At 66.2% G+C, this 110,538-nt stretch carries 90 protein-coding genes, 4 tRNA genes and 2 pseudogenes; 48 read left to right on the forward strand and 48 right to left on the reverse strand.

Annotated features, from left to right (window positions below):
- From A8G08_RS08335 to A8G08_RS08345, 3 genes are all read right to left on the reverse strand, one after another.
- The coding region (locus tag A8G08_RS08335; protein WP_157108467.1) for an SDR family NAD(P)-dependent oxidoreductase at positions 1 to 321 on the reverse strand (321 nt) is incomplete at its 3' end.
- Positions 322 to 360: 39 nt separating this feature from the next.
- Positions 361 to 1,239: an oxidoreductase gene (locus A8G08_RS08340; RefSeq protein ID WP_068272647.1), complete on the reverse strand. Its 879-nt coding sequence runs from the start codon at positions 1,237 to 1,239 to the stop codon at positions 361 to 363.
- Positions 1,240 to 1,303: 64 nt separating this feature from the next.
- Positions 1,304 to 1,966 (reverse strand): MTB12 C-terminal domain-containing protein, encoded by a 663-nt coding sequence (locus tag A8G08_RS08345; protein WP_157108468.1) that lies wholly within the window; start codon positions 1,964 to 1,966, stop codon positions 1,304 to 1,306.
- Positions 1,967 to 2,165: 199 nt separating this feature from the next.
- Between A8G08_RS08345 and A8G08_RS08350 the strand changes: the two genes are divergently transcribed.
- From A8G08_RS08350 to A8G08_RS08365, 4 genes are all read left to right on the forward strand, one after another.
- Positions 2,166 to 3,161, forward strand: coding sequence for an ABC transporter substrate-binding protein (locus A8G08_RS08350; protein WP_245672735.1), 996 nt, complete (start codon positions 2,166 to 2,168; stop codon positions 3,159 to 3,161).
- Positions 3,162 to 3,243: 82 nt separating this feature from the next.
- The gene (locus tag A8G08_RS08355) at positions 3,244 to 4,221 is read left to right on the forward strand and encodes a daunorubicin/doxorubicin resistance ABC transporter ATP-binding protein DrrA (protein ID WP_068272658.1); all 978 of its coding nucleotides are present in this window, start codon (positions 3,244 to 3,246) and stop codon (positions 4,219 to 4,221) included.
- Positions 4,218 to 4,997, forward strand: coding sequence for an ABC transporter permease (locus A8G08_RS08360; protein WP_084436043.1), 780 nt, complete (start codon positions 4,218 to 4,220; stop codon positions 4,995 to 4,997). The genes A8G08_RS08355 and A8G08_RS08360 overlap by 4 nt, the downstream gene beginning before the upstream one ends.
- 4 nt (positions 4,998 to 5,001) lie before the next feature.
- Positions 5,002 to 5,814: an ABC transporter permease gene (locus A8G08_RS08365; RefSeq protein WP_068272664.1), complete on the forward strand. Its 813-nt coding sequence runs from the start codon at positions 5,002 to 5,004 to the stop codon at positions 5,812 to 5,814.
- A gap of 73 nt (positions 5,815 to 5,887) precedes the next feature.
- On the opposite strand, the gene A8G08_RS08370 is transcribed toward A8G08_RS08365, so the two are convergent.
- The 3 genes from A8G08_RS08370 to A8G08_RS08380 form a co-directional block, all read right to left on the reverse strand.
- Complete coding sequence (locus A8G08_RS08370) at positions 5,888 to 10,423, reverse strand: non-ribosomal peptide synthetase (protein WP_068272667.1); 4,536 nt, start codon at positions 10,421 to 10,423, stop codon at positions 5,888 to 5,890.
- Positions 10,420 to 17,037, reverse strand: coding sequence for a non-ribosomal peptide synthetase (locus A8G08_RS08375; RefSeq protein ID WP_068272670.1), 6,618 nt, complete (start codon positions 17,035 to 17,037; stop codon positions 10,420 to 10,422). Before A8G08_RS08375 ends, A8G08_RS08370 begins: the two co-directional genes overlap by 4 nt.
- A 329-nt stretch (positions 17,038 to 17,366) precedes the next feature.
- Positions 17,367 to 20,906, reverse strand: a complete 3,540-nt coding sequence (locus A8G08_RS08380) for a non-ribosomal peptide synthetase (protein ID WP_068272672.1) — start codon at positions 20,904 to 20,906, stop codon at positions 17,367 to 17,369.
- A 124-nt stretch (positions 20,907 to 21,030) separates the two neighbouring features.
- Here A8G08_RS08380 and A8G08_RS08385 point away from each other — a divergent pair, with 124 nt between their 5' ends.
- Positions 21,031 to 22,671: a (2,3-dihydroxybenzoyl)adenylate synthase gene (locus tag A8G08_RS08385; protein ID WP_068272674.1), complete on the forward strand. Its 1,641-nt coding sequence runs from the start codon at positions 21,031 to 21,033 to the stop codon at positions 22,669 to 22,671.
- 145 nt (positions 22,672 to 22,816) lie between these two features.
- On the opposite strand, the gene A8G08_RS08390 is transcribed toward A8G08_RS08385, so the two are convergent.
- Positions 22,817 to 24,145, reverse strand: a complete 1,329-nt coding sequence (locus tag A8G08_RS08390; protein ID WP_068272678.1) for a salicylate synthase — start codon at positions 24,143 to 24,145, stop codon at positions 22,817 to 22,819.
- A gap of 176 nt (positions 24,146 to 24,321) precedes the next feature.
- Between A8G08_RS08390 and A8G08_RS08395 the strand changes: the two genes are divergently transcribed.
- From A8G08_RS08395 to A8G08_RS08420, 6 genes are all read left to right on the forward strand, one after another.
- Positions 24,322 to 26,718, forward strand: a complete 2,397-nt coding sequence (locus A8G08_RS08395; RefSeq protein ID WP_068272680.1) for a glycerol-3-phosphate 1-O-acyltransferase — start codon at positions 24,322 to 24,324, stop codon at positions 26,716 to 26,718.
- Positions 26,705 to 28,132 carry an HAD-IB family hydrolase gene (locus A8G08_RS08400; protein ID WP_068272682.1) on the forward strand — a complete coding sequence of 476 codons (1,428 nt, stop codon included), beginning with the start codon at positions 26,705 to 26,707 and terminating at the stop codon, positions 28,130 to 28,132. The genes A8G08_RS08395 and A8G08_RS08400 overlap by 14 nt, the downstream gene beginning before the upstream one ends.
- A 1-nt stretch (position 28,133) precedes the next feature.
- Positions 28,134 to 29,018 (forward strand): pseudouridine synthase, encoded by an 885-nt coding sequence (locus A8G08_RS08405; RefSeq protein WP_068272683.1) that lies wholly within the window; start codon positions 28,134 to 28,136, stop codon positions 29,016 to 29,018.
- 184 nt (positions 29,019 to 29,202) lie between these two features.
- On the forward strand, positions 29,203 to 29,802 hold the full coding sequence (locus A8G08_RS08410) for an ArsR/SmtB family transcription factor (RefSeq protein WP_068272687.1): 600 nt from the start codon (positions 29,203 to 29,205) through the stop codon (positions 29,800 to 29,802).
- 1 nt (position 29,803) lies between these two features.
- Positions 29,804 to 30,505: an SRPBCC family protein gene (locus A8G08_RS08415; protein ID WP_068272693.1), complete on the forward strand. Its 702-nt coding sequence runs from the start codon at positions 29,804 to 29,806 to the stop codon at positions 30,503 to 30,505.
- An 11-nt stretch (positions 30,506 to 30,516) separates the two neighbouring features.
- Entirely contained in the window at positions 30,517 to 31,227 is a 711-nt protein-coding gene (locus A8G08_RS08420) for an SRPBCC family protein (RefSeq protein WP_068272698.1), read from the forward strand.
- Here A8G08_RS08420 and A8G08_RS08425 read toward each other — a convergent pair.
- Positions 31,218 to 32,162 carry an alpha/beta fold hydrolase gene (locus A8G08_RS08425; RefSeq protein ID WP_084436049.1) on the reverse strand — a complete coding sequence of 315 codons (945 nt, stop codon included), beginning with the start codon at positions 32,160 to 32,162 and terminating at the stop codon, positions 31,218 to 31,220. The genes A8G08_RS08420 and A8G08_RS08425 overlap by 10 nt on opposite strands.
- Positions 32,163 to 32,232: 70 nt before the next feature.
- Positions 32,233 to 32,853, reverse strand: coding sequence for a TetR/AcrR family transcriptional regulator (locus A8G08_RS08430; protein ID WP_068272703.1), 621 nt, complete (start codon positions 32,851 to 32,853; stop codon positions 32,233 to 32,235).
- 195 nt (positions 32,854 to 33,048) lie between these two features.
- Between A8G08_RS08430 and A8G08_RS08435 the strand changes: the two genes are divergently transcribed.
- From A8G08_RS08435 to A8G08_RS08455, 5 genes are all read left to right on the forward strand, one after another.
- Positions 33,049 to 34,269 (forward strand): cytochrome P450, encoded by a 1,221-nt coding sequence (locus A8G08_RS08435; RefSeq protein ID WP_068272890.1) that lies wholly within the window; start codon positions 33,049 to 33,051, stop codon positions 34,267 to 34,269.
- Positions 34,270 to 34,397: 128 nt separating this feature from the next.
- Complete coding sequence (locus A8G08_RS08440; protein WP_068272705.1) at positions 34,398 to 36,041, forward strand: MFS transporter; 1,644 nt, start codon at positions 34,398 to 34,400, stop codon at positions 36,039 to 36,041.
- A 69-nt stretch (positions 36,042 to 36,110) separates the two neighbouring features.
- On the forward strand, positions 36,111 to 37,571 hold the full coding sequence (locus A8G08_RS08445; RefSeq protein WP_068272707.1) for an FAD-dependent oxidoreductase: 1,461 nt from the start codon (positions 36,111 to 36,113) through the stop codon (positions 37,569 to 37,571).
- Positions 37,572 to 37,864: 293 nt separating this feature from the next.
- Complete coding sequence (locus A8G08_RS08450) at positions 37,865 to 38,125, forward strand: cupin domain-containing protein (RefSeq protein WP_222844250.1); 261 nt, start codon at positions 37,865 to 37,867, stop codon at positions 38,123 to 38,125.
- Between the two features lie 484 nt (positions 38,126 to 38,609).
- On the forward strand, positions 38,610 to 39,410 hold the full coding sequence (locus A8G08_RS08455) for a DUF2182 domain-containing protein (RefSeq protein ID WP_222844251.1): 801 nt from the start codon (positions 38,610 to 38,612) through the stop codon (positions 39,408 to 39,410).
- 43 nt (positions 39,411 to 39,453) lie between these two features.
- Here the strand turns inward: A8G08_RS08455 and A8G08_RS08460 are convergent, their stop codons facing one another.
- Positions 39,454 to 40,062 (reverse strand): DUF1326 domain-containing protein, encoded by a 609-nt coding sequence (locus A8G08_RS08460; protein WP_068272708.1) that lies wholly within the window; start codon positions 40,060 to 40,062, stop codon positions 39,454 to 39,456.
- 173 nt (positions 40,063 to 40,235) lie between these two features.
- Here A8G08_RS08460 and A8G08_RS08465 point away from each other — a divergent pair, with 173 nt between their 5' ends.
- Complete coding sequence (locus tag A8G08_RS08465; protein ID WP_068272709.1) at positions 40,236 to 41,150, forward strand: amidohydrolase family protein; 915 nt, start codon at positions 40,236 to 40,238, stop codon at positions 41,148 to 41,150.
- Positions 41,151 to 41,277: 127 nt separating this feature from the next.
- Here A8G08_RS08465 and A8G08_RS08470 read toward each other — a convergent pair whose 3' ends face one another.
- Positions 41,278 to 41,832 carry an anthrone oxygenase family protein gene (locus tag A8G08_RS08470; RefSeq protein ID WP_068272710.1) on the reverse strand — a complete coding sequence of 185 codons (555 nt, stop codon included), beginning with the start codon at positions 41,830 to 41,832 and terminating at the stop codon, positions 41,278 to 41,280.
- 127 nt (positions 41,833 to 41,959) lie between these two features.
- Here A8G08_RS08470 and A8G08_RS08475 point away from each other — a divergent pair, with 127 nt between their 5' ends.
- Positions 41,960 to 42,895: an AraC family transcriptional regulator gene (locus tag A8G08_RS08475; protein WP_068272713.1), complete on the forward strand. Its 936-nt coding sequence runs from the start codon at positions 41,960 to 41,962 to the stop codon at positions 42,893 to 42,895.
- A 135-nt stretch (positions 42,896 to 43,030) separates the two neighbouring features.
- On the opposite strand, the gene A8G08_RS08480 is transcribed toward A8G08_RS08475, so the two are convergent.
- Complete coding sequence (locus tag A8G08_RS08480) at positions 43,031 to 43,888, reverse strand: alpha/beta hydrolase (protein WP_068272714.1); 858 nt, start codon at positions 43,886 to 43,888, stop codon at positions 43,031 to 43,033.
- A 28-nt stretch (positions 43,889 to 43,916) separates the two neighbouring features.
- On the reverse strand, positions 43,917 to 44,744 hold the full coding sequence (locus tag A8G08_RS08485) for an alpha/beta fold hydrolase (protein WP_068272717.1): 828 nt from the start codon (positions 44,742 to 44,744) through the stop codon (positions 43,917 to 43,919).
- 170 nt (positions 44,745 to 44,914) lie between these two features.
- Here A8G08_RS08485 and A8G08_RS08490 point away from each other — a divergent pair, with 170 nt between their 5' ends.
- Positions 44,915 to 47,644, forward strand: a complete 2,730-nt coding sequence (locus tag A8G08_RS08490) for a helix-turn-helix transcriptional regulator (protein ID WP_068272720.1) — start codon at positions 44,915 to 44,917, stop codon at positions 47,642 to 47,644.
- Positions 47,645 to 47,822: 178 nt separating this feature from the next.
- On the opposite strand, the gene A8G08_RS08495 is transcribed toward A8G08_RS08490, so the two are convergent.
- The 7 genes from A8G08_RS08495 to A8G08_RS08525 all read right to left on the reverse strand — a co-directional run bounded on the left by A8G08_RS08495 (position 47,823) and on the right by A8G08_RS08525 (position 52,192).
- A complete protein-coding gene (locus tag A8G08_RS08495) occupies positions 47,823 to 49,412 on the reverse strand; it encodes an MFS transporter (protein ID WP_068272722.1) in 1,590 nt (529 codons plus the stop codon).
- 101 nt (positions 49,413 to 49,513) lie between these two features.
- Positions 49,514 to 49,762: a hypothetical protein gene (locus A8G08_RS08500; RefSeq protein ID WP_068272723.1), complete on the reverse strand. Its 249-nt coding sequence runs from the start codon at positions 49,760 to 49,762 to the stop codon at positions 49,514 to 49,516.
- Between the two features lie 73 nt (positions 49,763 to 49,835).
- Positions 49,836 to 49,912, reverse strand: a tRNA-Phe gene (locus tag A8G08_RS08505).
- A gap of 67 nt (positions 49,913 to 49,979) precedes the next feature.
- Positions 49,980 to 50,053 (reverse strand) — tRNA-Asp (locus A8G08_RS08510).
- A 30-nt stretch (positions 50,054 to 50,083) separates the two neighbouring features.
- A tRNA-Glu gene (locus tag A8G08_RS08515) sits at positions 50,084 to 50,156 on the reverse strand.
- A gap of 114 nt (positions 50,157 to 50,270) precedes the next feature.
- Positions 50,271 to 50,927 (reverse strand): TetR/AcrR family transcriptional regulator, encoded by a 657-nt coding sequence (locus tag A8G08_RS08520; RefSeq protein ID WP_068272725.1) that lies wholly within the window; start codon positions 50,925 to 50,927, stop codon positions 50,271 to 50,273.
- Between the two features lie 224 nt (positions 50,928 to 51,151).
- Positions 51,152 to 52,192, reverse strand: coding sequence for a magnesium transporter CorA family protein (locus tag A8G08_RS08525; protein WP_245672736.1), 1,041 nt, complete (start codon positions 52,190 to 52,192; stop codon positions 51,152 to 51,154).
- A gap of 165 nt (positions 52,193 to 52,357) precedes the next feature.
- Between A8G08_RS08525 and A8G08_RS08530 the strand changes: the two genes are divergently transcribed.
- A tRNA-Lys gene (locus tag A8G08_RS08530) sits at positions 52,358 to 52,433 on the forward strand.
- Between the two features lie 4 nt (positions 52,434 to 52,437).
- On the opposite strand, the gene A8G08_RS08535 is transcribed toward A8G08_RS08530, so the two are convergent.
- Both A8G08_RS08535 and A8G08_RS08540 read right to left on the reverse strand, forming a co-directional pair.
- Positions 52,438 to 53,454 (reverse strand): DUF3089 domain-containing protein, encoded by a 1,017-nt coding sequence (locus A8G08_RS08535; protein WP_068272728.1) that lies wholly within the window; start codon positions 53,452 to 53,454, stop codon positions 52,438 to 52,440.
- 48 nt (positions 53,455 to 53,502) lie between these two features.
- On the reverse strand, positions 53,503 to 53,877 hold the full coding sequence (locus A8G08_RS08540; protein WP_068272732.1) for an MmcQ/YjbR family DNA-binding protein: 375 nt from the start codon (positions 53,875 to 53,877) through the stop codon (positions 53,503 to 53,505).
- Positions 53,878 to 54,110: 233 nt separating this feature from the next.
- On the opposite strand from A8G08_RS08540, the gene A8G08_RS08545 reads away from it, so the two are divergent.
- The 4 genes from A8G08_RS08545 (at position 54,111) to phoU (ending at position 59,284) form a co-directional block, all read left to right on the forward strand.
- The gene (locus tag A8G08_RS08545; protein WP_068272734.1) at positions 54,111 to 55,067 is read left to right on the forward strand and encodes an acyl-ACP desaturase; all 957 of its coding nucleotides are present in this window, start codon (positions 54,111 to 54,113) and stop codon (positions 55,065 to 55,067) included.
- Between the two features lie 106 nt (positions 55,068 to 55,173).
- Positions 55,174 to 56,313, forward strand: coding sequence for a tRNA dihydrouridine synthase DusB (gene dusB, locus A8G08_RS08550; RefSeq protein WP_068272736.1), 1,140 nt, complete (start codon positions 55,174 to 55,176; stop codon positions 56,311 to 56,313).
- A gap of 140 nt (positions 56,314 to 56,453) precedes the next feature.
- Positions 56,454 to 58,496: an LCP family protein gene (locus A8G08_RS08555; protein WP_068272742.1), complete on the forward strand. Its 2,043-nt coding sequence runs from the start codon at positions 56,454 to 56,456 to the stop codon at positions 58,494 to 58,496.
- Between the two features lie 110 nt (positions 58,497 to 58,606).
- The gene (gene phoU, locus A8G08_RS08560) at positions 58,607 to 59,284 is read left to right on the forward strand and encodes a phosphate signaling complex protein PhoU (RefSeq protein WP_068272744.1); all 678 of its coding nucleotides are present in this window, start codon (positions 58,607 to 58,609) and stop codon (positions 59,282 to 59,284) included.
- Between the two features lie 158 nt (positions 59,285 to 59,442).
- Here the strand turns inward: phoU and pstB are convergent, their stop codons facing one another.
- From pstB to A8G08_RS08590, 6 genes are all read right to left on the reverse strand, one after another.
- Positions 59,443 to 60,219 (reverse strand): phosphate ABC transporter ATP-binding protein PstB, encoded by a 777-nt coding sequence (gene pstB, locus A8G08_RS08565; protein WP_068272747.1) that lies wholly within the window; start codon positions 60,217 to 60,219, stop codon positions 59,443 to 59,445.
- A 43-nt stretch (positions 60,220 to 60,262) separates the two neighbouring features.
- The gene (pstA, locus tag A8G08_RS08570) at positions 60,263 to 61,174 is read right to left on the reverse strand and encodes a phosphate ABC transporter permease PstA (protein WP_068272750.1); all 912 of its coding nucleotides are present in this window, start codon (positions 61,172 to 61,174) and stop codon (positions 60,263 to 60,265) included.
- Positions 61,171 to 62,226 carry a phosphate ABC transporter permease subunit PstC gene (pstC, locus tag A8G08_RS08575; protein WP_068272753.1) on the reverse strand — a complete coding sequence of 352 codons (1,056 nt, stop codon included), beginning with the start codon at positions 62,224 to 62,226 and terminating at the stop codon, positions 61,171 to 61,173. Before pstC ends, pstA begins: the two co-directional genes overlap by 4 nt.
- A gap of 88 nt (positions 62,227 to 62,314) precedes the next feature.
- Positions 62,315 to 63,436: a phosphate ABC transporter substrate-binding protein PstS gene (pstS, locus tag A8G08_RS08580; protein ID WP_068272756.1), complete on the reverse strand. Its 1,122-nt coding sequence runs from the start codon at positions 63,434 to 63,436 to the stop codon at positions 62,315 to 62,317.
- Positions 63,437 to 63,622: 186 nt separating this feature from the next.
- Positions 63,623 to 64,633, reverse strand: a complete 1,011-nt coding sequence (mshD, locus tag A8G08_RS08585; RefSeq protein ID WP_068272759.1) for a mycothiol synthase — start codon at positions 64,631 to 64,633, stop codon at positions 63,623 to 63,625.
- A 2-nt stretch (positions 64,634 to 64,635) separates the two neighbouring features.
- Entirely contained in the window at positions 64,636 to 65,421 is a 786-nt protein-coding gene (locus A8G08_RS08590) for a winged helix-turn-helix transcriptional regulator (protein ID WP_068272765.1), read from the reverse strand.
- A 180-nt stretch (positions 65,422 to 65,601) separates the two neighbouring features.
- On the opposite strand from A8G08_RS08590, the gene A8G08_RS08595 reads away from it, so the two are divergent.
- From A8G08_RS08595 to A8G08_RS08615, 5 genes are all read left to right on the forward strand, one after another.
- Positions 65,602 to 66,384 carry an LmeA family phospholipid-binding protein gene (locus A8G08_RS08595; RefSeq protein WP_187344447.1) on the forward strand — a complete coding sequence of 261 codons (783 nt, stop codon included), beginning with the start codon at positions 65,602 to 65,604 and terminating at the stop codon, positions 66,382 to 66,384.
- On the forward strand, positions 66,381 to 66,818 hold the full coding sequence (locus A8G08_RS08600; protein WP_068272776.1) for a thioredoxin family protein: 438 nt from the start codon (positions 66,381 to 66,383) through the stop codon (positions 66,816 to 66,818). Before A8G08_RS08595 ends, A8G08_RS08600 begins: the two co-directional genes overlap by 4 nt.
- 343 nt (positions 66,819 to 67,161) lie before the next feature.
- Positions 67,162 to 67,614 carry a DUF4395 domain-containing protein gene (locus A8G08_RS08605; protein WP_245672737.1) on the forward strand — a complete coding sequence of 151 codons (453 nt, stop codon included), beginning with the start codon at positions 67,162 to 67,164 and terminating at the stop codon, positions 67,612 to 67,614.
- Positions 67,615 to 67,694: 80 nt separating this feature from the next.
- Entirely contained in the window at positions 67,695 to 68,528 is an 834-nt protein-coding gene (locus A8G08_RS08610; RefSeq protein WP_068272787.1) for a sulfurtransferase, read from the forward strand.
- Positions 68,529 to 68,633: 105 nt separating this feature from the next.
- Positions 68,634 to 68,939, forward strand: a complete 306-nt coding sequence (locus A8G08_RS08615; RefSeq protein ID WP_068272791.1) for a DUF1416 domain-containing protein — start codon at positions 68,634 to 68,636, stop codon at positions 68,937 to 68,939.
- 116 nt (positions 68,940 to 69,055) lie between these two features.
- Here A8G08_RS08615 and A8G08_RS08620 read toward each other — a convergent pair whose 3' ends face one another.
- Positions 69,056 to 70,273, reverse strand: coding sequence for a cutinase family protein (locus A8G08_RS08620; protein WP_245672738.1), 1,218 nt, complete (start codon positions 70,271 to 70,273; stop codon positions 69,056 to 69,058).
- A gap of 277 nt (positions 70,274 to 70,550) precedes the next feature.
- On the opposite strand from A8G08_RS08620, the gene A8G08_RS08625 reads away from it, so the two are divergent.
- Entirely contained in the window at positions 70,551 to 71,216 is a 666-nt protein-coding gene (locus A8G08_RS08625) for a heme-binding beta-barrel domain-containing protein (RefSeq protein ID WP_068272799.1), read from the forward strand.
- A 168-nt stretch (positions 71,217 to 71,384) separates the two neighbouring features.
- Positions 71,385 to 72,299 carry a hypothetical protein gene (locus A8G08_RS08630; RefSeq protein WP_068272802.1) on the forward strand — a complete coding sequence of 305 codons (915 nt, stop codon included), beginning with the start codon at positions 71,385 to 71,387 and terminating at the stop codon, positions 72,297 to 72,299.
- Between the two features lie 419 nt (positions 72,300 to 72,718).
- Here A8G08_RS08630 and A8G08_RS08635 read toward each other — a convergent pair whose 3' ends face one another.
- The 8 genes from A8G08_RS08635 to A8G08_RS08670 all read right to left on the reverse strand — a co-directional run bounded on the left by A8G08_RS08635 (position 72,719) and on the right by A8G08_RS08670 (position 81,791).
- Positions 72,719 to 73,402, reverse strand: coding sequence for a hypothetical protein (locus A8G08_RS08635; protein ID WP_157108470.1), 684 nt, complete (start codon positions 73,400 to 73,402; stop codon positions 72,719 to 72,721).
- 264 nt (positions 73,403 to 73,666) lie between these two features.
- Positions 73,667 to 73,906 carry a hypothetical protein gene (locus A8G08_RS08640; protein WP_068272807.1) on the reverse strand — a complete coding sequence of 80 codons (240 nt, stop codon included), beginning with the start codon at positions 73,904 to 73,906 and terminating at the stop codon, positions 73,667 to 73,669.
- A 40-nt stretch (positions 73,907 to 73,946) separates the two neighbouring features.
- Positions 73,947 to 74,648 carry a hypothetical protein gene (locus tag A8G08_RS08645; protein WP_068272814.1) on the reverse strand — a complete coding sequence of 234 codons (702 nt, stop codon included), beginning with the start codon at positions 74,646 to 74,648 and terminating at the stop codon, positions 73,947 to 73,949.
- 226 nt (positions 74,649 to 74,874) lie between these two features.
- The gene (gene cydC, locus A8G08_RS08650; protein ID WP_068272816.1) at positions 74,875 to 76,596 is read right to left on the reverse strand and encodes a thiol reductant ABC exporter subunit CydC; all 1,722 of its coding nucleotides are present in this window, start codon (positions 76,594 to 76,596) and stop codon (positions 74,875 to 74,877) included.
- The gene (gene cydD, locus A8G08_RS08655; RefSeq protein ID WP_084436052.1) at positions 76,586 to 78,226 is read right to left on the reverse strand and encodes a thiol reductant ABC exporter subunit CydD; all 1,641 of its coding nucleotides are present in this window, start codon (positions 78,224 to 78,226) and stop codon (positions 76,586 to 76,588) included. The genes cydC and cydD overlap by 11 nt, the downstream gene beginning before the upstream one ends.
- An 86-nt stretch (positions 78,227 to 78,312) precedes the next feature.
- A complete protein-coding gene (cydB, locus tag A8G08_RS08660; protein WP_068272818.1) occupies positions 78,313 to 79,350 on the reverse strand; it encodes a cytochrome d ubiquinol oxidase subunit II in 1,038 nt (345 codons plus the stop codon).
- A gap of 13 nt (positions 79,351 to 79,363) precedes the next feature.
- On the reverse strand, positions 79,364 to 80,854 hold the full coding sequence (locus A8G08_RS08665; protein WP_068272820.1) for a cytochrome ubiquinol oxidase subunit I: 1,491 nt from the start codon (positions 80,852 to 80,854) through the stop codon (positions 79,364 to 79,366).
- A gap of 82 nt (positions 80,855 to 80,936) precedes the next feature.
- Positions 80,937 to 81,791 (reverse strand): aminodeoxychorismate lyase, encoded by an 855-nt coding sequence (locus tag A8G08_RS08670; protein WP_068272823.1) that lies wholly within the window; start codon positions 81,789 to 81,791, stop codon positions 80,937 to 80,939.
- A gap of 33 nt (positions 81,792 to 81,824) precedes the next feature.
- Between A8G08_RS08670 and ygfZ the strand changes: the two genes are divergently transcribed.
- The 4 genes from ygfZ to A8G08_RS08690 all read left to right on the forward strand — a co-directional run bounded on the left by ygfZ (position 81,825) and on the right by A8G08_RS08690 (position 84,875).
- Complete coding sequence (ygfZ, locus tag A8G08_RS08675; RefSeq protein ID WP_068272826.1) at positions 81,825 to 82,940, forward strand: CAF17-like 4Fe-4S cluster assembly/insertion protein YgfZ; 1,116 nt, start codon at positions 81,825 to 81,827, stop codon at positions 82,938 to 82,940.
- Positions 82,937 to 83,569, forward strand: coding sequence for an MOSC domain-containing protein (locus A8G08_RS08680; RefSeq protein ID WP_068272829.1), 633 nt, complete (start codon positions 82,937 to 82,939; stop codon positions 83,567 to 83,569). Before ygfZ ends, A8G08_RS08680 begins: the two co-directional genes overlap by 4 nt.
- Positions 83,566 to 84,528: an asparaginase gene (locus tag A8G08_RS08685; protein WP_068272831.1), complete on the forward strand. Its 963-nt coding sequence runs from the start codon at positions 83,566 to 83,568 to the stop codon at positions 84,526 to 84,528. The genes A8G08_RS08680 and A8G08_RS08685 overlap by 4 nt, the downstream gene beginning before the upstream one ends.
- Before the next feature lie 140 nt (positions 84,529 to 84,668).
- A complete protein-coding gene (locus tag A8G08_RS08690; protein ID WP_068272832.1) occupies positions 84,669 to 84,875 on the forward strand; it encodes a DUF3073 domain-containing protein in 207 nt (68 codons plus the stop codon).
- Positions 84,876 to 84,956: 81 nt separating this feature from the next.
- On the opposite strand, the gene purM is transcribed toward A8G08_RS08690, so the two are convergent.
- Positions 84,957 to 86,030 (reverse strand): phosphoribosylformylglycinamidine cyclo-ligase, encoded by a 1,074-nt coding sequence (gene purM / locus A8G08_RS08695; RefSeq protein ID WP_068272834.1) that lies wholly within the window; start codon positions 86,028 to 86,030, stop codon positions 84,957 to 84,959.
- Positions 86,031 to 86,182: 152 nt separating this feature from the next.
- Between purM and A8G08_RS08700 the strand changes: the two genes are divergently transcribed.
- From A8G08_RS08700 to A8G08_RS08710, 3 genes are all read left to right on the forward strand, one after another.
- Positions 86,183 to 87,049: an alpha/beta fold hydrolase gene (locus A8G08_RS08700; RefSeq protein WP_068272835.1), complete on the forward strand. Its 867-nt coding sequence runs from the start codon at positions 86,183 to 86,185 to the stop codon at positions 87,047 to 87,049.
- Positions 87,036 to 87,656 carry a TetR/AcrR family transcriptional regulator gene (locus A8G08_RS08705; protein WP_068272838.1) on the forward strand — a complete coding sequence of 207 codons (621 nt, stop codon included), beginning with the start codon at positions 87,036 to 87,038 and terminating at the stop codon, positions 87,654 to 87,656. Before A8G08_RS08700 ends, A8G08_RS08705 begins: the two co-directional genes overlap by 14 nt.
- A gap of 90 nt (positions 87,657 to 87,746) precedes the next feature.
- Complete coding sequence (locus A8G08_RS08710; protein WP_068272840.1) at positions 87,747 to 88,688, forward strand: esterase/lipase family protein; 942 nt, start codon at positions 87,747 to 87,749, stop codon at positions 88,686 to 88,688.
- Between the two features lie 95 nt (positions 88,689 to 88,783).
- Here the strand turns inward: A8G08_RS08710 and purF are convergent, their stop codons facing one another.
- Positions 88,784 to 90,343 (reverse strand): amidophosphoribosyltransferase, encoded by a 1,560-nt coding sequence (gene purF, locus A8G08_RS08715; RefSeq protein WP_068272843.1) that lies wholly within the window; start codon positions 90,341 to 90,343, stop codon positions 88,784 to 88,786.
- A gap of 163 nt (positions 90,344 to 90,506) precedes the next feature.
- On the opposite strand from purF, the gene A8G08_RS08720 reads away from it, so the two are divergent.
- The gene (locus tag A8G08_RS08720) at positions 90,507 to 91,829 is read left to right on the forward strand and encodes a YhgE/Pip domain-containing protein (protein ID WP_425394540.1); all 1,323 of its coding nucleotides are present in this window, start codon (positions 90,507 to 90,509) and stop codon (positions 91,827 to 91,829) included.
- Positions 91,830 to 91,967: 138 nt separating this feature from the next.
- Here the strand turns inward: A8G08_RS08720 and A8G08_RS08725 are convergent, their stop codons facing one another.
- The 3 genes from A8G08_RS08725 to purL are packed head-to-tail and all read right to left on the reverse strand — an operon-like array spanning position 91,968 to position 95,255.
- Positions 91,968 to 92,564: a GNAT family N-acetyltransferase gene (locus A8G08_RS08725; protein WP_068272847.1), complete on the reverse strand. Its 597-nt coding sequence runs from the start codon at positions 92,562 to 92,564 to the stop codon at positions 91,968 to 91,970.
- Positions 92,565 to 92,585: 21 nt separating this feature from the next.
- Positions 92,586 to 92,960, reverse strand: a complete 375-nt coding sequence (locus A8G08_RS08730) for a sterol carrier family protein (protein ID WP_068272848.1) — start codon at positions 92,958 to 92,960, stop codon at positions 92,586 to 92,588.
- Positions 92,961 to 92,963: 3 nt separating this feature from the next.
- A complete protein-coding gene (gene purL / locus A8G08_RS08735; RefSeq protein WP_068272851.1) occupies positions 92,964 to 95,255 on the reverse strand; it encodes a phosphoribosylformylglycinamidine synthase subunit PurL in 2,292 nt (763 codons plus the stop codon).
- 219 nt (positions 95,256 to 95,474) lie between these two features.
- Here purL and A8G08_RS08740 point away from each other — a divergent pair, with 219 nt between their 5' ends.
- Entirely contained in the window at positions 95,475 to 96,497 is a 1,023-nt protein-coding gene (locus A8G08_RS08740; RefSeq protein WP_068272854.1) for an alpha/beta hydrolase, read from the forward strand.
- 57 nt (positions 96,498 to 96,554) lie between these two features.
- On the opposite strand, the pseudogene A8G08_RS27975 reads toward A8G08_RS08740, so the two are convergent.
- A pseudogene (locus tag A8G08_RS27975) lies at positions 96,555 to 96,832 on the reverse strand (sterol carrier family protein); the annotation flags it as partial.
- A 2,152-nt stretch (positions 96,833 to 98,984) separates the two neighbouring features.
- Between A8G08_RS27975 and A8G08_RS08750 the strand changes: the two are divergent.
- The 3 genes from A8G08_RS08750 to A8G08_RS27055 all read left to right on the forward strand — a co-directional run bounded on the left by A8G08_RS08750 (position 98,985) and on the right by A8G08_RS27055 (position 101,770).
- Positions 98,985 to 100,235, forward strand: a complete 1,251-nt coding sequence (locus tag A8G08_RS08750) for an ion channel protein (RefSeq protein WP_245672739.1) — start codon at positions 98,985 to 98,987, stop codon at positions 100,233 to 100,235.
- A 644-nt stretch (positions 100,236 to 100,879) separates the two neighbouring features.
- Complete coding sequence (locus A8G08_RS08755) at positions 100,880 to 101,110, forward strand: DinB family protein (RefSeq protein WP_068272863.1); 231 nt, start codon at positions 100,880 to 100,882, stop codon at positions 101,108 to 101,110.
- Between the two features lie 456 nt (positions 101,111 to 101,566).
- On the forward strand, positions 101,567 to 101,770 hold the full coding sequence (locus tag A8G08_RS27055) for a hypothetical protein (protein ID WP_157108471.1): 204 nt from the start codon (positions 101,567 to 101,569) through the stop codon (positions 101,768 to 101,770).
- Between the two features lie 78 nt (positions 101,771 to 101,848).
- On the opposite strand, the gene A8G08_RS08765 is transcribed toward A8G08_RS27055, so the two are convergent.
- Both A8G08_RS08765 and A8G08_RS27420 read right to left on the reverse strand, forming a co-directional pair.
- Positions 101,849 to 103,132, reverse strand: a complete 1,284-nt coding sequence (locus A8G08_RS08765; RefSeq protein WP_068272867.1) for a M18 family aminopeptidase — start codon at positions 103,130 to 103,132, stop codon at positions 101,849 to 101,851.
- A 45-nt stretch (positions 103,133 to 103,177) separates the two neighbouring features.
- Positions 103,178 to 103,546, reverse strand: a complete 369-nt coding sequence (locus A8G08_RS27420) for a MarR family winged helix-turn-helix transcriptional regulator (protein WP_169823286.1) — start codon at positions 103,544 to 103,546, stop codon at positions 103,178 to 103,180.
- A gap of 297 nt (positions 103,547 to 103,843) precedes the next feature.
- On the opposite strand from A8G08_RS27420, the gene A8G08_RS08775 reads away from it, so the two are divergent.
- Positions 103,844 to 104,821 (forward strand): R2-like ligand-binding oxidase, encoded by a 978-nt coding sequence (locus A8G08_RS08775; protein ID WP_068272869.1) that lies wholly within the window; start codon positions 103,844 to 103,846, stop codon positions 104,819 to 104,821.
- A 51-nt stretch (positions 104,822 to 104,872) separates the two neighbouring features.
- On the opposite strand, the gene purQ is transcribed toward A8G08_RS08775, so the two are convergent.
- Positions 104,873 to 105,562, reverse strand: coding sequence for a phosphoribosylformylglycinamidine synthase subunit PurQ (purQ, locus tag A8G08_RS08780; protein WP_068272872.1), 690 nt, complete (start codon positions 105,560 to 105,562; stop codon positions 104,873 to 104,875).
- Positions 105,559 to 105,792, reverse strand: coding sequence for a phosphoribosylformylglycinamidine synthase subunit PurS (purS, locus tag A8G08_RS08785; RefSeq protein WP_068272875.1), 234 nt, complete (start codon positions 105,790 to 105,792; stop codon positions 105,559 to 105,561). The genes purQ and purS overlap by 4 nt, the downstream gene beginning before the upstream one ends.
- A gap of 145 nt (positions 105,793 to 105,937) precedes the next feature.
- On the opposite strand from purS, the gene A8G08_RS08790 reads away from it, so the two are divergent.
- The gene (locus tag A8G08_RS08790; RefSeq protein WP_068272906.1) at positions 105,938 to 106,585 is read left to right on the forward strand and encodes an MBL fold metallo-hydrolase; all 648 of its coding nucleotides are present in this window, start codon (positions 105,938 to 105,940) and stop codon (positions 106,583 to 106,585) included.
- Positions 106,586 to 106,747: 162 nt separating this feature from the next.
- On the opposite strand, the gene A8G08_RS08795 is transcribed toward A8G08_RS08790, so the two are convergent.
- Positions 106,748 to 108,403, reverse strand: coding sequence for an FAD-binding dehydrogenase (locus A8G08_RS08795; protein WP_068272878.1), 1,656 nt, complete (start codon positions 108,401 to 108,403; stop codon positions 106,748 to 106,750).
- A gap of 99 nt (positions 108,404 to 108,502) precedes the next feature.
- On the opposite strand from A8G08_RS08795, the gene A8G08_RS08800 reads away from it, so the two are divergent.
- The 3 genes and pseudogenes from A8G08_RS08800 to A8G08_RS08810 all read left to right on the forward strand — a co-directional run.
- On the forward strand, positions 108,503 to 109,114 hold the full coding sequence (locus A8G08_RS08800) for an IS607 family transposase (RefSeq protein ID WP_068272881.1): 612 nt from the start codon (positions 108,503 to 108,505) through the stop codon (positions 109,112 to 109,114).
- Between the two features lie 10 nt (positions 109,115 to 109,124).
- Positions 109,125 to 109,181 (forward strand): annotated as a pseudogene (locus A8G08_RS27980) (hypothetical protein); the annotation flags it as partial.
- A gap of 185 nt (positions 109,182 to 109,366) precedes the next feature.
- The coding region (locus tag A8G08_RS08810; RefSeq protein ID WP_245672740.1) for a transposase at positions 109,367 to 110,538 on the forward strand (1,172 nt) is incomplete at its 3' end.

A 110,538-nucleotide genomic window follows, 5' to 3' on the forward strand; every position in this document is an offset into this window, starting at 1 on the left:
CTCGAAGCCGTCAGCGGTCTTGTACTGCGGCAGCGCCATCACGCCGGCGTTGTTGACGAGCACGTCGGCGCGGTCGACCGACTCGGCGAAGCTACGCACCGAGGCAAGGTCCGCCAAGTCCAGTTTTGCGACCGTGGCATTGGGTCCGATCGATTCCGCTACGGCATTGGCGGTGTCGGTATTTCGGCATGCAAGCACCACTGCGGCACCGGCCTTGGCCAGGGCGCGAGCGGTCACCTCACCGAGGCCGCTGTTCGCGCCGGTCACAATGAATTTCCGGCCATCTTGCGGGGGAATGTCGCTGGCGGTCCATTTCGTCACGCGCAGAGTGTGCCACCGACATGCCCCGCCGGGAAGGGCTCAGGTGAGCTGGTAGGTCACCCCGGTGAGCCGCTCGGAGAGTTCCCATAACTGCGCGGCCATCGCGGTGTCCTTCGACCGTCCGGACGATGCCGATTTCGCCGGATAGCCACGCGTCCCGAAAAAGTTCTTGGGGCCGTAGAACTCGCCGCCCTCGGCGTCCGGTGAGGTAGCCGCGAAAAGCTGAGACAGCGCCCCCATCTCGGCACTCTGGCCGAAGATCTTGTTACCGACCGCCATCAGCGGGTCGAAGATCGACTCCGTATGCGACTGCAGATTCGTCGCCGCGTACCCGGGGTGGGCCGAGTACGAGGTCACCTTCGAGCCTGCGCGGCTCAGTCGCCGCTGCAATTCGCGGGCGAACATGAGGTTCGCCAGCTTCGACTGGCCATAGGCCGACCAGCGCTCATACTTGCGCTTCTCCCAGTTCGGGTCGTCGATAGAGATATTGCCGGCCCGGTGCGCACCGCTGGACACCGTGACCACTCGGTCGGTGACCTTGGGCAGCAGCAGACCCGTCAGCGCGAAGTGCCCGAGATGATTTGTGCCGAACTGCATCTCGAAGCCGTCGGCGGTCTTGCGCTGAGGCACCGCCATGAGGCCGGCGTTGTTGACGAGAACGTCGACACGATCGACAGACTCGGCGAAGCTACGCACCGACGCGAGGTCAGCGAGATCGAGCTGCGCCACGGTGGCGTTGGGGCCAATCGACTCGGCCACCGCGGCGGCCTTGTCGGTATTTCGGCAAGCAAGCACCACGGCGGCGCCGGCTTTGGCGAGTTCGCGGGCGGTTACCTCACCGAGGCCGCTGTTCGCGCCGGTCACAATGAAAGTCCGGCCATTTTGCGGGGGAATGTCGCTGGCGGTCCATTTCGTCACGCGCAGAGTTTGCCACCGACATGCCCCCGCCGGGAAGGCCGTTCCCGTCAGATCTTGTAGTGCCTCAGATGTTGCAGGGCACCATCGCGTATCCGGCGATATCGCACGAACTCTTGTTGGACAACTTCCAAGTACCGTCGACCCACGTCCACGACAGCGGGAGGAAGCGGTCACCCATGCCGACGACCGACATCTTCAGCTGCGCATCCATCCGGTCGCCGTTGACGGTGACCGGACCGGCGACCGTCCAGGTGAAGATCGGGCCCGCCGAGGCGAGCATGTTCGCAATCTGGTTTACCGTCCCCAGCCCTGCGTTGCCGGACTCGAGCTCGGCGGCCCTGGCGTCGGGCGCAGAGCTTGGATTGAGCACGACCCTCAGCTTGTTGATGAGCTCGCCCTCGCTCAGCGCGGCCGGAGCGGCAATCTCCTCGGCGGTGACCGGCGCCGCAACAGGCTCGGCAACCGGCTCTGCCGCGGGCGCCGCAACAGGGGCGGCGGCCGGCGCGGGAGCCGCGGCCGGCGCAGGAGCTGGGGCGGGCGCCGGCGCGGGTGCCGCAGGAGCCGAGGCGGAAACGGCGGCCGGGGCCGGCGCCGCGGGCAGTGCCACCACGGTCTGGGGGCTGCTGTTCCCGTTGTCGTTATCGACCAGCATCATTCCCACGACACCGATCGTCACTACGATCGCCGACACCACTGCGGAAACACCTGCCGAAACGGCTACTGTCACGGCCGAAGTCGAGCCTTCACGTCCACTCATCGCACCCTCGCTGAATTTCGAGTTCCACCCCTGGCCACACGCTCCAGAAAGGCGTCCAATGTCCTACCGCGCAGTGGCTATTTCCGAAACCCCCCGCTGCGGCGGAACTAGCCTAAGCCTAGTCAGGTAAGGCTATGCAAAGATAGCGTTCTATCAGATAGGAGCTGTGTTGACTTCACGCGACCGTGGACGACGAGTTATTTGTCGTCTCGCTTTCACGGCGCTCGCCGCATCCATGACTCTCGGCCTTGCCGCGTGTGGCGGCGATAGCGCCGATGACCAGGCCGGATCCGGTGGCTCGGTGACCATTGACCACGCACTCGGCCAGACCACGATCGAGGGTGTCCCGACGCGCGTCGTCGCGCTCGGCACGCAGTGGGCCGATGCATCGCAAGTGCTGGGCGTCACACCCGTCGGTTATCTGGATCTCCTCGGCATGAGCACCGGTGGCCAGGCCGCGCCGTGGGAACCCGCCGAACTGTCGGAGGCGACGAAGGTCAACCCGCAGGGCGACATCGTCGAGCAGGTCGCGGCGCTGAATCCCGATCTGATCCTCGCGCCGGGCTTCGGCGCAGACAAAACCACGTTCGACAAGCTCAACCAGCTGGCACCGACGATCCCGAGCCTGAGCAAGGCGCAGATCGAGAAGTGGCAGGACCAGGTGAACGTCCTCGGGCGGATCTACCACAAGGAAGATCAGGCGCAGCAGGTCATCGGCGACGTCGAGGGCAAGATCGACGCGATCAAGGAAGCCAACCCGGGCATTGCCGGCAAGACCTTCCTGACCTCCTACCTCGCGTCGCCGACGCAGCTGATGGTGCTCGCCGACCCGAAGGACGGCGCGAGCGCGCTGTTCACCGAGCTCGGCATGGTGCTGCCGCAGAAGCTGGTCGATGAGGCCGGCCCGTCCGGTGGACGAATTCCGTTGTCACCGGAACGAATCGGTGACCTGAACTCGGACATGATGGTCGCGACCGCGGCACCCGGAATAGACGCGACGTTCCAGTCGCTGCCGGGATACAACGACCTGCCGTCGGCCCGCAACGGCACGCTGGTGTACCTCGACATCGTCTCGGGCACCGGGCTGAACATGCCGACGGCCCTTTCGCTGCCCTACGTGCTGAACAAGCTCGAGCCGGCGCTCGAGAAGCTGGGCCAGCAGTAGCAACTCGATCGGGCCCGGCGCGGGTTGACGCCGGGCCCGTTTCGTATTTCGCCTCAACCCGCCGACCGACCGAGGAGGTCCGGTGTCGAACTCGTCAGAACCCGCCGTCGTCGTCGAGGGCCTGCAGAAATCCTTCGGTGATCACGTCGCACTGCGTGGTGTCGATTTCACCGTCCCACGCGGCACCGTCCTCGGTCTGCTCGGCCCCAACGGCGCCGGCAAAACCACGACTGTGAGCATCCTTGCCACGCTGCGCAAACCGGATGCCGGACGGGCGTTCGTCGCCGGGCACGACGTCGTGAGCGAGGCCGCCGCGGTGCGCCGGTCGATCATGCTCACCGGCCAGTTCGCCGCGCTCGACGAGATGCTCACCGGGCGCGAGAATCTCGAGCTCTTCGGCCGGCTGCTCGGCCTGTCCCGATCCTCGGCCGCCGCGCGTGCATCCGAACTGCTCGAACAGTTCGATCTGTCCGAGGACGGCGGGCGCCGCGTGGGCACCTACTCCGGCGGCATGCGCCGACGCATTGACATTGCGTGCGGGCTCGTCACCCGGCCCGAGGTGGTGTTCCTCGACGAGCCGACGACCGGCCTGGATCCCCGCAGCCGCCAGCAGGTCTGGTCGCTGATCGCCGACCTCAAGGCGGACGGCATCACGACCCTGCTGACTACGCAGTACCTCGAGGAGGCCGACGTGCTGTCGGACAACATCGTGGTCATCGATCATGGCGCTGTTGTCGCCGAGGGCACCGCCGCCGAACTCAAGCAGCGCACGGGCGGCACCCATTGCGAGGTTGTTCCTGTTGATCCGCGCCAGGTGCCGCTGGCGCATGAGCTGCTCGCCGATCTGGAGCCGGCCGAACTCGTCGAGGGTTCCGACCGGTTCTCCCTGCCCGCTCCGAACGGCGTGACCACACTCGGCGACGTGATGGGCCGGCTTGATGCGGCCGGAATCGAACTCGCCGATCTCGCGCTGCGCCGCCCCTCGCTCGACGACGTGTTCCTGGCGCTAACCGGTCACCGCACCGAAGCGCCGCAAGACGCACCGACAGCATCGGCATGACGGCCACCCACGAGCGCGAGTCCGCCAGCGGATTCACGCAATGGAGCGCGCTTTCCGTGCGCTCGATCGCCGGTGGAGTCCGCGAAGGCGAACTGATCTTCGCGATCTTCACCCCGGTGATCTTCTTCGTGTGCTTCTACGTGCCGCTGCACGAGATGTTCGAGTTCACCGGCGGCAACTATGCGCAGTACCTGGTCCCGGTGATCGTGCTGCAGTCGATGCTGTTCACCGCCATCGCGGCGGCAGAACGCTCGGCCGCGGATTCGCTGAGCGGTATGGGCACCCGACTGCGCGCTCTGCCGGTGCCGGCGTTGGTGCCGCTGTTCGCCCGGATGAGCGCCACGATGTCGCGCGCGGTGCTGTCACTGATCGGTGCCATCGTGGTCGGCTTGATCGCGGGCTTCCGGTTCAACGGCGATCTCGTCGACACGTTGGGATTCGTCGCCATCTCCCTGCTGTTCGCACTCGCTCTTTCCCTCGGCACCGACGCGCTCGGCTCGGTGTCGAAGAATCGCGAGGCGACCGGGCAGATGCTCATGGTGCCGCAGTTGCTGCTCACCATGGTGTCCACCGGAATCGTTCCCGCCCAATCGTTCCCGGAGTGGATTCAGCCGTTCGCGCGAAACCAGCCGATCTCCCAGATCGCCGCTGCCCTGCGCGGGCTGGCCGAGGGCACTTCGACGGGAGCGCAGATCGGCATCGCGCTGGCGTGGACGATCGGGATGCTGGCCGTATTCGTCGCTCTGACTCTTCGCATCGCGACGAAGGAGCGTTGAGCTGATGAGTACCAATTCTTTCCCCATCACGACACTGCCCGCCGAGACCTCGCTTCGCGCATTCGGCTCGGCGACGATGCTGCAGTCCGGCCGGTTGCTGCGGCGCTGGACGCGCGAGCCCGCGATCCTGGTGCAGTCGCTGATCTTCCCGGCCTTCCTGTTGGTGGTCTTCGACTGGGTGCTGGGCAAGACCGTCACGCTGTTCAGCGGCGAGGACAGCCTTTTCGGCCTGGTGCCGATGTCCGCGCTATTGGCCGGCATGTTCGGCACGATCACCACCGGAATCGCGCTGACAGCCGAACGGGACAGTGGTCTACTCACCCGCTTCTGGGTGCTGCCGGTGCATCGTGCGTCCGGGCTGGCGAGCCGGTTGCTCGCCGAGGCGGTCCGCACGTTGGCGACGACGGTGATCCTCACCGCGGTCGGTTACGCGCTGGGCTTCCGTTTCGAGCAAGGGTTTGTCTCTGCGCTCGGTTTCATCGCTGTCCCGGTGCTTTTCATCATCGGCTTCGCCACGATGATTCTCGCGATAGCGGTGGTGACCTCCGGGCGCTCGGCACTGGAGCTGCTGGCCTCGATCTGCCTGCTGATGCTGTTCTTCAACTCGGGATTGGTCCCGGTGGACAAGTATCCGGACTGGCTCCAGCCGGTCGTGCGCGCGCAGCCGATGAGCCCTGCGATCGAGGCCATGCGTGGCCTGTCTGCCGGCGGTCCCGTGCTCACGCCGCTGCTGCAGTCGCTCGCCTGGACCGTCGGGTTCGTCGTCGTATTCGGCGTGCTCGCGGTCCGTGGCTATCGCCGCGCGGCCTCGGAGTAGTCCCCAGCGCGCACCTTTCGGCGCCGCCGCGCACGCCTGGGCGTGCGCGCTGGCCGCACAAGGTACGCGGCGATCAGAGCTTGGCCAGTTCCGCCACGGCCCGCTGCCAAGCCCCGATGATCGCGTCGATATCCGAGTCGGTGAAAAGCGCCGCCGGCCAGCGCCATCCCGCGGTGACCTGGGGGCCGTCCGCACCGGACACCACCGCGACGGTGACTTCGAGTGCGTATGTCAGCGGCAGATCGGGTTCGGGCGCGACCGGGAGTGCGGCGTTGAGCGCCGGATTGGTGACCATCGACCATGGTCCCCCGGCGAACAGAGCGGCATCGGCGCGATCGAAGCGGCCCAGGTAGTTGAGCAGCACCTGCGGTCGCGGCGCATCCGCCAACTCGTGACGGTTCCGCAGCAGCCCGAAATCGAAGCCACCATTCGGCAGCGCACCCACCCGGGTGAGCACATCGGCGAGTACGGCCGCCGGATCGTGTGGTGTCGCAACGGCACCGGCGCGGATCGGGAAATCGGTGCTGAACCAGCCGACGGTGCGGCTCGTGTCGGTAGCTGCTTCGCCGGCGACATCGTCGGCGCGGCCGTGATGCTCCAGTGCGACGGCTACGCCGATCGCCGGGTCGGCGCCGCGCTCGGACCGCCACGCCGCCACCGTCAATCCCGTTGCGGCGAGCAGGTAGTCGCGCGGTTGCCCGTCGCCGCGCCGCGCCGCCGTATCGAGCAGTTCGGCGGCCGGTACCGTGACACTCCGGGTCCGGACATCGGCGGCCACATCGGCAGTCGGCTCCAGGGGCCGTGCACCGAACGGGCTCTCCTGAACCGCAGATTGCGCCGACCAGAACTCGACCTGTCCGGCGATCTCTGCCGAATCGGCGCGTCGCGCAACGAGCTCCGACCACTGGCGGTATCCGGTGATCTCGCGGTCGAGCCGGATTCGCTCACCGGCCCGGAGCTGTTGCCAGCCGAGGGCGAAATCCCCAAGCAGCACAGGCCAGGTCACCGCATCGGCGGCGAGACGGTGTACCGAAAGCTGCAATAGATCCGCGCCGTCCGTCCGCGCATAGCGGACCGCCTGCACCATCGACCCGCGGGCGGGGTCGATCCGGTCGATTGCAGCACTCGCCTGCTCGGCAAGGATCGGCCCCACCGCACCGGTCACCTCGACCGACCGCAGCACCTGCTCGACAGGTACGGAACCCGGCGGCCGAGTATGCAGCTCGAATTCGTCTCCGATGCTGCGCAATTCGGCACGAAGCAGGTCATGGTTGTCCAGCACCGCCTCGAGCAATGAACCAAGATCGTCATCACCAACACCCTCGGGCAATTCGATCAGCTGGGTCAGGCTGTGTCGCCGGAAACCGCCGCGGCGCAACAGTTCACGTGCCTGCGGTAGGAGCGGGAGCGGACCGTACATGGCGACCGTCTCGGCCTCTTCGACGGCGGAGTCGATCGCCGCGGCGAGATCGCGAACGGTGGTGTTGGTCATCACCATTCGCGGGCTGATCCGCAGTCCCGCCGAGCGAGCCCCGCTCACCAGACCGATCGCGGCGATGCTGTCCATCCCGAGTTCGAAGAAGTCGTCATCGATTCCCGGTGCGGCACCGTCGAGCAGCGCCGCCAGCGCCTTGCACAGCGCGCGCTCGGTGTCGGTGCTCGGAGCGGTCGCTGCACCGCGGCTGGCGAGCGCCTTCGCCGCAACCGCGGCGAGTTCGCGCTGATCCAGCTTGCCGTTCGGCGTCAGCGGCAACTCCGTGAGCGCGATGATCCGGCTCGGAATCAGATAAGCCGGAAGGCGCCCGGCGAGCGCGGAGCGCATCCCGGTGACGTCGGGGGCAGTCCCATCCTGGCCCACCACAAAGCCAATCAGCACCGGCGCATTGGCACGACGCACGACAATCGCAACCGACGTACGGACGCCCGGCAGGTCGGCGAGCGCCAACTCCACCTCGGCCGGTTCGATCCGGAATCCGCGGATCTTCACCTGGTCGTCGGCGCGGCCGTGGTACTCGATCGCACCGTCACCACTGCGCCGGCGCACGAGATCGCCGGTGCGGTAGAGCCGTTCACCGCCACGCTCCTGGCCGGCGACGAATCGAGCGGCAGTCTCCCCCGGCTGATCCACGTAGCCGCGGGTAAGCTGGTCACCCGCAAGGTACAGCTCGCCGATGGTGTCGTCCGGCACCATGCGTAGCCGCGAATCAAGCACGTAGGCGATCATCCCCGCGAGCGGGCGGCCAATGGCGGGCCGGCCAGTGGTCCCCACCGGGGCGCACACCGCGTCCACACTCGTCTCGGTCGGGCCGTAGAAGTTGAAAACCTTGGTGTCGCGCAGGCGACCGAGCTGTGCCCACGTGGCGTCGCCGATCGCCTCGCCGCCGAGTCCGAGAATTGGGAGCCGACAACGGCTCTCACCGTTCTCGTCGCGGTACATCAGCCCCGCGGCGGCGAGCGCGGCGAACATCGACGGGCTGGTCTCGAGCATGTCCACCCCCGTCGAGGTGATCAGCTCGACAAGTTGGTGCGCGTCGCGCTGGGTATCGGCATCGAAAAGTTCGATGCTGTGCCCGGAGAGCAGCGCCAGCGTCGGTTGCCAGGACGCGTCGAAGACCAGTGACCAGGCATGCCCCACCCGCAGCGGCCGACCGAGTTCTGCGGCCACCGGACCGAGAATGTGCTCGGCGTGGTGCGCGAGCAGTTGCACGACGCCCCGGTGGTTGGCCATCACGCCCTTGGGTTCTCCGGTCGATCCGGAGGTGAAGATGATGTAGAGCCGCTGATCGGGGTGGACCGCGATGCCCGGGTTCTCGACCGGCGCCTCGAAGGGCTCGTCGACGCGAAGCGTGGTCAGGCCGGCCACGAGTGCCTGGGACTCGGCGTCGGTGACGGCGTGCCGCGCTCCGGACCGGCGCAGCATCACCTCGATCCGATTCGCCGGGGCGGTGACGTCGAGCGGAACCGACACGGCCCCGGCCTTGGCGATGCCGAGGATCGCGACGACGAACTCAGGTGTGCGCGGAAGTGCCAGGGCGACAGTGTCTTCCGTACCAACACCGAGTGCGCGCAAGCGGTGTGCGATGCGGTTCGCTTCGCGGTTCACCTCCGCGTAGGTCAGGGTGCGCCCGTGGAAGCCGATCGCGACGCGGTCGGGATTCTGCCGGGCATGCCACTCGAACAGGGCGTGCACGGTCCGGGCCGGCGGGGTCTGGCCGAGCGGGGTATGGCTCGTAGCGACGATGCGGTCGCGTTCGCCGGCAAGCAGCACGTCGATCCGGTCCGGGTTCGCATCGGCGAGCGCGGGCAGTTGGCGCAGCACATGCAGAACCCGTTGTCCGACGAGTTCCGGGTCCAGGTCACCGAGCAACTCGCGACGGAACTCGACACCGAGGACCAGGTCGTCATCGAGCAGATACGGGACAACGACGAGCGGGTAATGCGTGAGACTCTGCAGGTGAACCGGGATGAACCGCACCCCATCCGGTGCCTCGACGACTTCGGGGGCACTGGACGCGGAGCCTCCGGAGCGGCCCGTCAAACCACCGCCGCGCGGTGCGTTCTGAAACACCATCAGGGTGTCGAAAAGTTCGCCGAGCCCGGCGTTCTTCTGCACGGCGGACAGGCCGAGATAGCCGTGACCGCGTAGGCGGGAGGACTCGCGCTGCAACTCGGTGCAGTGCTCGAGCACGCTGCGATCGTCCAGGCGGACCCGGAGCGGGATCGTGTTGATGAACAGGCCGACCATCGATTCGATGCCCGCGATCTCGTCGGGTCGACCGGAAATGGTGTTGCCGAACACCAGGTCCCGGCGGTCGGTGAGCCTGCCGAGTACCACTGCCCAGGCGAACTGGGCGAGCGTGTTGGCCGTGAGGTTATTTCGCCGCGCCCAATCCAGCAGCGTCGCAGTGTCTTCCGTGCCGAGCCTGAGCTCGCGCGACTGCGGAAACGGATCGGCGGCGACACTGTCCTGCGCGGAGGTTACCGCCAGCTTCGTCGGCGTCTCGACGCCGTCGAGATGCTGCGCCCAAACTCGTTCGGACTCGGCGTGATCCCGCCCGGCCAACCACACGATGTAGTCGCGGTACAGCCGGGGCGCCGGCCACTCGGCGAGCGAACCACCCGACAGGTAGGCACCGACCAGTTCGCGCACGAACACCGGAACCGACCATCCGTCCATGATCAGGTGGTGCGCAGTGCCGATCAGCCGGCGCCGGCCCTCACCCGTGTCGAGCAGCAGAAATCGCAGCGCGGGCCCCGAGGAAAGGTCGAACGGCCGGCGGCGGTGCTCGTCTGCCGCCGCCTCGAACTCATCGGGCGTCGCTTCTGCGAACTCCCATGGGATCTCGAAAGTGCTCGGCACGATCTGCACTGGCTTCGGGACGTTCTTGTCCCAGAACGACACCCGCAGGTTGGGGTGTCGACGCAGCACCTCGTGAGCACCGCGCTGGAGCCGGTCGATATCGAGCGGTCCCTCGATGTCGGCGACGAACTGGATGACGTACGGATCGCCAAGTCCGTCGGACATCCTCGCCAGCGTGAACAACCCCTGCTGCAGGGGGCTCAGCGCAAGAACGTCCTCGATCGCGGGCGGGGTCGCCGCAGTGGTCATCGCTGTTCCCAGGACGACTGCAGCGCGGCGAGTGCATCCGCGTCCAGGCCGGATCCGCTCATCGGGGCCGCTTCCGTGTCGGCCACAACGGTCTCGGTCGCATCGGCCCGGTCGAGTGCCTCGGCAAGCTCGGCCACGGTCGGGTTCTCGAAGACCAACTGCGGCGTGAGCTCGAGACCCTCGCCGCGGGCACGTGCAGCGAACTGCACGGACACGATACTGTCGCCGCCGAGAGCGAAGAAACCGTCGTGGCGGCCGACGCGCTCGACGCCGAGCAGATCCTCCAGGACCCGGGCCAGTGCTCGTTCGGTATCGGTGGCCGGCGCCTGGTAGTCACGCACCGTGACCACCCGCGGTACGGGCAGCGAAACACGGTTGAGCTTGCCGGATGCGGTCAGCGGCATCGCCTCGAGCAGCGTCACGGACGAGGGAAGCATGTACCCCGGCAGCGACGACGCAAGGTGCGCACGCACTGTCGCGACGAACTCCGATTCGTTGACGTCGGCATCCACTGCGGTGACATAACCGGCGAGACTCTGCCCGTTCTCCGAGTCGTACACCCGGGCCGCGGCAAGCGCGACACCCGGCGTGGACCGCAGCGCGGCCTCGACCTCGCCGAGTTCGATGCGGAAGCCGCGCAGCTTCACCTGGTGATCGGTGCGGCCGGTGAACTCGAGGTCCCCGATAGCGTTCCAGCGGGCGCGGTCGCCCGTGCGATAGATCCGCTCACCCGGGTAGGCCGGGTACGGGTTCGCAATGAACCGAGCTGCGCTGAGCCCAAACCGGTTCCAGTACCCGCGCGCCACCTGGCGACCCGCGACGTACACCTCGCCCACCACGCCGATCGGCGCCGGGGCGAGATTCTCATCGAGCACCAGCACCCGAGCCGCTGGCACGGGTGTACCGACGCGCAGGCGCTCGCCCTGCACACCTCGCACGATGCCGCCCGCGGTTTCCGTTGCGCCGTAGGAGTTCACGACCTCCGAGTCGGGCGCGACCCGACGAAGCCGGTCGAGCAGCAGCTGCGTAAGCGGCTCACCACTGCTCACCCAGCGCCGCACCGAACCCACCGCGTCCGGGTCGATGTCCATCAGCGCCGAAATGGTCGTCGGCACCGCGGTCACCTGAGCGACCGGGTTGTCCCGGATCAGGCGAGCGATGGCCTCCATATCCCGTGCCTCGGCGTCATCGGCGAGCAGCAGCGTGCAACCCGCGGCGAGGCCGGCGATGAACTCCAGGCAGGGATCGAGGAAGCTCAGCGCGCCCTGTGCAAGGCGCACGTCGGGCGCGGCGATCGGGAACCGAACCGGCTGCCAGGCAAGGCGATTCGCCATCGCCTCGTGTGTGCCGAGCACGCCCTTGGGAACACCGGTCGAGCCCGACGTGAACATGAAGAATGCCGGGTTGTCGCCGTGCGGCATGACAAACACCGGGACCTCGATGTTCGCGAGTTCGTCGCGCACCGGCGCATCGTCGAGCAGCAGCGCGCGCTTCACCGCGATCTCCGGCAGCGCGGGCGCAGTCGACGAATCAGCGATCACCACAACCGGATTCGCGTCCTCGACCATGAGGGTGAGGCGCTCGATCGGGTAGCGCATATCGAGCGGGAGGAATCCCGCACCCGATTTCAGCACGGCGACCAGCGCGACGATCATGTCGATCGAACGCGGCAGCGCGATCGACACGAACGTCTCGACGCCCGCGCCGCGCGCCTGCAGTGCCGCCGCGAGCCGGTCCGAACGGCGGTGCAACTCGGGGTAATCGATACTCTCGCCGGCGCACACGATCGCGGTGCCGGTGAACTCCCTACTCGGCTCCAGGAGCTCGGGAATCGAGTTCACATTCAGACCCTCGACCGGGCCACCGTTGGTCCACTCGCCCAGCAAGCGAGTGCGCTCATCGGCGCCGAACACCTCGATCTCGCCGAGGCGCAGATCGGGCTGCTGCGCAAACGCAGCCAGCACTCGTCCGAGACGCTCCGCGAGCAGCTCCACCGTGCCGCGGTCGTAGAGGTCGGTGCGGTAGCTGATACCGCCACCGAAGCCGGAGCCCTCGGCGAAGAAGTCGAACGCGAGATCGAACTTCACCGTGTCGAATTCGGGCACGATCATTTCGAGGTGGCCACCACCTGCGATGTCCTGGCTGTATTCGCCGGACTCGCGCAGATGCACCAGCACCTGGAACAGCGGGTGCAGGGACAGCGAACGCTCCGGGTTGAGCGCGTCCACGAGCCGCTCGAACGGCAACTCCTGGTGGTCGTACGCCTCGAGCGCGGTGTCCTTCGCGCGTAGGACGGAGTCACGCACGCTCGGGTCACCGGCGAGGTCGTTGCGCACGACGAGCGTGTTCACGAAGAAGCCGACGATCTCGGCCAGGTGGCCATCGGTGCGGCCGGCGATCGGCGTACCGAGCGGGATGTCAGCGCCGGCCCCGAGCTTGTGCAGCAGCGCCGCAACCGCGGTCTGCAGCACCATGAAATCGCTTGCACCCGTTTGCCGTCCCAGCTCGGCCAGCCCGGCCCTCACCCCGGGGCTGACCTTGAACGGCACGGTCTCTCCGCGGTTGGACGCCACTTGCGGTCGCTGGCGGTCCTTGACCACCGTGGTGTCCTCCGGGACACCTGCGAGTTTCCCTCGCCAGTACTCGACCTGTCGCGCGCCAACGCTGTTCTCGGCATCGTCCCCACCGGTGAGGCCGAGGAGTTCGCGCTGCCAGACCGCGAAATCGGCGTACTGCACGGGCAGTTCGGTCCAGGCCGGGGCCTGACCGTCGAGTCGAGCCGAGTAAGCGGTGAGCAGGTCACCGAACAGCACGGGGGTCGACCACTCGTCGCCCGCGATGTGGTGGATCACCACCGAGAGCACGTGTTCGCCGTTGCCGCAGTCGAAGATCCGGCCGCGGACAGGGATTTCCGAGTCGAGCTCGAAGCAGTGATTCTTGGCCGCGGTGAGCGCCGCTTCGACCGCCTCGCCCGGGCCGAGCCCGATGATCGGCACCTCGACCGGCGCCGGATCGAGAATCCGCTGGTACGGCGTGCCATCGCGATCCGGGTAGGTGGTGCGCAGGATCTCGTGCCGGCCAACCAGATCCGACAGCGCCGCGGCCATGGCCGGTGCGTCGATGGTGCCGGTCAGGCGTGCCTGGAACGGGATGTTGTAAGTCGGGTTCGCACCCTCGAGCTTGTACAGGAACCACTGGCGCAGCTGGGCATACGACAGCGGAAGCTCTCCGCTGCGGTCCGCGCGGCGCAGCACCGGCCGATCGCTGAACTGCGGGTCGGCCAGCTTATCGTCGACCAAGGCGGCCAGGCCGGCCACCGTCGGCGACGCGAACGCCTCGCGGATGTTCACCTCGACACCTAGCTCGGTGCGCACGCGCGAGATGAGCTTGGTCGCGAGCAGCGAGTGCCCGCCGAGATCGAAGAACGAGTCCTCGGCTCCGACTCGATCCAAACCGAGTGCACCGGCGAATAATTCGGCCAGAAGGATCTCGGTCGGCGTCTCCGGATCGCGTGTGGCCTTGCGCCGAGTGAGGACGGGCTCGGGCAGCGCCTTGCGGTCCAGCTTGCCGTTGGCGGTGATCGGCACCTCGTCGATGACGGTGAACGCCGATGGCACCATGTACTCCGGCAGCGCACCGGACACGTGCGCCCGCACCGCGTCGATATCCAGTTCGACGTCGCGGTTGGGGACGACATATGCGGCAAGGATCTTGCCCACGCTCGGCACGTCGGCAGCAATCACGACGGCCTGCGCGACATCCGAATGCGCGGCCACGGCCGATTCGACCTCGCCGAGCTCGATCCGGAAGCCGCGGACCTTCACCTGCTCATCGGCACGGCCGACGAACTCGAGTTCGCCGGTAGGAGCGGAGCCTGCGGAGCGACCATCGGACACGCTGTTCCAACGCGCGAGGTCACCGGTGCGGTAGAGCCGTCCGCCCGGGGTGAACGGGTCGGCAACGAAACGCTCGGACGAAAGGCCCGCGCGGCCGAGATAGCCACGCGCAAGCTGCGTTCCGCCGATGTAGACCTCGCCGACCGCACCGACGGGCACCAGCTGCAGCGACGTATCGAGCAGGTAGGTCTGGGTGTTCGGCTTGGGCGAACCAATCGGCACGATCCGTACGCCCTGCGGCTCATCGACCTTGTAGCGCGTCGCCGCGAGCGTCGTCTCGGTCGGCCCGTAGAAGTTGTGCAGCATCGCATCGAAGGTCGACTTGAACTTGTCGGCCAGCTCGCCGGGCAGGGCTTCGCCACCGATCGGGATGCGGCGCAACGACTTCCACTCCGAGACGCCCGGCAGCATCAGGAACAGCCCGAGCAGCGACGGCACGAAGTGCATCGAGGTGATGTTGCGGCGCAGCAGCAGTTCGGTGAGGTACGGAATGTCCTCGAGACCGTCGGGCTTCGGGATGACCAGGCGGGCACCGGCGGCGATGGTGCCGAACATCTCGCCGACCGATACGTCGAAACTCGTCGATGCGACCTGCAGCAACGCGTCGTCCGCGCCGACCTCGTACTCCCCGGCCATCCACTCGAGGTACTCGACGATGGCGCGGTGCTCAACCGGAACACCCTTGGGCAGACCCGTGGATCCGGAGGTGTAGATGACGTATGCCAGGTTCGACAGGCGAAGCGGCGCAATGCGATCCGCATCGGTTGGGGCCGTGGACGGATAGTGGCGGGCGGCGTCCTCGGCGTTGTCCGCGGCGCTCAGCGCGACCTTCGGCGCCGAGTCGGACAGCATGTAGGCGATCCGGTCCTCGGGATAGGTCGGGTCCACCGGCACGTACGCGGCGCCGGCCTTCATCACGCCGAGTGCGGTGACGACCATGTCGACGCTACGACCGAACGACAGCGCAACCAGGTCGTCGGGTCCGACACCCTGCGCAATGAACCAGTGCGCCAGCCGGTTTGCTCGCGCATCGAGTTCGGCGAAGGTGATATCGCCATCGTCGGTCATCAGCGCGACGGCGTCCGGGGTGCGGGCCACCTGCGCCTCGACAATGCCGGCGAGGGTGCGTGTTGCGGCCGGCGCATCTTCGCCGGTCGCGTAGCCGAGCAGCTTGGCGCGGTCGGCATCGCCGAGCATGTCGAGCTGCCACAGTTCGGCATCCGGTCGCGCCACCGCATCGGCAAGCAGCCGGACGAAGTGCGCGACAAGGTCGGTCACGATCGCCTCATCGAGCACGTCCGTGAGGTACTCGGCGTCGATCGTGCCGCCGGCGGGAGCGGAGCCTGCGGAGCGACCCGGGTTCACTGTGGAGAGCTCGGCGATGAGGCTGAGCGGCACCTGCGCGACACCGGCATGCAAGTCGGCGCGGTGGGAGCTGAATCCCTTTGCCGCGAAACCGGTTCCGGTGCCGCTGCGAGCAGCGAAGCTGAGCCGGGCCAGGGACGCGACGCCGGCGCTGCGGTCCGGGTTCAGCTCGGCGACCAGCCGGTCGAGGCCGACGCCCTGATGCGCGAAGGCACCGGTGCACTCGGTGACCGTCGCGGCGACAAGCTCGCGGAAGGTCTCACGGCGGCCGATCCGGGCGCGCAGGGCCAGCGTATTGCCGAAGTAGCCGAGCGCCTTTTCGGCTCCCGCACGGCGCTGCACCACCGGGGTGGCGACGAGGAACTCGTCCGCACCGGTGTAGCGGTGCACGACCGCATTGAACGCGGCGAGCAGCACCATGAAGGTGGTGGCTCCCTCGCTGCGGGCAAAGTCACCGACGGCGCCGATCAGTTCGGCCGGCACGTGCGCCTCGACATGAGCCGCAACCGGCGAGGGGTTGGCGGAGACACCGGTCTCCCCCGGCAGTTCGAGCGGCTCGGGCAGTGCACTGATGTGCTCGCGCCAGTAGGCGAGATCGGCAGCGTCCGCGGCCGAGGAATCGGGGCGACCGAGGACCTCGAGGTCGAGGTAGTGAGCGACGCGGGTGCGCAGTTCCGTTTTCGCACCGGCGTCCTCGTCGTAGGCCCCCGCGACGGAGTCCGCGTCGTAGGCAGCCGACAACTCCGCGAAGAACGGGTCCCAGCAGTCGTCGTCCCACGCGATGTGGTGGACGACGAGCACAAGGACATGACGATCGGCAGACTCACGAACCAGCGTCGCGCGCAGCGGCAGGTCCGTGCTCAGGTCGAACGGTCGGCCGAACTCGAGGCGCGCGATGGCCTCGATGCGATGCGGGTGGTCCTCCGCGGCGAGATCGGACAGATCGTGGACGGCGAACTCTGGCGCAGCGTCGTCGGCCACCGACTGGTACGGCTCGCCTGCCTCATCGGCGCGGTACGTCGTGCGCAGCACGTCATGCGTCGCAGCGACGCGGCCGAGCGCACGCTGCAGCCGGTCCGGATCGAGCGGACCTTCGAGGACGAACCCGACGCAGATGTTGAGCGTCGTCCCGGCGGGTTCAATCTGCTGGACGAACCACATCCGGCGCTGACCGTCGGACAGCGGGTAGCGCTGAGCGGCGTCACGCGGCGGTGCCATGGTGACCTGGGTCGATGCGGCGAGGCCCTGCTCGGCGAGGCGGCGGCGGAGCAGCGCCCGCTTGCGATCCTCGAGCGAGCCTGCGCCCTCCGGATTCGAATCGGCGTCTGACCTGGTTTCGGTGTTCGTCACCATGTACCGCGGACCCTTCTCAAACCGATTTTCGCGCGCCCGTACTGCAAATGCGGACGAGCAATTGCACAGCATGAGGGCGAGCCTCACGACCGGTTGGTAAGCCTAGCCTAACCACCGCCGCCCCGCATCGAGGAGGTCCGGGTCTCGGCGTCCCGTAAGCCGTCCCCGGACCGCCGATCCCACATAGTGAGCGAATCCCACACTGTGAATGGAAGAAATGTTGCGTTAGGCGGGGTGAACGATCCGTTCACCCCGCTGAGCGCAACTGAACTTCCGTTCACGGCTTGGGCGGCGTCCCACATAGTGAACGGGACACCCGCGGTCGACCGTCAGGCGTCGGCGAGCAGGTCGGCGTCGTCGAGGTCGGCAATCTCGAGGTAGATCTGCGCGACCTGATCCAGGCGGCCGGGCACGGCATCCTTATCGGCGAGCCTGGTCGCCAGCGCGGCGACCGTGCGGGCGGCGAAGATGTCCGACACGATTGCCTGCGGCGCATCCAGCCAGTCCCGGACCCGTGCGATCACGGTGGTGGCGAGCACGGAATCGCCGCCGAGGGAGAAGAAGTCATCCTCGACACCCACCCGCTGCTCACCCAGAACTTCCCCGACGATCCGGGCCAGCGCGGACTCGAGATCGGTGCGCGGCTCGACGAATCCGCCGTCGGCGTCGCCGATCTCGACCATGGCCTGAATCTTCTTACGGTCGAGCTTGCCGTTCGGGGTCAACGGGAACCGCTCGAGGACCACAATCCGGGTCGGCACCATATAGGTCGGTAGCACCTCGGCAAGTTCGGCGGCGAGTGCTGCGCCGTGGTCGGCGCCGAGCGCCTCCGAAGCCGCGCGCTCCGGATCGACGGTCACCGCCGCTACCAGCTTGGGCGCGCCCGAACCGACGATGGCCGCGACCGCTCCGGTCACGCCCGGCAGCGACCGAAGTCCACCTTCGACCTCGCCGAGTTCCACGCGGTAGCCCCGGATCTGCACCTGATGATCGGCACGGCCCAGGAATTCGATGGTGCCGTCGGGCCAGTAGCGAGCCATGTCGCCGGTGCGGTACCAGCGGATGCCGTCGTGCTCAACGAACCGCTCGGCAGTCCGCTCCGGGTCGTTGCGGTAGCCGGCAGCGACGTTCGCGCCGCCAACCCACAGCTCGCCGGACACCCAGTCGGGGCAGTCGCGACCGATCTGGCTGACCACCCGGCACCGCACATTGCGCAGTGGCACACCGAACGGCACCGCTGCCCAATGCGCCGGCGCGGGCGCGGTGACCTCGCAGATGGTGTTGTGGATGGAGGTCTCCGTGGCGCCGCCGAGGCCGGCGAACCGGGCACCGGGCACCTGGGCGGCCAACCGCGCGACCAGGTCCGCGCCGACCCAATCTCCACCGAGGGTCACCGCACGGAGCGAGTCGCCGAGCTGATCGCCGCCGACCTCGAGGATCATGTCGAGCATGCTCGGCACGCAGTTCAGAATGGTGACGCGGTGCTCGCGCAGCAGTTCCACCCAGGTGGTCGGCTCGGCGCGCTGCTGCGCGTCGAGGGTTACCAGCGATCCACCTGCGGAGAACATGCCGAAGATGTCGTAGACCGACGCATCGAACTCCAGCGCGGAAAGGGCGAGCACCCGGTCACCGCTGTGCACTGCGAACCACTCGTTCACAGCGTCGATGGTGTTCATCGCACCGCGATGTGGGACGTCGACACCCTTCGGGGTGCCGGTGGAGCCGGAAGTGAAGATGACGTACGCGATGCTGTCGGTGGCGGGCATCTCCGGCGCGGTCAGCGGTTCCGCAAAATACCGAGCTGTGTCGATGCCGACGACTGTGACGTTCGGGCCGAGGTCGGCACCCTCGACGGACAGCGCCGCCGCGATGCCGCCGGTGCGCAGGATCTCGGCGCGGCGGCCGGCAGGCTGGTCGAACCCAATCGGTACGTAGGTACCACCTGCGGCGAGGACGCCGAGGACACCGAGGATCTGGTCCGGGCCCTTGGGTAGCTGCACGGCGACGGCGTCGCCGACGGAAACTCCCGCGGCGCGCAGCGCACCGCCGACGGCCAGGGCGCGGGTGGCGAGCTCGCCGTATGTCCAGCCGCCCTGAGTACCGTCGAGGCCCCAGACCACCGCGGGGGCTTCGGGTTTCGCCAGCGCGTTCGCGAAGAAGCCCTCATGCAGTGCACGCCCGCTGACCTGGCCGTCAGTGGCGTTCACCGCCGACCGAACCGCTGCCTGGGCCAGCGGCAGTCGTACGGCGGCTTCGGCAGACCAGCCCGCGTCGCCGTCACACAGGCGGCCGATGGCGGCCGTGTATTGGTCGAACATCGTCGCGATCAGGCCTGCGGGGAAGGCGGATTCGCGTACGTCCCAGTTGAGCAGCAGCCCGCCGCGAACCTCGGTGACCTGCGCGTCGAGCAGCACCTGCGGACCCTGCGAGATGATCCACACCGGCTCACCGAACGCCGCGGTGACGCGCTCGTCGAACAGTTCGCCGAGGTTGAGTGCGCTGGTGTAAACGACCGGCGCGAGCACCTGCTCGCCGCGTCGGCGACCGAGGTCGCGCAGCACCTCGAGACCGGCATATGCAGAATGGGAACCATTGGTGTGCAACGTCTTCTGCAACGCGAGCGCGCGGTCGAGCACGCTCGCGTGCGCCGACACATCGACGTCGAGCATCACCGAGGAGGTGAAATCGCCTACCAGGCGGTCGATCTCGGGATGCACTGGGTTGCGGTGGAACAGGGGGAGGTTCAGCAGGAACTTCGATTCCGACGACCAGCCGCCGATGGTCTCGGCGAACACCGAGGCGAGCGCCATAGCGGGCGTTACACCCCGCTCGTGCGCGCCAGTGAGCAGCCGCTGCTTCGCAACGGGGTCGATCCAGTGGTGCATCCGGACAGTCCGGTGTGACGCGGCGGACGCAGCCGCGGTGCGGGTCCGAAGCCCTGCGTCGGCGATCACCGGAAGCGCGGGAGCTGAGGGAAGGTCGTCGAGCCGGTCCTGCCACCATGCTCGGTCGCGCTCGCGGGCGGCAGCGTCGTCGGTGCCGGACTGCTCGGTGCGGAAGCGCCGGTACGAATAGGTGGCGGGCGGGATTTCCTCACCGGCGTAGAGACGCGCGAGATCGGCCATCGCGACGCGGTAGCTCATCGCGTCGCCGGCGAGCATGTCGACGTCCACGTGCAACCGCGACGCGCCGCCGGGCAATCGGGTCAGCACGATCTCGAGTACCTGACCGTCGGCGACATTCATCCGCTGGTGGGTCTTGTCCTCGCGCAGCTCGGCGAGCCGTACTTCGACCGTTTCCGCGGACTCGTCGCGCAGGTCGACCACACCGAAGACCGGGACCACCGGACGCGCCAGAATCTGCTGAGTGCCGTCGGGCAGGAAGCGCACGCGGAACATCGGGTGCAACTCGACCAGTCGGTCCACTGCCCGCTCGAGCGCCTCGGCGTCGACGTCGGCACCATCGAACTCGACATAGAGATGGGCCGCGACGCCACCTAGTTCCTGGCTGTCTTGGCGACCGATCCAGTACGCGTGCTGCATGGGTGCGAGCGGGAATGGCTCGAACTCGGCGGCCGGGTCGGTTTCGCTCTCGGCACCGACCGGTTCGGGCGTAGGTTCGGCTGCCGCGTCCTCCTCCGCGCCAAGCGCGGCGATCCAGCTTTCAATGTTCGGCTCGGCGGCCAACTGGGCGAAGTTGATATCGAAGCCACGCTTACGCCAGCGTCCGGCCAGCTTCATCATGCGGATGGAGTCGAGCCCGAGCGAGATCAGATCGTCCGCGTCCCCGATATCGTCGACAGGCTGCGCCAACAGCTCGGCGACCTGCTCGCGAATCTCGGTCTTGCTGATCGGGCTCGAGTACGTCAACGCTGCTCCTCAATATGATTCCGCCGAACCGCACGGGCTTGAGGGAAAGCATAACCGCGTGGGTAGGCTTGCCTTACCTTAGTCCAAAGCAGCCGCCAATTCAGTACGCGATCGTGAGGCCACCATGCAATCGGAACCCGTAACCGACGCCGCGACCCCGCGGGGGCACCGAGACGGGTTCATCCCCTTCCGCGACGAGCTTGCTGCGGACTACCGCGCAGCCGGCTACTGGCGGGGCAGCACGCTGGGCTCGCTGCTGCGCGACGCGGCTGGGCGGCGTCCCGAGGCGACGGCCCTGCTCACCGACGAGGAACCCCGCACCTACCGCGCGCTCGACGAGGCCGCCGACGAGATGGCCGCCGGTTTCATCGCGCAGGGCATCGCACCCGGCGACCGCGTGGTAGTGCAACTGCCGAACCGGCCGGAGTTCGCGGTCGTGTTTTTCGGCCTGCTGCGCGCGGGCGCGATTCCGGTGCTGTGCCTGCCGGCGCATCGCAGCGCGGAGATCGGCCACCTCGCCGCGCTGTCCGAGGCCGTCGGCTACGTCATTGCCGACACCTTCGGCGGCTTCGATTACCGAGACCTCGCGCGAACCGTGCGCGAACGGGTGCCGAGCCTGGAGCACGTGTTCGTCCTCGGCGATCCGAGTGAGTTCACTGCCCTGTCCGAGGTTCCACGCCCCGCGCGCGAACTGCCCGAAGCAGACCCGGCCGACATCGCGGTACTCCTGGTGTCGGGCGGCACAACCGGACTGCCGAAGCTCATCGCCCGCACCCACGACGACTACGCCTACAACGCCCGGGCCAGCGCGGAAGTCTGCGCGCTCGGCCCCGAGGACGTGTACCTGGTGACGCTGCCGGCGGCGCACAACTTCCCCCTCGCCTGCCCGGGCATCCTCGGCACCATCGCGACCGGCGGCTCGATCGCGTTCGTCGACGATCCCAGCCCGGAAAACGCGTTCGCCGCGATCGAGCGGCACGGCGTCACGGTGACCGCTGTGGTGCCTCCCCTGGCCCAACTCTGGTGTGCCGCAACCGACTGGGAGGAAGCCGACCTTTCTTCGCTGCGGCTGCTACAGGTCGGCGGCGCCCGACTGGCGGACAGCAATGCCGCCGAGGTCCGCCCCGCGCTCGGCGCGCAGCTGCAGCAGGTGTTCGGCATGGCCGAGGGCCTGCTCAACTACACCCGTCTCGATGATCCGGACGAGCTGGTCTTCCGCACGCAGGGCCGGCCACTTTCTCCGCACGACGAGCTCCGCATCGTCGACGAGAACGGCAACGAGGTCGCCGCGGGCGAGGAAGGCGAACTGCTCACGCGCGGTCCGTACACGATCCGCGGCTACTACCGCGCCGAGGCGCACAACGAACGCGCGATCACCGCCGACGGCTACTACCGCAGCGGCGATCTCGTGCGGCAGTTACCCAGCGGACATCTGATCGTCTCCGGTCGCGTGAAGGACGTCATCAACCGTGGCGGTGAGAACATCTCGTGCGATGAGCTCGAGGACCACCTGCTCGCACATCCGGCCGTGCGCCACGCCGCCGCGGTCGGTATTCCCGACGATTCCCTTGGTGAACGAGTCTGTGCCGCACTGGTTCCCGCGGATACCGCTCTGCCGACGCTCGCGGAGCTGAAGGAATTCCTGCTCGGTCGTGGGCTGGCCACCTACAAGCTGCCGGACCGGATCGCCTCGCTCGACGCGCTGCCCGTCACCGCCGTGGGGAAGATCGACAAGCGAAAGCTCGTCCCGATGATCGACCAATAATCGATCGCTTCTGCGCGTCGCAGCCGCGATCGAGCAAGCCCGGAAGCTGCCCGGAATCGATCCGGACCGCGTGGCCCTGTGGTTCTGATACACGCCAAAGCCCTTGCTCGGCGATCCGAGCAAGGGCTTTCGCGTTGGTGCGTGTCTACCGCGCGACGAGGTACGGGCTTACGCTGCCCAGCTTTTCGCAGGTCTCCTCGAATTCACGCTCGGGGCGCGACTGGCCGATGATGCCGGCGCCGGCACGCAGCCAGGCGCCCTGTGCAGTCTGGTAGACAGCGCGCAGCACTAGCGTCGCCTCGAAGGATCCGTCCGGACCGACCGACAGCACTGCACCCGAGTACAGCCCACGCGGTTCGCCGTCGAGCCGGAAGATGGCATCCACGCAGTCCCGCTTGGGAATTCCCGACGCGGTCACGGACGGGAACAGCACGTCGAGTGCTTCCCAGCCGGTGCGGTCGGCCGCGAGCAGCCCGCGCACGGTGGAGGCGAGGTGCTGCACGCTGCCACGCTCGCGCACGGTCATGTAATCGGAGACGGCCGTGGTGCCCGGCTCGGAAACCGAGGCGATCTCGGCAAACGACGTGCGCACCGAGACCGCGTGCTCGACGATCTCCTTCGGGTCGGACTCGAGGTCGCGGCGTGCCGCACTGTCGGCATCCTCGCCGAGTCCGAATGCCCTTGTACCGGCGAGCGGTTCGGTGGTGACTTCGCCGAGCTCATCGACCGAGGCGACGAGTTCCGGGCTGAAGCCGGCGGCCTCGAGATCGCCGAGGCGGAAGAGGAACGAGCGGGCCGGGCTGTTGTTCGCCCGGCCGAGCCGGTAGGTCGCCGGCATATCGATCGGGAAAGGCACCTCGACGCGGCGCGACAGAATCACCTTCTGGTAGTCGCCGCGGTCGATCTCGGCAACGGCCGCGGCCACACGGTCGCGGTAGTTCGTCGGGTCCTGGCGAATATCGAGTTCGCGGGCCGTCGGTAGTTCGCCGGTGCCTGCCTGCGCGGCGAGTGCCCGGATCGATTCCTGCTCATCGGGAGTGCCGCCGCTGATCTCCAGCGCAGACTCCGTCACCCGGACTTCCACGCGCGGAATCATCAGGTGCGCCAACGGAATCCGCTCGGTCAGGTACCGCTCGGCGCCGAGCGCGTAGGCGCACGATTCGAAGGCGAGCCAGCCGTAGGCGCGGTGATCGCTCGCGGCAGGGTCGATTTCCTGCAGCGCGGCGAGCGCGGCGCCGATGACCTCGGCGGGGCGCCCGGTCCAGGTCGCAGACTCCGTCGTGTCATCCCACGTGGTGCGCACCTGCTCGGTGTCGAGCACGACGCTGCCGCGTGCCTCGCCCGCGAATACCCATTCCCCGAGGCGTTCGTAGACGACGTAGTCGGCAAAGAGCCCCGATGCGGCCAGATTCGCGACCACGGCAGCGGGGTCGAGTGCGACGTCGATGCGCAGGTGTGCGTCCGTGGGCGACAACTATCCTCCAGATAAGGGCGACCTTAGAATTCGTTGATGAGGTTAGCATTACCTTGCCTGCTGTGGGAGCGCACCGATCACAGTGAGCAGAAGAACCTGGCCGGACGGCAAAATCGCTGCGCCGATTCCGCTGACAGCAGGACAATGGAGGACATGGACCGGTACTCGGAGGCGCCATGACCCAGGAACTCACGTCTCGTCCGTCGGCGGGCCCGTCCGGTTCCGATCAGCCTCCCATCGTTGTCCTCATCGACGCGTCCACGACGGTCGAACATGACGTCATCGATCGCTGGCTGGCCACGGAAGGCCTGAACACGGCACTCGGGCTGCCGAAACCGGACTCCCGCCTCGATCTCGATCTCGACGAAGTCGCGACCCACCTGACCCGCCGCGAAGACGACCCTCTGATCGTGCCCGTGCGAGTGCTCTGGCTTCCGCCAGAGCGGGATGGCATCCGGCGAGCGCGGTTCTCCGACCTCGTGTTCTCCAATCCGCGGGATCCGCACCGGCTGATGCAGCGCTGGATCGTCCGCAATGCTCCGGACCGCCATCGCGTACTCACCGGCCGGCCTGCCCGGCTCAGCGAACTGTGCGCCCGCTACGCCGACCGCGAGCCAACCAGGGCCGCGCTGGCCCGGTCCATCATCCGCGCCGCGCGGTTATCGCTGGATCGCTCGGAACGTGCGGTCATCGGCGCCCGCTACAAAGTGCCACAGCACGTGGCCGAGGAAATCCTGGAGTCCATCGAGTTCCGACGACAGCTCGATGGGCTCGCCGACGACCTCGGCATCGAGCATGGCGAGGCGTACCGGCGCGCCGAGAACAACCTGCGGGACATGGTCGCGACCCAGACCGCGCTGGTTTCCGACCTCTTCAACCAGGTAATGCGTCCGTTGCACCGGTCCGCATGGCAGATCGACGCCGACGAATCCAGCCTCGCAAAGCTGCGGCGGCTCAACGAGCGCCAGCCGCTGATCTTCCTTCCGTCTCACCGGTCCTACGTCGACCCGTTCGTCCTCGACGAGGTGCTGGCGCGCAACGATTTCCCACCAAGCCATCTCATCGGCGGCGCAAACCTGAACTTCTGGCCGATCGGCCCGCTCGCTCGTCTGAGCGGCGCGATCTTCATTCGCCGCAGCTTCGGAGACGACGAAATCTATAAGGCGTGCGTTGCCGAGTACCTCGGCTACCTGCTCGCCAAGCGCTTCAACCTGGAGTGGTACTTCGAGGGCGGCCGCACCAGGACCGGCAAGCTGCGCCCACCTCGGTACGGCCTGCTGAACTACCTCGCCGCCTCGGTGCGGACGAACAAGGTGGACGACGTCCTCCTGGTGCCGGTGTCCATCACCTACGAACGGCTCAACGAACTCGGCGCGATTGCTGTCGAGCAACTTGGTGGCGGCAAGAAGTCCGAGGGGATCAGCTGGTTCGTCAATTACATTCGCAGCCAGCAGAAAGCGGCTGGCAAGGTCTACGTGCGCTTCGGCGAGCCGCTGTCGGCCCGCGGTCGCCTCTTTGCGAACGGCGATCCGCTGGTTGCCGCAGGCGGAAATGAAATGCCGGCCTCCGTCATCGAAGGCGCAACTGGGCCGGACGACGACGGCGAAGCGCGGCTCGCGGTGCAGAAGGTCGCCTTCGAACTCGCGGTCGGCATCAATGACGTCACGCCGGTCACGGTCAATGCGGTCGTGACCCTCGCCCTGCTCGGCGTCCAGTCGCGTGCGCTCACCGGCAGCGAGGTGCGCGCCGTCGTCCGGCCGGTGCTCGACTACATCGAGAAGCGCGGCATACCGAAGGGCGACCTCGATCTGCTGCGCAGCAATGCGGGACTGGTCAGCGTGCTGGAAGAACTCTCGGCGGCGAAGGTCGTCACGATCTATGCCGGCGGTGACGAGCCGGTCTATTCGATCGAGCCCGGCCAGCATCTGATTGCGGCCTTCTACCGCAACAGCGCCATGCACTGGTTCGTCAACCGCGCGCTGCTCGAACTCAGTGCGCTCGCCGCATCGGAAAATCCAGCGGCACTCCCGTTCGAGAAGGGGTGGGCGGAGGCCGAGCGACTCCGCGACATGCTGAAGTACGAGTTCTTCTTCCCCGACCGCGAGACGTTCCGTGAGCAAATGAAGATCGAGGTCGACCTCATCGACCCGGACTGGCGAACGCGATCGGTCACCGCACTGGAACTGCTCGACTACCTGACCAAGACCGGTTTCATGATGGTGCACCGCACGCTGCGGTCGTTCTTCGACGCGCAACTCGTTGTCGCCGAGCGGCTATGCCTGCGCGGCCCCGAAGAGGATATCGACCGCAAAACGCTCATCACAGAATGCGTCGGCGTCGGCCAGCAGATGCTTCTGCAGTCCCGGCTGCACAGCCCCGAGTCGGTCTCATCCGAACTGTTCGCCTCCGCGATCCGGCTTGCGAACAACCGCGGGTTGCTCACTGGGGGCGGCGAGGACCTCGCCGCGCGGCGTGACCAGTTCGCCGCCGACCTGCGTGATATTTCCAGCCGAATCACCAAGGCAGCGCTGCTCGACGAGTCGAATCGGAGGCTGACCGGTGGACTTCGATAACGCGCTCGAGCGGGTCCGCAAAGGGCCCGAGGGACCGCACATCGGCGCATTCTTCGACTACGACGGCACCCTGATCCACGGCTTCTCCGCCGCGAACTTCTATCGCGACCTCATCATGTCCCGCAAGGTTTCCCCTCTCCAGCTGGCCGAGACCGTGGTTGCCGGAATCCGCGGAACATCGAATGAGGCGGATTTCGAACGGTTCGTCCGGTCGGCCCTGAAGGCTTACGCGGGTCACACCGAGGATGAGCTCCACGAGCTATCGAATCGAATCTTTACCCGGGAGATCGCTGGGCAGATGTATCCGCAGGCATGGCAGCTATTGCGTGCGCACGAGGCCGCAGGCCACACACTCGTGGTGGCTTCCTCGGCCACCTGGTTCCAAATCGCGCCTGCTGCAGAAGAACTCGGCATTCCCAACATTCTCGCAACACCGGTGGAGATGCGCGATGGCGTCGCGACCGGGCGGATCACCGGCCGCACGCTGTGGGCCGAGGGCAAGGCGGCAGCGGTCACGGACTTCGCGCGGAACAACGACATCGACCTCGACCAGAGCTACGCCTACGGCAACGGCACCGAGGACGTCGCGTTTCTTTCCTCGGTCGGAACCCCGACCGCGCTCAACCCGGACAGGGGACTGACCAGGCACGCCGAGGAGCACGACTGGCCGATCGTTCGGCTGCGCCCGCGCGGCGGTGCCGGTGTCAGCCAGCTCGTGCGCACCGCCGCGGGTTACACCGGCCTGTTCGGCGGAGCGGCCCTCGGGATCGCGACGAATCTTGGCCGCAGCCAACGCAACATGGTGGACGGCATGATCTCGAACGCGTCGACCTTCGCGCTGTTCGGCGCCGGCGTACACATCAACATCGTCGGCAAACGGCACGCGCGGGCGCCGCGCCCGGCGGTGTTCATCTTCAACCATCAGAGCGAGTTCGACCTGCTCGTGATGGGCGAGGTCCTCCACGGCGGCTTCACCGGCATCGTGAAAAAGGAGATGGCCGCCAATCCGCTGTTCGGGCCAATGCTGCGCTTCGGCGGTGCGACCTTCATCGACCGGAAGAACACCGACAAGGCCAAATCGGAGCTCAAGCCCGTCGTCGAGACGTTGAAATCCGGTGTGTCCGTGATTGTCGCGCCCGAGGGCACGCGCTCGCTGAGCCCACGACTCGGCGAGTTCAAGAAGGGCGCCTTCCATATCGCGATACAGGCCGGGGTGCCGATCGTCCCCGTGGTGATCCGCAATGCCGGCGAGATCTACTGGCGCAACGCGAGAGCGATCCGGCAGGGCACCATCGATGTAGCGGTGCTCGAACCGATCGATGTCAGCGAGTGGGATCCCGCGCACCTCGACTCGAACGTCGCAGAGGTACGACAGCTATTCTTCGAGACCCTGCTGGACTGGCCGAAGGGCTGACGTGCTCCCCGTTCGTGACGGTCTCAATCCGAGCCGTCTCCGGTTGCCGCCGGGCGACTGGCCGACGGTTCTGGTTTATCTGCTCGAGCGCTTCCCGTCCGACGCGGTCCGGTTGCGGGAAAAGGTCGCCGCCGACGAGGTAGTGGACGGCCGTGGGGCGCCGATATCGGAACAAACCCCCTACCGCAGTGGCGATTTCGTGTACCTCTATCGCGACCCGCCGGTCGAGACGCCGGTGCCGTTCGATGTCGAGATCCTGCATCGTGACGATGACCTGCTCGTCGTGGACAAACCACATTTCCTGGCCAGCACGCCGCGCGGCGGGTTCATTGTCGAGACTGCGCTGGTGCGACTGCGCCGCAAGCTGGACTTGCCGGAACTCTCGCCCGCGCATCGGCTCGACCGCCTTACCGCCGGCGTACTGCTCTTCACGGTGCATCGAGCCGCGCGCCGGGATTACCAGATGCTGTTCGCGCAGCGGCTCGTTCAGAAGCAGTACGAGGCAATCGCCGGCTTCGACCCCGCAGCACCGCTGCCGTTGCTGGTGCGCAGCCATATCGTCAAACGACCGGGCGTATTGCAGGCCCAGGAGATCCCCGGTCCGGACAACAGCGAGACGCGCATCGAGCTGATCGAATCCCGCGACGCGCTGGCCCGGTACAGCCTGCTGCCCACCACCGGAAAGACGCATCAACTACGCGTGCACCTGAATTCGCTCGGCATTCCCATCGTCGGCGATCCGCTCTACCCGGACGTGCTCGACATTGCCCCGGACGACTACCGCAACCCGCTCCGACTGCTCGCGCGGCGGCTCACCTTCGACGACCCCCGAACCGGCCAATCGCGCACCTTCACCAGCCGCCGCACCCTCGACTGGCCGGACTAGGACCGCCAAACGGGTGCGAATTGTGCAAACGGGGGCGAAACTTCGCACCCACAAACACAATTTGCACCCGGGAAGCAGGCCACACGCGAGCACACTTCCAGACGGGGCCTACCGCATCCCCGCCACGGTTACCGACAGTAAATTTTGTCTTGACAGTTCTTCTTGTCGGTGAGACGCTAAGTTCATGCACGAGATCGCAGCCATTGAGGATCCGGCCGCCGCGGAGGTTTCGCTCGACCCGATTCGCGCCAGCCTCCTTGCCGCCCTCAGCACCCCCGGCTCGGCGTCGAGCCTGGCGCCGCAGCTCGGGCTCACCCGGCAGAAGGCGAATTACCACCTGCGCGCGCTCGAGGAGCACGGACTGGTGGAACTCGTCGCCGAACGCAAGAAGGGCAACGTCGTCGAACGCGTGTTTCAGGCGACCGCAGCCTCGTACGTCATCTCCCCCGCCGCACTGGCCGCCGTCGCCCCGGACCCGGCACGCGCGCCGAACCAGCTGTCTGCACGATGGCTGCTCGCGCTCGGCGCCCGCCTGGTCCGCGAGCTCGGCACCCTCATCGCCGGTGCCGATGCCGCACGAAAACCATTGGCCACCTACGGGATCGACACGGAGATCAACTTTGCCACCGCTGCCGATCGGGCCGCGTTCGCCGAGGAGCTCGGCACGCAGGTGGCGACCTTGGTCGGCAAGTATCACCGCGAGAACGCAGCCGGCGGGCGACGTCATCGACTCGCCGTTGCGCTGCACCCCACCCCGAAAACCACTATCGAGAAGGCGAACTGACATGTGGAAGCCCTTCGAACTCAACCGAACCGTCGAACTCTCCGTTGATCCGCAGACCGTGTTCGAGGCGGTCAGCACCGGAACCGGCGGTTGGATGTTCCCAAGCGAGATCGAACCCGCCGTCGGTGGCGACGATGGTGAGGCCAAGGTCGCGGCATGGGAGCCTGGCCGCCGGTTGACCATCGAGGTCGGCGACGAGGGCGACTGGTACAACAAGCTCGACTACAGCATCGAGCCGAGTGGAACCGGCAGCGTCCTGCACTACCAGCACCGCAGCGTGCTCCCCGACGAACTTTGGGACGTACAGTTCGCCGCCTGCGACAACCACACCGACTTCTATATGCACACCCTCGGTGAGTACGTCGATCACTTCGCCGGCCGCGACGTCGCCTACGTCAACGTCAACGGGCCGGACGGCTCGGCCACGACGGATGGGTTCGAGAAGCTACGCACCAGCCTCGGGGTCGAATCGGTCGGCCAGCGAATCGCTCTCACCATCCCCACTCTCGGCACGCTCGACGCCACGGTCGATTTCGCCAACGCCAACTTCATCGGGCTGCGCACCGGTGACGCGCTGTACCGTTTCTACGGGCGCAACGCGTGGGGCGGCCCGGTCGGGATGTCTGCGCATATCTTCGCCGAAACCGATACGGCCGCAACCGAAACTGCCCTGCAGGACTGGCTGAACTCCCTCTACTCCTAGACGAGGAAACAATGGCGCACGAATTCCGGATCGAACGCGAAGTCGTCCTGCCCGCGAGTCCTGAGCAGGTGTTCGCGGCGGTCACCGAGGGCACCGCCGGGTGGATGTTCCCCACGCCGCCTGCCGATCCCAACGATCCGAGCCCGGACAACCCGGTGCAGACCTGGGATCCGCCGCATCATCTCGCGGTCCGCCAGGACGGCCCGGACGGCTGGTTCAACGCCCTCGAACACATCATCGAGGCGCGCGACGGCGGCACCGCTGTGGTGCGGTACGTGCACTCGGGCATCATGACCGACGACTGGGAATCGCAGTACGACGGCGCGAGCAAGCACACCGATTTCTACCTGCACAGCCTCGCCGAGTACTTGCAGCACTTCGCCGGAATGCCGGTGACCTATGTCGCCACCGAGGGTCCCGAAAGCTCCGGTGCGCCAGGATCATTCGCGCGACTCGCACCGGCACTCGGAATAGCCGAGGCTGCATCTGCGGGAGATGCTGTGGCCCTGAATATTCCGGGGATCGGGCGAATCGACGCGGTCATCGATTACCGCAACGAGTGGTTCCTCGGACTGCGGTCAGCGGATACCCTCTACCGCTTCTACGGCCGAGACAGCTTCGGCGCCACAGTCGATGCCGCGCACCACGTGTTCGGTCGTGAGGTCAACGCGGAGGCCGAGGCAGCCGCGTGGCAGGAGTGGCTCGAAGGCGTCTACGCCTGAGCGGCCAGGCGAATGCGCTCCAGCGTCGACGAGGTGGCGGCACCGGTCACCTCGTCGATGAGTTCGATGGCGGCGTTCGCGAGCAGTTCCGGATGGGAGAACGGCAGCCAGTGCCCACCCTTGACCACCCGAAACCACACCCGATCCGCCCAGCGCGCCTCGTCTGCATAGAGCGACTGCCGCACTGCCGGGTCGCGGGTGCCGACAATGATCTGCACTGGGATCTTCGTCGACATTCCCTGGGCGGTAAGCGGATTGGTGCGTCGATCCAGCAGCACCCGGCGGTAGATGCGGAGCCCGCTGACGATATCGTGCCGGAAGTTCGGCCCAAGGTGAATCTGGTCGATGGGAATCCGTTCCACGGTCGACAAGAAACGCTTCCACCGTCCCGCGGCGTCGCCACGGCCCAACACGAACGCCGGCAACACCGGCAGTGAGAAGAAGATCGAGTACGCGAACGACCCGATTGCCGCAAGAGGCAGCGCGATGTTGCGTGGAGTGGGACGACGCAACCGGGACCTGGCCCAGGCGCCGGCGTGCCCGAGGCTCGGGCCCGATACCGAGGTGAACGACGCGACGCGACGGGTGGCATCCGGACCCGTCACCACTTCCCAGGCAGAAATGCTGCCCCAGTCGTGGGCGAGGATGTGGACCGGGCGGTCCGGGCTGATCGCGTCGATCACGGCCTCGTGGTCGGCGGCCAGTTTGGCGACGGTGATGGCATGGCTGCCGGGCGGGGCTGTCGATTCACCGTGGCCGCGATTGTCGACGCGGATGACCCGGAACCGATCGGTCAGCATTGGCACCACGTTGTGCCACAGCTCGTGGCTGTCAGGCCAGCCGTGGAGCAACAGGACGGTCTCGCCGTCCGGGTTGCCCTCCTCGAACACCGCGATGTCGACATCGCCGTTGCGCACCGTGTGCCGCGTGACCATGGCCTTCACTCCCCCGACTCCGTCGTCCGAGATTATCTGGTACTCATCGTTACATACATATCTGGTGCCGTCACCCCGCCAGCCCCGATGCGACGAACCGCTCGACCACCCGCCGCTCCGCGGCAGCATCCGGAAAAGGCCATTCGACCAGGGCTAGGACGACCCGGACGATCCAGTTCGCCGCATCGTCGTCGGGTACCCCACCAAGCCCCGGCGCGGAGCCCGCGGAGTGCCCACCAAGCCCCGGCGCGGAGCCCGCGGAGTGCCCACCCAGCACGGCCGACGCCATCTGCGCCACCACGGGCGATCCCGAGAGGTACGCGTTGCTGCCACCAGACCGAACATTCGCGAACCAATGCGAGACCACCGGGTCGGCCCGAATGATCGCCACCGCCACCAGGATCGCCTCGGAAATGCGCCGCGGTCCCGACAGCTTCGCCGTCGCCGATGCAACCCGACTGGTCACCGCCACTGCGGCCCGCGCGATCGCCCCGTCCACCAGCGCCGATTTCCCACCGACGTACCGATAGAGCGTTGCGCGCGAGCATCCCGCCCGGGCCGCGACGTCGTCCATGCTCACGTCGCCGAAGCCGCGTTCCAGAAAGAGTTCGGTGGCCACCGCATAGATCCGGTCCTCGGCCATCGCGCGGCGACTCCCGCCGGCAAGCCAATCGGCGCGCTCGTCCGACATGACGCTCTCCGATCACTCTGGCCGCGCATTCATCTCATGGTGAGACAGATAGTTGATTCTGTATAGCTTTCACCAGCACCTTCTCGGAATTGGAGCCTGCCGTCCGGAGTTACCCGTCTCGTGTAGAGACGGTGATTGACACCCGTATCGCACATGTCGGACCGTCTGGAGGTACCCACCAATGAGGAGCAGCCCATGACCTCCGCGCCGCCCGACAGCCTCGACGTCTTCGATCCCCGCCACCTCGACGACCCGAACCGGCTGTACGACCTGTTGCGCTCGACCGCACCGGTGCACCGCGTCGGAGAGACGAACTTCTACCTGGTGTCGAGCTGGGATCTGGTGACCGAGGCTGTAAGCCGCACCGATGACTTCTCGTCCAACCTCACGGCAGCGCTGGTCCGCGGGCCCGACGGAACGTCATCCGTCTTCGAGATGGACGTGCTCGGGTCCGCGATGCATGTGCTGGCCACCGCCGACGACCCGGCGCATGCCGCGCAACGTCGCATCGTGGCGCCCGCGGTCGGGCAACGGCTGAAGGCAATCGAGCCGATGGTCACCGAACTCGTCGAACAACTGTGGTCCGAGAATCTGCGCGACGGGCGAATCGAGTGGGTGTCGGGCATGGCGGACCGACTCCCGCTCGCCGTCGTGGCTCGGCTGCTCGGGCTGCCTGACGAGGATCTCCCGCAGCTGCTTGGTTGGGCCTACGACAGCACCGAGATGCTCAGCGGTCTCGTCGAATCCGACCGGATGGGTCAGCTCACGACCTCAGCCGTCGAGTTGGCGGGGTACCTGTACAGCAGTCTGCAGTCCGCACGCGACGAGCCGCGCGATGACGTGACAGGCGTCCTCGCGAGCGCGGTCGACGCCGGTGAGATCGCCCCCGAGGTAGCCGTGCTGATACTCGTCCAATTGGTCGGTGCCGGTGGCGAATCCACCGCTGCGCTGACCGCCAACGCAGCGCGCATGCTGGCTGCCGATGCCGAGTTGCAAGATCGACTCCGCGCAGAGCCCGCACTCATCGGCAACTTTCTCGAGGAAGCGCTGCGGCTCGAATCACCGTTCCGGGCCCACCACCGGCACGTCACGACCGACACCAGCCTCGGCGGTGTCGACCTCCGCGCGGATAGCCACCTCATGCTGATGTGGGGTGCGGCCAACCGGGATCCGGCCAACTTCGCCGAACCGGACCGGATCGATCTCGACCGCAAAGGAAGCCGGGCACACGTCGCGTTCGGCAAGGGTGCACACTTCTGCATCGGCGCGGCGCTCGCACGCATGGAGGCCCACGCGGCAATCGCTGCCTTGCTCGAGAACAGCAGCCGGGTCTCGCTCATCCACAGCGACGAGCCGCGCTGGGTGCCGAGCATCATGGTCCGACGGCACGAATACCTGCCGCTGCGCATCTCCTGAGACCGGCGAGTGTCTGAGAACACATGCAGGTCAGGGTGTATTCAAGACCACAGCTGGACGATTGACCATACAAATCTTCCCCGGTGTATGTTCGCGACAGGATCGGCCCCCGAGAACGAAGCGAGCACATGCAGACACCGACGGCAGCGCCTGCCACCCGACTCGACTTCGCAACCGTGTGGCTCGTCGGCGTCGCGTGTGCCGCGCTGAGCATCGTGGTCGCTGCCATGGCGGCACTCAACACCGCGCTGCCCGAGATCGCGCCGAATCTGCAGGCCAGCACGATCCAGATGACCTGGATCATCGATGGCTACACACTCGTCCTGGCCGCGCTGCTGCTTCCCGCCGGCGCGGTCGGTGACCGCTGGGGCCGGCGCGGCGTCCTGGTCGCGGGCATGGTTGTGTTCGCGGTCGCGTCGCTGCTGCCGCTCTGGGTCAACGACCCGACACTGTTCATCGCCACGCGCTGCCTTGCCGGTGTCGGCGCGGCGATGGTTATGCCCTCGACCCTGTCGCTGATCTCGTCCGGCGTGCCGGAGGACAAGCGGCCGCTGGCCGTCAGCGTGTGGGCGGGTGTCGCCGGCATCGGCGCGATCGCCGGGTTCTTCGTGACCGGCATGCTGCTGGAAGCGTTCAGCTGGCACTCGATCTTCATCACCTTCGCCGCGTCCGCGACTCTGCTCGCCGTGCTGTCGTGCACGATTCCGACGTCCAAGGACAGCACGCCGAAGGCCTTCGACCTGCTCGGCTCGGTGACGTCGGCACTCGCCGTCGCCGTGTTCGTCTACGGCCTCATCGAGGCACCGCAGCGCGGTTGGCTCGATCCGATCGTGCTCGCGGCGCTGTTCGGCGGGGTCGTGCTCGCCGCCGCGTTCATTTGGCTGCAGATCAACGGATCCCGCCAGCTGATCGACGTCAAACTCTTCCTGAATCGCGCATTCGGGTCGGGCGCATTCTCCGTCACGCTGCAGTACCTCGCGTCGTTCGGCACGTTCTTCCTGATCCTGCAGCGTTTCCAGATGGTCATGGGCTACTCGCCGCTGAAGTCCGCGGTCGCTCTGCTGCCCTTGGTCATCGTCATGCTGGTCTCGACGCTCGTCGGCAACTGGTTCGCTGTGCACGTAAACCTGCGCAGCACGCTGGCCGGCGGCATCCTCATCGCCGGCGTCGGGCTCATCAGCCTCGGTGCGTTCGACAACACCGAGTACTGGCAGGTGTGCGGGGCGCTGTGCGTGATGGCGGTTGGCATCGGATTCGCTTCCGCGCCCGCCACCACCGCGATCATGATGAATACGCCCGAGGACAACCACGGCGTCGGATCGGCGATCAACGACACCGCCCGCGAACTCGGCGCAGCGATCGGCATCGCACTGGCGGGCAGCATCGTTGCCGCCGGATACAGCAGCCGCATCGTCGAGACCGCCGACACCGCGCGCGAGCAGGTCGACCGCACCGCCGCCGCCTTCGCGGGAACCGAACAGGGCCAACAGATCTCGGCCCAGGCCGATCAGATGCACGAGTACGTGTCGCGCTCCCTGCCCGAGGCGATGGCCGTCTCCGAGCAGGCAGCCGCTCAGGGGCAAACCGGACTCGCGGCCCAGATCGCCGAGGGCGCGCAGCAGGCGTTCCTCGACCCGATGGCGCAGGCCAGCCTCGCGCTCGGCGCAGTTCTGGTCGCGAGCGGTGCCCTGCTGGCCTGGTGGGCGCCGAAGGCGATCACCACCGAGCCGGTCGAGCAGCCGGAGGAGCTCGCGGAGCCGGTCCCGGTCTAGTTGGTTCGAAGCTCGGTTCGGCCACCTGCCCAGCGATACCCTTGGCAGAGGCGTCGAGAGGGTTCCGTCATGTCAACGGACGACCACATTTCTGCGGACGTATGCATCGTCGGCGCGGGTATCGCCGGACTGAATGCGCTGTTCGTGGCGAGCCGATATCTGAAACCCGAGCAGAAGGTCGTGCTCGTCGACCGACGTTCCAGCGTCGGCGGGATGTGGGTGGACACCTACCCCTACGTGCGGTTGCACCAGCCGCATCCGCTTTTCACCGCGGGCAATATCAAATGGACCATCGGTCGCGAGCCGGAGTACCTCGCCGATCGAGACGAGGTTCTCGCGCATCTGCACCACTGCCTCGGGGAGATCGGCAAACGCATTCGGATCGACGTGCGGCTCGGCTGGACGTACGACGGATTCGTAGAGCACAGCAACAGGGTGGAGATCACCTGTCACGACGGCGACCGCACGCTCAGGATCACCGCCGACAAGCTGATCACCGCCTACGGCGCCCGCGTGATTCCCAATGAGCCGCTGGAGTTGTCGAGCGACCAGGTGCATTCGGTATCGCCGGACTACTGCGATATGCGCGGGGCACAGATCAAGTCCAACAACGCTCCGGTGTGGGTGATCGGCGGCGGCAAAACCGGGATGGACACGGCGAACGCCCTCCTGACCGAATTCCCCGGGCGCGAAGTGAATCTCATCGCCGGATCGGGAACGTTCTTCACCCGCCGCGATGAGCTGCTGCCCGCCGGACGCAAGCGCTGGTTCGGCGGCACCCGGCCGAACAAGGTGTTCGTCGAGATGGCGCGCCGATTCGACGGCACCAACGAAACCGAGGTCCGCGACTGGTTCCGCCGCACCTACGCCCTTCAGATCACTCCGGACCCACGCAACTACTTCTTCGCCTTTCTCTCCGACGCCGAGAACGAGTTCGTGCGCGCGGGCATCAACGAGGTGCTCACGGACCACTGCGTGGACGTGACCGACGACGGCGGCTCGCCTGTCCTCAACCTGCGCAGCGGCGACTCACGCCCAGTGGAGCCGGGCAGCTGGTTCGTCAATTGCACCGGCTACCTCAACGCCAAGGACTTCCCCTACGAACCGGTCCTATCCGCGGGCGGCCGGGTCATGTCGGTCAACTCCCGAGCGCTGACTCTGGCCTTCTCCTCGTTCTGTGGGTACTTCCACGCGCATCTGTTCTTCCTCGACAAGCTCGCCACCACGCCGCTTTACGAGCTGGACTACGACGAGTTGCGCAGGAAGTCGGCAGGCGTGTTCCCGTACGCCGTCGCGACGCTGCTGCAGTACAACCTGGGATTGATCTACGACGCCCTCCCTGCCAAGGCGTTCCTGGAGTGGGGCCTCAACTTCGACCGCTGGTACCCGCTGCCCCGCCAAATCGCCGGCCAGGTGCAGTACCGGATGACGTATCGCAGGCATCGCGAGCACTACAAGCAGACGCTGGATACCGTGCGCGAGCGGTTCGACGTGCACTGCGGGCCGTCGTTGCGTACCGCGGTCAGCTAATTCCGAGCACACCATTTCGTTGCGGTTAATCACACATTGGGCGGAGAATAAGGGCAGCTAGGGGCCCCTGACATCAATCGCAGGGTCGCATAAGCGCGGGTAGCTGCAGCCCGACGAACAACGGCTCCCAACGGCGCTTTCACACACTCAATTCCCGCACGTCTCTTGACACACCAGGAGCAATGCCATGGCCACGTTGGTTTCACGAAACTTCGACTCTCCCGACGAAACCCGCACCCCCGAAAAAAACAGAAATGGCCGTCGTCGACCTGAATGGAGCGAAGGTAGCTCGCTTGACTGCCCAGCCCGGCTGGCGCTGGTCCGAATGCATCAAGCCGGTGGTGGGCGGCGACAGCTGCCAGGCCGGCCATCTGGGAGTGATCGTTGCCGGGCGCATCCACATCAAGTGCGATGACGGCACCGAGGGCGAGGCGGGGGCCGGCGAGGCCTACGCCATCGAACCCGGTCACGACGCGTGGGTGGTTGGCGATGAGGCGTTCGTCGCCTACGAGTTCGACACCACGACCGCGAGCAACTACGCGAAATCCAAGTAGTACCAACGAAAGAACCGGAGGAAGCACAGCATCAACCGATGTCGCGGGTGTCGATCCCCGACGGATTGACCGCGGCTGCCAGGAGTCGATGGAGGCGACATCGTCCACCACGAAGGCAACCCGGCTGTTGGCGAGCGCATTGCGGAACTTCCGGCTCTTGGCCATGGCATGCCCGTCTCTGTCGATCGTGTCGGTGCGATCGTTGTGACGGAAGCCGACGGGACTGACCTGCAGGTCCCGTCGGGTTGCGCGGTGGCGATCCGACCCAGTCGCTGTGGGGCCAAGTACTCCAGTTCGGCGTCGGTGAAGTTCATGGTGTACCTGCCCTTTGGGGGGATCAGGTTGCTGGCGGGCTTCCGGGCCGCAGCCGGATCGGAGGATGGTTTCAGCCGCGATCCGCGCCGCCAATCGAATCACGGGCCGTTGTGGTCCGTCGCCGTTCGCGATCGGAGGCTCCGAGATGCGGGGCGCTAACGCGCAAAGCATGCGCAGTGACCCGAGGCAGGCCGCCCTGATCGGTGTCCTGCTCGCGCTCGCGGCGGGGAGTTGGCTGGTGGTCGATCGCCGGATGTCGGGCATGGACCGCGGGCCGGGAACTGATCTGGGGTCGCTGAGTTTCTACGTCAGCGCGTGGGTGGTGATGATGGCCGCGATGATGTTCCCGTCGATCATTCCCATGGTCGCCGCCTATCAGCGCGTGCAGCAGGCGAACCGAGCCCGCGGCCGCGCCGTGCCCGGTGGTACCTCGGTGTTCGTGGGTGGGTATCTGGTCACCTGGACATTGTTCGGCCTCGCCGCATACGCGCTGTTCGCGCTCGCGCGCGGACTCGGCGCGACCCCCACCGGCGACCGAGCAGCGCTGTACGTGGCGGGCGGGGTACTCGTCGGTGCCGGCATCTACCAGGCGACGCCTTTCAAGGACGCGTGCTTGTCACACTGCCGTAGCCCGGTGGCGTTCGTGATGGAGCATTGGCGCGGCGGAGTTCGCGGCGCCGCCGATATGGGCACGCGGCAAGGACTGTGGTGCATCGGCTGCTGTTGGGCGCTGATGGCGTCGCTGTTCGCGCTCGGCGTGATGAGCGTGACGTGGATGCTTCTGGTCACCGCAATGATCGCCGTCGAGAAACTCCTGCCCTCGAAACGGATCGCCAAGACCGCAGTGGCGGTAGTGCTGGTGACGTTGGGACTGGCGGTCGCCTTCGTGCCCAGTCACATACCGGGCCTTGTCGTCCCGGGTGTCGGCGGAATGGAAGACGAGATGCACATGGACGACATGCAGATGTAGGGCGACATGACCCACCGTTGACCGCTGGTGGTCAGGCCAAGTTCTAACCCTGCCAGGCGAACTCGCGGAAGTGCCCGTTCTTCCCGGTGTTGTCGAACGCCAGCCCGTAGTCGGGATCGTCGTATCTGCCGATGATGCTGCGCGCGATCGGCAGATCGGCGCCCATTGGGTGAAACACGTTGACAATCTTCATCACTGCCGAGGTGTCGGGCGCGCGCAGGCCTTCCACTTCGAACTCCATGATGTCCGGCACCTCTACCCGCTTGCGGTCGCCATCGGAGGTGAACGCGATGGGGACAAACTTGACGCCCAGTTGCTCACCGGTGAATCCGGCGAGCATCTCCGGCGGCCCGCCCTGCGCGCCGGACAGCACCGCACCAAGCGCCTCGCGCTGCGAATCTTCCGCACGTTCGTCGATGTAGAGGGCCACCCGCCAACCGCCGTCGGCCATCACTGCCGGCGCGTCGACGACCATCACCACGTTGAGGTCGTCCAGTCGCACTTCGTCGCTGTTGCCCTCACCGATATGCAGGATGAGGGGAACGAGACAGCGATCGTTGTCCGCCGGGCCCTGCATCGACGAAGTGATGCACGGACACAGGATGTCGCAGTTGCAGTTCTCGAAGTACTCACCTCGAAGTTGCCACGCCATGACTGGACTCCCTTCCGTCTAAATCGTCGTCGTGCGTCGGCCCGGCCGTCTCCTCTCCGCAGGGGCTGGGGATAATTGTCCTCGTCGGCAGGACCCGGGTCCAGAGCTCACCGCGTCTGGGTTACACCAATCGAATGTCACTTTCAGCAGTGCGTCGATGCGTGCGGTAAACCATGAATACGCTGCGTGACGTGGACATCGTCGATGCTCATCAGCACTTCATAAACTCGACCGATCTTGTCTACCCCTGGATCGAGAATCGCCAACCCGTGCTGACGGCCTTGCTGCCGAACTATTACGACGCCGCGCACCGATACCTGCCCCAGGACTATTGGGCAGATGTCGCCGAGGTGCCCGTCAAAGCCTCGATTGCGTGCGAGTTCGGAGCCGCAGACGGTGTCGCCGAAGCGACGTGGGTTCAGCAGTACGCGAACCGGTTTGGTGCTCCGAACGCCGCCATCGCGGCCGTCCAGCTCGATTCGCCTGATCTGCGCGATGTTCTGGCGCGATATCGCGATCTTCCGATAGTCCGTGCGGTGCGCCAGCCGCTCTATTGGGCGGCCGAACCCCGCAGGCGACTGGGCGCGCGAGGCGACTATCTGTCGGATCCGGTGTGGCTTCGGGGATTCGAACACGTCGCCGACGCGGGACTGGTGTGGGATTTGCTCGTGTACGACGAACAGCTACCCGAGACGCACGATCTCATTACGTCCTTTCCGGACACGACGTTCGTGTTGGAAGCGACGGGCTGGCCGCTCGACCGCACCAGCGACGGCTTCGCCCGTTGGGACGAGCGCCTGCAGGTTGTGAGCGAGTATCCGAATGTCGTCCTCAAGTTGCAGGGAATTGCCCTCATCTTCGGAACGTCGGTAGACGAGATCGGCCCGTGGATCCGGAAGGCAATCGACATATTTCGGCCGGAACGCTGCATGTTCGCCTCGCACTACCCCATCGACCACCTGCTGTGGGATTGCCAAACGATGGTGCAGACCATCCAGGCTGCCCTGGGCGACATGTCTGCGAAGGGGGAAGCCGATTTCTTCGGTGAAACTGCACGCAGGGTGTACACCCTGCCAGACGGCGGCTAGTGCACAATCCATCTCATGCGGCTGATCGGCTACTCCTCGCCGGTTCAGCGCTCGACGACGTGGCCAAGCTGACGCATGCGGCCGAACGTGTAAGTCCGTCCTCCCGCCAGGTACGAAACGCGGAGGCTCAGCCCAGACCGGCCATCGCTGCCACGTGGCCGGACGCGCCAACTCCCGTCACGTCATGCGCGTGGCGCCCGGCCTGGTACAACGCCCAGCACATCACTCCGAACGCCGCGGTGTGCACTCCTGCGCGGACGATGTTCCAGGTCACCCATTTGCTTTCGAAATCCTGCCTGGCCGCGGCGAGCATCGCCGCACTGTCGGAGGGGTCGACCTGGGCCAGGCCGTTGTTCAACGGGACGTTGATTCCCATCGTGATAGCAAGGGCGAGAACATAGAACGCTGCGGCGACGACAACCCACAGCAGCACCTTCCGGCGGTCCGCGTCGAGGTGGGTGAGGGCCGCGATGACCGCGAACACCAGTCCGCCGCCGAAGCAGAACGCGAACCACGGATTGAGGATCGCAACGTTGATCTTGTTGAACACGTCCACGAACGTTCGGTCGTCCACGTTCGCAAGCGCATTCATCACCGAGTACGCGTACGCCCAGAACAATCCTGCGGTAAGTCCCATGGTGATGATGGCTCCGATCAGGGAACCGGTACGCAGCGCCGACATGGCAGCTCCTCGCTTTTGGCTGGCGGCTTCTTGGCTCCAGTCAAATCCGTCCGAGTGAGACGAAACATAGTCCAGCTGCTTGATTACATACGCAAACGTCTATTCCTTGGGGGGTAGTGTCGCCGACATGGATGCGTTGGTCAGCCTGCTCACCGGGCCCCGCGCGCAGGGCGCCTTTCTGCTCCGCTCGATCATGGACGCGCCGTGGTCGATGCGGATCCAGGACGAAGCACCCCTCACCGTCGTGGCGATCGTGACCGGCAGCGCGTGGATCCGCCCGGACGGCCTCGACGCCGTACACCTGCAACCGGGCGATGTGGCGGTCGCCCTCGGCCCAACGCCGTACCTGGTGGCCGACGACCTGGACACGCCGGCGCAGGTGATCATCCACCCAGGACAGCGATGCACGACGCTTTACGGCGCGGATCTGGCCCAGGAGATGAGCCTGGGCGTACGCACCTGGGGCAATTCCCCGCACGGCGAGACGACCATGCTCACCGGCACCTACCAGATGGCCGGTGAGGTGAGCCGCCGGATGCTCAGGGCGTTGCCGACTTTGGCGGTGCTGCGGGCGCAGGATTGGGATTGCCCGCTGATCCCATTGCTCGCCGACGAGATCGTCAAGGACGAGCCCGGGCAGGAGGCGGTGCTCGACCGGCTGCTCGATCTGCTGCTGATCGCAGTGCTGCGGGCCTGGTTCGCCCGGGCGGAGGGCGAGGCACCGGGCTGGTTCCGGGCGAACAGCGACCCGGTGGCGGGCCACGCCCTGCGGCTGATCCACAACAACCCGGCGCACGCGTGGACGGTGGCGTCGCTGGCCACCCAATCCGGCGTCTCCCGAGCGGCACTGGCCCGGCGCTTCACCGAAATGGTCGGGGAGCCGCCGATGTCCTATCTCACCGGCTGGCGACTTGCCCTCGCGGCGGACTTGCTGCACGAGCCTGACGCCACCGTCGACTCGGTGGCGCGAAAGGTGGGTTACAGCAACGGGTTCGCGCTCAGTGCGGCGTTCAAGCGGGTGCGCGGGGTGAGTCCGCGCGAGCATCGGAGGCTGGCCGGCTAGCGGCTCGAGAATTCCGTACGCCAAGTGATCCTCCGCCTCGTACGCGAAGGCCGACTAAACCGCAGCCGGGCTGGGCTCGAAGCCCGCAAGCATCGCTTCCAGCGCGGCGGGCCCTGGCCCGCCGCGCAGGGCTGATCAGTTGGCCGCCCCTTCGGAATCGGTCGAACCGGTCCGCGCCGCGGCATGTTCGAGCGCCCACGACAACGCGTAGTCCGCGATTTCCTCCCACCCGTCCTGGCTGACCAGGCGGTGCGTCCGGCCGGGGTACTCGACGCGCTCGACAAGCGCGGTGCCCTTGGCATACTTGCGCAGGGCAGCCTTCTGGATGGCGGGTGGCGCAACGTGGTCTTTGTCGGCCGAGATCAAGAGCAGCGGTGCACGATCAGGCTTACGGAAGTCAACCTTCGTGATTCCGGACTTCGGCTTCGGCAGTGACAACACGCCCTCGAAGAAGACGCGATTGTAGGAGTTGATCGCGCTGGCCTCCCATTCGCGATCCGAGTCGGCGCGCGTCAGATCATTGCCGAAGGTATAGCGGAAGTGCCTCTTGGACAACGCGTTTGCGCCGCGCGCGGCAAACGGATTCCACAGGATCGGCAGGCCGGTCTTCAGCGTCGAGAACGGAAGGGTCAGCACGCCCGCAGGCTGGCCGGGAGCAACGCCGACACCGGCGATGCCGAGGCCACGGTCGAGCAGCATCTGAGTGAAGATGCCGCCGAATGAGTGGCCCATAATGACGGGCTTCTCGGGCAGCGCGCGGATGCGTTCGTCGTAGGAGTCCACGATCTCGCGTATCCCAATGCCTTTCAACGCACTCGGGTCTGCCCGGACTTCGGCCGGTGTTCGGTCACCGATGCCGGGCCAGCCCGGAACAATTACTTCGTGTCCGAGTCCCCGGAAACGCTCGGCCCAGGTGTCCCAGCTCGACGGGGTCATCCACAGCCCGTGGACGAGAACGATCGGTGGCTTTCCGCCACTCGTGTTGGTGGTCATGTGCTCTCTCCAATTCTGTTTCGAGGTATTAAGAGCGGACGAAAGCGAGCAGGTCCTCGGACAGCCGATGCTTCTCGGTGTCGGGCAGTGCATGCCCGGCGCCCTCGTAGACCTTCAGTTGCGCACCGGCGATCAGCTTCGCCGAGCGTGCACCGCCAACTTCGAACGGCACGATCTGGTCGTCGTCGCCGTGCACGACCAGCGCAGGGACGTCGATCTTCGCCAGGTCTTCGCGAAAGTCGGTGGCGGAGAACGCGGCGATGCACTCGTACGCACCCCGGTGCCCTGAGGCCAGACCCATCAGCCAGAACGCGTCGCGCGTCCCCTCCGGCACATCGCCGCGGCGGTTGTGCCCGAAGAACGGCCCGTCGGCGAGATCCCGGTACAGCTGCGAGCGCCCGGCGCGCTCGCCGGCACGGATTTCGTCGAACACCTCGATCGGCAGACCCGCGGGATTGTCGTCGGTGCGGAGCATGAACGGCGGTACCGCGGAGACCAGCACAATCTTCGCGACGCGTGCAGAACCATGCCTGCCCACGTAGTGCGCCACTTCGCCGCCACCCGTCGAATGTCCGACGAGGGTGACGGCGGTCAAGTCGAGCTTCTCCAGCAAGGTCGCGAGATCGTCTGCGTACGTGTCCATCTCGTTGCCATGCCAGGTCTGGGTGGAGCGGCCGTGCCCGCGCCGGTCGTGGGCGATGACTCGACAGCCGTGCTCGGCGAGGTAGAGCGCCTGGCTCTCCCACGCGTCGGAGTTCAACGGCCACCCATGACTGAGCAGCACGGCCGGTCCATCGGCCCGTCCCCAGTCCTTGTAGAAGATCTCGGATCCGTCCTCGGTGATCACGAAGCTCACGGTGTCTCCCCTCGATCGGCTGCTTCGACGATCCCGTGCCGGTCCGGTTCCCCGCATCCCGTGTCGCACGTAGTCCCGACGTGCGCATAACGGGCACGAACGTGTATCGCGGGATAATCTTCTGGCGTCCCCACGCTCGGAAGTTGGGGCGGCGAAAGTTACCGGATGCGATGAGCGCGGTGCTATTGGGTCGAGCAAGCGAATGCCGTGAGCTGGACGACCTTCTCGCCCGAGCCGGATCTGGTGCGGGCGGGGTTACCGTGCTGACCGGCGAAGCCGGAGTGGGTAAGACCGCACTGCTCGAGTACGTGGCCGGGCGAACGTCCTTCCGGATCGAGCGATTCGACGGCTTCGCATCCGAAAGCACGCTCGCGTTCGCAGGGCTGCAGAGATTCCTGCTCCCCTTCCGCGACGCCTTCGACGACCTACCCGCGCGTCAACGCGAAGCGCTGCAGATCGCACTCGGTGAGATCGACGGTCCACCGCCCGATCGGTTCCTGATCGGCATCGGTACGTGGTCACTTGTTCGGTCCGGCGCCGAACGTGATGGCCTGCTACTCCTCGTCGACGATCTGCAGTGGGTCGACCGGGAGACATTCGACGTCCTGGTATTCGTAGGCCGTCGCCTGCTCTCCACGAAGGGCGCGTTGGTCGCCGCAAACAGGGGTGACACTGCCGGACTCGAAGGGTTCCACCGAATCGATATCCGCGGATTGGCACGCCGCGATGCGCTGGACCTACTTCGACGGGTGCGGCCCGGGCCGATCGATCCCCGAATCGCGGACCGGATCGTCACGGCGACAGGTGGAAACCCGCTCGCTCTGACCGATCTCGGCCTCGAGTTGTCCAGGCACCAATTGGTCGGCGGCACAATACTTCCAACGCCGATTCCGATCGGGACGCATTTGGAGCGTCACTACCTGCAGCAGGTCCGGGCCTATCCGCGGGACACGCAAATGTGGCTGTTGATCGCGGCAGCTGACGATACCGGCGCGATCGACCAGGTGTCGGCGGCAGCGAATGCCCTCGGTCTGCCGGGCGATGCAGCACGACTTGCGGAAGATGACGGGCTGATCGCGATCGGCACCCGGATCAAATTCCGGCATGACCTCGTCCGTTCCGCAATCTATGGCGGCGCCACAGCGGCGCAGCGTCGCGATGTCCACCACGCGCTGTCCGATTCCGTCCCGGGACCCGACGACTGCGATCGGCGTGCATGGCATCTCGCCAGCGCGTCGCTCGGGCAGGACGACGACGTCGCAGCCGAGTTGGAAGCGGCAGCCAACCGCGCCCGTGATCGCGGCGGCTACTTCGCGCGCACGATGTTCTTGGCCCGCGCAGTCGAATTGTCCGGGCCGGGTGCCCAACACATCGCCCGCGCGCTCGCAGCGGCGGAGGCCGCGGTAAATGCGGGATCTGCGCCGCAGGCGAGAGCGTTTCTCGAGATCGCCGAACCGCATTTGGAAGACGACGTCCAGCGGGGGCAGGCGGCCCTGATTCGCGCCGGATTGCAGGCACAGTCCGGAGATCAGGCCGCCATGGCAACAGTCTCGGCGACGTGCGTCGAGGCAGCCACGCTGTTCGAACGCTGCGATCCCGACCGTGCGCGTGATGCACTGCTGTACGCCTTCGAGACGGCACTGGGGGCGGAATGGCTGCTGACGAAGACCACATTGGACCGACTTTGCGAATTGGCGTTGCGACGCCGGTTCTCCCAGGACCGTCCGGAGCTTCCGTGCCTACTGCTCAGCGCGCTCGCCATGTTGCACACCGCGCCATTCGAACAATCCGCGCCGCATTTGGACCGAGCGATCGCGCTCATGCGCTCGACAACGGTCCCCGACGCCGACGTCGTGCGCACAGCGGTCTTGGCAGTGGCAGTCACCACAGCCGTTTGGGACGAAACGACTCGTCACGAGTTCCTCGAGCGTGCCATCACGGTCGCTCGCACAAACGGCGCCATGCCCGCGCTGGCATCCTTACTGTGGATCGAATCGGTCACCGAGACCGTCCTCGGCGAATTATGTTCTGCCGAATCGCTTCTCGCAGAGGTTGACGAGCTTGCCGTCATAATCGGGGCGACCGACAACCGTCGCGAGACGTACCGCAACCCCGAATTCATCGCGTGGCGCGCCGTCGACGGCGATCGGGCCCGCGCCGAGATCGACCGCTGCCGCGACGCCGCGCACGCCCTCGGTCTCGGCGCTGCCGAGACACTCACTCAGTTCGCCGACGCAATCCTGTTCATCAGCGAATCGAACTACGACGAGGCGTTCAAGACACTCCAGCCAATCTGTGCACGGCAGTTCCTTCAGATCAGTCTGCGTGCACTTCCCGACCTGATCGAGGCGGCGGCGCGGTCCGGCCGACGGGACCAAGCCGACCACGCACTGAACCAGTTCGCAGCTATCGCCGAGACGGTCCGAACACCCTGGGCGCTAGGGCTTTTGGCCAGATCCCGGGCACTGTGTGCCGATATCGGAACCGAGCAGCACTACCTCGACGCGATCGAGTATTTGTCCACCGGCCGCGCCCGGGCAGACCTCGCACGAGCACACCTGCTCTACGGCGAATGGCTGCGCCGGCAACGGCGCCGCCGCGACGCACGGGCTCAGCTTCAAGGCGCGGTCGAACTCTTCGAAGCGATCGGCGCGGGTTTGTTTGCTCGCCGTGCCCGCAGTGAACTCGAGGCGACCGGCGAGCACATCACCACGCCACACCTACTGACGCCGCAAGAGTCGGCGATCGCGAAGATCGCGGCGACAGGAGCCACGAATGCCGAGATCGCTCAACGACTGACCCTGAGTTCGCACACGGTCGACTACCACCTCCGGAAGGTCTACCGAAAGCTCGGGATCACCACGCGCCGCGCCATCGCCGGCACCCTGCGTGACGCTTGACCTGCCTGAAGGCCCGTTCGAGTGGCAGCCAAATCGCGCGTCATAGCGCGAGGGCCATATGTGCGTGCTCGCGAGACCGAACAAATGGCCCGCGACACGCCTTCCGGAGGGGCCATTTGCTCGTGATCACCGCGGACGGGCCGCCGTGCGTACCACGGGTTCAGCGCAACGACGACGTTCAGTCCGGCTTTGGATCCCCGCCCGCAGGTGCGTCGGCCCGCCTCATCCGGAACGAGTTGAGTAGCCCCAACAGACCCGCCAAGAGCGGAACCAACAACGCGATTTGCAGCGCGATAGGCCGTGCATCGGTGTTGATCCGGATGATCTCGTCCTTGATCTGCGGTGGTTGGCCCACGAGCAATTCGTCGAGCGCGCTGTTGCTCATGAGCTCGGCGTCGTCCTCGAGTACCTGCGCCACCTGCTGTTGCTCGGCCGGCGGCAGCACGTCGCTCGACTCTGCCATCGCGGTGAACGTGAACGACAGGGTTGCGAGCATGATCGCACCGGCGAATGCCAGCCCGAACGATAGGCCGAACGACCCGGCCGCCGAGTTGGTCCCCGCTGCTTCGCTGACGCGTTCCTCCGAGATCGGGGCAAGCGTGTAGTTGTTCAGTTGCGACACCAGCAATCCCAACCCCGAACCCGCGATGATCAGGGGAACCACCAGTCCCCAACCGAATTCGGCCCTGGGCACGATCGGGATCAGCACGGCGATGCCGATCGAGAGCAACACGAATCCCCACCGGATGATGCTGCTCGGTGGCCGGTCGCCGGCTTTCTTCCCGGCGAGAAGCGCGACCACGAACATGCTCAGCGACAACGGCGCGAGGGACAGCCCTGCCTGCATGGCGTTGTATTCGAGCACCATCTGCAGGTAGATCGGCAGCGCGATCATCGTGCCGCCCAGCGCGATCTGCTGGAGCATCTGCTGCGAGACACCCAACCGGAACACCTTGGACCGGAACAGATCCGGGTCGAGCAGCGTCGGTTCGCCACGCCGCTTGCGCCGAAGCAGCCAGTACACCAGCGCGGCCAGTGCGATCGCGCCGACAGCCAGCAGCGCACCCACGGCCTCGCCACCCTCCTGCCACACCAGGATGCCCAACACAATCCCGCCCATACCAAGCACGGACAGGGCCGCACCCACCACGTCGACGCCTCGGTCTCCCGTGTACGGGACATCGCGGACCAGCTTGATACCCGACAACACGACCGCGATGATGACGACCTCGAGCGCGAAGGCGACGCGCCACGACAGGTACGTGGTGATGAAGCCGCCGAGCAGGGGGCCGACGGCGGCGGCGATCGCCGCGGCCGCGCCGACCAGGGCGTAGACCTTCTTCTGCTCGTCGCCTTCGAAATTGCCGTGGATCAGGGATTGCATCGCCGGAAGTAGCAACGACGCCCCGATTCCGCCCACCACCGCCCAGAAGATGATGATCGCTGTCAGGTCCTGTGCGACTGTCATCGCCGCAGCACCGACGGCGTAGCCGAGCAGGCCGAGTACGTAGGCCCGTCGGCGCCCGATCAGGTCACCGACCTTGCTGCCGATCAGGATGAACGCCGCCGACACCAGTGCCTCGAGCGCGATCGCACTCTGCACGCCGCTGACGGTGGTGTCGAGATCGCGAACCACCGAGGAGATCGACACATTCATCAGGGACGTGTCGACGACGAGGACGAACATCGCCATGGAAAGCAGCAGTGCGAGCAACCGTCCCTGCCGGCCTTCGCGCGCGACACCGCTTTTCGCCGATCCTTCGGTCATGGACCTACCACCTGACAGTCGCGCGTCGGCTACGGGAACAGCAGAATATCCCGCCGACCGGTTGGATGGCTGTGCTTCTGCGACCGAGCAAGCGGGCGTGCTCACTTTGCCTTGAGCACAACCTGTACCGAGATGACGATGAGTCCGATCAACCCGCCAGTCACGGCAGCAATCACCAAACCGCGCCCGAGGTAGCCGGCCCTCCGGCTGGCGAGGACCGCGAAAGCCATCAGTGTCAGCGTGCCGATGATCAGCACGATCGCGCGGACATGAGTGATCCCCAACGGCGTCGACATTCCGACGGCGAGAACGATCAAGGCCGGCCACGCGATTCCACACCCGGAAGCCATTCGCGGAGCGTCGGGCGAATGGCGCCCTATAAACGAAAAGCCCCTCGCTCACGAGGAGCGAAGGGCTGAATACTGGTGGCCAGGGCCGGGATCGAACCGGCGACCTTCCGCTTTTCAGGCGGACGCTCGTACCAACTGAGCTACCTGGCCAGGTCGAGCGAAGCGACTGGAAATACTTCTGGCACCCGGGAAACCCGGGTGCCAGTCGCATCGCTTGCGACCCTGACGGGACTCGAACCCGCGACCTCCGCCGTGACAGGGCGGCGCGCTAACCAACTGCGCCACAGGGCCTTGCTTGTACTGCTACTGGTCTTGCAACCGTACCCCCTACGGGATTCGAACCCGCGCTACCGCCTTGAAAGGGCGGCGTCCTAGGCCGCTAGACGAAGGGGGCCCGTCGGATTACTCCGACCAGTTCCCCCCAACGGCTGTCCGTTGGGAGCGAGGATTAGCTTAGGACAGACGTTCAGATATTCCCAAATCGGCTGGTCAAGCCACTAAAACGACCCTATTCGAGGTCATCCACCGAGGCGCCCGTCTGCCATCCATCGCGCTGGAATCGGGCCCACCATTCGGGGGTCGCCACCGCTTGGATGATTACCTCCATGGACTCCTCGAACCGGGGACGGATGTCCTCGGACTGGGTGAGCAGGTCCCCCATGTACCGCTGACCAGCCAATGCCGCGCCGAGAACGCGTGTGAATTTAGCCACATCGGCATCGGCTCGAAGGTGGCCGCGCTCCTTTGCCTGCTCAGCGAGCACAATGGCCACTCGCCCCCAACCAGACGCCGCACCCGCTTGCACATCCGCATAGAAGTCGGGTTCGACGATGAGCCGAAACTCGGCCTGCACGACCGATTCGCGCTGGAACCGCAGAGCGATCTCGTCGATGATGCCGTGCAACGCTTCGAGCGGCTCCAGCTCGGTGCGGGCGACCCAGCGGTCGGTGGTGTGCCGGTAGCGGATCATCGCTTCCTTGAGAACCGCCCTGGCCAGATCCTCTTTCGAACCGAAATGGAAGTACATCGCGCCCTTGGTCGCGTTCGAACGTTCCAGAATCCGGTTCAGCGACGCTGCCGCATAGCCGCTCTTGGCGAACTCGGCCGCAGCCGATTCGACTATTGACGCGCGAGTCCGCCGCGCACGCTCCTGCTGCCCTGCCATGCCTCTTTGCCTCTCATGGCCCCGCCCAGCATGGATTCTGTATCAAGATCGCCAAGTCGGCCAGGTGGCAGATTTTCAACCCATGTGCGAAAGCAGAATCGACCTTAACTTGGGGGGCGAAAATTAGCACAACGTTTGCTACGCTTCTGCCGTCTCGGGTGCGCCTCAGGGGTGCGCACCCGAGACACTAACTCTGCCAACATGGCGATCGCGCTTCGCGCAGGTCACAGCCAGTCACGGCGCCGGAACATGAACCACAGTCCGCCCCCGAGGCCAATCAAAAGCGCTGCGCTGAGCCAGAACCCGAACTTGTCGCCATAGCCCGGGAACGGCACATTCTGACCGAAATACCCGGTCACGCCCGTAGGGATCGCGATGATCGCCGCCCATGCCGTGAGCTTCTTCATGATCTCGTTGAGCGAGTTCCCCTGCATCGACAAACTGGTGGCCAGGATCGCCTCGATGGCATCGCGCTGACCATCGATCCGCTCGGAGGCGTGGATCGCATGTTCGTACACGTCAAGCAGGTAGGAATTCATCTCCTGGGCCGCCGGATGGATCCCGCCGCGGCCGATAGTCGCCAGCACCTCCGAGGTGGGCAGGACGATCCGCGCCAGCGCAGCAACCGCCCGCCGGAGCGTGAAGGTGCCCAGCTGCACGGCGCGCCCCGGACCGGAACCCTCGAGCAGCTCGTCCTCGACCGACAGAATCCGCTCGTCGAGGTCGTCGAGGGCGTTGAGGAACCCGTTGACGAGCTGATCGAGCAGAGAGAACAGCAGGAACGGAACGCCGTGCACCGCGAGATCGGCGTTGCTGTCGTACTCGTCGATCACCTCATCGATCGGGAATCCCGGCGCCGACCGGATCGTCACTACCTCACGCTCGAACACCACGATGGCAATGTCGGTGGTGTCGAGCCGACGAGCGTCTTCGTCGAATGCCGCCGACCGAACATGCACGATCTTGTGCGCGGGCAGCCGCACGATCCGGGGGCGTCCGCGGCTGGACAGTGCGCTGTCGAGCGTGAACCGAGTCAGTGGATCGTCACCCCCGATCATCGGCGCCAGCTCTGCTAGCTGCGCTGGCGTCGGAGCCAGGAGATCCACCCAGATCACGGTCTCGGTGTCCCGGCGGAACTCCGCGAGCTCGGAGGGCCCGACGTCCTCGGCAACGAGCGCGCCGGCGCGATAGATCCGGTTGTGCATCATGCCCGCGCCACTGCGATCACGGCCGGACTCCTCGACCGCCACCGGTTTCTCCGCCACTGCACCACTCCTCGCGTCGACTGGCCCGCCCGCTGCCGAATCTCGATCCGGCACCTCGATCGTCACACGCTCTGGCTGATCTGGGTCGCTCCGCAGGTTCCGCGACCCGACCCACCGGGAGCCGGTGTGCCAGCGAGAAATCCGGCCATTAGACTCAGCGTCCACGCCCCTATAGCTCAGTTGGTAGAGCTACGGACTTTTAATCCGCAGGTCCCAGGTTCGAGCCCTGGTGGGGGCACCACACTTCAGTGTCCGAACGCTTTGCTCTGCGCTCGCACCAGCTCGATCAGGTCGCCGGCGACGACGTTCACGTCCCACAGATGCAGTCCCCAGTTCGCCATCGGCACGGCGGGTAGTGCCGATGCGGGCAGGCTGCCGCCACCTTCGACCATCAGCACACGCGCTCCGTTAGTCGTCGTGCACCGGCCCGAGTACGCATCTACCGGACGGCCACCGATCAGGCTGTGCAGCTGGGCCGACCGGTCGCTGCCCAGCGCGGCCGGATTGGTGCACAGCACCTCGTAGTCCGGTCCCGCCGGATAGCCCGGACGCAAGGGGGTTGCGGGTGACAGCCCGAAACGGGCGTCGGGCGGAGGCGTGACGCCGTACGCCGAATACCCGATCACGCAGCCAATCTGGCCCCACGACGTACAGGCCGGTGTCCGAGCAAAGTCGCCACCCACGACCTTGCCCTTCGGGACGAGAACGTTGCCGCCGATCAACAGCGCCGACACCAGGCGATCGTGGTCGGCGGTCGGCTCGATCCGCTCGCGGAGCAGGACCCGCAGCATGCCCGTTCCCTGCGAGTGACCGATCAGGACGACGCCGCGGCCGTTGTTGTGATGCGCCATGTAGTCGTCCCACGCGGCGAGCACGTCCGAGTAGCCGACCTGCTGCGAACGGGCCCGGTCCTGCGGTGACAGCGTGAAGATGCTCTTCAGCGTGGCTTGCCTATATATCGGCGCCCAGATATTGCAGACGCCGTCGAACGGACTCGCCTGCAGTCCGGCAATCCCGATCTGCTCACCGCCGACAGTCCGGTCGGCGACATCGCCAAGCTGCGCCGAGATCGTCGGATAGACATAGAAGCAGTCGACCGGCGCGCCGGTGCCGCCACCGCACGGATCCCCCGCGGCCCCCGGGCGGCACAGCCAGACCGTTTCGGGGGCGGGCTGGCCGGACGCAAGTGCCGGCAGTCCGAGTATCAAGGCCGCGAGGCAAGTCCCCACGAGAACGAGGCGCTTCAGCGCCGCTGCAATCATGCGCAGATGGTATCGACGCACGGTCACGATTCCCCGTGTTTCGCGTCGCTAGTTGCCGCCGTCTTCGTCCGCGACGATGCGCGCGAGTTTCTTGGGCGCGACAAGCGTGTAGGACGTCCGGATCCATTCCCGGAGTTGCTCCCACCGCGGTTCCGACACGCCGGGCGGAACACTCAGGCTCACCCATCCGTGGCGGCCGAGTCCGTATGCCGCAGGCGTGGCATCGGGATCGGTCGCGACAACGGCTTCCGCCTCCGGCTTGCCGAGCTTGACGGTCAACGAAGTCGCCTCTGCGTCAGCGAAAACGAAGTTTTTGCCGCGAACCCGGAAGGTCGGGTGGTCGCCCCATTCCTCGATGTCGACCCGCTGCGCTTCGGGCAGTTCGGCGGCGATCCGTTCCAGGCGAACCATGTTGTCGCTCACGTGCGAAATGGTCCCACGCCGATGTGTGAGCCCCACGCAACTCGGGCGTGGCCTTACAATTGTGATTTGTAACGCTCCGGGACAGCGAGCGATATTGACGCAGCGTCACGGATTGCCCAGAGTGATCGCGGCTTGTAGTAGCGATCAGTCGGCCGGAAACCTACGCTGGCGTAGGGTCGGGTGCGATGACGCACGGCCTGGAACGGAAACCTTAACGATCGAGGGGCTTATTAATGGTGCGAGATCTCACACAACTCGAGCTGCTCACTGAGCTGCAGCCGGTTGCGGAAGAGAACGTCAACCGGCACATCTCGATGGCGAAAGAATGGCACCCGCACGATTACGTGCCGTGGGACGAGGGCCGGAACTTCGCAGCGATGGGTGGCGACGACTGGGACATCGAGCAGTCCCAGCTGGGCGAGGTCGCCCGGGCCGCCATGATCACCAACCTGCTCACCGAGGACAACCTGCCCTCCTACCATCGCGAGATTGCGGAGAACTTCTCCCGCGACGGCGCATGGGGCACGTGGGTCGGCCGCTGGACCGCTGAGGAGAACCGCCACGGCATCGTGATGCGGGACTACCTCGTGGTCACCCGCGCCGTCGATCCCGTCGAGCTCGAGCGTGCCCGCATGGAGCACATGACCAACGGCTTCGCCACGCCCGCAATCGAGCATGCGAAGTTCCTGCATTCGGTCGCCTACGTGACCTTCCAGGAGTTGGCCACCCGCGTGAGCCACCGCAACACCGGCAAGGCTTGCGACGAGCCGATCGCCGACAAGATGCTGCAGCGCATCGCGGCCGACGAGAACCTGCACATGATCTTCTACCGCAACCTGTGCGGCGCCTCCCTCGATCTGGTCCCGGACCAGGCCCTCGAGGCGATCAATGTGATCGTGCAGAACTTCCAGATGCCGGGCGCCGGCATGCCGAACTTCCGGCGCAACGGCGTGCTGATGGCCAAGCACGGCATCTACGACCTGCGTCAGCACCTCGAAGAGGTCGTCTGGCCGGTTCTGCGCAAGTGGCAGATCTTCGAGCGCAACGACTTCACCCCGCGCGGCGAGGCGACCCGCGAAAGCCTCGGCAACTTCCTCGAGAAGCTCGAGGAGGACGTCGTGAAGTTCGAGGAGCAGCGTGACCGCATGCTCGCCCGCGAAGCCAAGAAGCGCGAGCAGCAGGCCTCCTAAAGTTCGTCACAAAGACCCCGCGCGACTCGTTCGCGCGGGGTCTTTTGCGTTCCCGGGTTGTGTGATGCGGGATGTGCGGGTTCGCCCACGTAAAATCGCTCCCGCTATGACTCTTCGCATCGGTTCGCTCGAACTCGCCAGCCCCGTCGTCCTCGCGCCGATGGCGGGTGTCACCAACGTCGCCTTCCGCACGTTGTGTCGCGAGCTCGAGGTCGCCCGCGCCGGCAGCGTCTCCGGGCTGTACGTGTGCGAGATGGTCACCGCCCGCGCCCTCGTCGAGCGGCAGCCCGCGACGTTGCACATGACGACGTTCGCGCCCGACGAGGCACCGCGCTCGTTGCAGCTCTACACGGTGGACCCGCAGACCACCTACGAAGCCGCGAAGATGATCGTCGACGACAACATGGCCGACCACATCGACATGAACTTCGGCTGCCCGGTCCCGAAGGTCACTCGCAAGGGTGGCGGCGCAGCTCTGCCGTACAAGCGCACATTGTTCGGGCAGATCGTCGCGGCAGCGGTGAAGGCGACCGAGGGCACCTCGATTCCTGTGACCGTGAAGTTCCGGGTCGGCATCGACGAAGAGCACCACACGCACCTCGACGCCGGCCGGATCGCTGCGGCCGAGGGGGCTGCCGCCGTCGCGCTCCACGCGCGTACCGCGGCGCAGCGGTACTCGGGCGAGGCCGATTGGTCGCAGATCTCACGGCTCAAGGAGCACGTGACCGATGTCCCAGTGCTCGGCAACGGTGACATCTTCAGCGCCGACGACGCGATGGCGATGATGCGCGAGACGGGCTGCGACGGTGTCGTGGTCGGCCGCGGCTGCCTCGGCCGCCCCTGGCTGTTCGCAGAGCTCGCTTCCGCGATGCGCGGCGAACCGGTGCCGACCCCGCCCAACCTTGGCGAGGTCACCCGCATTATCCGCCGCCACGCCGAGCTGCTCGCGGCTCACCACGGCGAGGACAAAGGCATGCGTGAGCTGCGCAAACACGTCGCCTGGTACCTGCGCGGCTTCCCGGCGGGCTCAGACCAACGCAGCGCGATGGCGCTGGTGTCCTCGCTCGCCGAACTCGATGAGCTGTTGTCCCGGTTCGATCCGGATGTACCCTTCCCGCCCGACGCCGAAGGTCCGCGCGGACGGCAGGGCTCACCGGCCAAGGTCGCACTGCCCGACGGGTGGCTCGACGATCCCGAGGACTGCCTGGTTCCCGCCGGTGCCGACCTCATGCATTCTGGAGGCTGAGCAGGGCGTTCTCCGATTGACGGCGATTCGAGATCGGAGCGCTGTGGTGAAATCGTTATCATTGCTCCGAACCTCCGGTCGTAACCGCGCGATCGAGGGGTAGCTAGGACGCGGAAACGGCGAGAGGCAAGGTTCCATCGGTGGGTGACGACAGGCAATCGCCCCCGCATGGGGATGACAGCCCCGCGCCCTGGGAGCGACATCTCTCCGAGAACTCAGGGCCTGAACACGACCGCCCCCGTCTGGGAGAGCGCCGCCGACCGGCCGGTACCCCGCGTTCCGACGCAGACCACGAGCCCGAGTCTCATCAAGAGCGCCCACGCCGCAAGCTGCTGCCGATCCGACGACGAAAACCGGATCCATCCACCGCCGATCGACTCTCGGTCGCCGATATCGTGGAGAAGGTCGCCGAGGAATCCGGCACGTTCGAAGCCGTCTCTGGCACCACTGCCCACCGCCGCGCGGATGCCCCGCCCCCGGCGCCGAATGTTCCGCGCGCCCCGTCGCCAGCCGACGCCGAGACGGAGCGGATTCCGAAGGCGCCGTTCGCGATGCCACGCTTCGTCGGAAGGCCGCGGGACCCCGAGGGGGATCAGCCGCAGCTGTCGCGTCTGACACTGAGCCGCGAGCGCCGTCGTCGTCGTTTCCGCGCCGCAGGCCGCGTAATGACAGCGATCATCGCGGTGATCGCACTCACCGGAACGGGTGTCGTCTGGGCCTACCTACGTTCCACCGACAGCGGGTTCGAACAGGTCTCCGCCCTCGACGAGGAGTCGGCGGACGTCCTGGACCCGATCGGTCAGACCGGTGACGAGACGTACCTCATCGTCGGCACCGATACGCGCGCGGGCCAGAACTCGTCGATCGGCGCAGGCTCCATCGACGATGCCGCGGGCGCGCGGTCCGACACCGTGATGCTGGTGAACATTCCGGCCGATCGCAGCCGGGTCGTCGCAGTCTCGTTCCCGCGTGACCTCGACGTCACTCGGCCGTCGTGCGAGGCATGGGACAACGACACCGCCACCTATACCGGCGAGATCTATCCCTCCGCCGACAACGACAAGCTCAACGCCACCTATGCGCTCGGCGGCCCCAAGTGCCTGGTGAAGGTCATCCAGAAGATTTCCGGACTGAAGATCGGCCACTTCGTCGGGATGGACTTCTCCGGGTTCGAGTCGATGGTCAACGAGATCGGCGGCGTGCAGGTGTGCACGTCCACCCCGCTGATCGACGATGAACTCGGCACCGTCCTGGCCAACCCCGGCAAGCAGAACATCAACGGCAAGACCGCGCTCGACTACGTGCGTGCCCGCAAGGTCGAGGCCGAGGGCAACGGCGACTACGGCCGGATCAAGCGCCAGCAGCGCTTCCTCGCGTCGCTGCTGCGCGGGGTGCTGTCGAACAAGGTGTTGCTCGACCCGGGCAAGCTGAACGGCTTCATCAACGCCTTCACCCGGGACACCTTCGTCGAGAAGGTCACCACCAAAGATCTCCTCACGCTCGGCAAATCGCTGCGCAATGTCGACGCCGGCGCGGTCACCTTCCTCACCGTGCCGACCTCCGGCACAACCGAGTGGGGCAACGAGATCCCACGCACCGACGACATTCATGCGATCTTCAACGCGATCATCGACGACAAGCCACTGCCGGGCGAGGAACGCGCGCCCGCGGTGAACTCGACGACATCGAGCACGAAGTCCACCCCGTCGTCGAGTGCCGCGCCGAAGCCGAAGCAGACCGCGGTCGAGCCGGAGTCGGTGACGCTGCAGGTCTCCAATGCCTCGGGCGTCTCGGGTGTCGCAGCCTCCGCGGCAAGCGACCTGGGTTCGTACGGCTTCCAGATCTACCAGGTCGGCAACTACTCGGCCGGCACCGCAACCGCCACCGAGGTGCACTTCTCGCCGGGCCACGAGCGCGAGGCCGCGACGGTCGCCTCGGCAATTCCGGGTGCGGTGATCGTGAAGGAAACCGGTCTCGGCAGCATCGTGGAGCTCGTCATCGGATCGGACTACGACGGCGCGACCATGGCGCCGACCTCCGCCGGACGCGAACTGTCCGAGGCGACGCTCACCCCGGCGACATCCACGGGCGAATCGTCGTCGACCTACGGATCGGCGCCGACGACGACGGAATTGCCCTCCGATCTGGATGTGACAAACGCCGCCGACGATAAGTGCGCTTAATCGGCCGAACCGACAGTCGCTTTAAGGCGACCGAACCGACAATAGGCATTCATTAGGTGTTCACCCACCTGCACTGAATGCCATGACGTCCGCCAGTAAGCTGTCGTATTATGCGCGTCGCTTATAACGAGAACATGAACCTGCTCGCGGAGACTCTCGGCCGAATGGCCGATATCGCGGGCGCGGCGATGGACAAAGCCACCCAGGCCCTTCTTCAGGCCGATCTGAATCTCGCCGAACAGGTGATTACCGATTACGACGAGATCACCGTCCTGACCCAGCAGGCAGAAGAGCGCGCGTTCGGCCTACTTGCCCTGCAGGCGCCCGTCGCGACCGACCTGCGGGCAATCGTCAGCGGTATTCAGATCGTCGCCGATGTGGACCGGATGGGCGCGCTCGCACTGCATATCGCGAACATCGCGCGACGCCGGCACCCGAACCATGTGCTGCCCGAAGAGGTCAACGGCTACTTCGCCGAGATGGGCCGGATCGCTGTCGCACTCGGCGAGGCGGCCAGGGAGGTCATCGAGACCCGCGATCCCGAGCGTGCCGCGCGCATCGCCGACGAGGACGAGGCGATGGATGACCTGCACCGGCACCTGTTCACCGTCCTGATGGACCGGGACTGGAGCCACGGCGTCGCGAGCGCGGTCGACATCACCCTGCTCGGTCGCTTCTACGAGCGCTTCGCCGACCACGCCGTCGAGGTCGGGCGCCGGGTCATCTTCCTCGCCACCGGACAATGGCCGACCGCGGATGAGGAAGAGCACGGCCTCACCTCGCGCTAATACTTCACACACAATCAGCCCAGGAAGCGCCCCGCGAAAACCGCGGGGCGCTTTCGTCTTTCGATTGCTTGGGCATCGGATGGCCGGGAACGCGAAACGGCCCCCGCCCTGCGTTCGCAGTACGGAGGCCGTCCTCGCCGAGTGGTCTGGGGCGTGCCCTACCCGAAGCGGCCGGAGATGTAATCCTCCGTGGCCTGCTTGTTCGGGTTCGAGAACATCTTCTCGGTGTCGTCGATCTCGATGAGCTTGCCCGGCTTGCCGGTCGCCTCGAGGTTGAAGAAGGCGGTCTGATCGCTCACGCGAGCGGCCTGCTGCATGTTGTGGGTGACGATGACGATCGTGTAGTCCTTTTTGAGTTCCTGCATGAGGTCCTCGATCGCCAGCGTCGAGATCGGGTCCAGCGCCGAGCACGGCTCGTCCATCAGCAGCACGTCCGGCGAAACCGCGATTGCCCGGGCGATGCAAAGACGCTGCTGCTGACCACCGGATAGGCCGCCGCCGGGCTTGTCGAGGCGGTCCTTGACCTCGGTCCACAAGTTCGCTCCGCGCAGCGAGCGCTCGGCGACCTCGTCGAGGCGGGCCTTGCCACGCACACCCTGCAGCTTCAAGCCGGCCACGACGTTGTCGCGAATCGACATGGTGGGGAACGGGTTCGGCCGCTGGAACACCATGCCGATGGTGCGGCGGACGCCGACCGGATCAATCTGCGGCGCGTAGATGTCCTCACCGTCGAGCAGGATCGCTCCATCGACGCGTGCCCCCGGGGTGACCTCGTGCATCCGGTTGAGCGAACGCAGCACGGTTGACTTACCGCAACCGGACGGGCCGATGAAGGCCGTAATGCTGCGCGGTGGCACGGACAGCCCGACGTCGGCGACGGCGTGAAAATCGCCGTAATAGATATTGACGTCCTTCAAATCGAGACGCTTTGCCATCAGTGCTCCAGAGAGATATCGAGGTTGGCGTAATTAGTGTTAATCATTTGCGCACCGTGGAGTAGTGCCCGATGACTTTCGCGACGATGTTGAGCACCGCCAACAACAGAATCAGCGTCAGTGCCGCGCCCCAAAGGCGATCCGATCCGGCCTGTGTCGGGTTGTTCATTTCCGCCACCATGACGCCCGGCAGCGTGCCCATCTCACCGGAGAACAAATTGGTGTTGATGAACGGCGCATACCCGACCAGGATCAGCAGCGGCGCGGTCTCGCCGAGCACGCGGGCGACCGCGAGCATGACGCCGGTGATGATGCCCGCCATCGCAGTCGGCAGCACGACCCGGGCGATCGTCTTCCACTTCGGGACACCGAGTGCGTAAGACGCCTCACGCAGATCCTGCGGCACGATCCGCAACATCTCCTCGGTGCTGCGCACCACCACCGGCACCATGAGCAGCACCAGCGCCAGCGACACCGCGAACGCGGACTTGGGGAAGCCGAAGGTCGCGATCCACAGGGCGTAGATGAACAGCGCCGCGACGATGGATGGGACGCCGGAAAGGATATCCACCATGAACGTGGTGATTCGCGCCATCAGGCCACCCCGGCCATATTCGACGAGGAAGATCGCGACGAATATGCCCAGCGGAACCGATATCACGGTGCACACAAGGCCTTGCAGGATCGTGCCGATCAGCGCGTGGTAGATGCCGCCGCCGGCGGCCGAGGCCGACAGCCCGCTGAACGAGTGCGTGAACCAGGTCCCGCTCAGCATCGTCGGCAAACCCTTGACGATGACGGTGCCGATCACCCAGAACAGCGGGATCAGCGCGATCCCGACCGAGATGGTGATCAGGCCGGTGGCCGTCCAGTCCGAGGTTCGGCGCCGGGTGCTGACGCCCTGGAAGGTCGCTTTCTTGATCGGGCGCTGTAGCTCGACGTCACTGACTGTCATCCGTCCGCCTTATTCGAAACGACGGCCCGCGCCGCGGCGTTGACCAGGAAGGTGAGCAGGAACAGCACCAGACCCGCAGCAATGTAGGCGCCGGCCTGGATGTCGTTGTTGAACTCTGCATAGCCGAGCGCGATCTTCGAGGCGATCGTCGAACCGCCGTCGAAGAGCGACCAACCGAACGGCTGCGAGGTGGTGCGCAGGATCATGTAGAGCGCCATTGTCTCGCCGAGCGCGCGACCGAGGCCGAGCATCGATCCGCTGATGTATCCGGAGCGGCCGAACGGCAGCACCGTTGTCTTCATGACTTCCCACTTGGTCGCGCCCAGTGCGAGTGCCGCCTCGATGTGCATCACCGGGGTCTGCGCGAACACCTCGCGGGAAACGGCGGTGATGATCGGCAGGATCATGACCGCGAGGACGATGCCGGCGGTGAAGATCGTGCCGCCGCCCTCTACCGAGCTCGACCCGTCTGCGAAGAAGGGGATCCACGACAGGTTCTCGTTGAGCCACACAGCGAACGGTGCGATCGCCGGCGCGAACACGAGGATGCCCCACAGGCCGTAGACGATCGAGGGCACCGCCGCGAGCAGGTCGATCGTGTACGACAACGGGCGGCGTACCCGCGGCGGTGCGTAGTGGCTGAGGTAGAGCGCGATGCCGAGCGACAGGGGCATCGCCAGCAGCAGCGCGAACGCCGACACGAACACGGTGACCTGGAACAGATCCAGCACACCGAAGGCCATGTCGTTGATGTCGGTGGTGTTCCACTCACGGCTGGTGAGGAAGTTCACGGTGTTCCGCTGCAGTGCGGGGATCGCACGCCAGACGAGGAACACGCCGATCGCGGCAATGATGGCGGTGATCAGCGCTGCCGATCCCGTCGCGAGCCCGTTGAAGATCCGGTCACCCGGCCGGACGACCGAGCCGGAGGTCTTGGTAGCGATCTTGACCTCCTTCGGGTCGCCGATGGGTGCGTCGGGCGCCCGGTGGGCGCCGCCTCCGTGCTTGTCGGAGGCGGCGCTCGAGGACACCGACGTTGGCGCGTCAGTCATGCGCTCACGGTTCCTGTCCTTGATAAATGGTATGGCGAGAATGCGGAACGAGCCGGGGAAGTTGCCTCACTCCGCACTCTCTTGTGACCTACTGCCCGATGGACGAAATGGAGGCGCTGACCGTCTCCTTGAACGAGTCCGGCAGCGGCACGTAACCGAGGTTTTCCAGATCCTGCTGACCCTCGTTCACGGCGCTGGTCAGGAACGACTGCACGGCCTGGGTGGTCGCCTCGTCGTAGCCCTTCGAGCAGACAATCTCGTAGGTGGCCAGGATCAGCGGGTAGGCGCCCGGTTCGGTGGTCGCGTAGGTGCTCTTCAGGTCCAGCGCGAGATCCTTGCTGCCCGGCGTCTTGAACGGAGTGTTCGCAATCGCCTTGCTGGCGCTCTCGGTGCTGACCTCGACCGCGCCGGAGCCGGTGTTGATCTGGGCCGAGTTCAGCTTGTTCTGGTCAGCGAACGACTTCTCGACGTAGGTGATCGAACCCGGGGTGGTGGCCACGCCCTGCGCAACACCGGCCGAGCCCTTGGCGCCCTGTCCGATGCCGCCCTTGAAGTCCGAGCCGGCACCGCCGGTCCATGCGCCGTTCGAGGCCGCGGTGAGGTACTGCTGGAAGTTGTCGGTGGTGCCCGAGGAATCCGAGCGGAAGAACACCACGATGTCCTTGTCCGGCAGGGTGGTGCCCTCGTTGAGCGCGGCGATGGCCGGGTCGTTCCACTTCTTGATGGTGCCGTTGAAGATCTTCGCGGCGGTGTCACCGTTGAGCACGAGGTTGTCGACACCGTCGATGTTGTAAGCCAGCGACACCGGGCCGAAGACCAGCGGCAGGTTCCAGGCGTCGTTACCGGCGCAGCGCTGCTTCGCCGCCGCGGCCTGCTCTTCCTTGATCGCCGAGTCGGAACCGGCGAAGTCGATCTGGCTCGCGATGAACTGGGTGCGGCCGTCACCCGAACCGCTCGGGTTGTAGGCGACGTTGACCGTCTTGCCCTTGTCGTTGCACACGGCGATGTACACGGAGGTGAACGCGTCCATCGCGTTCTTCTGCGCGGAGGAACCAGCGGCCGAGATCTTGTCCTTGCCTTCACACGTCGCCGTCGAGCCCGACGTGTCCGCCGACGACGATGCGCTGTTGTCGTCGCTGCCACAGCCTGCGAGTGCGATCGCACCGAGGGCGATCGCACCGATAAGGGCACTGCTGCGCTGGAGCTTCACCTATGTCCTCCGGAAATTCATTGCCCTGACCGCGGTTGCGGCCCATGAGCGCCATCTGCCTGCACACCCGGATCAGCGCCGAGCGGCGAGCGACGTCGTCGCCCACGCAAAACGTAGGGGTACTCGATGGACGAATATCCGCATAGCGGTGAACTTGGGGTGAACAAAGCTGACCGTAATGTCCGATCAGACTGTGGGCTCCCCCACAGTCCGTACAGTGCCGCTGTTCGGCTGTGCGGCGGCGTAGGCCACGTCCACCGCATAGCGGGTGAAACCGAGCCGGTGGTAGGTGTGCAGCGCCGCGGTGTTGTCGCCCTCTGTATAGAGCATCACCGTGTCGAGGCCGCGGATCCGCAGGTGATGCAGGCCAGCGAGAGTGAGCAGCCTGCCGAGCCCGCGGCCCTGCGCGGCCGGGTCGATGCCGACGACGTACACCTCGCCGATCGGTTCGGGCACGGTGCTGTCGGGTCGCTCCGCAGGCTCCGCTCCGGTGGTATGCACCTTGGTCCAGTGGAAACCCAGCATCGCGCCCGGTGTACCCGGTTCGGCTTCCACATCCTCGGCGATGAAGAGGCCCAACGGATCGAACCAGTGCTCGGCGCGCCGCTGTGCCACGTCGGCCTCGGTCCACGCGCCCTGTTCCGGGTGCCACGAGAAGGCAGCGCTGTTGACCCGCAACAGTTCGGCGTCGTCCTCGGGACCGGTGTAGGTGCGCAACCGCACGCCGTCGGGAATGACCAACTCGGGCAGTTCGCCCGCGGAGTCCGTGCGGCGCAGCTGAAGCAACTCGCGCACCGGTTCGAGACCCAGCTTCGCGGAAACTCGGCGAGCGGGCGCAAGGTCACCGTGTGCCCACACCCGCGTGCCGGGTCCTCCGGCCGCGAGCGCCGCGCCAACGAGTTCGGTACCGACGCCCTGCCCACGCAAGTCGGGATGCACAGCGGCCTCGGCCATCGCGGCGTGCTCGCCGTGTCCGGCGACCATGCTCGCGTAACCGGCGATACGGTCACCGGCGCGGTGAATGAGGTGGCGCGCGCCGGCCGAGCCGGCCAAACCAGCGGAACCGGACGATTCGGTGGTGAGCGACAGCCTCACTGCCTCCGAAACCGGAGCTACGCCATCGGCTTTCGTTGCCGTATCAATCAGAGAAGAGACCTGCGCGGCGTCATCGCCGGACAGCGCATCGAACCACTCCACCCTCAGCCGGCCGTCCCGTTGGCATGCGACAACTCGGCGCCGCCGTCGTCGATATCGGCTGCGGCGGCATCGTCGTGATCCTCGTCGCCGAAGTCCGGTGGGGCGTCGGGCTTGGAGCTCCGGCTCGGCCGCACGGCCTTGTATCCGACGTTGCGAACCGTGCCGATCAGCGACTCGTACTCCGAACCGAGCTTGGCGCGCAGTCGCCGCACGTGCACGTCGACTGTGCGGGTACCACCGAAGAAGTCGTAGCCCCACACCTCTTGCAGCAGTTGGGCGCGTGTGAACACCCGGCCGGCGTGCTGGGCGAGGTACTTCAGCAGCTCGAACTCCTTGTAGGTGAGGTCGAGCGGCTTGCCGCGCAGGCGCGCTGTATAGGTGCCTTCGTCGATCACCAGCTCACCGAGCGTGATCTTGCCGGTGTTCTCCGCGGTCGCGATTCCGCCGTTGCGCGCGACCAGCAGGCGCAGCCGGGCATCGAGCTCAGCGGGACCTGTGCCGGGCAGCAGGATGTCGTCGACGCCCCAGTCCGCGTTCACCGCCACCAGGCCGCCCTCGGTCAGCACTGCGACAACCGGCACCGCAGACCCCGTACTGCCAAGCAGGCGACACAAACCGCGCGCAGCGGCCAGGTCGGTACGGGCATCTACCAGGGCAATATCGGCGGAACCGGCTTCGAGCAGCGAGGAAACCTCGCTGGGCGCGGGGCGGACGGTATGTGCGAGCAGCGACAGGGAGGGCAGCACAGAATCCGGATTGGGATCCGAAGTAAGCAGGAGCAGCTCCACGGGCTCTCCCATCTCGCCGCGGACGGCGTGTCTATGGTCGCGAGGGCGCACCTCACGTCGTCGTTACCGTGCGGCGGCGGACAGGTAACACGTCCTTACGCCCACAGATTAGCGCGACGTGGCCCGATACACCCCGATCGGATGAGTGTCGCGAAGCATAGAACGGTAAGAATGGATGACGTGCGCAAACTCGTAATAGCCCTGCTGTGCCTCGTCGGCGTCGCGGTCGTCGTCGATTTCGGCGCGGCGGCGTACGCCGAGTACCGGGTGTCCCGGGCGCTGCGCGTGGGTGGAGACCTGTCCGCCGATCCCGCGGTGATCTTCCACGGCTTTCCCTTCCTTACCCAGGCAGCGCGCGGCGACTACGACGACGTCGAGATCCGCGCGCAGGGCCGACTCCCCGACGCGATCGGCGAGACGTTCGTCGAGGCCTCGCTGCAGGGTGTGACGATCCCGCCGGGCAGCCTCATCGACGGCGACGTTCGCGCCGTCCCCGTGCAGCGACTTTCCGGCCGGATGCGTATCGAGGCAACCGAACTCGGTCAGCTGCTCGGGATACCGGATCTGCAGATCTCTGCGCCGCCGGCGGACAAGTCGGACGGCACCGGCGGATCGGGCGGTTCGGGACGCACCACGAACGGCGCGATCGTCCTGACCGGCACGGTGCCGGTGGACGGGGTCGAAACCAAGATCAGCGTGCGCGCCGATCTGCTCATCGACGGCACTCAGGTGCGGCTCGTAGCGACCGACTATTACTACGGCCCCAACGGCGACCGAACCGATATGACGGGGTTGGAGGTCGTACGTCCCGCGATCCTGCAACAATTCAGCAGGATCCTGGACACCCGGCAGTTGCCGTTCGGCGTCGTGCCTACCAGGGTCGCTGCCGAGGGCTCGCAGATTGTGATCGAGGGCACCGGCCAGAACATCACCATCGATTTGGACCAGTTGCAGAAACCATGACCGAACTGATCATCCTGCTCATCGTGCTCGTTGCGGCGCTCGCCGTCGGGCTGTTCCTGCGCGCCCGCCACGGCAAGGTCCGCCAGGTGAGCCCGACCGGCGAAGCACACGAGCGGCGCGCCGAATTGCTGCGGAAGGTCGGCGTCGCGAGCAGCGGCCCGACCGTGCTCCACTTCTCGGCCGATTGGTGCGGGCCATGCGCGGCCGTGCGCCGAGTGGTCGACCGGGTGACCACAGACCTTTCGGACGCGCCTACCCCGCCGACTGATCTCGAGCTCGATATCGACGAGCACCCGGAGCTCGCCAAGGAGCTCGGTGTCCTGTCGCTGCCGACCACCTTCATCTTCGATGCGTCGCTCACCGAGCGGTTCCGCATCTCGGGGGTGCCGGTGGCCGCCGACCTGCGCTCCGCGCTGACGCCACTCAGCGTCTGACGCCGCCATCGCGACCGCATTTCCGGCCTTTACCTGCGGATATGAATCCAATAGTTATCTTCGCCGCGATATTGGGTAGACTGCCCGACGTGCAACCCCAGGAGCTAATGCTCACCCGACGCCGCACGGTTGACCTGTGCCGGCTCGGTGGTTGTTGTTGCCTCTGCCGCTGATCGCCCTGGCGGTCGTCTCGGATTTCACCAGCTGAATCCGGAGAACACGACTACGTCGGCGATTCGATACGCGTCCATTCGGACCATCCCGGCCCATCGCCAATCCGCGCAGGAGCACAACCGTGTCTGTCACCTCAACAAACACCGGCACCCGCCGAAACCCATCCGCCGTGACCGAACAGGTCGACGTGCGGGGGCCCCGGTTCGCTGCCTGGATCACCACCGCGATCCTCGTTGCGGCCCTGGTTGTCGCAACTTTCTCCACCGCCGCAGCCGTCGTCCTGCTCGCCATCCAGACCGTCGTGTTCGCCGTGAGCGCCACAGTCGGTCCGCGCCGCAGCCCGTACGGCCGCATCTTTTCCACCTTCGTGGCGCCGCGCCTGTCCCCGGTCACCGAACGCGAACCTGCAGCTCCGCTGCGCTTCGCGCAGTTGGTCGGGTTCATTTTCGGTGCCGCAGGCCTGGTCTCGTTCCTCGCCGGGGTTACCGTGCTCGGCCTGGTGTTCACCGGGTTCGCGCTGTTCGCCGCATTCCTGAATGCGGCGTTCGGCATCTGCCTCGGCTGCCAGATCTACCCGCTCGTCGCGCGGTTCCGGTCCCCGGCTCTATCGGCGTCAAGCTGAATATCTTCACAGCCGCGTCAAGCTGACAACTTCACACCAAAAGCAACGCTCCACCGCAGGAAAACACGAAAGGAACACCAATGGCTCGCTCCGACGTCCTGGTCTCCGCCGACTGGGCCGAGCAGAACCTGACCTCGGCGAAGACTGTCTTCGTCGAGGTCGATGAGGACACCTCGGCCTACGACGGCGGCCACATCGAGGGCGCCATCAAGCTGGACTGGAAGAAGGACCTGCAGGATCAGGTTCGTCGTGACTTCGTCAACCAGCAGCAGTTCTCCGATCTGCTGTCCTCGCGCGGTGTCGCGAATGACGACACGGTGGTTCTCTACGGTGGCAACAACAACTGGTTCGCCGCGTACGCGTACTGGTACTTCAAGCTCTACGGCCACGCCGACGTGAAGCTGCTCGACGGCGGCCGCAAGAAGTGGGAGCTCGACGGACGCCCGCTGTCCAAGGATGCGGTCAGCCGTGAGGCCACCTCGTACCAGGCCTCCGCGCCGGACCTGTCGATTCGCGCCTTCCGTGACGAGGCCGTCGACGCCATCGGCAACAAGAACCTCGTCGACGTGCGTTCGCCCGACGAGTTCAGCGGCAAGATCCTCGCCCCTGCCCACCTGCCGCAGGAGCAGAGCCAGCGTCCCGGTCACATCCCGGGCGCGATCAACGTGCCGTGGAGCAAGGCAGCCAACGAAGACGGCACCTTCAAGTCCGATGACGAGCTGGCGACCATCTACGCGGACGCCGGCCTGGACGGCAGCAAGGAAACCATCGCCTACTGCCGCATCGGCGAGCGTTCCTCGCACACGTGGTTCGTGCTGCAGGAACTGCTCGGCCACGAGAATGTCAAGAACTACGACGGCAGCTGGACCGAATACGGCTCGCTCGTCGGTGTACCGATCGAACTGGGTGAGTGAGCATCGCAGGGTAGCGCACGCCACGGCACGTTTTTCGCCGTGGCGGGCGGTGCCCGAGGAGCGGAGCGAACCCGACCCCGTTATAACCACAGGAGAGTAATAGATATGTGCGCAGCACCCACGCAGGGCCAGGCCATTCCGGCCGGCGTCGACGTCGAGAAGGAAACCGTCATCACCGGCCGCGTGCTGGCCAATGACGGACAGCCGGTGGGCGGCGCGTTCGTGCGCCTGCTCGACGGTTCGGGCGAGTTCACCGCCGAGGTTGTCGCCTCGGGCACCGGTGACTTCCGCTTCTTCGCCGCTCCGGGCGACTGGACCGTGCGTGCACTGTCCTCCTCGGGCAACGGCACCGCCGAGATCAGCCCGGACGCCAACGGCATCCACAATGTGGATGTCACCGTTGGAGTCTGACCTCACCGAGGTCTGATCTACGGCTGTCGGATCCGATAGCGACCGGCTGCGAGCGGGCGGCTACCGAAGCAATGTGCTTCCGGTAGCCGCCCGTTCGCCGTTTTCCGGTACGCGACTCAAGGGTCGGCGACTACCGGAACGGGCATGGCCTCGGGCGTGTTTGGCGCTCGGTTCTTCGACGAGTTCGCGAGATCGGCCAGCCAACTGACGAGATGGTCTGCGTCGCTGCCTGCCGAACCGACGTCGTACCAATACAGCACGTGCTGGGCGAACGCCACAAAGATGTACGGCTGCAACAACAATTCGAAGAAGTCGGCGTTGTCGGCGAGGAACCCCGCCCCCTCTGCGGCGAGCTTCTCGCGCACAATCGGCGCACCCTCCCCCGTGGCCCACGCGTAGAGCCGCGAGATCTGCTCGGGCGAGGCTCGCGGGTCGGGCGCATTCGGGTCGAGGATCTGCTCGGTGCGGTCGGCTTCTCGGCGCACGATGTCGAGCAGCGTCTCCTGCGACGAGAACCAGTCCGGCTCGCGCACAATGTGTTCCAGCGTGCGTCCGACGATCCCGGTCAGCACTGCGTCGGCATCGACGAAGGTTTGCAGCGGGTCGAGCACGGTGAAGTGGATTTGCCCGAGGACGCTCAGCAGCAGGTCCAGCACGGCAATCCGCTGCGGCGCGTCGCACGCGATATCCCACCGCCGGCAGGCCGAGACGATCTTGTCGGTGAGTTCGCCGTAGTCGGCGGGCTCGGACGACATGAATCCGCCACCGGGCGGCACCTGCCCGTCGTAGGACGGTGTCCCCACCGGTCGGTACGGATCCCCCACGAGCACCACGCCGAGGACGTCGTCGGGATCGACGGTCGCCTTCGCGCCGCGAGTGCCGATCTCGCGCGCGACCCGTTCCATCACCTCGCCGCCGACGCTGTAGCCGAGCAGCACGAACGAGGTGCGCGCCCCGCATTTGCGCTTCTGCTCGCCGAGCAATTCATGAGCCTTGGCGACGCCGCGTGCGGTCGACTCCTGATAGGTCGGCACCTCAGTGATGGAGAGTCCGTAGGTCGACGGATAGGGCACGTACAGCCAGCCGATCGTGCCGGGCTCGTCCTTGAACAGCCGGCCCGCGGGTTCGGTGATATTGCCCACCCAGTTCGACCAGGCGCGGCGTTGCACCTCTTCCATCGGGTCGCGATCGGCCTTCGAGTCGGTGGCGCCGGACGCGGCGACGATCATGACGTCGGGGCAGTCGTCCGCGTAGTTGAACGGGTGCGGCTTGGCCACTGCGGGAGCTGCGAAAATGAGGGCTACCAGCGCCGATGTCAGGGCAGACGCGAGCACGCGAGATGCCGCAGGGGACAAAGTTAACTCCTGGGTAACAAGGGAAAGTGGAAGGAGATTAACTTCTGACACGCTGGCGAGTCACTACGCCCGAGCGGAGTTGCGAGCAAGCGATAATGGCGCTCTCACGGCCGCCCTGCCCGCCCGTTCATCGTTGGCGGGACGCGGCTAGAATCTCGACCGTGGTCATCTTCTTCGAGGTTCTGCTCGCGATCGCGTCCGTCGCGATCCTGTGGTTCGCCCTCTACACCGTCTACCGCCTGGTCACTGACGAGTCGTGACCGAGGAGGCCTCCCCGAGTCCGCATAGCGACGCCACCGTCGGTATTTCCGGCGACCCCGTCGCGCATGCAGCTGTGCGCGCAGAGACCACGGGCGGTCGCAACCTTCCGGTTCTGCCGGATCTGCCGCTCCCCGAGGACACTGCGAACCTGCGGCTCGGGCCCGACCTGCATCCGGGGCTTCTCGCTCTGCTGCCGATGGTCGGCGTCTGGCGCGGCGAGGGCGAAGGCAACAATCCCGGCGCCGGCGATTACCGCTTCGGCCAGCAGATCGTCATCTCGCACGATGGCGGCAACTACCTGAACTGGGAAGCCCGCTCCTGGACCCTCGGCGAGGACGGCGACTACATCGGTCCCGACCTCCGCGAGAGCGGATATTGGCGCGTGGCCACCGACGCCGCCGGTGAGGAAGTCCTCGAACTGCTGCTGACCCACAGCTCCGGCGTGGTCGAGCTGTACTACGGCCGCGCACTCACCCAGGCCTCCTGGGAACTCGCCACCGACGTCGTGATCCGCAGCCAGTCGGCCGCGGTGGTCGGCGGCGCGAAGCGCCTCTACGGCATCGTCGAGGGCGGCGACCTGGCTTACGTCGAGGAGCGAGTAGTGGCCGACGGCCCGCTCGAACCCCGCCTGTCCGCGCGGCTGCAGCGCTACATCGGCTGAAGCACCCGCTCCCGAGTGCAAACCTTCTAAACGGGGCCAAAACCTCGCACCCAGGAACACATTTCGCACCCGTTTAGGCCTGTGGATGCACTGTTGGCGCGCCCCTGACTGTGGATAACCACCGGCTGGCGGCCGCTTTGAGGCGGTCCGCCGCTGCATTGTCGTCGCATGGACGTACCTGACGAATTCATGACCCGGCGATCCGCACTCGATCTCGGGCTCACCGATACCCGCATCCATGCCGCGACGCACTCCGGCGCACTCGTCCGAATCCGGCACGGAGCGCTGGCGGATCCCGCGAAGTGGGCGGCTCTCGATCGTGACGAGCAGCAGCGCCTCCGGGTGCGCGCCGCGGCCGCCCGAAGCATCGCCGAATGCGCAGTCAGCCATGACTCCGCCGCGACGCTTCTGCGGCTGCCACTGCTCGATCCGACCTGGCGAACCATCCATTTCACCGCGCTGGACGATCGCGACGGTCATCGCTCCAGGGTGCGCACCCGTCATCGCGGACCACTCGACGCCCGGGACCTTGCCGAGGTCGAGGGCGTCGTCGTCACCTCGTTGGCTCGGACAGCGCTCGATGTCGCCCGCGAAGGAAGCTTCGCCCAGGCGGTGTGCGCGATCGAATCCGCACTGCGGGCGGGTGTCGAGCGCGACGACTTGGAAGAGACGCTCGCGCGGATGGGCCGGCGCACCGGGAACGCGATGGCTCGGGGCGCACTGTCCTTTGCCGATCCCCGACCAGAGAGCGTCGGCGAATCGTGGTCCCGCGTGCTCATGCACGGCTGGCGGGATATCCCAACTCCACGACTGCAACGCGAGTTCCATACCCGGACAGGTGAATTCGTGGCACGTACGGACTTCGACTGGGATCGCAAGTTGGTTGGTGAGTTCGATGGCACGGTGAAATACCGCGAAGACGCGAGCGAAGTTGTCGTTGCCGAGAAGCGGCGTGAAGACTCCCTGCGCGCGCTCGGCGTGCACGTAGTTCGTTGGACTTGGTCCGACCTCGTGTCGCCGTGGCGGTTGCACGAGATCCTGCGTGCAGGATTCCGGATCGCTTCCGGGGTGCGAAATGTGTAAACGAGGGCGAAACTTCGCACCCACGAACGAGGTTTGCACCCGCGAAGCCAGCCCAAACCGGGGGCCTACGCAGCAAGCGACCCCCGAGCCTTCCGAATGCATCGCGGACGCGCCGTCGTTGATGCTTCGGTCCCGATCTGGACTCGACCGGGGGGCTCGGGGGCCGGGTAGCTGCCCTGGATTCGCCGGCCGCACACGCGCGGTAAGTGAATCCTTTCCGTCAGCGGGGGCGGCTAGCTGGCAGCCACCTCACGTGTCCGTATGTCATACAACTTCAGACCACCTCCTTCCTCGTGTAAGCCCGAAGCTACGCCCGACAAATGCAGTCGGCAACGGATTATTCGGTGAGGTGATCCCACAACGAACGAACCCCGCCCCGGAAGACCGGGACGGGGCTCGTTTCCAAGTGCCGGGACAGACTAGGCGCTACCGGTCGGAAGCAGGTCGGCGATGACGTCGGAGATGATGTCCGAGGGAGCGATGCCAAGATCCGACGAACTGAATCCGTTGTCGTCCGCGCTGCCGGTCACGGTCTCACCGGCATTCGGGTTGCGCACCGTGACGCACACACCGATCGGGTTCCACTTCTGCTCGCCCCACAGATCGGGGGTCATCGAGGCGCCGATGTCGTACACAGTTCCGGGGGTCGCGTTGTCCGCGATCTTGTAGGTCGTCTCGTAGCTGACAGTGTTCCCACCGCTGATCAGCCAACCGGCGCTGGATTGCGCCTTCACAGTACGGGCGTTGGTGTCGACCGCCGGCGTCGTGTTGACGTTGTTGACCTTCGCCGACACGAACGTGAAGCCGGCGGGGTAGTAGTCCGCCACCGCGCGCAGCAACGGCGGCACTCCCTCCGCCGACGAGACGGTCGTCTTGTATGTGACGGTTCCACCCGGAGCGACGTCCGCATCGCCGACGACCTCCTTCACCAAGCGGATGCCGACGATGCCCGCCGCGCCGTACTGAACCTTCGTCACCTGTGTGGCACACGGCTCCGCCGCAGCAACGCCGGCACCCGCACCGAGGCTGAAGACGGTTCCACCGGCAACGACAGCGGCGGCTGCCACAGACGCCGCAATGCGGCGGCTGACAGTTCGAGACATGAAGAATCTCCTTCATTGGGCCCGAGGGGTAGGTAGAACGCGTTCCAGTATCGATCCTGCGACTGGCCCAAATCGCCCGGCCCCAACTGAAACGCTCAAACTCCAGACATCCAAATGGACGAGCGTTCATAAAGCAAGACCGCCTGATAGCAGGTGTTCTAACCGAGGCCGTTGATGTAACACGGCCGCCCACGTGAACGATTGCCGCCCGAGTGAAACCTGTTCCAAGACAACCGTTTGCGCGCACCCCGGCCAATACCGTGGTCAGAGGTGGCGCGCGGCATGCAGGGACGCTCCGGGATCCATAACCTCATCGATCTCGGCCGGACCCTCGGCCACCGTCACAACGCGATCGAGGCGCGCATCACTCGGAAGCTGATATGTGACAAGCGCCACACTCTGCGACGGATCGACCAGTGATCCGTCGCGATCCAGGAGTTCCCGCAGAATCTGCGCGCCATCGTCAGCATCGAGGTTGTCGGTCGGCTCATCGAGCAGGAGCACGCGGGCAGGTGGGACGAGGGCGCGGGCATGTCGTGACGGACTAGTTGCTGCTGCCGTTCGTCAGTACGCCGCTCATGAGGAGGTCGGTGACGAAACCTGCAGGATCGCTGCTGATCGCCAAGTCCGACGAGCCGAGGCCCGCCGCGTCCGCGCTGCCGGTCAAGGACTCAACGACGGACTTGTTCCGCACCGTGACGCATACACCGATCGGGTCCCACTTCCGCTCGCCCCACAGACCTACGGGGGTCATCGAGGCACCGCTGTCGTACACGGTTCCGACTGGCGCGTCTTGTGGGACCTTGTACGTCGTAACGTAGGTGGCGGTGGTCGTACCGTCGATCCGCCATCCGACGACCGCTTTAACCGACGCCGAGTGGGCGGCGTCGGCGACTTCCGGCGTCGCCGCGCTGCCGTTGATGGTCGCCGACTCGAGGGTGAACCCAGCGGGGAAGTAGTCGGTCATCGCTCCCAGGAGCGGCGGCGTTCCGGTCGCCGAGGAGACAGTCGTCTTATAGGTGACGGTTCCACCCGGAGCAACCTCCGCAGCGCCGACGACCTCTTTCGTCAATCGGATGCCGACGGAACCCGAGGCGTTGTACTCAACCTTCGTCGCCTGTGTGCCACAGGCATCCGCTGCGGCACCGACGCCGGCCCCCGCGCCGAGACCGAAGACGGTTCCACCGGCGACGACTGCAACGGCTGCTGCGGTCGCCGCAATACGGCGACTGACGGTTCGAGACATGGATTACTCCTTCGATCTACCCGACGGGGGAGAGAGAACGTGTTTCAGTTCGGGAGCCCGGAGCCTAACAGGGACGTGGACATGCGTCCAGCATCGAAATGCAAGGTAGAAGGCACTTTTCACCGATATTTCAGATGTAACGCTGCCGCAACCGCGAACGATTGCGGCGCAGGTGAAACCTGTTCCAAATATGGCGAGCGGGCGCGAACGCCGAGATCACCGGTGGTCAGAGGTGGCGCGCTACATTCAGCGGCTCGCCGGGATTGACACCGTCGCCGGTCCCGACTGAATGCTCACCCATCGTGACCACGAGATCCGGGTGCGAGTCACTCGGCAGGTGATGCGTCACGACCACGACCGCACGATCCGGAGCCACCAAGTCGGTATTTCGGTCGAGCAGTGCTGCGAGGAATTCGGATCCCTGCTTGGCGTCGAGGTTCTCGGTGGGCTCGTCGAGCAGCAACACGCGCGCGGGCGAAACAAGCGCGCGGGCAAGCAGGATCCGCCGCCGCTGCCCCGCCGACACCGCCCGCTCGCCACCGCGCAGCACTGTCTCGAGTCCCTCAGGCAGCCCGTCGAGCCAGTCTCCGAGGCCCACCGCTTGGAGCGCCGCGGTCGCACCAGCCGCATCGAGATCGCCGCGCGCCACACGCAGGTTCTCCAACAACGACGTGTCGAAAAGGTGCGCGTCCTCGGCGTAGAAGGTCACGGACCGGCGCAGCCCATGCGGCTCGAGTTCGGACAGCGCCTCGCCACCCAAGGTGACCGCACCCGATCGCGGCGCGAGCAACCCTGCCAGCGTCATGAGCACGGTCGTCTTACCGATACCGCTTGGACCGACCACAACGATGCGTGCACCCGGCGCCACCTCGAGATCCACCGCCGCCGTGACAGGTGAACCAGGCCAGCCGCACGTCAGATCGCGGGCCACCAGAGCACCCGGCGGAACCGGCTGCGAACCATGCGCGACAGCGACATCGGCCTGGTCGAGCAGGCCCATGATCCGCCCGGCGGCGACCCGGGCCCGCGACAGCGCGACCGCGGCGGCCGGCAGCGGACCGACCGCCTCGAACGCCGACAGCGGCACCAGCACGAGGATCGCCAGCGCCATCGGCGACATCCCGCCCGCCGTGCCCCCGTCGGGTCCGTAGGCGACGATGCCGATCAGTAGCGCGCCGAGCACGCTCGCGCCTATCCCGAGCGGTGTCGCCGCCGCGGCGAACGCGCCTCCCCTCGCGGCCCGGTCGGACTGGTCGGCCGCGGACCGGGCAGCGCCTCCGGCCCTGCTGACAACCTCATCGAGCCGTCCGGCCACCCGCAGCTCGGCGGCATGGTCGAGCGCGGTGATTGCGTGGCCGGAGTAGTCGGCGTCAGATGCCATGCCCGCATGCTCGGCCGCCCGCGCCGCGCGGGCGCCGAGCAGGGGCGCAAGAATCCCGGCCACCGCGAGCGCAGCCGCAAGGATCAGGGCCGCGAGGGGTGCGATCGTCGCGATCAACCCCACCGCCGCGGCTGCGAGCAGACCTGCCACGGCCATCGGCACCAGCGCGCGGATCACGACCTCGCCGAGAGTGTCCACGTCGGCACCGAGCCGGGTGAGCAACTCGCCGCGCCTGGCACCGGTGACCGCGGCAGGGTCTCCGTCGGCCAACCGCTGGTAGAGCCGGGCGCGGGCAGAGGTCGTGCCGCGGAAGGCGGCGTCGTGGGTGGCGAGTCGCTCCAGATAGCGGAACACACCGCGCGAAATACCCAGCGCACGTACCGCGACGACCGCCACCGACAGGTCGAGTACCGGCGGCATCTGCCAGGCGCGTGCTATCAGCCATGCGGCAAGTGCGGCCAGCGCCAGCGCGCTGCCGAGGGCCGCGACCCCAGCGGCCACGGCGAGCGCGATCCGGCGCGGCTCGAGTTCGAGCAGCGCGAGCGCGCGGCGCAGGTCACCAGCCATCGGTATCCCGTTCCGCCGAAGCACTTCCGTGCACAGTCACGACCGCGTCGGCCGCCGCTAGCGTGCGCACGTCGTGGGCCACCACCACGACCGTCGCCCCTGACCGCGCCCGGACCTCCAGCGCAGTCAACACCCGCGCCGCGCTCGCCGCGTCCAGGTGAGCGGTCGGTTCGTCGGCGAGCAGCACCGGCCGATCCGCGACGAGCAGTCGGGTCAGCGCCAGGCGCTGCCGCTGCCCCAGCGACAGACCCACGCCGCCGGCACCGATCCGGGTTTCCCAGCCGAGCGGGAGATCGCGCAGCACATCATCGAATCCCGTTGCCCGGCAAGCAGCTTCCACGTCACCGATCGGAGGGCCGAACAACTCCAGATTCTCCTGCACCGTCCCGGGGAGGAGGGCCGGCCGCGCGGGCAGCCATCCCACTTGCCGCCACCACCACTCGGAGTCGAGTTCCGAAACATCGACGCGATCGATACTCACCCGGCCCGCATCGGGCGCAACCAAACCGAGCATCGACAGCAGCGCAGTCGATTTCCCTGCCCCATTCGGCCCGGTCAGCACGGTAACGCGGCCGGGGTCCAGTACGGCATCGAGCGCTTCTGGCGCCCAGCCGTCACGGGACCGCACGCCCACTCCGCGCAATTCGATCCGTCCCACGAATGCCGCCGGAACGCCGCCGGCCGACTCCGAAGCGTAGGCCCGATCGAGCACCTCGAACGCCGCTCGCGCCGCTGCCATTCCGTCCTCGGCGGCATGGAACTTCTCTCCCACCATGCGCAACGGCTGATACACCTCGGGCGCCAGGATGAGCGCGGAGATACCCGCCTCGAGTGCCATCTCGCCGAAGACGAGCCGCATACCGATACTCACCGCAACAAGCGCGACACACAGCGTCGCAAGCAGTTCGAGCACCATCGAGGAAAGGAACGCGATCCGCAGCGCGGACATTGCGGTGCGCCGATGCGAGTCACCCAGTTCGGTCACCCGCTCGCGCGGCCCCTGCTCGCGCCCGAGCGCACGCAGCGTCGGCAAGCCGGCGAGCAGGTCGAGCATCTGGGCGGTCAGCACGCTCATCGATGCCAAGGTGGCGCTCGCCCTGCCCTTGGTGAGCAGCCCGATCAACACCATGAAGACCGGAATCAGCGGAAGCGTCACCGCGATGATTGCCGCCGAGACCAGGTCCTGCGTGACAACGGCAACGAGCACCGTCGGCGGCACGATCACCGAAAGCACCAGCGCAGGAAGGTAGCCCGCGAGGTAGGGGCGCAGGTCGTTCAGCCCCTTGGTGAGCAGCGTCGCCCAATTACCCTTCGCGGCGTCGACCTCGCGCGGATCGCGCCGGGCCGCCGCGTCGAGTACCTGGCTCCGCAACTCGGCGATGGTTCGGGCCGCGGCCCGGTCGCCGTAGCGCGCTTGCGCCCACGCCGCGGCCACTCGGACGAGCACCGCCACAACCAGGGCGACGAGTTCCGTCCGCCATATGCCGACTTCACGCTGGGCGGGATCGGTGATCACCCCGGCCAGCACGCTCGCTATCAGCAATGCCGACGCGATCACCGCAATCGCCGTCACCACGGAGAGCACCACGGTGACCGCGACGTACCGGCGCGCCGACGGCGAGTACCGCATCAAACGCGGATCGACTGGCGCCCGATTGGAACGTTCTCCCGCCGGTGCCGGCTGCTGCGCGGCCGACACCGTGACGTCGGTTGTGCTCACTTGCGCGAGACGGGCAGCCCGATCGACGGCGGGATGTGCTCAGTCGAAATGCGCTGCCGGAAGACCCAGTACGTCCAGCCCTGGTAGATCAGCACCACCGGGACGAGAACCACGGCCACCCAGCTCATCACCACCAGGGTGTAGTGAGTGGACGAGGCATTTTCGATGGTGAGGCTGTAGGCGGGATCGGTGGTGGACGGCATCACGTTCGGATACAGCGAGCCGAACAGCAGCACCACGGTGCCGACGATAGCCACGCTGGTGAGCACGAACGCCCAGCCCTCCTTGGCCAGCTTGGTGAGGCCGATGACACCGATCAGCGCGACCGCGGCGATGATCAGCGGGATCCAGGTCCAGCCCTTGCCGTGGTCGAGTTGCGTCCACAGCACGAACACCGCGGCGACGACAGTGGCCGGGATCGAGATCCGGTAGGCAAGCGCAACCGCGTCCTGCCGCACTCCGCCGCCGGACTTGAGCGCAGCGAAAACCGTGCCGTGCAGGAAGAACACCAGCAGCGTGGTGAGCCCGCCGAGCAGTGCGTACGGGTTCAGCAAGTCGATCAGCGAGTCGGTGACCTGCTTGTCCTCGTTGATCGCCACCCCGTGCACGATGTTGGCGAACGCCACGCCCCACAGCAGCGACGGCACGAACGAGCCGATGATGATCACGTAATCCCAGCGTCGTCGCCAGGCCGGATCGTCGATCTTGCCGCGGTATTCGATCGCCACCACGCGCACGATCAGCGCCACCAGGATGAGCAGCAGCGGTATGTAGAAGCCGGAGAACAGCGTCGCGTACCACTCCGGGAACGCGGCGAACATCGCGCCGCCCGCGGTGAGGAGCCACACCTCGTTGCCATCCCAGACCGGCCCGATGGTGTTGAGCAGCACTCGGCGTCGGGTGTCGGCGTTCTCGTCGCCGCCGCGACCGAGCACGCCCATCAGCATGCCGACGCCGAAATCGAAGCCCTCGAGCAGGAAGTACCCGGTGAACAGGACCGCGATGATGATGAACCAGAATTCGGGAAGTCCCATCACGCAACCTCTTTCAGTACGCGAACGACAGCTGGCGAGGTTCCTCGCCCGGCGGTGTCGGCTCGATGTCGTGTGGATCGCGATCGTGCGGTAGCGGTCCGGCGCGCACGTAACGGCGCATCAATACGAACCAGACGACGAACAGCACCGCGTAGAGCAGCGTGAACACGATCAGCGACAACCACACCAGTCCCGCCGAATGGTCCGACACACCCTGGGACACAAGAAGTCGAACCTGTTCCAGACCAGTCGGATTGGGCGCCACCACCCAGGGCTGGCGGCCCATCTCGGTGAATATCCAGCCGGAGCTGTTACCCAGGAACGGCATTGGAATCACAAGCAGCGACAGCCAGCCGAACCACTTTTTGTCCGGCACTCGCCCGCCGCGGGTGTACCAGAGCCCGAGCACCGCGAGCAGCGCCGAGCCTGCCGCCCAACCGATCATCGCGCGGAACGACCAGTAGGTCACGAACAGATTCGGCTTGTAGTTGCCAGGGCCGAACTGCTGCTCGTAGCGCTCCTGAAGTTCGGTCACGCCGTCGACGGTCGAGTCGAAGTTGCCGTCCGCGAGATAGGACGTCAGACCCGGGATGGAGAGGAGGCGCGTGACCGAGTCGCAGTTGTTCTGGGTGCCGACCGTGAGGATGGAGAACGCAGCCCCTTCCTCGGTGTGACACAACGATTCCGCAGACGCCATCTTCATCGGCTGCTGATCGAACATCAGCTTGCCCTGAATATCGCCGGTGACGATAAGCCCGACCCCCGAGCCGACCATGATCCACAGCGCCAGGATGGTGGCCGGCCTGAACATCGTCCTGGCCTGGGTGCGGTGCTCGGTGGCGACCGCCTCGTCGGTGGCCTCCTTCGCCAGGCGCATATTGCGCACCATCCACCAACCACCGATACCGGCGACGAAGGTGGCCGCGGTGAGGAACGCACCGGAGATGACGTGCGGGTAGGCGGCGAGCGCGGTGTTGTTGGTGAGCAGGTCCCAGATGCTTTCCAACTCGGCCCGGCCGCGCTCTTCGTTGTAGCGCACACCGACGGGATGCTGCATGAACGAGTTCGCCGCGATGATGAAGTACGCGGACAGGTTGGTACCGATCGCGACCATCCAGATCGTCGCCAGGTGAAGGAGTTTCGGCAGTCTGGTCCAGCCGAAGATCCACAAGCCGAGGAACGTCGACTCGAGGAAGAATGCCGCGAGGGCCTCCATGGCCAGCGGAGCGCCGAACACGTCGCCGACGAATCGCGAATATTCGCTCCAGTTCATCCCGAACTGGAACTCCTGCACGATGCCTGTCGCGACACCGAGGGCGAAGTTGATCAGGAAGAGCTTGCCGAAGAACTTGGTGAGCCGGTACCAGGCGTCACGCTTGGTGACCACCCAGACCGTTTGCATGACCGCGATGATCGGCGCGAGTCCGATCGTCAGCGGGACGAAGATGAAGTGATACACGGTGGTGATACCGAACTGCCACCGGGAGATATCCAACGCGTCCATGGAGTTCCCTGCCGATCGGATGAACGGGGTCTCTACTACAAGGGATAGTAGACACCCCGTTCAGCTTATTTGGGAGTCGCGATCACTGTTTGTTCCTCATTGCACTGTTCACCAGTTTGGTGATCCGCGTCGCACATTCGGGCGGTAAGAGCTTCAGACCGTCCAGTTCGCGCACCCGCACCGCGAGTGCCACGCTCGATACCAAATAGAGGCCGTTGGCGGTGATCAGATCCGCTGCAAGCAGCGGCTTGACCTCCGTCGTGAAGCCGAACTTCGGGGCGAGATCGAACATCGCCTGCTGCGTCGTTCCCGGCAAAATTCCCGAACTCACCGGCGGCGTGAGCAGGTGGTCCCCTCGCACAATCACTACCGTCGACCGCGGCCCTTCCAAGACGCGGCGTTCGCTACTGAGGAAGATCACATCGTCCACATGGTTGCGCTGCGCGAAGCGCAGGGCCGCCATATTCGTTGCGTAAGAAAGGGTTTTGGCGCCATGCAGCTGCCACGGCGCCAGCTGGTTCAGCTCGACCGAGTGGCCCCGCTGCAGTGTCATTACCGAAATGCCCTCACGGCGGGACTTCGCGATCCGCTCGGGCACCGGCGCGACGGTGATGAACGCCGAGGCTTCACCGCCGCCCTCTCGACCGCGGGTGAGCACCCAGCGCATCATGCCTTCGCTTCGATCGCCCCACGCGTGGGCGGCGGTCTCGGCTGCGAATCGCCACACTTCGGGATCCTGCTCGGGTAGTTCGAGCATCTTCGCGGAGTTGACGAGACGGGTGAGATGCCTGGCGAGATTGCACAGCTCGCCTTCTCGGACCAACAGCGTTTCGAACACTCCGTCGCCCCGGATCGCGCCTACATCGTCGGCGGTCAGGACTGGAGTATCCGGATCGAGGACCTCGCCTTCGAGGTTCACCAGCAATCGATCGGCCATGGCAACAGAGTAGGACCCGGATATCCTGGTGTAGTGGCTCTTTCCCCTAGTCCGTTGCTCAATTCTCCCGGCGCGGCCCCCGCGCCCGAGGAATCCGGTGAAAACGACGCCGTAAACCGGCTGCGAGAGTGCGATTCCGCGGTTGCCTGGCACTACGGCGACCCGCTGCGCGAACAGCGCGACGCCGTCCAAAAAGTGGCCGTCGTCGACCGCTCGCACCGCTTCGTCATCGCCATGGCGGGCGAGGAACGGCTGAGCTGGCTGCACACCATCTCCAGCCAGCACATCACCGACCTGCCCGACGGCGGCTCGGCGGAGAACCTCAGCCTGGACGTCAACGGCCGGGTTGAGCACCACTTCGTGCTCACCGATCTCGCTGGCACCACCTGGATCGACACCGAGGCGGCAACCGGGCCGGCACTGCTCGACTTCCTGAAGAAGATGGTGTTCTGGGCGAAGGCCGAGCCGCGCGATGGCAACGAACTCGCGGTACTGACCGTTCTTGGGCCCGATGCCGCGAATGTGCTCGACGAACTCCCGACCACGGACTACGCGGCGCTGCCGCTGCCCGGCGGGGGGTTCGTGCGCCGGATGCCGTCGCTCGGCACGCCGACGTTTGACCTGCTGATCCCGCGCGAGCAGCTCACCGAGGTGTGGCAGCGCCTGACGGACCGCGGCGCCACGCGTGCAGGCCTGTGGGCCTATGAGGCGCTCCGTGTGGCCGCGTTGTCGCCGCGCGCCGGGATCGACACCGATGACCGCACAATCCCACACGAGGTGGGCTGGATCGGTGCCGCCGTCCATCTGGACAAGGGTTGCTACCGCGGCCAGGAGACCGTTGCCCGAGTGCACAACCTGGGCAAGTCGCCGCGACGGAAGGTGCTGCTGCACCTCGACGGATCGGCCGAGGGACGTCCCGCCCCCGGCGATCCCGTCACCGCGGATGGCCGCGCCGTCGGACGCGTCGGCACGGTGATCGACCATTTCGAATACGGACCGATCGCGCTCGCGCTGGTCAAGCGCAACGTCCCGGTCGAGACCACGCTGGTCGCCGGGCCGAGTGCCGCGTCGATCGACCCGGATTCGGTCGCCGAGGACAACGAGCCACAGGCCGGCCGGCTCGCTGTCGAACGGCTGCGCGGCCGGTGAGCGGCCGGATCGACGCCGTCTGCGTCGTGCACGCCGAGCGCCGCGCGCTGCGCAATGAGCGCACCGCAATCGACAAGCGACCTGTCACGGGACCGGTCCGGATCGCTGCGCTGGGTCCCGAGGGCGACCACGTGGTCGACAAAATCCACCACGGCGGCCTCGATCAGGCGGTCTACGCCTATGGCACCGACGAGGCGCAGCGCTGGGCCGACGAACTCGGGCGCGAGATCACGCCGGGTTCGTTCGGCGAGAATCTCCGCATCAGCGGGCTCGCTGTGACCGACGCCGTGGTCGGCGAGCACTGGGCGATCGGTGACACGGTCCTGGCCGTCACGGCTCCCCGCGTGCCATGCGCGAAGTTCCAGGAGTGGCTGGGCGAGGCGCATTGGGTCAAGCGATTCACCCAACGCGGCGACATCGGCGCCTACCTGCGCGTACTGCAGGAGGGAACGATCACCGCCGGCGACTCGGTCGAGGTCGTACACGTCCCCGAGCACGGCGTCACCGTCCGCGAACTGTTCCGCGGTGACGACCCGGATCGGCTCGCAGCGCTGCTGGACGAGCCGGCGCTATCTACCGATGCGCGCAAGCGCGTCGAGAAGTGGGTCGCGCGGGCGGGACAACATTGAGCGTCGAACTGGTCGAGGTCGTCCGTTCCGGATTCCGAGAATGCGTACATCGCGGATCCGTGGTGCTGCTCGGCCCGGACGGTGACGTGCTCGACCAGCTCGGCGAGGTGCACACCCCCATCTATCCCCGTTCCACGAACAAGCCGATGCAGGCCGTCGCGCTGCTACGGGCCGGGTTCGAGCCGGCCGACGAAGCGGAACTCGCCATCGCGACCGCCTCGCATCAGGGTGAGCCTCGCCATGTGGAGCAGGTGCGGCGGATCCTCGATCGATACGGTCTCGCGGAGGGCCAACTGCTCTGCCCGGCGGACCTGCCCGGGGAGCCGCTCGCTCGCGCGGCCGCACTGACCGGCAAGCGCGGCCCGCGTCCCGTCTATATGAACTGCTCGGGCAAGCACGCTGCCATGCTCGCCGCGTGCGTGGTCAACGACTGGCCCACCGAGGACTATCTCGATGCCGCCCACCCGCTGCAGCGCGTGGTTGCCGACACTCTCATCGAACTCGCCGGCGAGCCGGAGTCCGAGCTCGGCATCGACGGCTGTGGCGCCCCGATCGTGCCGGTTTCGCTCGTCAATCTGGCACGAGCGTTCGCGAGGTTGGTCACATCTGCGCCGGGCACCCCGGAACGCCGGGTAGCGGACACGGTCCGGGCACAGCCCTACCTCGTCTCCGGTACCGACGCCGGAGACCTTGCGTTGCTGTCGGCGGTCGACGGCCTGCTCGGTAAGTCCGGCGCGGACGGTGTGTACGCCGGCGCACTCCCCGATGGCACCGCGTTTGCCCTGAAAGTCGATGATGGAGCGGATCGAGCGCGACTTCCGCTCGTTGCGACGATCCTTCTGCGACTCGGTGTCCCGGACAGCGAGACCCTTGCCGAACTGGCGTCCCAACCGGTGCTGGGAGGCGGCGCGCGTGTCGGCACGATTCGGTCCGTTCCCGGGTTGTTCCCCCTAGGATGAGCCGAACTGCCGGTCGACGGGTGCCCCGCATGGAGGCGAGACGGCGATCGGCACGCTAGAGTATGTGGCAGGAATACTCACCGAAACGGGGCCGCCAAATATTCCCCAGGCCGCCCCGATAATGCGCGAGGGGGTTAGCCATGGGCCGCGGCCGGGCTAAAGCAAAGCAGACCAAGGTTGCTCGGGAGCTCAAGTACAGCTCTCCCAACACCGATTTCGACAGCCTCCAACGAGAGCTGTCGAACGGCAGCAACGCACCCAACTCGCACCGTAGCGGTGTCCTCCCCAGCGATTCGGACGATGCGCCGCGCTGGGAAGAGGACGAGTTCGAAGACTGGCGACGCTGAGTCTCGAGGCATAAATAATCAGGGGGAGCCGACCTGGTCGGTTCCCCCTGATTTTTCGTCTGTATTTGGCGACGCTCCCGGTCAGAACCGGGGATGCTCTCCCGCCATCACGACACGGTCGGTCGCGTCCTTATTGGCCACGATCGAGCCGAGTGTCCAGCAGTCGATATGCCGTGCGGTAAGCACCGCCAGCGCGCGGTCGACGTCCTCGGGCGCAACGATCGCGACCATGCCGACACCCATGTTGAAGGTGCGCTCCATCTCGACGCGGTCCACGCGGCCGCGCTGCTCGATCATCCGGAACACCGGAGCCGGGCTCCAGGTGCCACGATCGAGCTCCGCGACAAGGCCCTTGGGCAGCACGCGCGCGAGGTTGTTCGCGAGTCCGCCACCGGTCACATGCGAGAAGGTCCGCACGTCGGTCTCTGCGATCAGCGCGAGGCAGTCCTTCGCGTAGATCTTGGTCGGCTCGAGAAGCTCTTCACCGAGCGTGCGGCCGAACTCCTCGATGTGCCCGTTCAGGTTCATCCGGTCGATCTCGAGCAGCACCTTGCGGGCGAGGCTGTAACCGTTGGAGTGCAGGCCCGAGGAGCCCATCGCAATGACGACGTCACCGGGGCGCACACGGTCGGGTCCGAGCACCGAATCGGCTTCCACCACACCGACGCCGGTGGCAGACAGGTCGTAGTCACCGTCGGCCATCAAGCCCGGGTGTTCTGCCGTCTCACCGCCGAGCAGGGCGCAGCCGGCCTGTACGCAGCCTTCCGCGATGCCGGCGACGAGCTCGGCCACGCGCTCCGGGATGACCTTGCCGACGGCGATGTAGTCCTGGAGGAAAAGCGGCTCGGCACCGCACACGACGAGGTCGTCGACGACCATCGCGACGAGGTCGAGGCCGACCGTGTCGTGCTTGTCCATCGCCTGGGCGACCGCGATCTTGGTGCCGACGCCGTCGGTCGACGCGGCGAGCAGCGGCTCATGGTAGCCGCCCTTGAGGGCGAACAACCCGGCGAAACCACCGAGTCCGCCCTGCACTTCGGGGCGACTCGCCCGCTTGGCGTGTGGGGCGAACAATTCGACGGCACGATCCCCGGCCTCGATATCGACGCCGGCCGCCGAATACGAGACACCCGAGGGACGCGTCTGGTCTTCCATTGGGACGGCGCTCCAACCTCGTTGGCCTATAGATGCCTGCTTACGCTACCGGAGAGCTCCCAACGCCCGGTCGTCGGACGGCAATGCCGGTTGACATACATTCTGTATGTATGTGACGCTGAATACACGTAAACGCCGCGAAGGAGACCGCTATGGACCTGCAGACGTCGCTCGGCGCAACGCACGAAATCGATGTGCCCGGCGGCCGAATCCGCTATCACGAGCGTGGCGAGGGCCCGCCGATCGTGTTCGTCCACGGCCTGCTCGCCAATTCGGCGTTGTGGCGCAAGGTAGTTCCCGCGATCGCCGGTGCCGGCTACCGCTGCATCAGCCCGGACTGGCCGCTCGGAGCGCACAGCATTCCGATGCCCGACGCCGATCTGACTCCCTCAGGCCTCGCCTCGATCATCGGCTCGTTCCTCGAGGCACTCGACCTGCGCGACGTCACCCTTGTGGCCAATGACACAGGCGGTGCGCTCACGCAGATCCTCTTGGCGCGCAAACCCTCCCGGGTCGCGCGCGTCGTGTTCACGCCCTCGGACTGCTACACCAACTTCTTCCCGCCGATGTTCCGCGGGCTCACCTACCTTGCCAAGGTGCCCGGGTCGATGGGCTTGCTCACCTCGACGCTGCGGGTGCGCGGGCTGCACCGACTGCCGTTCACGTTCGGCTGGCTCACCAAGCGCCCGGTCCCGCCGGAGGTGGTCGACACCTTCCTCGGTCCGAGCCGCCAGGACGCCGCCATCCGCAAGGACCTGCGCCGCGTCCTCGCTGCCGTGCACAAGCGCTACACGCTCGCCGCAGCCGAGACCTTCCCGGAGCTGGACCTGCCAGTGCTGCTCGCCTGGGCGAGCGAGGACAAGCTGTTCCCGGTCCGCTGGGCCGATCGCCTCGCGTCGGATCTGCCCAACGCCACAGTGCGGCTCATCGACGACAGCTACACGTTCGTGCCGGAGGATCAGCCGGAGTTGCTCGCCGAGCTGATTCTGGAGTTCACTCGCGAGCATGCCTCGCCGTAGTCAGCTCGACCGGTCCACGTCGACCAAAGCGACGCTGGTTGCGACGGCCCGGCAGCTCTTCACCGAGCGCGGATACGCGGGCGCCGCCGCAGAGGACATTGTCTCTGCGGCCGGCGTGACCCGCGGCGCGCTGTATCACCATTTCGGTGACAAGCGTGGGCTTTTCGTCGCGGTGCTCGAGGAACTCGAGGGCGAGATCACCGCCGAACTGACGAGTGCCGTCGCCGCTGCGATCGGCACGGACACCACGGATCTGCGACCCGGGGTTGCGGCATCACTGTCGCATTACCTCACCCTCTGCGCCCGGCCCGAGATCCTGCGCATCGTGCTGACCGACGCGCCTACCGTGCTCGGCTGGCAGGGCTGGCGCGAAATGGAGGCCCGGCACGGCCTCGGGCTGGTCACCGGGATCGTCGCGCTCGCCGCCGAGCGCGGCACCGTTGCGGCACACGACGTGCCGATGCTCGCCCAACTGCTCTTCAGCGCGATCATCGAAGCGGGCCTTTTCGTCGCGCACGCACCCGAGCGCGAGACCGCGCGCGAGGATGCGCTGCGGTCCCTGCAGACGCTGATCGATCCACTCCTCGACCCGGACAAGCTTCGCTGATTCCCCGTACAGCGCCCGCCGCACTGTGCATAATCCATGCCAAGTTAAGGACCGTTTACCTACGGCGTGCGATTCTTCGATCGGGAGATTATGCGTACGGTGCGTTTTCTGGTCACAGTCGCGGCAGCACTGATGTTGGCTGCAATTGTCGCGGGCGGCGTCAGTTCCGCCGCGCCGCTGCCGGTCCCGTACAACACGGTCACCGGGATCACCACCGGATTGCTCAACGCGAAGGGCGATCCGGCCGGCGCCAACGACTGGAACTGCAAGCCCTCCGCGGCTCATCCCGAACCGGTGGTGCTCGTGCACGGCACGGGTCTCACCGCGGCGATGAACTGGGGAACATACTCGCCACTGCTGAAGAACGAGGGCTACTGCGTCTTCGCGCTCACCTACGGAGTGTGGCAGGGCGTGCCCGCACCGTTCGACATCATCGGTGCGATGCGACCCATCCCGGACAGCGCGGGTGAAGTGGCCCAGTTCGTCGATCGCGTCCGCGCGGCGACCGGCGCGGATAAGGTCGACCTGGTCGGACATTCGCAGGGCACGATCGTCTCGGGCTACTACATCAACCTGCTCGGCGGCGCGCAGCATGTCGCCAAGGTGGTCTCGCTCGGGCCCGCCTGGGCCGGCAGTCCCGTCGATTTCGTCGCGCTTTCCCGGCAAGTGGGTGTGCCACAGGCGGTCTGGGATGCCGCCTCCCGACTGTGCGCCGGCTGCTTCGATGCGATGCCGTCCTCACCGGTGATGCAGCGGTTCACCGCTACCGGCATCTACGCGCCGGGCGTCGCCTACACCAACATCGGTAGCCGCTACGATTTCCTGGCTCCGCCGCCCACTGCGCTTCCTCCCGGTCCGAACACCAACAACGTTGTGGTGCAAGACGTTTGCGCCGTGGATGGTTCGGATCACGTCGGTTTAGCGGGTTCGCCGATCGCAACCGCGATTACACTCAATGCACTCGATCCAACGCATCCGCGCCCGGTGCCGTGCATGCCAACACAGTACGGAACCGGCGCACCGATCGGCTGAGATCAGCCGCTCAAACGCGTGCAAAACTCGTTCCCGGGGCCGAAGTTTCGCACCCACAAACACAATTTGCCCCTGTTTGGCGGCGCGGGATTACTTCAGGGACGCAGCAGCGCGTTCGCGTTGTCGTTGCCCTCGGCCAGGGATTCGAACATGCCCTCGAGCACGTTCTTGCCGATGCCCTCGTCGGGCAGTTCGATCGGGTATTTGCCGTCGAAGCAGGCCGAGCACAAACGGGATTTGGGCTGCTCGGTGGCGGCGATCATCCCGTTGGTCGAGATGTAGCCGAGGCTGTCGGCACCGATCGAGCGGCGTACACCCTCCACCATCTCGTCGAAATCCTCGGGGGCACTGCCGGTTCCGGCGCCGTTGGCGATCAGTTCGGCGGGCGAGGCGAAGTCGATACCGTAGAAGCACGGCCACTTCACCGGCGGCGAGGCGATCCGAACGTGAATCTCGAGCGCGCCGGCCTCGCGCAGCATGCGGATCAGCGCACGCTGGGTATTGCCGCGCACGATGGAGTCGTCGACAACGATCAGCCGCTTGCCGCGGATGACCTCACGCAATGGGTTGAGCTTGAGCCGGATGCCGAGCTGGCGAATGGTCTGGCTCGGCTGGATGAAGGTGCGCCCTACGTAGGCGTTCTTCATCAGGCCCTGGCCGTAGGGAATGCCCGAGCCCTGCGCGTAGCCGACCGCGGCGGGGGTGCCGGACTCCGGTACCGGGATCACCAGATCGCCCTCGACCGGATGCTCCATGGCCAGCCGTCGGCCGATGTCCACACGCGTCGCGTGCACCGAGCGGCCGGAGATGGCGCTGTCCGGGCGAGCGAGGTAGACGTACTCGAAGACGCAGCCCTTGGGCTCGGGGTTCGCGAAGCGCGAGGAGCGGACGCCGTCGGCGTCGATCGCGAGCAGTTCGCCCGGCTCGATCTCGCGGACGAACGACGCGCCGACGATGTCCAGGGCGGCGGTCTCGCTCGCGACCACCCAGCCGCGGTCGAGCCGGCCCAGGCACAGCGGACGGATGCCGTGTGGGTCACGCGCGGCGTAGAGGGTGTGCTCGTCCATGAAGGTCAGGCAGAACGCGCCGCGCAGGGTCGGCAGCAGCGACATCGCGGCCTGCTCGATGGTGCTGTCGGCGGCGGCATGCGCGAGCAGCGCGGTCATGATGTCCGAGTCGGAGGTGGCGGCGCCGGGACGGCGCGAGTTGATCAGACCCTCTTTGCGGGCGCGGTCGGCAAGTTCGGCGGTATTGACCAGATTGCCGTTGTGACCGAGCGCGATGCCGGTGCCCACGGCGGTGGTGCGGAAGATCGGCTGGGCGTTTTCCCAGGTGGTCGAGCCAGTTGTGGAGTAACGACAGTGACCCACCGCGATGTGGCCGGGCATGGCGGCGAGGGTTTGCTCGTCGAAGACCTGGCTGACAAGGCCGAGATCCTTGAAAACGAGAACCTGCGAGCCGTCCGAGACAGCGATGCCGGCGGCCTCCTGGCCGCGATGCTGCAGCGCGTACAACCCGTAATAGGTGAGCTTTGCGACGTCCTCACCCGGTGCCCAAACACCGAAAACCCCGCATTCCTCGCGGGGTTCGTTTTCGTCCTCATCGGCCGGAGCCAGGAGGTTGGGGGTATGGACCGAGGGGTCGGCACTAACCACATTTGCTCCCTGATCGGGTGGGCTTTTGGGGGCACTGTTCATACTACGGGTGACGCAACCCACGTTCGCCCCTGTCCTTGGCGTTTCGACCGGATTCACCGGGACGTTGTGGCAGATCTCACGCGGGATACGCGAATCCAAACCTACGAGCGAGTAACCTCCCGTGCTCATGGAGCCAAACCCGACCTCGCCGCGGCGCGCGGTCCGCAATCCGCGAGTGTGGCTTTTCCCGGCGATCGTGGTGACGGTCCTGATGACGTTGCTCGCCGGGTTCTATCTGGACAGCATCGCCGATCCGCAGGGCAGCCTGCACGACTTCCCGGTCGCGCTGGTGAACCAGGACGAAGGCGAGACCGTGCCCGGGCCGCAGGGCGAGCAGCGGCAGAACTTCGGCGATCAGATCACCTCCGCAATCGTCGCCAACGTCGATCCGAACATGTTCGATCTGCGCCAGGTCGGTATCGCCGAGGCGCAGCAGGAGATGCAGGACGGCAAGGTCTACGGCGCCATCATCATCCCGAGTGACTTCAGCAAGCGGCTGCTGATCCTCGCCGAGTCCAGCGTGGTGCCGGGGCAGGTCGAGAAGCCCGCGATCACCGCGCAGTCCAACCCGCGGGCGGGCACATTCGCCTCGGCGGTCATGGACCGGTTCGCCGATCAGGCGCTCACTCAGGTCAACAGCACGGTCGGCCAACAGCTCACCCAAACCGTGCAACAGCAGCTCGCCGGCCCGCCGCCGACACCCATCGCGGGGGCGAGCGCACTCACGCTCGCCGAGCCGGTGAACGTGATCAACATCGAGTACAACCCGCTCCCCGGCGGAACCGGGAACGGGCTCGCCGCCTTCTACTACTCGCTGCTGATCGTGCTCGCCGGGTTCACCGGCGGAATGATCGTGCACACGATGATCGATCAGGCACTCGGCTTCGCCCCGACGGAGTACGGCCCATGGTACCGCCACCTCGAGTCCATCGGCATATCCCGGTTCAACACCCTCCTGCTCAAGTGGTCGGTGATGGCGGCGCTCGCTGTCGTGGTCTCCGGCGTATTCGTCGGAATCGCCGACCTTGTAGGGATGCCGATCGAGCGCGGACTCGCCCTGTATCTGTACGGCGCGCTCGCAATCCTCGCCGTCGGCGTCTCGGCGCTGTCGGTGCTTGCGCTGTTCGGCACCGCGGGTCTGCTGATCAACCTGATCATCTTCGTCGTGCTCGGCCTACCGTCCTCGGGCGGCACGGTGCCACTGGAGGCGCAGCCGGAGATCTTCACATTCCTCGCCCGGTTCGAGCCGATGCATCAGGTCTATCTCGGGGTGCGCGCCATCCTGTTCTTCGACGCCGGCACCAGTGCGGGGTTGGGCCGGTCTGTGGTCGCGACTCTGATCGGCCTCGCGATCGGACTGATAATCGGCGTCGTCACCACCCGGCTATACGACCGGGCGGGGTTGCATCGTGGGCCTGCGCCGAAGGAGCCGGCCAGGGGTTGACCGCACTCGGTCCGGGGTCGACCACTCATCGCCGCACATTTCCTGTTGCGCCGCACACGAATTCGCGTGCGGAGGCGTGTGCGAGGCCACAGGAGGTGTGCGGCGAGTGGTGCGCGGGCCGCGAACAGCGCCTGTCGACTAGTTCCCCGAGCGCTGTGCGACGCGTCGCTCGAGCCCGGCGCGCACCTGCGGCCAGTCGTCGGCGGTGACGCCGTAGACCATCGTCGTGCGCCAGGTGCCATCGCGACGGCGGGCATGCTGACGCAGCGCGCCTTCCTCCCGCGCACCGATTCCGAGCACCGCCGCGCGTGAGCGGACGTTCAGGTCGTCCACGTTCAACTCGGCCCGCCGCGCTTCGAGTGTGCCGAAAATATGTTCCAGCAGAAGCAGTTTCGACTCGACATTGATCGCGGAACCGCGAGCGCGCGACGAGATCCAGGTGTACCCGACCGTCACCCGGCCGTGCAGTTCGCTCATGTTGTAAAGCGATGTCGTCCCGACGATCTCACCCGAGGTGGCATCGCTCTGGGTGAGGGTCTGGCGGACGGACGCCAGCGCATGCTCGACTGTCCGCTGCGACGGCGGCTCTGAATCGATCCCGTACGGGAAGAACATCAGCGTGTCCGGTTCGTCGTGCGCGGCGGCGAGTCCCTCGACATCATCGAGCGTAGTGGGCCGCAGTAGGACGTGTGCACCCTTCAGCGTCGGTGTTTCGATCCAGAATTCACTACTCACCAGGGTCTCCAATCGGCCCGCTCACACAACGGGCAGCCAGTGTCCCACTTCCGTCGCCCGCCCCCCGGAGGCCGATACCCGACCCGCGGCCACCGCGGAGTCGAAGTCCATCGCACCCGTAGCGAGCAGCAACCACGTGCGTGGATCGGTCTCCACCACATTCGGCGGGTTTCCGCGGGTGTGGCGTGGCCCCGAAATACATTGCACCGCAACGAATGGCGGTACCCGCACCTCAACGGATGAACCCGGCGCGGATTGCGCCATCGCCCGCGCGGTCAGCCGCACGGCGGCGGCCAACTCGGCGCGGGCGGGCGCGTCAATGCGCTCGTCGCGAAGCCAATCGGCCACGGCCGCAACGGCTTCCCGAACCTGCGCGGGATCGATGCGAGCGGGCAATGCTCAGTTCGCCCCGTGTCCGAACAGTGCCGGCAAGGTCGCCTCGAAACGCTGACGCAGTTCGGCGAGCGGCACAGTGAACTGACCCTGCACCTCGACAGCATCCGAGCCCTGGTCCACCACGCCGATGCGCGTCCACGGCAGATCGCGCGCCGAACACATCTGGGTGAACCGAGTCTCCTCGGAGCGCGGCACCGAAACCAGCACGCGCCCAGCCGATTCGGAGAACAGCATCACGAACGGATCGGCATCCTCCGGCAGCAACACCCGGCAGCCGGTCTCACCGGCCAGCGCCGATTCGACCACCGCCTGGGCGAGACCACCCTCGGACAGGTCGTGCGCCGCGCTGATCATGCCGTCGCGCGAACCCGCGGTGAGCACCTCGGCCAGCAACTGCTCGCGCGCGAGATCGACCTTGGGCGGCACGCCACCGAGGTGATCGTGCACAACCTGTGCCCAGATCGAGCCGCCGAACTCGTCGTGGGTGTCGCCGAGCAGGACGAGTGTCTCCCCCGGCTCGCGACCGAACCCGGTGGGGATGCGGCGGTGTACGTCGTCGATCACACCGAGCACGCCGACCACCGGGGTCGGCAGGATCGCCGTCTGCCCGGTCTGGTTGTAGAAGCTCACGTTGCCGCCGGTCACCGGGATGCCCAACTGCGCGCAACCGTCGGCGAGTCCACGCACCGCCTGCTGGAACTGCCACATCACCGCCGGGTCCTCGGGCGAACCGAAGTTCAAGCAGTTCGTCACGGCCTTCGGCGTGGAACCCGTTGCAGCGACGTTGCGGAACGCCTCGGCCAGCGCCAACTGTGCACCGGCGTACGGGTCGAGCTTGGTGTAGCGACCGGACGCGTCGGTGGCCAGTGCGATCCCGCGGCTGGTCTCCTCGTCGATGCGCAGCACACCCGCGTCGGCGTTTTCGGCAAGCACGGTGTTACCGCGCACGTAGCGGTCGTACTGCTCGGTGATCCAGCGCCGGCTGCACAGTTGCGGGCTCGAGATCATGCGCAACAGCGTGGTGAGCAGTTCGTCGGCCGAGGACGGCCGCGCCAGCCCGTCCGGAGTGTTCGCGATCAACTCGTCCTGATCCGCCGGCCGCGCCACGGGGCGCTCGTACACCGGGCCCTCGTGCGCGACGGTGCGCGGCGGCACATCCACCACGGTCTCGCCGTGCCAGGTGATGACGAGCCGGTCACCGTCGGTGACCTCGCCGATCACGGTGGCCAGCGTGTCCCACTTGCGGCACACCTCGAGGAACGCCTCGACGTTCTCGGGCGTGACGACGGCGCACATACGCTCCTGCGACTCGCTCGACAGCACCTCGGCCGGGGTCATCCCCGCCGCACGCAGCGGCACCTGGTCCAGCTCGATGTGCATGCCGCCATCCCCGGCAGCAGCCAATTCCGAAGTGGCACAGGACAATCCGGCACCGCCGAGGTCCTGGATGCCGACCACGAGCCCCGCCGCGTACAACTCGAGGCAGCACTCGATGAGCACCTTCTCGGTGAACGGGTCACCCACCTGAACAGACGGCAGTTTCTTCGGCCGTCCACCGCCTGAATCATCGAAGGTTTCCGACGCCAGCACAGACACGCCGCCGATACCGTCGAGGCCGGTGCGCGCACCGAACAGGATGATCTTGTTGCCCGTGCCGGATGCGAACGCCAGGTGCAGGTCCTCGACCCGCATCACACCCGCGCACAGCGCGTTGACCAGCGGGTTCCCCCCGTAGGAGGCATCGAATACCGTCTCACCGCCCACATTGGGCAGGCCGAGACAGTTGCCGTAGCCGCCGACACCGCGCACCACGCCATCCACCACACGACGGGTATCGGGAGCATCGGCCGCACCGAAGCGCAGCTGGTCCATCACCGCGATCGGGCGCGCGCCCATCGCCATGATGTCGCGCACGATGCCGCCGACACCCGTGGCCGCGCCCTGATAGGGCTCCACATAGGACGGGTGGTTGTGGCTCTCCACCTTGAAGGTGACCGCCCAGCCATCGCCGATGTCGACCACGCCCGCGTTCTCGCCGATACCGGCGAGCATCTGCGCGCGCATCTCCTCGGTGGTCGTCTCACCGAAGTAGCGCAGGTGCAGCTTCGACGACTTGTAGGAGCAGTGCTCGCTCCACATCACCGAGTACATCGCCAGTTCGGCGTCGGTGGGCCGACGGCCGAGGATCTCCTTGATCCGGGCGTACTCGTCCTCCTTCAGCCCGAGCTCCTTGAAGGGCTGAGCAATGTCGGGCGAGGTGGCGGCGGCGGAAACGGTGTCTACCTGCGAAGTCACGCCACGATTCTAGTGGGCCGCGGGGAGTCGCTTGCCGCCGCACTCTGGCATTCGGCTCCACCGTCGGAAAATGTGACCCCGGCCTCAACTTGACAGACGTCCAGTTTGCTAACGTGCTGCTGCCATTGCTGTGCTCTGCGGCAGTTCTGCGCGACGGACAATCACCGGCGCGTGGACATGCTTAGCGGCGCACGACGTATTCGGGTTCCGAGGGAGAAGATGCGCGTGACCATTTCGAGACTCGCCCGCGTATTAGTCGCTGCAGTTGCCATGTGCACGGTTTCGCTGGCCGCTGCGCCCGCGACTGCCTTCGCCGACGAGGCCGCGACGACACCTCACCTGGTGAAGACAACCAAGAAGTCCGACCGCAAGGTCTCGATTTCGGTGTACTCGCCGTCGATGAACCGCAACATCCCGCTGGAAGTCATTCTTCCGGCGGACACCAGTGCGCCGCGCCCGACGTTGTATCTGCTCAACGGTGCCGGCGGTGGTCAGGATTCCGCGACATGGCAGCGCAAAACCGACGCCACGGACTTTTTCGTGGACAAGAACGTCAACGTCGTGACGCCTCTCGAAGGCCGGTTCAGCTACTACACCGATTGGCAGAAGGACGACCCGATTGTGGGACGCCAGAAGTGGCAGACCTTCATGACCGAAGAACTGCCCCCGGTGATCGACAAAGAATTCAAGACCAACAAGGTGCAGTCCATCGCCGCGATCTCCATGACCGCCACCTCGGTGCTGCAATACGCGATTGCCAAGCCCGGCTTCTACAAGAGCGTCGGTTCCTACAGCGGCTGCGCCGAGACCAGCACGCCGGTTGGCCAGCGATTCATCAACACTGTCGTGAACGCCGGCTTCGGCAAGGGTGTCGACATCACGAACATGTACGGCCCGCTCAACGGCCCCGGCTGGGTGGCCAACGACCCGGTCATCAACGCCGAGAAGCTTCGCGGCACCGAGCTGTACATCACGGCCGGTTCCGGCTTGCCCGGCGGTCACGACACGCTCAACGCGGCCGGAATCCAAGGTCAGACGAAGACTCTCGCGAACCAGGTTCTCGTCGGCGGCGTCCTCGAGGCGGCAACCAACTACTGCACCCACAACCTGGCTTATCGCCTTGCCGATCTGAAGATTCCGGCGACCTTCAACTTCAAGAACACCGGCACCCATTCGTGGGGCTACTGGCAGGACGACCTGCACGACAACTGGCCGATGATCGCCCGGTCGATGGGGATCTAGTCCCCGTTCGGCGGGAAGTTTCGGGCCGACGAACGACATCGCCCTCGGAGGTCAGATGGTGGCGAAGGACTGCCAGGTCGGGGTAACAGCGGCGATTTGGTGGTGTCGCCCACCGTGTCGGGCAGCTGACAAATGCATTGCACCGCAACGAACGGAGGCACCCGCACCTCCACGGACGAGCCCGGCGCGGATTGCGCCAGGATCCGTGCGGTCAGCCCAACCGCCGCAGCCAGCTCAGCCCGAGCCCGCTGCGGAAGTCCTTCTTCACGTAGCCAATCGGCAACGGCTGCAACCGCTTCCCGCACCTGAACGGATCGATTCGCGCGGGCGGCAATGCTCAGTTCGCCCCGTGCCCGAACAGTGCGGGCAGGTCGCCTCGAAGCACTGGCGCAGGTCCGTCATTCGAACCGATGCATCACGGTGTACCGGGCGTACAGGCAATCCTGCTCTTCGACGCCGGTCCGAAATCGGACTGGGTCGATCGGCGGTCGCGCAAATTTGCATGCGCAGCAACATAAGTGTGCCGCGGATTTAGCGAAAGCAACTCGGTCCGAAGCGCGGGAGTCAGCTTTGCGCGGACGCCACCTGCGGACTTACATTCCGGTCCTCGACGTTGAACTCAACCGCTTGGCGCGGCCATAAACCAAAATATGTTGCAGCAGAATGATTTCGACTCTCATATTATTAACGGATCCAGGGCGGGCAAGCACCGGCTGCAGCCTAATGACACCGGGCGGCACACTTTGCCCTGCTGTAGGTCTTCGTAGTGCCGAGAATATCGCGCATTTCCGCATCGCCCTTGGGGCGGACGTACCGGCTGTCACCGACGAACAGCTGAGTGACCTTTGCGTGTGCCTCGGCAGGATCACGATCCGCTGACGCGAATGCGCAAGTCGTAACGAAGAAGTGGGCAGCGGACGGGATCCGCCCGCTATGGGCTGGGACCGACTGGGCCCGAACCGCTGAGACCGGAGCCGCTGGGTCCGGAGCCGTCTGAACCGGCACTGCCCGGACCCGAACCGGGTGGCGGTACCGGCGTCGTAGTCGTCAAGGGCGGTGCCGGCGTCGCGGTCGTCGGGGGCGACGGCTCGGGACAATAGTCTGCCAGCTGCTCAGGCGTTTGCACCCAGGGCGGTATTGGAGGGGACGGTTCAGGGGTTTCGCCCGGATAGCCCTGCGCCGGCTGCAGCGCCGAACCGCTCGAACCCGGACCGGACAGATCGCCCGAACCGCTCGACCCCGGCCCCGATCCGTTCGACCCACTGGAGCCCGGCGGGGCTGGGGGCGGCGTAGTCATCGACGTGGGCGGGGCGGATTCCGCCTCTGCACACTGCCTCGCCGCGAAACCGGTCAGTGCAGGCAACGGGTAGGTGTTGGTGTTGAATCCACACTCGGCGCGCACTATGTCCATCGATATGGTGCTCTTGAGATCACCGAGTAGGCCCCAGAGATCGGTGTCCCGGTATCCGAATTGTTCTGAACCACGTCCGTCGTCAGGCTTGCACTCACCGTCGAGTTGGGATTGATCCGTACGGTGCCGGAACTAACCGTGCCGGGGGCGGTAGGCACGATCAAGATCGCGGACCGAATATGAAACTCTCGGTCGCTATCGGGATATTCGATGCTGGTGCCGCCAGCGTTGCACCGCGCCCCAAGCTGATTGCGCCCTGCTGCGAGAAACTCGATGGCAGATTCAGCGCGAAACAGAAGTCGACGCCATTGACGTCCCCCTTGGGGACCGTGACCGTCTGACTGCTGCCCTGGGTCAGCGGCGCATTCGATGGCCAACCCGAAATCGGGCGGCCGTTGGAGAACTCCGTTGCGTTGCAGTTCGCCGCGGTGGCGGTATGACGGTAAGACGCAACGCGGTGAACAACGCGCTCCCCGGGACTGTCGACGTCGCGGCACTCAGCGATACGGCTGCGTCGAATCCGCTCTTTTCCGGGTCTACCCGCACCGCTACGGGGGCGTACACCGTCGCGCCTGGGAGCATTTGCAGCGGATCGACCTGGAAATCGAAATTACCGGTACCGCTGATGCCCTTATCGAATTCCTGCCAGTTCGATGATCGGAATTTGCCCTGCGCATTGAAGGTTCCCGCAGTGAACACGGCCTCGCCGAACACCGAATCGTATTGGAGGCCAGCGTCGCGACCGTGCCGAGGCCGAGAATGACGCCCATCGCGAGTATGGCCCGGACCTTGCGCCAGTGCCGACGGACATCAGCGTGGCTCGCGTCGTCGTCCGCACGCGAATCGCTGCGCCCTGCGCTCATCCCTCAACCGGCCCTCGTTCTCAACCTGGATCAGCGAGCTGATATCTCACTCCGAACGGACACCGCGGAAATCGCCGTCGGCGTGACTTGCGCGGACAATCGACCGAGGGCGAATCGCCGGCGCCGCGGTTCGGCTGACGCGCTCTCGATACGCGAGTTAGGTTCAGTCGCGATGACCCCGAAATGCGACGTATACCGAGGCCGGAGGCAGGCGTGACTACCACCGTTCCCCCCGAGCGCAGCACGAGCGCCATCGCCAGACAGGCCATTCCGGCGCTCATCATCGGTATCGGCACCGCGCTCGCGTACGTCGGCGTATCCGCCGTTGCCGATCAGTTCGAGCACGTCCTGTGGGACTGGTTGCCGGAGACGCTCGGAACTGACGGCGCGAATCGCTGGTGGATTTTCGGCATGCTCACTGCGACGGGCGTCGCTGTCGGCCTCATCGTCTGGCTGGTGCCTGGCCACGCCGGCACCGATCCCGCAACGACGGAATTGGTCTCCGAACCGCCTCCGTTGGTCGTGCTTCCCGGCATCATGCTTGCTCTCATAGTCGGGCTCGCCGGAGGCGTCAGCCTTGGCCCGGAGAATCCGATCATCGCCATCAACGTCGGGCTCGCGGCGTGGCTGCTGTCAAAGATAGTGGCCGGCGCCCCGGCCGAGTTCGCGGTTCTGCTTGCGGTGTCAGGCACGCTCGGCGCAATGTTCGGCACGCCGATCGCGGCCGCGCTGCTGCTCACCGAGATGAAAGCGATGCACCAGCGCGGCGAGTTGTGGGACAACATGTTCGCGCCGCTCGTCGCGGCCGGCATCGCCGGAATCACCACGGACCTGCTCTCCTCGGGTATGTCGCTGTCGGTGGGAATCCCATCGATGGGCCAGCCCGGCTACTGGGATGTGCTCACCGGCGCAGTAATCGCACTCGCGGCGGCCCTGCTCGGCCTCGTCGCGGTGTATCTGTTCGATCCGATGCACACGCTCTTCCACCGGCTACCGAACCCCTTGATCACGCTCACTCTTGGCGGCCTCGTCCTTGGCATCCTCGGCGCGATCGGCGGCGAGATCACGCTGTTCAAGGGCCTCGATCAGATGGGCGAACTCGCATCGACCGTCGGCGACTACACGGTGGCGGGGCTGCTCCTCATCGTGGTGGTGAAGATCGGCGCGCTGCTGGTCGCGGCGGCCGCGGGGTTCCGCGGCGGACGGATCTTTCCGTCCGTCTTCGTCGGGTTGGCGATCGGTGAGGTTGCCCACGCGATCGACAATGACATCCCCTTGGCCTTGGCCGTGGGCTGCGGCATTCTCGGCTTCGTGCTGGCCGTGAACCGGTCGGGCTGGCTGGCCTTGTTTCTCGGCGTGGCAGTGGTCGGACAGGTCGTCGTGCTGCCGGTGCTGTGCCTGACCATCCTGCCGGTGTGGCTACTGGTGTCGGCCCGGCCGAAGATGATCGCAGCGCCGGAATGACCGGAGCCGTCCGGTGCCGCGCACGGCAGGTGACCGGGGCGTCACGGACCGGTGGTCGGTACGCCCGGTGGTGGCTCGCTCAGTTCCCGCCCACTGGGCGCCGACGGCCCGAACAGGTCCGGAATGCCGTTCGGCGACGGGAGTGGATTTGGCCCCGGCACCGGCGCAGGCAGGAGCGAACTCAATCCAGACCCGGGTCCCGATTCCGACGACTCGAGGCCGAGATTCCCGAGATCACGCTCGTTGAGGTTCGAACCGAATGATCCACTCGATCCGCCTTCCTCTGGCACTTCGACGTTGAACCGTCCCCCGGTACGGCGGCCAGACCTCTTCATATGTCCCTGTCGCGCAGATGGCTCGGGTCAGCTCGACATCGAATACCGGCCATGGGCGGTGACACTTGCGTGAAGATCTGCTTGTACACCTTGCCGCTCAGGTCGAGGTTGAAGCCCACCAGGTTCGTCCCGCCTGAGAACCCGTAACCAAATACCGGACTCGGGCTCGGGTTCTGGCTGTTTTCCACTTGGATAGGCCACCAGGCCCCAGGTCGATATCCTCGCGAAAACCGGCGGTTTGGAATACTTGCTTACCCCGTCAGGCTCGTCCATTACCACCCCACCAGAGGACGGGCATGTCACCGTGGCTTGCGTGATCGCATTGAATTCGATCATCACCTCGATCTCAACACCGGATATTCGGCAACCGACTGGCCGAGCGAATTCGTCTCCCACACAATGACTTCCGAGCTTCCGCGGCTGCGAGATGTAGCGCCGGAGGTCGCCGTCCCCGACCTGCCCGATGCCGAGGTGCTCGCCTGGCTGATTGGACGGCCTACGCGCGAGGGGTTGCCGGAGTTGCCCGCTTGGCCGTTCTGATCGCCGTTTGATCCGCAACCATCCATCGTGCCGATTCCGGAACGACCCAACCGCCAGGCGCGTCCTCCTATCCGTATCGACTGATTCGGGACGGCAGCGGTCGCGCGGGTCGCGGAGCTTCTCGATCGACTGGCGGAGACCGTAGCGCACCAAGCCCATAACATCAGGGGCGAAACTGCTTGCCGCGATAATCAATTGCACGCATATACGGCAACGGTCGCCAAGATCGCCGCCACGGTGCGGGTGGCTGGCGCTAACTACACCGATCAGGACAGCGCGTCCGGACGCGAGCACAGCGGGGAACCGACCTGCCGTGAAACTGCCGCCATGATTCTCCCCGCCCTCGTCGTGTGCGTGATTTCGGCGTGCTCGTCCACCGAGACACCGAACCAGGCGCAACCCGATGCCACCGCGCCGTCAAAGACCGTGCTGGGTCAAGCTCGCTGCATACGTGGGATGGATCGAATAAGTTCCAAGGCCTGCACGGTAATCCTCAAGACCGACTACGGATTTCGCCGCCGTCGACAGGGCATCACCGGCCGAGGAGCGAAGGGCGGCGTCGACATCTGCCAGGAAATCACCCGGATCGCCACCGTCATCGAACCGTCACTGCACAAGGGCGAACCGACGCGACCGCGGCGTAGCCACCGACCGTCGTGAGGGCGAACTTCGTATACCGGGGCAAAGCTTGCCTCCATTCGCACATTTCACACCCGGGAATGCGCGGTGACTCAAGTGTTACTTCGGAGCCAGAAACGCCGCCAACGCCTCGGCATACGCCGCCACATCGTTCGCGCCCATCAACTCCCGCGAAGAGTGCATCGCCAGCTGCGCTGCGCCCACGTCCACCGTCGACATCCCCGTCCGGGCCGCGGTAAGCGGGCCGATCGTCGAACCGCACGGCAGGTCTGCGCGGTGGACGTACCGCTGGAGCGGTACGCCGGCCTGTTCGCAGGCCATCGCGAACGCACCCGCGCCGACAGCGTCGGTGGCGTAGCGCAGGTTCTGGTTGACCTTGAGCACCGGTCCCCCGTTGACCTCGATCCGGTGCGCGGGCTCGTGCCGTTCCGCGTAGTTCGGATGTGTCGCATGCGCCATATCCCCTGACGCACAGACCGAATCCGCCATCGTTCGCAGGAACGCTTCTCGGTCACCGCCTCGGGCGAGCACGATCCGCTCGAGCACAGTGATGAGCAAATCCGATTGCGCACCGCGATCCGACGTGCTCCCGACCTCCTCGTGATCGAACAACGCCAGCACCGGAATGCGGTCGGTCGCCCGATCTGCTGCGGATATCAGCGCCTGAGTCCCCGCATAGCAGGTGCCCTGGTTGTCCAGCCGCGGCGCGCTGACCAACTCATAGTCCACTCCGATTCGGCCGCTCGGCGCGAGGTCGTGCGTCATGAGTTCCCAGCCGAGGATATCGGCGGGGTCTGCGCCGGCCTCGGTCGCGATGAACTCGGTGAACGACCGCGCCGATGTCCCGACACCCCACACCGCGTTCAGGTGGCGCTGCGGATCGAGCTGCACGCCCTTCCGGTCCTCGGACAGGTGAATCGCGAGCTGCGGCACGCGCAGAATCGGGCGATCGACCCGGACCAGCTGCTGTCGTGCGCCTTTCGTATCACGCACGGCCACACGGCCGGACAGGCCAAGGTCGCGGTCGAGCCAGGAGTTGAGCCAGGCGCCGCCGTACGGCTCCAGCCCGACGAGTTGCCAACCCGCCGAGGATAGATCCGGGTGCTGTTTGACCCGCAGGTTCGGACTGTCGGTGTGGCCGCCGACGACACGGAACGGCCGCGTCGGGTCGTCGGTCGTGGCCCATGCGACGAGCGATCCACCGCGCAGCACGTAGTAGCGGCCCGGCTTGCTCGGCCAGGCATCCCGTTCGGCGAGCCGCACGAAACCGTGTGCGGAGAGCTCGGCGGCAACCGTCCCGCAGACATGGAAGGGAGACGGCGAGGAATCGATAAAGCCGCACAACAGCTCGGCGCTGGCATCGGTGCGTCGGGTCGGGCTCATGAGCGGATACTAAGCGCTGCCTGGGCGGTGCCGAGTGCGGGGCGGTCAGCCGTGCACCCGCGCGGGATTCTGCGCCGTGGCGGATACCTCGTGCAGCAACTCGACCAGTTCGTCCACCCGTTCGTCACCGAGCTGAGCACGCAGTTGTTGCTCGACGGCGAGTTCGGCGTCGTTCGCCTCGTCCACGAGCGCACGGCCGTCGGCGCTGAGTATGACGATCACCTGACGCCGATCGACGGCCGAGATACCGCGCTCGACGAGACCGCGGGCGACGAGTGTGTCGATCGATCGGGTCGCCGAACTCGCGGGCAATTGGGTACGCCGCGCCAACTCGCTCATCGTGATGCCCCCGCCCGCCGACAGGCTCGACAGCACGCTCCAACTGTCGGTGGTGATTCCGCGATTGCGGAGCACCGAGTCCAGTCGGTGCACCCAACAGCGATCGGCGCTTCGCAGCGCCCGACTGAGCGAATTCCTGCCGACAACGATCATGAGGAACACTCCCGCCCATGGGATCTGATCTGCGAAAAAGGATACAAGCCCTTGCGGCGCAATATGAATTGATTTCGATAAACCCAGTATTCGGATCTCATGCACAGCGGGATATGTACCGAACATCGAACCGGACAGGCGATCCGGAAAATCATGGCAAGCATCCGCGGAGCAGGACTAGCGTGGGTCGTGCGGAACCACCGTGGAAGAAGGTCAGAAATGTCCACGTCAACCACAGACCACACCTACGCCGCCGGCCGCGAAGGATTCAATTCGCTGCGCGAGGGCGGGTTCAACTGGGATTCGTTTCCCTTGCGCTTGTTCACCAAAGGCAATGCAAAATTCTGGAATCCAAGCGACCTTGATTTCAGCCGCGAAGCCGAGGACTGGGACGGGCTGAACAGCGAACAGCAACGGAGTACGACATATCTGGTTTCACAATTCATCGCCGGGGAAGAAGCTGTCACACAGGACATTCGGCCGTTCCTAGATGCCATGGGCGCCGAGGGCCGCTTTGGCGATGAGATGTACCTGACCCAGTTCTGTTTCGAGGAAGCCAAGCACACGCAGGTGTTCCGGCTATGGATGGACGAGGTCGGGTTGACCGGCGACCTACATCCGTTCGTCGCGGAGAACCCCTACTACCGCCAGCTGTTCTACGAAGAGTTGCCCGGTTCGCTCGGCGACCTCACCACCGACCCGAGTCCGGTCAACCAGATCAAGGCCAGCGTCACCTACAACCACGTCATCGAGGGCAGCCTCGCGCTCACCGGTTACTACGCGTGGCAGAAGGTATGCACCAAGGAAGGCATCTTCCCCGGCATGCAGGACCTCGTGAAGCGCATCGGCGACGATGAGCGCCGGCACATGGCCTGGGGCACCTTCACCTGCCGTAGGCACGTCGCCGCGGATGACCGGCTCTGGGATGTGGTGCAGGAGCGCATGGTCGAACTCATGCCGCTCGCGCTGGGCATGATCGAGTGGGTCAACAATCAGTTCCCCGTGAACCCGTTCGGCATCGACGACAAGGAGTACCTCATCTACGCCGCCGACCGCGCGCAGCGACGGCTGTCGGCGATCGAGTCGGCACGCGGGCGCCCGATCGAGGAGATCGATACCGACTACTCGCCCGAGACGCTAGAGGACAAGTTCGGCCAGGAGGACGCCGAGGTGATGCGCGCCGCAGCAGCTGAATAAAGCACGAAAGGCCAACCGGCGGTTGGCCTTTCGTGTGGAGAACGATCTTGGCTAGACCGAGATAACCGAGTCCAGCACGGACAGGAACATGCCAAGCCCGTCGTCGCTCGGTCCGGTGAGCGGTTCGGTGGCGTGCTCGGGGTGCGGCATCAGACCGACCACGCGGCCGTTCGACGACGACACGCCCGCGATGCCGCGCTGCGAACCGTTCGGGTTCTCACCGGCGTAGCGGAACACCACGCGGCCCTCGCCCTCGAGCTTGTCGAGCACCTGCTCGGACGCCTGGTAGCGGCCCTCGCCGGACTTCAGCGGGACGAGGATCTCCGCGCCCGTCTCGTAGCGGCTCGACCACGCGGTGTTGTTCGCCTCGACGCGCAGCCACTGGTCACGGCAGATGAAGTGCAGGCCCTCGTTCCGGGTGAGCGCGCCGGGCAGCAGGCCCGCCTCGCACAGCACCTGGAAGCCGTTGCAGATGCCCAGCACCGGAAGGCCACGGCTCGCGGCGGTGATGACCTCACCCATGACCGGCGCAAAGCGCGCGATCGCGCCGCAACGCAGGTAGTCGCCGTAGGAGAAACCGCCGGGCACGATCACCGCGTCGACCCCCTTGAGGTCGGCGTCGCCGTGCCACAGCGACACCGGCTCGCCGCCGGCCAGCTTCACCGCGCGGGCGGCGTCGACATCGTCGAGCGTGCCCGGGAAGGTGATGACGCCGACGCGGGCCCCTGCCGAGGCGTTCACAGCCGGGTGACCTTCCACTCCTCGATCACGGTGTTGCACAGCAGCGATTCGGCGATCTGCTCGAGCTGCGCGTCATCAACGTCATCGGCGACCTCGAGCTCGAAGCGCTTTCCCTGACGGACGTCCGCGACACCGGCGAATCCCAGGCGGGGCAGCGCACCGACGATCGCCTGTCCCTGCGGGTCGAGGATCTCGGGCTTGGGCATGACGTCGACCACGACTCGGGCCACGGGCTTGCTCCTTGTTGTTCGGTGCTGTGTTCGTGAAGTGCGGGTACGGCAGGCGGCGGTGCGGTACTGCACCCTCGAAACTGCGGCGACCACGAAGTTTACCGCCTCCCCCGCAAGCCACGCCGAGCGTGCGCATACTGGCGGTATGCGACTCGCGCACTTCAAGCATTCGTGTCTGCTCGCCGAACTCAACGGAACGCGGATCCTGTTCGACCCCGGCGTTTTTTCGCACGGTTTCGAGGGACTGACCGGGCTCGATGCGATCTTCATCACACACCAGCATCCCGACCACGTGGACAACGCTCGGCTGCCCGCGCTGATCGAGGGAAACCCCGACGCGGCGCTGTACGCGGACCCGCAGACGGCGGCCCAACTGGGCGACCCGTGGACGGCCGTCCATGCCGGCAATATCTTCGGAGTTGGCAACGTCCAGGTGACCGGAGGCGGGGGCCGGCACGCCGTCATTCACCCGGAACTTCCCGTCATCGACAACACCGTGTACCTGCTCGGCACGCCCGACAATCCGGCGCAGCTGGTGCACCCCGGCGACTCGTTGTGGGTGCCGCCGGTTCCCGTCGACGTGCTCGCCATCCCCGCCGTCGCGCCGTGGATGAAGGTCAGCGAGGCCGTCGACTACCTGCGCGCCGTGCACCCGCGCCTCGCTGTGCCGATCCACCAGGAGGTGGCGTCGGAGGGCGGTCGCGGCATCTACTACTCCCGTCTCGCCGAGATGGCGCACGAGGGCACCGAGTTCCAGGTGCTCACCGAGGAAGACGACACCGAGGTCGCCTGACACCCTTCACGAGTGCAAATTGTGTAAACGGGGCCGAAATTTCGTACCCACGAACACAATTTGCACCCGTTTGGGCGCACTCCCCGCTGCAAACCTTCTAAACGGGGGCGAAGTTTCGCACCCACGAACACAATTCGCCCCCGTTTGGGCGCGCTGACCGAGCTACAGGTGCGCGGCGACCCCGCGGCCCGCGGCGCGGCCGGAGAAGATGCAGCCACCGAGGAAGGTTCCTTCGAGCGCACGGTAGCCGTGTACACCGCCGCCACCGAAACCGGCGACCTCACCGGCCGCATAGAGCCCCTCGAACGGAGTGTCGTCGGGCCGGCGCACCTGCGAGTTCAGATCGGTCTCGATGCCGCCCAACGTCTTTCGGGTCAGCAGATGCAGCCGCACCGCAATCAGCGGGCCGGCCTTCGGGTCGAGCAGCTTGTGCGGGCTCGCGACGCGAGTGATCTTGTCCACCAAGTAATTCCGCGCCCCATGGATCGCGACCACCTGAAGATCCTTGGAATACTTGTTGTCCATCTCGCGGTCGCGAGCGACAACCTCGGCACGCACCTGTTCGTAGTCGAGCAGGCCCTCACCGGTGAGCTTGTTCATCTTCGCGACCAGATCGGCGAGATCGTCGGAGACGAGGAAGTCCACGCCCTTTTGCCTGAACGCCTCGACCGGACCGGGCGCGCCCTTCTTCACCCGCTGCAGCAGCAGACGCATGTCCCGGCCCGTCAGGTCCGGATTCTGCTCCTGACCGGAGAGCCCGAACTCCTTCTCGATGATCTTCTGATCGAGCACGAACCAGGTGTAGTCGTAACCCGACTTGACGATGTGCTCCATCGTGCCGAGCGTGTCGAAGCCTGGATACAGCGGTACCGGAAGCCTTTTTCCGGTCGCGTCGAGCCACAGCGACGAGGGTCCGGGCACGATCCGGATGCCGTGGTTGGGCCAGATGGGATCGCAATTTGTGATGCCCTCGGTGTAGTGCCACATCCGGTCCCGGTTGACGAGGCTCGCCCCGGCCTGCTCGGAGATGGCAAGCATGCGGCCGTCCACGTGCGCCGGCACACCGGCGAGCATGTTCTTCGGCGGCGTTCCCATCCGCTGCGGCCAGTTCTCGCGCACCATGTCGAAGTTGTGCCCAATCCCACCGGACGTGACGATCACCGCTTGCGCGGCAAATTCGAAATCCCCGACAACTGTGCGCGAGGACTCCACTCCGCGCGCCGCGTCGGACGGTTCGAGGATCGACCCGCGCACGCCCGTCGCCGCACCGTCCGTGAGCACGATCTCGTCCACGCGGTGACGGTGCGCGAAGCGAACCAGGCCGCGCTCCACGCCCACCTGCACGCGCCTTTCGAAAACCTCTACCAGTCCCGGACCGGTGCCCCAGGTGATGTGGAAGCGCGGTACCGAGTTGCCCGGACCGATGGCGCCATATCCGCCGCGCTCGGCCCACTGGACAAACGGGAACAGCTTCAAGCCCTGCTGACTGAGCCACGAGTACTTCTCCCCCGCGGCAAATTCGACGTACGCCTGCGCCCACTTGCGCGGCCAGCGATCCTCGCGCTCGCGGTCGAATCCCGCGTTGCCCATCCAGTCCTGGAGGGCGAGTTCGTACGAGTCCTTGATGCCGAGCCGGCGCTGCATCGGGCTGTCCACGAACAACAGGCCACCGAAGGACCAGAATGCTTGTCCGCCAATATTGTTGGCGTTCTCCTGATCGACGATGACGACCTTGCGGCCGGCGTCGACCAATTCGGCGGCGGCGGCCAGTCCGGCCAGCCCTGCTCCCACGACTACGACGTCGGCGACTTCGCTCATGCAGCACACCGTAGCGCGGCACAGAGGCATCGCCGAAGAGATCGGAACTGTTCCGCATTTTGTGAGTAAACGTGATCGAATGTGTGTTTGACTGAGTGTGTGAAGTTGGCCGAGTGGGCGCGGGCGAACGGTGTGCATCCACAAACTGCGTACCGGTGGTTCCGCGAAGATCGGATGCCGGTGCCTGCTCGTCAGTTGGAGTCGGGCACGATCTGGGTGGAGACACCTGCGGCCGATGTGTCCGGGAAAACTGTGGTGTACGCCCGGGTCACCTCATACGACCAGCGTGCCGATCTCGATCGGCAGGTCGCTCGGCTGACCGACTGGGCGACTTCGAACGGGCACACGGTCGGTGAGGTCGTGACCGAGGTCGGGTCCGGGCTGAACGGCAAGCGGCCGAAGTTGCGGCGGATTCTGTCTGACCCTTCTGCTTTGGTGGTCGTCGTGGAGCATCGGGATCGGTTGGCGCGCTTCGGGGTCGAGCATCTCGAAGCGGCGCTGTCTGCCCACGGACGCCAGCTGATCGTGGCCGATCCGGGTGAGACCACCGACGATCTGGTGCGGGACATGATCGAGGTACTCACCTCGATGTGCGCGCGCCTGTATGGCCGCCGCGGCGCACGGAATCGGGCGATGCGGGCCGTGACCGCCACCAGGCACTACGAAGCTCCCGAGGAGGTGCCTGCTGGTGGCCAGGTTCGAGATCCCTGACGGTTGGATTGTGCAGGCGTATCGGTTCGCGCTCGATCCGACACCGCGCCAGGAACGTGCGTTTCGCTCGCACGCCGGGGCAGCCCGCAAGGCGCACAACACGATGCTGGCCGCGGCGATGGCGGTGATGGGTCAGCGGGCCGCGGAACGTTCCTACGGTGTGGCCGAATCGGAGTTGACACCGGCGATGAACTGGTCGCTGGCGGGGCTGCGCCGGGAGTGGAACCGCCGAAAACACGATGTGGCGCCGTGGTGGGCGCAGAACTCGAAAGAGGCCTACAACACCGGCCTCGACGCTCTGGCGCGCGTCTGGACGCGTGGCGAAAGTCCCGCAAAGGCGAGCGCGCTGGGAGGGCGGTCGGTTTCCCCAAGTTCAAGTCCGCGCGCGCCCGCCGGTCGGTGCGGTTCACCACCGGCACGATCCGGATCGAGGCCGACCGGCACCACCTGACCCTGCCCAGGCTGGGACGGATCAAGACGCACGAGTCCACCAGGAAGCTCGCCCGGCGGGTCGACGTGGGTACCGCACGGATTCTGTCCGCGACTCTGAGTGAGGACTCCTCGGGCTGCTGGCACGCCTCGTTCCAGACAATCGTGCAACGCGCTGCCGAAGTCCCCGCACACGTCGGCGCTGCGGAGGCGGTGGTCGGGGTCGATGTCGGCGTACGGGACCTGCTGGTAGTCGCGACTCCGGACGGTCGCGCGGTCGCGCGGGTCGCGGCCCCGAAAGGGTTGGCGGCGGAGCAGCATCGGCTGCGGGTGTTGCAGCGGCGCGCGGCCCGGCAGCGGGGGCCCTACGACCCGGTGACCAAGACCCGCAGGCAGGCGTCGAAGCGGTGGACCAGGACGCAACGCCGCATCGGGTGTGTCCACACGCATGCGGCCGCGGTGCGCCGCGACGTGATGCACAAAGCCACCACCGTCCTGGCCCAACAGCATCGGGTGATCGTGGTGGAGACGTTGAACGCCTTCGGGATGCGCAGCGCCGGTGGTGCCTACAAGCGCGGATTGAATCGCGCCCTGGCCGATGCCACGCTCGCGCAGGTACGAACGATGCTGCGGTACAAGACCTGTTGGTACGGTTCGCTTTTGGTCGAAGCCGACCGCTTCTATCCGTCGTCGAAACTGTGCTCGGCATGTGGGAGGCGAAAGCCAAACCTCACCCTTGCCGATCGGGTATTCCAGTGTGATGACTGCGGTTTCGAGGTCGATCGGGATCTCAATGCCGCAATCAACCTCGCCCGACTCGGCGATACCTGCCCGGGTGAATCGAGTCCCGCCGGGAGTGGCCCGGTGGCAGGACGTGGAGCCAGCCGTGAGACCGAGCCCGCGCAAGCGGGCGACGCAAGAGGCGACGAAGCGTCAACCCCCGGCACCGCCACCCAGCGGATCGGACGGGGACCGCCTTACCGCAAGGCGAGGCT

The organism is Aldersonia kunmingensis (assembly GCF_001646865.1).
Classification (GTDB): domain Bacteria; phylum Actinomycetota; class Actinomycetes; order Mycobacteriales; family Mycobacteriaceae; genus Aldersonia; species Aldersonia kunmingensis.

Excerpts from the sequence above, each read along its gene's own strand:
- A8G08_RS08740 (WP_068272854.1), top strand. The coding sequence starts at position 95,475 with ATGCGCGTGACCATTTCGAGACTCGCCCGCGTATTAGTCGCTGCAGTT.
- A8G08_RS08690 (WP_068272832.1), top strand. The coding sequence starts at position 84,669 with ATGGGCCGCGGCCGGGCTAAAGCAAAGCAGACCAAGGTTGCTCGGGAG.
- A8G08_RS08395 (WP_068272680.1), top strand. The coding sequence starts at position 24,322 with ATGACCCAGGAACTCACGTCTCGTCCGTCGGCGGGCCCGTCCGGTTCC.
- A8G08_RS08545 (WP_068272734.1), top strand. The coding sequence starts at position 54,111 with ATGGTGCGAGATCTCACACAACTCGAGCTGCTCACTGAGCTGCAGCCG.
- A8G08_RS08460 (WP_068272708.1), bottom strand. The coding sequence starts at position 40,062 with ATGGCGTGGCAACTTCGAGGTGAGTACTTCGAGAACTGCAACTGCGAC.
- A8G08_RS08410 (WP_068272687.1), top strand. The coding sequence starts at position 29,203 with ATGCACGAGATCGCAGCCATTGAGGATCCGGCCGCCGCGGAGGTTTCG.
- pstA (WP_068272750.1), bottom strand. The coding sequence starts at position 61,174 with ATGACAGTCAGTGACGTCGAGCTACAGCGCCCGATCAAGAAAGCGACC.
- A8G08_RS08790 (WP_068272906.1), top strand. The coding sequence starts at position 105,938 with ATGCGACTCGCGCACTTCAAGCATTCGTGTCTGCTCGCCGAACTCAAC.
- A8G08_RS27055 (WP_157108471.1), top strand. The coding sequence starts at position 101,567 with ATGGATCGAATAAGTTCCAAGGCCTGCACGGTAATCCTCAAGACCGAC.
- A8G08_RS08480 (WP_068272714.1), bottom strand. The coding sequence starts at position 43,888 with ATGACCACCAACACGAGTGGCGGAAAGCCACCGATCGTTCTCGTCCAC.
- A8G08_RS08775 (WP_068272869.1), top strand. The coding sequence starts at position 103,844 with ATGTCCACGTCAACCACAGACCACACCTACGCCGCCGGCCGCGAAGGA.
- A8G08_RS08600 (WP_068272776.1), top strand. The coding sequence starts at position 66,381 with ATGACCGAACTGATCATCCTGCTCATCGTGCTCGTTGCGGCGCTCGCC.
- A8G08_RS08360 (WP_084436043.1), top strand. The coding sequence starts at position 4,218 with ATGACGGCCACCCACGAGCGCGAGTCCGCCAGCGGATTCACGCAATGG.
- A8G08_RS08500 (WP_068272723.1), bottom strand. The coding sequence starts at position 49,762 with ATGGCTTCCGGGTGTGGAATCGCGTGGCCGGCCTTGATCGTTCTCGCC.
- A8G08_RS08670 (WP_068272823.1), bottom strand. The coding sequence starts at position 81,791 with ATGGCCGATCGATTGCTGGTGAACCTCGAAGGCGAGGTCCTCGATCCG.
- A8G08_RS08795 (WP_068272878.1), bottom strand. The coding sequence starts at position 108,403 with ATGAGCGAAGTCGCCGACGTCGTAGTCGTGGGAGCAGGGCTGGCCGGA.
- pstB (WP_068272747.1), bottom strand. The coding sequence starts at position 60,219 with ATGGCAAAGCGTCTCGATTTGAAGGACGTCAATATCTATTACGGCGAT.
- A8G08_RS08430 (WP_068272703.1), bottom strand. The coding sequence starts at position 32,853 with ATGTCGGACGAGCGCGCCGATTGGCTTGCCGGCGGGAGTCGCCGCGCG.
- A8G08_RS08365 (WP_068272664.1), top strand. The coding sequence starts at position 5,002 with ATGAGTACCAATTCTTTCCCCATCACGACACTGCCCGCCGAGACCTCG.
- cydD (WP_084436052.1), bottom strand. The coding sequence starts at position 78,226 with ATGCGGTACTCGCCGTCGGCGCGCCGGTACGTCGCGGTCACCGTGGTG.
- A8G08_RS08610 (WP_068272787.1), top strand. The coding sequence starts at position 67,695 with ATGGCTCGCTCCGACGTCCTGGTCTCCGCCGACTGGGCCGAGCAGAAC.
- A8G08_RS08535 (WP_068272728.1), bottom strand. The coding sequence starts at position 53,454 with ATGATTGCAGCGGCGCTGAAGCGCCTCGTTCTCGTGGGGACTTGCCTC.
- A8G08_RS08370 (WP_068272667.1), bottom strand. The coding sequence starts at position 10,423 with ATGACCACTGCGGCGACCCCGCCCGCGATCGAGGACGTTCTTGCGCTG.
- cydB (WP_068272818.1), bottom strand. The coding sequence starts at position 79,350 with ATGGGACTTCCCGAATTCTGGTTCATCATCATCGCGGTCCTGTTCACC.
- A8G08_RS08475 (WP_068272713.1), top strand. The coding sequence starts at position 41,960 with ATGGATGCGTTGGTCAGCCTGCTCACCGGGCCCCGCGCGCAGGGCGCC.
- A8G08_RS08630 (WP_068272802.1), top strand. The coding sequence starts at position 71,385 with ATGGACGTACCTGACGAATTCATGACCCGGCGATCCGCACTCGATCTC.
- A8G08_RS08710 (WP_068272840.1), top strand. The coding sequence starts at position 87,747 with ATGCGTACGGTGCGTTTTCTGGTCACAGTCGCGGCAGCACTGATGTTG.
- A8G08_RS08375 (WP_068272670.1), bottom strand. The coding sequence starts at position 17,037 with ATGGTGACGAACACCGAAACCAGGTCAGACGCCGATTCGAATCCGGAG.
- phoU (WP_068272744.1), top strand. The coding sequence starts at position 58,607 with ATGCGCGTCGCTTATAACGAGAACATGAACCTGCTCGCGGAGACTCTC.
- A8G08_RS08465 (WP_068272709.1), top strand. The coding sequence starts at position 40,236 with ATGAATACGCTGCGTGACGTGGACATCGTCGATGCTCATCAGCACTTC.
- A8G08_RS08435 (WP_068272890.1), top strand. The coding sequence starts at position 33,049 with ATGACCTCCGCGCCGCCCGACAGCCTCGACGTCTTCGATCCCCGCCAC.
- A8G08_RS08665 (WP_068272820.1), bottom strand. The coding sequence starts at position 80,854 with ATGGACGCGTTGGATATCTCCCGGTGGCAGTTCGGTATCACCACCGTG.
- dusB (WP_068272736.1), top strand. The coding sequence starts at position 55,174 with ATGACTCTTCGCATCGGTTCGCTCGAACTCGCCAGCCCCGTCGTCCTC.
- A8G08_RS08425 (WP_084436049.1), bottom strand. The coding sequence starts at position 32,162 with ATGGTCACGCGGCACACGGTGCGCAACGGCGATGTCGACATCGCGGTG.
- A8G08_RS08635 (WP_157108470.1), bottom strand. The coding sequence starts at position 73,402 with ATGTCTCGAACTGTCAGCCGCCGCATTGCGGCGTCTGTGGCAGCCGCC.
- cydC (WP_068272816.1), bottom strand. The coding sequence starts at position 76,596 with ATGGCTGGTGACCTGCGCCGCGCGCTCGCGCTGCTCGAACTCGAGCCG.
- A8G08_RS08470 (WP_068272710.1), bottom strand. The coding sequence starts at position 41,832 with ATGTCGGCGCTGCGTACCGGTTCCCTGATCGGAGCCATCATCACCATG.
- A8G08_RS08700 (WP_068272835.1), top strand. The coding sequence starts at position 86,183 with ATGGACCTGCAGACGTCGCTCGGCGCAACGCACGAAATCGATGTGCCC.
- A8G08_RS08495 (WP_068272722.1), bottom strand. The coding sequence starts at position 49,412 with ATGACCGAAGGATCGGCGAAAAGCGGTGTCGCGCGCGAAGGCCGGCAG.
- A8G08_RS08415 (WP_068272693.1), top strand. The coding sequence starts at position 29,804 with ATGTGGAAGCCCTTCGAACTCAACCGAACCGTCGAACTCTCCGTTGAT.
- pstC (WP_068272753.1), bottom strand. The coding sequence starts at position 62,226 with ATGACTGACGCGCCAACGTCGGTGTCCTCGAGCGCCGCCTCCGACAAG.
- A8G08_RS08490 (WP_068272720.1), top strand. The coding sequence starts at position 44,915 with ATGAGCGCGGTGCTATTGGGTCGAGCAAGCGAATGCCGTGAGCTGGAC.
- A8G08_RS08520 (WP_068272725.1), bottom strand. The coding sequence starts at position 50,927 with ATGGCAGGGCAGCAGGAGCGTGCGCGGCGGACTCGCGCGTCAATAGTC.
- A8G08_RS08615 (WP_068272791.1), top strand. The coding sequence starts at position 68,634 with ATGTGCGCAGCACCCACGCAGGGCCAGGCCATTCCGGCCGGCGTCGAC.
- A8G08_RS08420 (WP_068272698.1), top strand. The coding sequence starts at position 30,517 with ATGGCGCACGAATTCCGGATCGAACGCGAAGTCGTCCTGCCCGCGAGT.
- A8G08_RS08455 (WP_222844251.1), top strand. The coding sequence starts at position 38,610 with ATGCGCAGTGACCCGAGGCAGGCCGCCCTGATCGGTGTCCTGCTCGCG.
- A8G08_RS08705 (WP_068272838.1), top strand. The coding sequence starts at position 87,036 with ATGCCTCGCCGTAGTCAGCTCGACCGGTCCACGTCGACCAAAGCGACG.
- A8G08_RS08440 (WP_068272705.1), top strand. The coding sequence starts at position 34,398 with ATGCAGACACCGACGGCAGCGCCTGCCACCCGACTCGACTTCGCAACC.
- purM (WP_068272834.1), bottom strand. The coding sequence starts at position 86,030 with ATGGAAGACCAGACGCGTCCCTCGGGTGTCTCGTATTCGGCGGCCGGC.
- A8G08_RS08765 (WP_068272867.1), bottom strand. The coding sequence starts at position 103,132 with ATGAGCCCGACCCGACGCACCGATGCCAGCGCCGAGCTGTTGTGCGGC.
- A8G08_RS08385 (WP_068272674.1), top strand. The coding sequence starts at position 21,031 with ATGCAATCGGAACCCGTAACCGACGCCGCGACCCCGCGGGGGCACCGA.
- A8G08_RS08645 (WP_068272814.1), bottom strand. The coding sequence starts at position 74,648 with ATGTCTCGAACCGTCAGTCGCCGTATTGCGGCGACCGCAGCAGCCGTT.
- A8G08_RS08445 (WP_068272707.1), top strand. The coding sequence starts at position 36,111 with ATGTCAACGGACGACCACATTTCTGCGGACGTATGCATCGTCGGCGCG.